The organism is Actinomadura madurae, assembly GCF_900115095.1.
GTDB classification, from domain to species: Bacteria; Actinomycetota; Actinomycetes; order Streptosporangiales; family Streptosporangiaceae; genus Spirillospora; species Spirillospora madurae.
The window spans coordinates 1-115343 of the sequence record NZ_FOVH01000021.1; the positions used below are offsets into that span (position 1 = coordinate 1).

Here is a 115343-nt window from a genome sequence, read left to right on the forward strand (position 1 = left end):
CGGGTCCTGACCGACAACGCCCGCAACTACCGAGTCTCGGCCGCCTTCCAGCAGGCCTGCACCGAACTGGGCGCCCGGCAGAAGTTCACCCGCCCCCGCTGCCCATGGACCAACGGCAAGGCCGAACGCCTCAACCGCACCCTGGCCACCGAATGGGCCTACCGACGCCCCTACACCAGCAACGACCAGCGCACACAAGCACTCGGACCCTGGCTGGAGCACTACAACACCGCACGCCCCCACTCAGCCCTGGGCGGCAAGCCGCCCATCACCCGACTGTCACCAAGATCATGACCGAGTACAGCTAGCGGAGCGGAAGGTACCGGGTCGAACCCCTCCGGGGGGGCGTGGGGGTTCTCCCCCACAATGACCCGACCCGGTACCTGGAGCGGAGCACCCTCCCTGTAAAGCGAAACGGGGCGCCCCGGTGGGGGCGCCCCGTTTTTGCAGGTGTGGTCAGGCGCGGACCACGAGGGTGTTGCAGATCTTGTCGGCGAAGGTCTGCTTGCGGTCGTCCCACAGCGGCCAGAGGAAGCCGATGTAGCAGGCGAAGCTGTCCGCGACGTGCGCGATCTTGCGGACGAACGCCATGCCGAAGCCGATCGGCTGGCCGGTCTGGGCGCTGACGAGGCGGATGCCCATCTGGCGCTTGCCGATGGACTGGCCGGTGGTGCCCTCCTGGTAGCAGATCCAGAGGCCGCCCGCGATGGAGATGGCGGCGCCGATCAGCATGAGCAGCAGGCCGAACAGGGCCGCGCCGCCGCTGCCGGAGCTGGACAGGATGATCATCAGGATGTACAGCACGAACACCGGACCGGCGAAGATCAGGTAGTCGATGATGTAGCCGCCCGCACGCGAGCCCCACTCGGCCAGCTGGCCGGTCGAGCCGTAGTGGTGGTGGTGGACCTCCTGGTACCCCGGCTGGGCGGGTGCGCCGTAGCCGGGCTGGGCGGGAGGCTGCTGGCCGTACCCCGGCTGGGCGGCCGGGGGCTGGCCGTAGCCCGGCTGCGCCGGGGGCTGACCGTACCCGGGCTGCGCCGGGGGCTGACCGTAGCCCGGCTGGGCCGGGGGCTGCTGACCGTAGCCGGGCTGGGCCGGAGGCTGCTGGCCGTACCCGGGCTGTTGCTGCCCGTAGCCCGGCTGCTGACCGTACGGGTCGTAGGGGTTACCCACACTTGCTCCTTATTGATTGACCCTGTGGTTATGTGACGCCCGCCGGACCCGGTGGGCTCCGCAAGTCTGACCGAGGATCGACCGCGGCTCAAACGCGCAGAACACCGAACCGGACGAGCTGCCACAGCTCCGCCCCCGCGAGGGCGGTGCCGAGCATCCAGGCACGGGTCTTCGGCTGGAGTGCCCACCACCGGCCTCCCAGGCCCAGCGGTGCGGCGGCGACGACGACGGCGCCGGCGAGCGCGACCGGGTTCGCGAGGACGGCCTGGGCGGGACGCCCCGAGCCGAACTCGATGAACACGGTCGTGCCCCCGCACATGGGACACGGGATTCCGGTGAATGCCCTCAGGGGACAGAGCACACCGGGGTCGTTCACGCGGTGGATCCAAGCCGCGCCGATGGCCGCGGTGGCCATCGCCGCGACGCGCAGCACGACACCCAGGGGTCCGTGCCGCGCTGCGGTGAGGGTCCGGCTGACGATCCCCCCGAGCACACCTTCCGGTGTACCGGCGGGCGCCGTCCCGGGCGCTCCCCCCAACGAATCCTCCGCCTCAGTACGTACAGGTGAGTGACCCGTATACCGGGTGCACCCTGAGGCGGGTCAAGCGCGGGCAACGATCCGCTACCGGACCGTTACGCGGCGCAGGGCGACACCACCTCGGGGTAAGAGTAGGACAAAACGGCAGCTACGTGCGCACTCTTTAGCGGGACGAGTATGAATGAATCGGCCGGATCCCGCCGTGCCGGCGGCGTTCACGCGAGAGCAGGGACCGCGTGACGCCGGATCCGCGGGGGTCAGCTCTGCGCGGCGGCACCGACGACCATGGGACCCTCGGCGCCGGTGAAGTGCTCCGCCTCGACGACGTCGGCGATGACCGCGGTGATGTTGTCCGGTCCGCCGTTCTCCCGGGCCAGCTCGATCAACCGGTCGACGGCCCGCTGCGGGTCGGCCTCGGCGGACACCACCTCGTAGATCTGCTGCGCGTCGACCGGGCCGCTCAGGCCGTCCGAGCACAGCAGGTAGCGGTCGCCGAGGCGGGCCTCGCGCAGGCGCAGGTCGGGCTCGCGGTCGTCGCGGCCGTCCAGCACCCGGTACAGGACGTGCGACAGCCGCGACGTCTCGGCCGGGTCGGCGGTCTGGCCCGCCTGCTCGGCCTCCGCCTTGAGCAGCTCGTCCATCGTGTGGTCCTGCGTCATCTGGAAGAGCTCGCCGTCGCGCAGCAGGTAGCCGCGCGAGTCGCCGACGTGCGCCAGCGCGACGGACTCGCCGGACCAGAGCATGGCGGTGAGCGTGGTGCCCATCCGGCTCAGGTCGGGGCGCTCCTCCCGGACGATGCGCAACTTCTCGTTGGCCTCGGCCACGGCGCGGCCCAGCATGTCGACAAGATCGTCTTCACGGGCATCGGTGTCCAGCGAGCGCAAGGAGCCGATCACGGTCGAGCTCGCGACCTCGCCGCCCGCATAGCCGCCCATGCCGTCCGCGACCGCGATCAACCGTGCACCGGCGTACCCGGAGTCCTCGTTGTTCTCCCGGTTGCACCCGATGTCACTGCCTGCTGCGTACCTGATTGCTACGTTCATACCAATTTCGATGACGATCCTGTCAGAGGAGTTGTATCAGCCGCGGGCGGTGGTCTCCCCGGTTTCCCCGGCCGCGCCGGACGTTCCGACACCGTGCCGGACCGCGTACAGCGCCGCCTGCGTCCGATCCTGGACTCCCAGTTTCATGAGCAGATTACTGACGTGCGTCTTGACCGTCTTCTCGGACACCACGAGCGCGCGGGCGATCTCCCGGTTGGACCTGCCCCGCGCGATGTGCACGAGCACCTCCCGTTCCCGTTCGGTCAGCGCGGCGAGGCCGCGGTCGTCCCCACCGCCGCCGTCCGCCGTCCCGTCCCGCAGCATCGCCTCGGCCGCGTCGGGCGCGAACAGCACGTGCCCGTCGTGGACCGCCCGGATCGCCTGGACGAGCGCCTGCGGGTCGACGTCCTTGTACAGGTACCCGGCCGCACCCGCCTGTACGGCCGGCAGCACGTGCCCGCGCTCCGTCACGCTGGTCAGGACCAGAACCCGTGCCTGCACCCCACGAGCCCGCAGCTCCGTCAGCGCGGTGAGGCCGTCGGCGCCGGGCATCTTGAGGTCCATGAGCACGATATCGGGCTCCAGGGATTCGGCCAGTGTCACGGCCGACGTCCCGTCCTCGGCCTCGCCGACGACCTCGATGTCGTCCTGGATGCCGAGGAAGGTGCGCAGCCCCTGCCGGACGACCGGGTGGTCGTCGGCGATCAGCACCTTGATCGCTTCGCGCCGCGGGCTCACAGGGGCACCTCCAGCCGGACGGTGGTGCCCCTCCCCGGGGCGGCGTCGATCGTGAGCGCCCCGCCGATCGAGTACGCCCTGTCGCGCATGGAGGCAAGCCCGAGCCCGCCCTGCGGATCGGTGTCGGACGCGTCGAACCCGGCGCCGTCGTCGGAGACCTCCAGCACCGCACGGTCGTGCTCGGTGCCGAGACGCACCTGGACGGTCCGCGCACCGGCGTGTCTCAGCGCGTTGTAGAGCGCCTCCTGCGTGATGCGGAACGCGACGGCCTCGTGTTCCTCCGGCAGGACGACGGCCTCGTCGGCGGTGATGCCCACGGCCGTCTCGTAGGCCCGGTCCAGCACCTCGACGTGCTTGCGCAGGGACGAGACCAGGCCGTCCGCGAGATCGGCCGGACGCAGCTCGAAGATCACGGCGCGCAGCTCGGCGAGGGCCTCGGCGGCGAGCCGCTCCACCTGCTCCAGCTCCTTGACGGTCCGGCCGGGGTCGCGCTCGGCCAGCGCGGCCGCGGTGCGCGCCGTCAGCCGCAGCGAGAAGAGCTTCTGCGCCACCGCGTCGTGCAGCTCGCGGGCCAGCCGGTTGCGTTCGGCGACGACCGTCAGCTCGCGGTTGCGCTCGTAGAGGCGGGCGTTCGTGATGGCGATCGCGGCGTGCGCGGCGAACAGGGTGAGCACGTCCTCGTCGTCCTGGCCGAAGCCGCCCGGACGCCGCTTGTTGGCCAGGAAGATGATGCCGATGACGTCCTCGCCGTCGCGGATCGGCACGCCGAGGAAGTCCTTCAGGACGGGATGCGCGACCGGCCACCCCTCGAACTCGGGCTCCCGGCGGATGTCGGCGAGCCGCTTGGGCGTGTCGCCGTGCAGCATCGCGGCGAGCATGCCGTGCTGGCGGGGCAGCGGGCCGATGCGCTCCCAGTCCTCGTCGGAGACGCCCTCGACGACGAACTCGGCGAACGAGCCCTCGTCGTCGGGCACGCCGAGCGCCGCGTACCTGGCGTCCAGCAGCTGCGCCGCCGCCCGGACGATGACCTGGAGCACCTCGTGCACGGACAGGTGCCGGGTGACCGCGAGCACGGCGGAGCTCACGGCGTGCAGGGTCGCGCCCTGGTCGCCGCGGCAGGCGTCGTCGGTCTCCATCCCGGCCTCTCGGTCTCCCCCTGCGAGCGCCCCGCGGTGCTCACATGTGAAGACCGTACTCTCTGGGCGCGTCTTCCCGAATCAGCCGGAGGAAGTACGTGCCGGCGCGGTGCCGTCCCCCGGGAGGGGACACCGGTCCTAGGACCATCTGACGACGGTCCCGGGGGCCCGTCGGCCGATGTCCCGGAACGCCCCGGTTCCTAGCGTCGAGAGCATGAAGACGGCACTGATCACCGGAGCCTCCCGGGGGCTCGGGCGGGCGCTCGCCCGCGGCCTCGCCGAGGACGGCTGGAACCTCGTCATCGACGCGCGCGACGCGGCGGCGCTGGCGGCGGTCGCGGACGAGACCGGCGCGACCGCGATCGCGGGGGACGTCACCGACCCCGCGCACCGGGCCGCCCTCGCCCGCGCGGCCGGCGGCGGGCTCGACCTGCTCGTCAACAACGCGAGCACGCTGGGCCCGACGCCGATGCCGCGGCTCGCCTCGCTCCCCGCCGACGCCCTGGCGGACACGCTCGCGACGAACGTCCTCGCGCCGCTCGCGCTGATCCAGGCCGTGCTGCCGGGCCTGCGGGAGCGGCGGGGCGCGATCCTCAACATCACGTCGGACGCGGCCGTGGAGAACTACGAGGCGTGGGGCGGCTACGGGACGTCCAAGGCGGCGCTGGAGCAGCTGTCGAACGTCCTCGCCGCCGAGGAGCCCGGCGTCGCCGTGTGGTGGGCGGACCCGGGCGAGATGAACACCGCCATGCTGCGCGCGGCGGGCGAGGACGCGGACGCGGCACCGCCGCCCGAGCAGGCCGCCGCCGTGCTCCGCGGGCTCGTCGCCGACCGCCTCCCGAGCGGCCGGTACCGGGTGGCGGACCTGGCGGGCGCGCGATGACGACCGTCCTGGAGCCCGGACGGGAGACGGTCGCCGGGCGGAGCGTGATGGGGTCCGGGCTTCGGGGCGCGACGCTCGGGATCGTCATGGTCGTGACGCTGCTGGCGTTCGAGAGCATGGCCGTCGGCACCGTCATGCCGCTGGTCGCGGGCGACCTGAACGGCCTGTCGCTGTACGCGTGGGGCTTCAGCTCCACCCTGATCACGAGCCTGCTGTCCACGGTGCTGGCGGGCGGCTGGGTCGACCGGTCCGGGCCGTCCCGGCCGCTGATGATCGGGCTCGGCACGTTCGTCGCCGGGCTGGTGGTCGCGGGCGCGGCGCCGTCGATGTGGCTGTTCGTCGCCGGGCGCGCCGTCCAGGGCCTCGGCACGGGCGTCGCGCTGGTCGCGATGTACGTGGTGATCGCCCGCGTCTACCCCGAGGAGATGCGGTCCCGGGTGTTCGCGGCGCTGTCGGCGGCGTGGGTGCTGCCGTCGCTGATCGGCCCCGCGGCGGGCGGCGCCGTGGCCGAGCACATCGGCTGGCGGTGGGTGTTCCTCGGGCTGATCCCGCTGGTGGTCCCGCCGACCCTGCTTCTGCTGCCGGTGCTCCGCGGCATCGGGACGGTCACCGGCTCCCCGGTGGCGGGACGGCCGCGCTACCTCGCCGCCGCCCTGGTCGCCGCGGGGGCCGGGACCCTCCTGTACGGCCTCGACGGGACGGGCTGGACGATCGTGCCCGCGGTCCTCATCGGCCTCGCCGGCCTGGCGTTCGGCCTGCCGCGCCTGCTGCCCGCCGGGACGCTCCGGCTGCGCCGCGGGCTGCCGAGCGTCGTCCTCGTGCGCGGCCTGCTGGCCGGCGCGTTCTTCGGAACCGACGTGTTCATCCCCTTGGCCTTGACCCGGCTGCACCACTTCACCGCCACGCAGGCGGGGATCGTCCTGACGGTCGGCGCGCTCGGCTGGTCGGCGGCGTCCCAGATCCAGGCCCGCTCCGAGCGGTCCCGCGAGTTCTTCGCCGTCCTCGGCGCCGTGTTCCTCGCGGGCGGGATCGTCCTCGCCACCGTCGCCCTCCAGATCTCCGGCTGGCTCACCGCCCCCGCCTGGATCATCGGCGGCGCCGGGATGGGCTTCTCCATCGGCAGCCTCTCCGTCCTGCTCCTCGACCTGTCGCCCGAGGACGAGCAGGGCGTCAACTCGTCCGCGCTGCAGATCAGCGACACCCTCGGCTCGTCCCTCGTGGTCGGGGTCGCGGGCGCGCTGGTCACCGGCTTCGGCGCGGCCCGGCTCGGCGCCGGGCTCGCCGTCGCCGGAGCGCTGTTCGCCGCGATCGCCGTGTTCGGCGTGATCGCCGCACTCCGCCTGGAGGTCCGGAAATGACCGTCGAGTTCACCCTGCCCCCGGCCCTGGAGGCGCACGAGCCGCCCGAAGCGCGCGGCCGGACCCGCGACGGCGTCCGGCTCCTCGTCGGGCGGCGCGCCACCGGCGAGGTCGCCCACCACGAGTTCCGCGACCTGCCCGCGCTGTTGGACCCGGGCGACCTGCTCGTCGTCAACACCTCGGCCACGCTGCCCGCCGCCGTCCGGCTCGACCGGATCAGCGTGCACTTCTCCACCCCGGTGCCCGGCGCGGACGACCGGCTGTGGATCGTCGAGCTGCGCCGCCTCGCCGGCAAGTCCAGCCGCCCGTACTCCGGCGGCTGCCCCGGCGAGTGGATCCCGATGCCCGGCGGCGCCACCCTCACCCTCGTCGGACGGCACGCCGCCGGATCCCGGGAGTCCGACCGGCTCTGGCAGGCCCGGCTGAGCACCGACGTCGTCCCCTACCTGCGGCGATACGGGACGCCGATCCGGTACGGGTACGTGCGCCGCGACTGGCCGGTCTCCGCCTACCAGACGGCCTTCGCGCACGACCGCTCGACGGGCAGCGCGGAGATGCCGAGCGCCGCCCGCCCGTTCACGCCCGAGCTCGTGACGCGCCTGGTCTCCCGCGGGGTGCTGTTCGCCCCGCTCACCCTCCACACGGGCGTCGCGTCGCCCGAGGCCCACGAGCCCCCGTACGCCGAACGCTACGAGGTCCCCGAATCGACGGCCGCGCTCGTCGAGCACGTCCGCTCGCGGGGGCGCCGGGTGATCGCCGTCGGCACGACCGCCGTGCGCGCCCTTGAGACGTCCGCAGACGCCTTTGGACGCGTCCAACCGTCCTCGGGCTGGACGGAGCACGTCGTGACGCCCGAGAGCGGCGTCCGGGCCGTGGACGGGCTCCTCACCGGCCTGCACGAGCCCCGGTCGTCCCACCTGATGATGCTCACCGCCATCGCGGGCCGCGAACTGCTCGCCGCCACCTACGAGTCCGCCCTGGCCGAGGGCTACCTCTGGCACGAGTTCGGCGACCTCAACCTGATCGTGGCCGGTTAGTCCCCCCGTCTCGCATGCCGGACCTGCCGGACGAGGCGTGCGGCGCGGCCGGTACCGTTGTGAACGTATGGACGGGTCAGCGCAGCGCACGCTGCTCATCACGCTCACCGGACGCGACCGCCCCGGCGTGACGTCGCGTCTCTTCCGGACACTCTCCCAGTTCCCGCTGACGGTCGCCGACGTCGAGCAGGTCGTCATCCGCGGCCGGCTCGTCCTCGGCGTCCTGCTCGCCTACACCGAGGGCGCCGACATCGGACGGGTGTGGAACGCCGCCGAGCACGTCGCGAACGACCTCGACATGGAGATCGAGCTGTCCACCGGGCGCAACAAGCGGACGCACCGGCCCGGCGGCCGGCTGCACGTCACCGTCCTCGGCAACCCGCTCAAGCCCGCCGCCATGGCCGGGATCGCCGGCCGGATCTCCGCCCACGGCGCCAACATCGACCGCATCGAGCGGCTCGCGCAGAACCCCGTCACCTGCATCGAGATGGACGTCTCCGGCGCCGACCCGGACGCGCTGCGCGCCGGGCTCGCCGTCGAGGCCGCCGAGCAGCAGGTCGACGTCGCCGTCCAGCAGGGCGGCCTGCACCGGCGCGCCAAGCGGCTGATCGTCATGGACGTCGACTCCACCCTCATCCAGGGCGAGGTCATCGAGCTGCTCGCCGAGCACGCCGGCTGCCTGGACGAGGTCGCCAAGGTCACCGAGGCCGCCATGCGCGGCGAGCTGGACTTCGAGGGCTCCCTCCGCGAGCGGGTCGCCCTCCTCGCCGGGCTGGACGCCTCCGCCATCGACGACGTCCGCGGCAAGCTGCGGCTGGCCGCCGGCGCCCGCACCATGGTCCGCACCCTCAAGCGCCTCGACTACAAGTTCGCGATCGTCAGCGGCGGCTTCACCCAGGTCACCGACGCCCTCGTCGACGACCTCGGCATCGACTACTCCGCCGCCAACACCCTGGAGATCGCCGGCGGCAAGCTCACCGGCCGCGTCACCGGCCAGGTCATCGACCGCGCCGGCAAGGCCGCCGCCCTGGAGCGCTTCGCCCGCGAGGCCGGCATCCCGGTCAGCCAGACGGTCGCGATCGGCGACGGCGCCAACGACCTCGACATGCTCCAGGCCGCCGGCCTCGGCATCGCCTACAACGCCAAACCGGTCGTCCGCCAGGCCGCCGACACCGCCGTCAACGTCCCCTACCTCGACACCATCGTCTTCCTCCTGGGCATCTCCCGAGAAGAGGTAGAGGCCGCAGACGCTCTAGATTCCCAGGGGTAGCGACCCCCCTGGAACCCCCCGTCACGACGCAGGCGATCCTCACGCCACGGTTGCGGTCTGTCGTGCCTGTACTGACGTGCGCGGCGTCGCTGCGGTCGCCTGCGTCGACGGGCATGCGCCCTCCGCTCGCTGCGCTCGCTCCACGCGCCTGCCCGTGCCCCCGGCTGATGTTCGGACTCCAAGAGAGCGCGAATCGAACCTCCGCCACGAGGCGGGTGAGGTTCGGAGGGAAGGGGGGTTCGGGTAGATCTGGATCATGTTGCGGCGGCCGGTGGGGGCTTATGCGCGGGTTCGGGAGACCCTGGCCCGAGCCCATGGGCAGGTGGCGCCCATGTACGGGGTGGCCGCCGCTGTGGCCATGGCCGCGCCCCTGCTCGTGGGGGCGGTGAACGAGCATCCGGCGCAGGGGTCGATGGTCGCGCTCGGGGCCTATCTCGTCGCCCTGCGGGCGCCCGAGGGGCCCTACGGGGCGCAGGCTCGGAACCTGGCCGCAGGGGTGCTGATCGTGTCGGTCGGCGCGGGGGTGGGCGGGCTGCTCAGCGAGCACCTGTGGCCGACCGTGCTCGTGGTGCCGCCGCTGGTCGCGCTCGGGGTGGCGGTGCCGCGGATCGGGGCGACGGCGAGCCTCGCGGTGCTGCTGAGCGCCGTCCGGCCGGAGTCCGCGGACGTCCTGAACGTCGGCCTGCTGGAGCTGGCCGGCGGGCTGCTCACCGCGCTGCTGCTGCTGGCGCCGTACCCGGCGCGGCGGCTGCTGCCGCTGCGGGAGGCGCTGAGCGAGGCCTCCGACGCGGTCGCGGAGGCGCTGGACGCCGTCGCGGAGGACGTGGGGGCGCCCGACGCGGCGCCGCTCGACGCGGTCGAGCTGACGAACCCCGACCTGCTGGCCGTCACCCGGATCCCGGACTGGGAGGCCAAGCGCCGGGCCGCGTCGGAGGCGCTGACGGCGGCGCGCTCCACCTACGCGCTGTACCGGTCCGGACGCGGGGACGGGGACCCCACGCGGCCCGAGCGGCTCATCGACGCCCTCGGCCGCGTCCTGCACGAGACGGTGACGCTGCAGGCCGTCCTGGAGGCGGCGAAGAACTACCCGCCGGACCGCGAGTGGCGGCTGGAGACGCAGACGGCGATCTCGGCGCTCGCGGCGCGGCTGCGGCTGCTCGCCGGCGCGATCGCGACGGCGGGCGAGGCGCCGCTCGGCCGGGAGGAGTCCGCCGCCGTCCGGCGGATGGGGCGCGCCGCCGAGCAGATCAGGCGCGCCGGGCTCGCCGGCGACGAGGACCTCGTCGCGGTCGCGCTGATCGGCCAGGTGCGCCGCTCCATCGACCGCATCGCCGGCGAGGTCGCGTCCGCGCGCCGCGTCGTCGCGGGCGGGCTGCGCATCGGGCTCGGCGCGCCGCGCATGCCCGACACGCTCGATCCGACGCCGGCATGGGACCGGCTGCGCCGCGCCGTCCGGACGCGGTCCCCGAGGTTCCGGCAGGTGTCGCGGGTGTTCGTGACGGCGCTGGTGTCGATGGCGCTGGCCGCCGCGTTCGAGATCCCGCACGGGCACTGGATGACGATCACCGCGATGCTGAGCCTGCGCGCCACCTACGGCGAGACGGTCGAGCGGCTCGTCCAGCGGGTGGGCGGGACGGCGGCCGGGTCCGTCGTGGCGGCGGTGATCCTCACCCTGGCGCCCGGGGAGATCACGATCGCGCTGACCGTCCTCTGCTTCGCCGTCGCCGGGTTCGCGATGAAGCCGGTGAACTACTCCTACTGGGCGCTGTTCGGGACTCCGCTGGCGATGCTGCTGCTCGACTTCTCCACGCCCGCCGACTGGCGCACCGCCGGGGAGCGGATCGGGCTGACGTTCGCGGGGACGCTGATGGCCTACCTCGCCGTCCGGCTGCTGTGGCCCGCGGGGCACCTGGAGCGGCTCCCCGTCCAGCTCGAACGGCTGCTGCGGACGCACGCCGGCCTCATCCGCGCCACGGCGGACGTCCTCGCCGGGGAGCGCGTCCGGCTGCCGCACGAGACGATCGTGGCGGCGGAACGGGCGGCGGAGGCGGTCGCCGAGACCCGGACGCGGCTCGGCCAGGAGCGGCTGCCCGACACCGAGCTGATCGCCCTGCTGCGCCGGACCGTGGACGCCGCGCACCGCAGCCGCGACCACCTGATCGCGGTGGCGCGGCTCGCCCGCGAGAAGGCCGTGGACACCGGCCCGATCCCCGAGATCCTCGACCGGGTCGCCGACCAGCTGGAGGAGGCCGCCGGGCTCCTGGAGGAGCCGGCGGACCTCGACCCGGAGGCCGGCACGCCGGCCGAGGAGCTCAGCGAGGAGCTCGCCGACCTCGACGCGCACCTGTCCACGCTGACGCGGCGGCGGCGCGCCGAGATCAAGGCCGGTGTCGGGCGGGACGAGCCCACCCCGCTGCGGCACGCCCTCCTCCAGGTGTCCGGCACCCGCCACACGATCCGGGCGCTGCGCCGGGACGCGGCCACGGTCATCGACACGGCGCTGGAGGCCGCCGAGCCGCGTTCCTGAGTCAGCCCTTCGGGGTGTGGACGGTGCGGAGCGTACCGGCGCCGGGCCGCGCGTCCGTCCACGCCCCCGGCAGGTCGATCACGGCGAGCGCGCAGGTGGGGAAGGAGTCGGGGGCCTGCCCGGTCAGGTCGTGGACGAGCTGGTGCACCGACGGGTTGTGCCCCACGAGCAGCACCCGCCCGGCGTCCTCCGGCGCCTCGGAGACGAGGGAGAGGAGGTGGTCGGGGTCGTTGCCGTAGATCCCGGCCTCGAAGCTCACGGCGGCGTCGAGCGACAGCAGGTCCAGGGTCTCGCGCGTCCGCGCCGCCGTGGAGCACAGGACGTGGTCGGGGACGAGGTCGCCGGCGCGCAGCCAGTCGCCGGTGGCGGCGGCGTCGCGCCGCCCGCGGTCGTTGAGGGTCCGGTCGATGTCGGACGTGCCGAGGCCGGCGACGGCCTTGGCGTGGCGGAGCACGATGAGCGTCGGCATGGCCGCCACCCTACGGCGCGACCAGCGCCGCGATGCCCCAGAGCACGAGCATGACGAGAAGCATCCCGCCGATCACGACGGCGAACCCCTTGGGCCCCGACATGCCCGGCTTCCCGCTGCCGCTGCTCGCCAAGGCCGCCTCCTGAAATCTGGGTCCGGGCGCGGGACGTCCGAGCCCTCGCGTACAGCGTACGACCGGTGCCGGGTGGTCCAGACACGGCCCCGGGGAACGCGGAAGGGGCCGGTGGCGCGTCGCCACCGGCCCCTCTGCCTCAAGCGGTCAGGACTTGCCGGACGGCTCCTCGCTGCCCGACTCGGCACCCTCGGCGCCCACTGCGCCCTTCGAGGGGGGACGACCCCCCACGCCCCCCGCGGCACCTTCGGCGCCCACTATGGCCTCCTCGGGGCCCTCCTCGATGGCGCCGCCCTTGGCCTCGCCGCTCTCCGTCGCCTCCGGGGAGCCGCCCTCGACGGCGGGCTCCGCGGGCGGCTCGCCGATCGGGTCGGCGCGCCGCTTGGAGATCACGATGGCCGCGACGATGACCGCGACGGACAGCACGGTCACCACGACGCGCAGCAGGGTGTTGCCCGCGTAGGTGACCACCGCGTCCGCGATCAGCAGCGCGACCAGGTTCATCACCTTGATCAGCGGGTTGATCGCGGGGCCGGCGGTGTCCTTGAACGGGTCGCCGACGGTGTCGCCGATGACGGTCGCCTCGTGCGCCTCGCTGCCCTTGCCGCCGAGGTGGCCCTCCTCGACGAGCTTCTTGGCGTTGTCCCAGGCCCCGCCGGAGTTGGACAGGAACACCGCCATCAGCACGCCCGCCGCGATGGCGCCGCCCAGGAAGGCGCCGAGCGGCGCGTACCCGAGGGCGAAGCCGACCGCGATCGGCGTCATGATGGCCAGCAGGCCGGGGGTGGCGAGCTCGCGCTGCGCGTCCCGGGTGCAGATGTCCACGACCCGGTCGTAGTCGGGCTTCTCGGTGTAGTCCATGATCCCGGGCTTGGTGCGGAACTGCTCGCGCACCTCGACCACGACCCGGCCGGCGGCCCGGCCGACGGCCATGATCGCCAGACCGGAGAACAGGAACACCACGGCCGCGCCGACGATCAGGCCGATCAGCACGTTCGGGCTCGCGATCGACAGGTTGAACGCGAGGAACTCGTCGCCGATCGCGTCCTTGGCGCTCTGCGACGCGTCGCTCAGCGCGGCGATCACCGTCGTGCGGAAGGAGCCGAACAGCGCGGTCGCGGCGAGCACCGCCGTCGCGATCGCGATCCCCTTGGTGATCGCCTTGGTGGTGTTGCCGACCGCGTCCAGCCGCTCCAGGACGGACGCGGCCTCGCCCTGGACGTCCCCGGACATCTCGGCGATGCCCTGGGCGTTGTCGGAGACGGGGCCGAACGTGTCCATCGAGACGATCACGCCGACCGTGGTGAGCAGCCCGGTGCCGGCCATCGCCACCGCGAACAGCGCGACGGTGGTGTTGCCGAAGCCGAGCAGGAACGCCCCGTACACGGCGCCGCCGATGACGAGCGCGGTGTAGACGGCCGACTCCAGTCCGAGCGAGATGCCGGACAGGATGACGGTCGCGGGGCCGGTCCGGGCGCTGCCGGTGACCTCCTTGACCGGCCTGCGGTTGGTCTCGGTGAAGTAGCCGGTGAGCAGCTGGATGGCGCTGGCCAGCACGATGCCGATGAGGACCGAGCCGAGCGCGACCCAGCGCGGGTCGGCGTCCAGGCCGCGGATCTCGGCGTCGGTGACGTTGCTCAGGTCGGCGAACGACGAGGGCAGGTAGGTGAACGCGGCGATCGCGACGAGGACCGCCGAGATCCCCGCGGAGATGAAGAAGCCCCGGTTGATCGCCGTCATCCCGGAGCGGTCGCCGGTGCGGGGGGCCACCGCGAAGATGCCGATCACCGCGGTGATCACGCCGATCATCGGCACGATCAGCGGGAACACCAGGCCCTCGTTGCCGAACGCCGCGGTGCCGAGGATCAGCGCCGCGACGAGCGTGACCGCGTACGACTCGAACAGGTCGGCGGCCATGCCGGCGCAGTCGCCCACGTTGTCGCCCACGTTGTCGGCGATCGTCGCCGCGTTGCGCGGGTCGTCCTCGGGGATGCCCTGCTCGACCTTGCCGACGAGGTCGGCGCCGACGTCGGCGGCCTTGGTGAAGATGCCGCCGCCGACACGCATGAACATGGCGAGCAGCGCGGCGCCGAAGCCGAAGCCCTCCAGCACCTTCGGCGCCTCGCCCTGGTAGGCCAGGACGACGACCGCGGCGCCGAACAGGCCGAGGCCGACGGTGAACATGCCGGCGACGCCGCCGGTGCGGAAGGCGATGCGCATCGCCGTCTTCTCGCCGCCCTGCTCGCGCGCGGCGGCGGCGACCCGGACGTTGCCCCGGACGGCCAGCCACATGCCGGTGAAGCCGGTGACGGCGGAGAACAGCGCGCCGATGACGAAGAAGACGGACCGGCCGATCCGCTCACCCGTGGAGTCGGCCGGCAGGAGCAGCAGAACGAGCGGGATCAGGACGACGAAGACCGCGACCGTTCGGAACTGGCGTTTCAGATAGGCGCTCGCACCTACCTGTACCGCTCGCGCGATCTCCTGCATCTTGTCGGTGCCCTGGCCAGCGGCCAGGACATCGCGCACGAGACCCGCGGCGACGGCCAGTGCGAGCAGCGCGATCACGGCGACGACGACGACCAGGGAGAGGTCGCCGCCGCCGAGATCCACTTCTGCGCTGGCCGGGCTTGACAGGGAAAACCCGGACATCCGTCCTCCTCGACAGGGGCATTGCGTCTCGATCGCCCAAAAGACGATCTTTACCGCGTACCCCGCGAGTCATGATTTCGAACGCCTCGCACGGCAACGCGGGTGCGGGGAGTCTACGCACGTACAAGGCGATTGTTAAGGCCGCGACACCCCTGATGAAGATGTCGCCGAAATGCAATCCGCGATACGCCGGAAATTGACCTATTAGCCTGATCAACGGCCATCGGCCCAGGTCAACCCGGGCCAGCTCACTATTACCCAGCCGTTACCTTGACAGGCGCAGGGAGCTATGGCGCTTCGGCGTCTCCACCGGCGTCCCCATTCAAGCTAGGCATTAACACGGATTATGTCCAGACCCAAATCGGGACGATCTTGGGTTGATCACGAGAGAATCTCACACCACAGGCACCACACGCCCCACCGGCCCCACCCCGGGAGCGTCGCGGGGCGGTCGCCGGGGCCGCCGTCGCCCGGACCGTCCTGGGGCCGACCCGGGGGTTGCCGGAGGCCGTCCTGGAGCCGACCCGGGGGTCGCCGGAGGCCGTCCTGGAGCCGTCGCCGGGGCCGTCCTGGGTCGGCCCGGGCTCGACCCGGGGGGTCGCCGGAGGCGGTCCCGGGGCCGGACACGGCGAAGGCCCCGCCGGGGTGGCGGGGCCTTCGGCCGCGAGCGAGGACGGGGCGCGTCAGATGGTCGCCTCGGCTTCGGCCGGCCAGCTCATCCGGATCTGCACGCCCTTGGGCGTGGCGGCGATCTCCACGTCGTCGGCGAGCCCGGCGATCACGGCCAGGCCCAGTTCGGCGGTGCCCTCTCCGAGCCCGTACTCGAGCTCGTCCGCGGACGGGGCGGCCGACAGGCCCCCCGCCGTCTCGTCACCGGGCACGGTGTCGCTGACGGTGACCTCGAAGCGGCGGTCGGCGCCGCTCAGCTCCAGGCGGACGGGCTCGTCCGGGCAGTGCCGCCGGTGCGCCTCCACGGCACGCGAGCACGCCTCCCCGACCGCGAGCCGCACCTCGTCCAGCAGGGGTTCGGCGACTCCGCTGCGGCGGGCGACGGCGGTCACGATCAGCCGGGCCGTCCGGACGTGGACGGGGAGCGCGCTGAAGGACAGTTCAACGGTCGACATCTCAGCCGCGGGCCGCCTACTTGGCGCCCTTGCGCTTCTCCTCGGCCTCGGCGATCGAGTCGTGGATGCCGAAGACCTTGGTCAGCCCCGTGATCCGGAAGATCTTGAGGATGCGCTCCTGGGTGCACACCAGCTCCAGCGAGCCGTCGTGGGCGCGCACCCGCTTCAGCCCGCCGACGAGGACGCCGAGCCCGGTGGAGTCGAGGAACTCCACCTTCTCCATGTCCACGAGCAGGTGGAACTTGCCCTTGTTGACCAGGTCGATGAGCTTCTCGCGAAGCTTCGGCGCCGTGTAGACGTCGATCTCGCCCTCCACGTTGATGACGGTGAGGCCATCGTCGGTGGTGTAGTCGTTCACCTTCAGGTCCACAGATCCTCCACGCGCCGTGCAGCACTATCCGATCCCGGCGTCCGGACCGCCCGAGCGGCGGCGTCCACCGAGACTTCGCCGTGATTCAACCACGCTCCGGCGCCGTGCACGCAGGTAATCGCCCACACGGGCGAAAGTTCGCGCCATCCCGTCTGACCTGCTGATCTCAGGGCCAGGGCAGGGGGTAACAGCCCTCCGTCGCCGGGGCGTTCCCGTTGTTTTGCCCAGGCTGGCAAACTGAAAACCTGATGGGCGCCCAAAGATCTTCAACTCCCCTGGACCGGCTGCTCGCCGACCCTGCGCGGCGCGATCGCATCACCCATGTGGAGAGCGTTCCCGCACGTCAGGGCCGCCACGCAAGCTGGCCGTCCTGGGCTCACCCGCTCCTGCTGGACCGGCTGGCCGCGGCCGGCATCGACGCCCCGTGGGAGCACCAGGCCGCGGCGGCCGAGCACGCCCGCGCCGGCCGGTCTGTGATCATCGCCACAGGCACCGCGTCCGGAAAATCGCTGGCCTACCTGCTGCCGGCCGTCGAGGCGATCTACGCGGGCGACGAGGACGCCCACCGCGAGGGGACGGTCCTCTACCTCTCGCCGACGAAGGCCCTCGCGGCCGACCAGCTGCGCGCGCTCCGCTCCCTCTGTCTCACGCGCGTCCGGGCCGCCACCTACGACGGCGACACTCCGCACGACGAGCGGACGTGGGTCCGGCAGCACGCCAACTACGTGCTGACCAACCCCGACATGCTGCACAGGTCGATCCTGCCCGGGCATACGCGCTGGTCGTCGTTCCTCCGCCGCCTCCGGTATGTGGTCATCGACGAGGCGCACGGGTATCGCGGCGTATTCGGGTCCCATGTCGCGCACGTCCTGCGCCGCCTGCGCCGGCTCTGCGCGCGCTACCGCTCGTCCCCCACGTTCATCCTCGCTTCCGCGACGGCGTCCTCCCCCGCGATCGCCGCGTCCCGCCTCACCGGGCTGGACGTGGTCGCGGTCGACGACGACGCCTCGCCACGCGGCCCCGCCACGTTCGCGCTGTGGGAACCGCCGTTGACCGACCTGCGCGGTGAGCGCGGCGCCCCTGTACGCCGTACCGCCACGGCCGAGGCAGGCGACCTCTTGGCCGACCTGGTCGTCGAGGGCGTTCAGACGCTCGCGTTCGTCCGGTCACGGCGCGGTGCGGAGTCGGTGGCCCTCAGCGCCAAGCGCGCACTGCACGAGGCAGCGCCTGACTTGGCGGAACAGGTCGCCGCCTACCGCGCCGGCTACCTGCCCGAGGAGCGGCGCGCCCTGGAAGCCGCCCTGCGCTCGCGCTCGATCATCGGCCTGGCGAGCACGAACGCCCTGGAGCTGGGCGTCGACGTCTCCGGGCTCGACGCCGTCCTCGTGTGCGGGTGGCCGGGGACGCGCGCGTCCCTCTGGCAGCAGGCGGGACGTGCCGGACGTTCCGGGCAGGCCGCCCTGTCGGTCCTCGTGGCGCGGGACGACCCGCTCGACACGTTCCTCGTCCACCATCCGGAGGCGATCTTCGGGACGCCGGTCGAGGCCACCGTCCTCGATCCCGACAACCCCTACGTCCTCGAACCCCACCTGTGCGCGGCGGCGTCCGAGATGCCGCTGACCGAGGACGACCTCCCGCTGTTCGGCCCCGCGACCGCCGACCTGCTGCCCGACCTCGTCCGCCGCGGGCTCCTCCGCCACCGTCCCGCGGGCTGGTACTGGACGCGCCGCGACAAGGCCGCCGACCTCGCCGACATCCGGGGGGCGGGCGGCGCCCCCATCCAGGTCGTCGAGCTGTCCACCGGACGCCTGCTCGGCACCGTGGACGAGGCCTCCGCGCACACCACCGTCCACGAGGGCGCCGTCTACATCCACCAGGGCGAGTCGTTCATCGTCCACACCCTCGACCTGGACGACGGCGTCGCGCTCGTGGAGGCCGCCGACCCCGACTACTCCACGACCGCCCGCGACGTGACCGACATCGGCATCGTCGAACGGCTCCGCTCGGTCTCCTGGGGCGAGGCCACGCTCTGCTTCGGAACCGTCGAGGTCACCCGCCAGGTCGTCGCCTACCAGATGCGGCGCCTGCAAACGGGCGAGATGCTCGGCGAGAAGCCCCTGGACCTGCCGCCCCGCACCCTCCGCACGCGCGCCGTCTGGTGGACGCTCTCCGAAGACCAGATCTCACGCTTGGACGACCTCGACCTGGCGGGCGCCGCCCACGCCGCCGAACACGCCTCGATCGGCCTGCTCCCCCTGTTCGCCACATGCGACCGCTGGGACATCGGTGGCGTCTCCACGGCCGTCCACCCCGACACGGGGCTGCTCACCGTCTTCGTCTACGACGGCCACGAAGGCGGCGCGGGCTTCGCGGAACGCGGCTACGCCGACGCGGCGTCCTGGCTGCGGGCGACGCGTGACGCCATCGCGTCCTGCGAATGCGACTCGGGCTGCCCGTCCTGTATCCAGTCGCCCAAGTGCGGTAACGGCAACGACCCCTTGGACAAGCGCGGCGCCCTGGACCTCCTGGCCGTCCTCCTGGACGGAGCCCCCCGAGAGCGTTAGGCGTTGGGCGCCATGCGCTGCGCGGAGACGGGCGGCTGGTCGTCCATGCCCCGGCGCGCCTGGGCCAGGGCCTGCTGGAGCTTGCGCCGCTCGATCTCCAGCGTCTGCAGCGACTCCTCGTGCTCGTCCCGCAGATCCCTCAGTTCCCGCCGCATGTTCATCGCGCGCCGGAAGCCCAGCATCGCGACCATCACGCCCGCCATGAACACGATGGCGACCACCGCACCGGCCATGAAGACATGCCACTGCGCCGTGACCCCCGGCACGTCGTTCCCGAACACGGCCATCTCGGCGGCGCCGCCGTTGTCCAGCACCACGGCCACCCCGACCGCGACGGCGGCGAGCGCGACGATCAGTCCCAAGAAGATCATGCGGAGGGTCTCCTCTCCAACGGGCCCCACCGGCCCGGAACGGGCCGGAATCCCGGGCGACGGGCCGCATTACCGGACGATCCGACTCGGCATGGCAGCCTAGACCCTGCCCAAACCGGTCGCCAGCCCTTCCTGATCATCGGAACCCGCCGCCGCCGTCCGGCCACGCAAGGTCACCCGGCGCCGGCGGGCGTCACGTGAGGGCGGGCTCCGCGGGGAGGGTCGGCCGGATGTTCTGGTTCAGACGGAACAGGTTCGCGGGGTCGTAGGCGTCCTTGAGCGCGACCAGCCGGGCGTACTTCTCCTCGCCGAACGCGTCGCGGACCCGGTCTCCCTCCGCCGTGAAGTTGAGGTAGGACGCACCCGTGCTGAACGGGCGCAGCGCGGCCGCGAACCTGCGTGTGGCGGCGGTCATCGCGGCGTCGTCGGCCGGATCCGACCACACCGCGATCGGATGGAACAGGTAGCGGGCGTCGCGGTGCGAGAAGGCGGTCGCCTCGTCCGGCACCCGGGCGACGCCCTGGCCGATCCGGAAGAGGACCATCTGGCTCAGCGGCGCCCCGCGCCCGGCCAGGTCGACGGCGTGGGAGAGGTAGACGTCGATCGCCGCGTCGTCCAGGTCCCGCATGTACTCGCCGCGCCAGTAGTTGCGGAAGCCCGGCGGACAGGTCGGGTCGAGGATCGCCTGGAACTCGATGTAGGGCATCGGTGAGATGAGGTCGACGGCCGGCCCCATCTCCCGGAGCGGCCGGATCGCGTCCTCGCCGAGTTCCGGGGCCCCGACGTAGAGCACGAGCACCCCGAACACCGGTTCCCCCACGAGCTCCGGCGGGACGAACGGCGCGGACGGCGCGGTGAGGACGGCACAGGACGTGGACAGCTCGTCGGGCGCGGCGTCCGCCCAGTCGCGCCACCGGCGCACGAGTTCCGGTGCCCGCTCGACCGGGAAGGCCGTCAGCCCGGCGAGGACGGTCGGGCCGAGCGGCTCCAGCCGGAACTCGAACTCGGTGACGATGCCGAAGTTCCCGCCGCCGCCGCGGATGCCCCAGAACAGCTCGGCGTTGTCGTCCTCGCTCGCCCGCACGATGCTCCCGTCGGCGAGCACGACCTCCGCCGAGACGAGGTTGTCGCAGGCCAGCCCGTACTTCGAGGACGTCCAGCCGTAGCCGCCGCCGGTCGTGAACCCGCCGATGCCGGTCGTGGTCACCCGCCCGCCGGGGGTGTGCAGCCCCTCCGCCTGGGTGGCCGCGTCGTACTCCCCCCACAGCACGCCGCCGCCCGCCGTGGCCGTCCGCGCGACCGGGTCCACGGTGACCGACTTCAGCCCGCTCAGATCGATCATCATGCCGTCGTCGCAGGTGGCGAGCCCCGCGACGCCGTGGCCGCCGGAGCGGACCGCCACGAGCAGCTCGTTGTCGCGCGCGGTGTCGACCGCCGCGGCGACGTCCGCCGCGTCCGCGCACCGGGCGATGACCGCCGGGCTGCGGTCGATCATCCCGTTGAAGACGCTCCGCGCCTCGTCGTATCCGGGCTGGGACGGCAGGAGCACCGTGCCGGAGAACCCGCCTTTGAGGGCGTTCACCACGTTGATCGGGGCCATCACTCCTCCTTCGGATCGTCAGATGGCACGATCGTGGCGGAACCCCCGTTCCGCGAGCGTTCCGCGCACCCGCTCCTCGAACGCGCGCTGCCCCCGCCGCCGCGCCGCGGCGAGCGCGCGGTACAGCTCCGCGTCCACCTCGCCGCGGGGCTCGCCGAGCGCCGCGAGGAACAGGGCGCGCAGCCGCCGGATCTCTGCCTCCCACAGCCGGGCGCCGCGGCCCATGCCGAGCGCCTCGTCCGCCAGGGCCAGCCCGGCGCCGGGCTCGGCCGCCAGGGCGTACCCCTCCAGCAGCAGCCGGGTCGCGACACCGGGCAGCCCCGGCGCGGGCGGCTCGCCCAGGACGACCTGGTCGCGGGAACGGCGCAGGCGCTCCAGGCCCTCGGACGTCCGCCCGGCGAGCACGTCGAGATATCCGCCGAACAGTTCCATCGGCACGCGCACCTGGCGGGGAGCGCCCTCCGCGAGGTCCGCCTCCAGCCCCCGCACGTGCCGGCGGAACTGCACGGCGTCCCCGCGGTCCATCGCGTCGATCGCCGCCCACAGCCACGTGACCGCCCTGCTGTACGCGTGCGTGGACCCCTGCGCGCCCCCCAGCGCGATGGCGCGCTGGCGGTCGGCCTCGGCGCCGCGGCCGAGCAGCCACAGCGCGTGCGCCAGCCGCAGCCGGACGATCAGCTCGGTGTCCTGCCCGTAGCGCAGGACGTGCGCCCGGCGCCGCGCGGGCCGGAACCGCCGCACCGCCGCCGTGAAATGCCGGCGCGCCCGCTCCAGGTCCCCCGCCCAGTAGGCGGCGATCCCGTCGACGTAGTCGGCCTCCACCCACAGCACCTGGTCGCCGTCCCGTTCGGCGCGCGCCCGCAGCCGCTCGCCGAACCCGTGCGCCGCCGCCCATTCCCCCCGCGTCAGCGCCGCCAGCGCCAGCGACCAGACGAGCGGCGGATCCGGCTCGCCGCCGAGCCGGTCGGCGAGCCGCAGCGCCCGCGCGTGCACCCGCGCCATCCGTTCCGACCCGTGCCCCTCGCACGCCACCAGCGGCGCCGGCAGCGCCGTCAGCAGCCGCAGCTGGAGCCGCGCCGTGCCGGGGCCGCGCGGGAGACCGTCCGACAGCTCCAGCGCCCGCTCCAGCGCGCGGGCCGCGTCGGCGTGCGCGTGCAGCCACTGCGCGTCCCGCGCCGCCCGCTCATGCCACCGGACGGCCGCCGCGGTCGCGCCCGCCTTCTCGTAGTGCGCCGCGAGCGCCGCCGCCGCGCCGCCGCCCTCCTCCAGCGCGCGGGCCACCGCGAGATGCGCCCGCCGCTGGCGGGGCGGCCCGAGCGCGGCGTAGGCGGCGTCCCGGATCCGTCCGTGGCTGAAGTCGTAGGCGCTCGGGCCGTGCGCCCGGACGATCCCGCGGCGCCACAGCTCGTCCAGCGCGGACACGAACGTCCGCTCGTCGAACCCGCTCGCCGCCGCCGCGACGTCCGCGGTGAACGCCCGCCCCACCGCCGCGGCGACGCCCGCCAGCTCCGCGGCCGGCTCCGACAGCCGCGCCAGCCGCCCCGCGATCACCGCCTGCACCTTCGGCGTGGCCGCCGGCGCGTCCGCCCGCAGCGCCTCCACCAGGAACAGCGGATTGCCCTCGCTGTCGCCGTACAGCCTCTGGAGATCAGCGGCGTCCCATGGCATGCCGGTGATGCGCTCGGCCAGCAGCACGGTCTCCTCCCGGCCCAACCGCCCGAGCTCGATCTCGGTGAACCGCCCGAGCGCCCGCAGCGACCGGATCAGCGTGCCGAGCGGATGCCCGGCGTCGAGGTCCTCCTTTCGTGCGGTGACGGCCACGAGCAGCCGCGCGGACGGCGCCGCCCGCACCAGGTAATGGACCAGCCTGAGCGACTGCGCGTCCGACCACTGGGCGTCGTCCACCACCAGCAGCAGCGGCGCCCCGGCGGACATCAGCGCCCGCCGGATCGCGCCGTAGAGCCGCCGCCGCAGCTCGGGCTCCGGCAGCGCCTCGGGCGGCGCCACCGCCAGCTCGGGAAGCAGCCGGGAAAGCTCGGTCAGCCGCGCCCGATCCAGCCTCGGCAGCCGCGCCGACACCGGAGGGGACCGCAGCCACGCCGTCACGACCCCGTAGGCGATCGTCCCCTCCGCCGGATAAGCCCGCGCCTCCACCGCCGGCGCGCCCACGCGGACCCTCAGCTCGTCCACCAGGCGGGTCTTGCCGATCCCGGCCTCCCCACTGACGAGCACCAGCTGCGCACGCCCGGACGCCGCCTCCCGCCACACCCCCGCCAGGCGCTCCCACTCGGCGGCCCTCCCGACGAACGGCGACATCGCGGCCGGCGGCTCCGCCTCCGCGACGAGCGCCTCGTACATCGCCCGCGTCTCCGGCGACGGCCCGACGCCGAGCTCCCGCTCCAGCGTCGTGGCGCACACGTGGTACGCCCGCAGCGCCCGCACCCGGTCACCGCCCTCACCGCAGAGCCGCATCAGCAGCCGATGCCCCTCCTCCCGCAACGGATCGCAGCCCACCAGCTGCTCGGCGTACCGGACGGCGTCCGGCCACCGCCCCTCCCGGCCGCGCCGCTCCGCGAGCTCCGCCAGCGACCCCATGTGCAGCCTCGCGAGCCGCTCCCGCTCCTCGATAAGCCACTCGTCGTAGCAGCCCTCCAGCAGCTCACCGCCGTAGAGGCCGACCGCGTCCTCCAGCCGCCCACCCGCGATCGCCTGCTCGAACTGCTCGACGTCCAGCCGCACCGGCGCCTCGTCCCGCCACCGCACCGTCCGCGCCCCGATGTCGACGAAGCGGTCGACGTCCGGCAATGACCGCCGCAGATTGTGCAGCACCTTGCGAAGGTTGGTGAGCGCCTGCCCATCGGTCGAGTCCGGCCACAACAGGAACGCCAGCCGCTGCCGCAACTGCGGCGCCTCCCGATGCAGCAGCAGATACGCCAGCAACGACTCCACCCGCGCCGACTCCAGCGTCGGAAGCGCCTCCCCGTCCAGCCGGAGCTCCACCCCGCCGAGCAGCCGCACCCGCAACGCCGGCGCCATCTCAGAACGCCCCCCGCGTCAGCCGAGCCCGAGCGCGCCCCACACCCCGAAACGCCCCGCGGCCGAACTTCCCCCCGGCCATCCCCCCACGCTACGCCCACCCCCACCACCCACCCCAAGCCCACACAAGCCACCCCCACCAACCCCTGAGACGGCCCCAGGAAAGCAAGCACCCACCGGGCATTTCCAACCCGGCACAGCCGACCACCGCCCCCACCCACCAGCACGCTTGACACACCAGCCAGCACCATGACCCCGGAGCGACCGCCAGCCATCGGCCGCCTGGCTACGGCCTCGGGGGAGAAAGCCATACACAGCGACCGTCTCTGACGATGCGGGCAATGATCGAGCCGGTAATCACGAAGCGAAAGCAGCGCTGCCGCCCAGCGAGCGGATACCACAAGCCCCGCACCCCGCAGTGCCACAGGACAAGTGAACGTGGCCGACCGGCTGGGCACGCTTCGGCGCATTGCCCCCCGCTGGCGAGAACCATAGAACTCACCCCGCAGATCCAGCACGCCACCGAACAGGCCCGCCGGCTCACCCCCGAACCGATCACCCGCGCCCACAACGCCGGCGCCCTCCGCACCGACGCGACCGCCCCGGAAATCTTCCTGCTCCGTCAGCCGCGTAGACGGCCACCCATGCCGCGCCCACCGAATCGCCCGGCCCGCACCCACGAATCGCCCGGCCCGCACCCACGAATCGCCCGGCCCGCCGGGCCCATGAATCGGCCGGCCCGCCGGGCCCACGGGTCGGCCGGGTCGGGCGCAGACCATTGAGTGAGATCCCCTGGACCGGCGGCCGTTCCACGGTCCGCTCGATGGACCGGGAACGGCAGTCGGCCAATCGCGAGCCGGGTGACGGTCGGCTCGCCGGAGAGCCTCCGGCCGCGCGGCGGCCGGGTGGGCTGTGAGTATGGGCATGCGCCAGGGGGAGGGGCGCGGTGCGGGCTACTTGCTGCGGCGGCCGCGTTTGGGCTTGGTGGCGGGTTGGGCGATGCGGACGCTTACGCCGCTGGAGCGCTTGCCGAGGGTTGCGGGACGGCGGCCGGGCTTCGGCCTGGGCGAGTCGACGGTCCTCGGGCCACCGGTCCTCTTCGCCGGTTTGCCGGCCTTGGCCCCGGCGAGCGTGACCGGGGCCGTCTTGGCCAGCGCCTCGGCTCGCGCGATCTGCTCGCGGGCCTTGGACACCCGCTTGCGGCCGGTGCCGCTGCGGGCGATGCGCGCGGCCATGCCCTTGCTGCTGGTCGGGCCCTGCGCGACGCGCAGGCGCCGCGTCCACGTCCCGAGATGCGCAGCGATGATCAGCAGGACCATCGCGATGCCGACGCTCTTGCCCCACTGGAGGCGGTCGGTCGCGGCGACGTTCTCCGCCTTCGGCGAATCGGTGGCGATCTGCGGCGCCGGGTAGGTGAAGCCGGGCGTCGCGCCGTCCGGCTGGACGGACGGGAGCGTGACCGGCGACTGGTTGTTGAACGGGGTCAGCGGCGTCCCGGTGCTGGGGACGCTGCCGCCGGACGGGAGAGACGGCGCCGAGCCGCCGGGCACCGAGCCGGAACCACCCAGCGAGGCGCTGGCCGTGGATGCGCTTGAGGACAGGGAGCCGCCCGTTCCCGTCGACCGCCGGGCCTTGACGCCCACCGAGACCGCGCCACTGGACCGGGTCGCCGACAGGGTGGTGGAGCAGCTCGTCCCCTGGCACAGGGAACCGACCGAACCGGACTTGGACTTCACACCCGAACCGGACAGCGTGTACCCGGTGAGGTCGTCCTCAAGGCCGCGGTTCCACTTCACGACGACCTTGCCGCCGGACGCGCTGGCGGACACTCCGGTGGGGGCCGCCGGCGCGATGCGCACGGTGAAGGTGTTGGAGTCGTAGATGTTCCCGGTCTGCTTGCCCTTCAAGTAGACCTTGTAGCGGCCGTTCCGGCCGATGGAGAAGGTTCCGGACATGTCCCCGGAGAAGCCCTTCTCCTGGAGGAACGTGTCGCCGATGCCGGGGCCGTCCACCCTCAGCTGCATGGTGATGGCGAAGTCGAAGTGGGCCTTGGCCGTCAGCTCGGACCCGCTGGTGATGACCGCGCCGTTCGCCGGGGTGATGACACTGGTCGTCGCGGCCTTCGCAGGCAGGGCGGCGAGTACCGGGAAGCTCATCGCAAGGGGCGCCGCGAGCGCGACTGCACCGATCCTGCGACTGATGGTCACGGCCTCAATCCCTTCGACAGCGTCCTGCTCGTTCGTCCCGCGGAGGGCTCGCGGGTCACACTGTGCCTGGAGATGGCTACGGGCTTACGGCAGCGTAACGTACCACCGGGTAGCAAAAGTCACAGGAGCATGACAAAGAGGAACGTGTTTTCATTCTCCGACGACCTCCCACCCTATTGACACTCAGTGCAACGATGTAAGCGTTACCTTACATCGTCCCGTCCCACGGGGCCAGCCCTGGCCCGGGAAGCGACTCGCAGACCGCCGATCCCCATCGGCACATGCAGCTCGACCGTCACCGACACCTCGACCACGTCACCGCGCACCCGGCACCGCGCCACGCGGGCACCGGACTCGACCGCGATCTCTTTCGCCCTGGCGCAGGCGTCCCCGTACGCGACCCGCGCTGCGCCTGCCAGAGCCGCCATGTCGGCCGCCGCGTCCCCCCGATGCCTCGCCACCCGGACGCCGCCGACCATGATCGCCGTGACACCGACCACCCACACGAGGACCGAGAACGCGAGCACCCACACCGTCCCCGACCCCCGATCCCCCCGCAACAAGCTCGACCCCCACCTGGGCTGGTTCGCGGTGTGTGCAGGGTCAGGAGGCATCGGCGGGGGTTCCTGGTTCTGTGGGGGCGGCCACATGGGCTTGGACGGTCAGGGGTGGCAGGCCGATCGCCGCGGCGGGGCGGACAGGGGCCGAGACGTCCACGTGGACGGTCGCCTCGTCGCGCCGGACCTCGACGGTCGCCCCATCGGGGACGGCCTCCTTCACCAGAGCCCGTACCGCGGTGAGGGACTCGCCCCTGGCCGCGGCACGGGCGCCGGCGCGGGCCGCGTCCGCGCAGGTGAGCTGGACGGACGCGACCGTCACGCCCCACAGGGCGACCGCGGTGATCAGGACTAGGGCGGGGAGGGCCACGGCGATCTCCGCCGTGACCGTCCCGCGGTCCCTCAGCCGGCCAGCTTCAGGGCCTTCTCGATGATCTGTAAGAGCAGCGACTTCACCTGGGAGCTGGTCACGATCTTGAACAGCAACCCGGCGAAGGCCGCCGCCGCGATGGTGCCGACCGCGTACTCGGCGGTGGACATCCCGCGGTCCTTGCATGCTCCGGACCATCGCCGCACCACCGTCTTCATGGCCCTCATCGGGGCTCCTTTCGCTCGTGGTTCTGTTCAAGGCTGCTGTCCGGGCGGACCGGGTGAAGGGTGAACGCCGTTCTGTGGATAACCCGGCTCACCAGGGCAGAAGGAGGGTCGAGGCGATCCCGGCGATGGCCGGGACGACGCCCAGCAGGATGAAGGCGGGCAGGAAGCAGAGGCCGAGCGGGGCGAGTGCCCGGATGCCCGCCGCCCTGGCCCTGGCGGCGGCCGCCGAGCGGGCGACGCGGCGTTGGTCGCGTGCGAGGCGGCTGAGAGACGGGGCGAGAGCGGCCCCCGTCGACGTCGCCCGGACGGCCGCCCGTGCCAAGGGTGCGAGCATCGGCTCCTTTGTCGACGCCAGCCACGCTTCCGCCGGATCGGCTCCCAACCGGATCTGGACGGAAACGGCGCGGAGTTCGTCCCCGAGTGGGCCACCAACGGCGTCCGCGACGGCGGTCACGGCCTCGTGCCAGGGCGCGCCGCCACGCAGGCATGCGGCGAGAAGATCGACCGCGGCCGGGAGGTCCGCGATGAGCCGGGCCTGCCTGCGGCGGCGCTCACCGCTGCCGAGACGGCTGAAGGACGACCACACCGCCACCGCCGCCAGAACACCGATCGCCCAGCCGGTCGGCCCGCCCAGCACCACCACGCACAGCACTCCCGCCGCACCAGCGGCGGCACGCCTGAGCAAGACGTCCCGCCGCTGAGCCTCTTCTGAGGGCCCGTCCCGTCCCTTCACGGCATCGGGCGCCCCACCCCGCCGGAAGGCGGCCTGACCCCGCGCACGCCGCGGACTCGCAGCAGCATGCTTCGGCTGTCTCCCACGAAACTGCCTGGCCAGCCTGTGCGTAGCGGTGCTCGTCCCCCTAGGAAGGAGAAAACCGGACACCGCAGCGCAGAGCACAACCATCCACATCGTCACGCCCCCACCTGCCTTCCCCTTCACTCACCTTGTCGCCCGGGGCCGGGCCCCGGGCTCTCCATTCCTCTGCGAACCGGTCAATCTGCCACCCCTACCTCGCGGCCCCCGCCCCACCCTCGACCAGAACAGCTCGGCCAGAACAGACGGCGCCACATTCAGCACGCGGCCAGGGAGCACGCGCAACGGAAGCCAGAGCAGCTCCGTCTCCAGACGGGCAAGTCCGTCCGCAACGTGGTGGACGACCTGCTCGGAAGGCTGACCGACACCTGACCCCCGAGCCGCCCGCACACCAATTCGTCCGCCGCAGGGGCGCCGCGAGCCCAACCGCGTCGCAGACACCGGCGCCAGACACACTGCGACGCTTGGCCTCTTCCCGTCCGTCCGCCTTAGAGGGAGTCACACTCGACCTGCCACCTACACGTAGTCAGTGGTCGGGCCGGATATCTGGGCGCCGCCGGGACGGCGAGCGCCACGCCGACGTCCCCTCGACTCGCAGCAGGTACGCGGTCGCGCCAGGTGCGACAGGCGGCGATTGGGGGCCACCGGCGGAGGGTGATCGGGCCGATCAATGTGGCGGCGCGGCGCGGTGGCGGGGGTTGGCTTGGGTGAATTTGGGCTGGTGGTGCTTGTAGGGAGTGGGTGGGCTTGCTGATGTTGTCGGGGTTGCTTGATGTGGCTGTGTGCGCGTTTGGGGCGGTGGTGGCTGGTGGTGCGAAATGGTGGTCTCCCTGGAGCCTGGGAGATCGTGGGGTTAGTGGGGGGATTCTGCGGATTTGGACAGGTGGCGGGTCCAGTGGAGGCCTGTTGCGTTGAGGGTTGTGCCTGTGATCAGGCAGGCCAGGCCTGGGAGGGTTCCGAAGAGGAACTGGATGGGGTGGGCGCCTAGGGCTGCGGCCATGGCCAGGCCCAGGAGGGGGAGCGCGGCCAGGAGGCGGGCCGTTGCGCGGGGGCCGGCCAGTTGGACGGAGACCTCCTGGCGCTGGGTCTCCTCGTCGCGTAGGGCGCTTGCGAGGCCGTCCAGGACGGTGGCGAGGGTGCCGCCGCGTTCGGAGCCGACGCGCCAGCAGGCCGCGAGCAGGCGGAGGCCCTCGGCGCCGGGTTGGGCGGCCAGCTTGTCCAGGTGGTCGGGCGGTGGGCGAGGCAGGCTGAGGAGTTCGGCGGACACGTGCGGGTCTAGGACGGTGGCAGCTGCCGTGAAGGCCTCGTCAGGGGTGCGGCCGGCGGCCAACTCGGCGGCCATGGCGTCGCACAGTTCGATGACCGCGGTGCGGCGGCGTTGTGGACGTGTTCGGTGTTCCCGGAAGGTCTCGATCCTGGTCTGGAGGGGGCGCAGTGGATTTGAGGGTTTTGGGGAGGTCAGGCGGTCGAGGCGGTGGGACGCTGGGGAGGGCGTCAGGAGCGTCCAGGCCGCGGCGGCCGCGCAGAGGACGGCGAGAACCTCGATCATGCTTTGCCCCTCAACCGGGCGGTCAGGGCGTCCACGCCCGGGGCCGGGACGGTTTCGCCGGAGGTGGTGAACGAGACGGCGGGGACGACGCCGACCAGGCCGTCGGGGGCCCGCTGGAGCAGGCAGATCTCGGCTACGCGGCGCCGGCCCCCGCCCGGCTCGCGGACCAGATGGACGACGATGTCCAGCGCCGCTGCCAGCTGGCTGTGGACGGCCTCCCGTGTGAGCCCCGCCGCACAGGCGAGGGCTTCCAGGCGGGCGGGTACGTCGGCGGCCGTGTTGGCGTGGAGGGTGCCGCAACCGCCTTCGTGGCCGGTGTTCAGGGCTTGGAGGAGAACCACTACCTCGGGGCCGCGCACCTCGCCTACGACCAGGCGGTCTGGGCGCATGCGGAGGGCCTGGCGGACCAGGTCGTTCAGCGTTACGCCGCCCGCGCCCTCCATGTTCGGGGGGCGAGCTTCGAGGCGGACGACGTGGGGGTGGGACGGTTTCAGCTCCGCGGAGTCTTCGACCAGGAGCAGGCGTTCCGATGGGTTCACGAGCGAGAGCAGGGAGCTTAGGAGTGTGGTCTTGCCCGTTCCCGTGCCGCCGGTGATCAGGAAGGCGGCGCGGGACTCGATCAGGGCGGCGAGGAGGGCGGCGCCCTCGGGCGGGATGGTGGTCGCCGTGACCAGCTCGTCCAGGGTGAAGGCGCGGCGGCGGGGGAGGCGGAGCGACAGGCAGGTGCCGGTCGCGGCCACCGGCGGCAGGACCGCGTGGAGCCGCACGCCGCCCGGCAGGCGGGCGTCGGCGTAGGGGGAGGCGTCGTCGAGGCGGCGGCCGGCGGCGGCGGTGAGGCGCTGGGCCAGGCGGCGCAGGGCCGGTTCGTCCGGGAAGCGGACGGAGGTGCGGACCAGACCGGAGCCGGTGTCGATCCAGACCTCGTCCGGGCCGTTCACCAGGACGTCGGTGACGTCCGGAGAGCGCAGCAGCGGCTCCAGGGGGCCGGCGCCGACAAACTCGGCGCGTAACTCGTCGGCCAGGGCGAGGACCTCGCGGTCGCCGAGCAGGCGTTCTTCCGCGCGCAGCGCGGCGGCGACCCGGCCGGTCGTCGCCTCGCCGCCGGTGTGGGCGAGCCTGTCCCGGACGGCGTCGGAGAGCCCGGTCACGCGGCGGCCTCCTGGTAGGCGGTGGGCTGGAGGGCGAGGTCGTCGAGGACGGCGGCGCAGAAGTCGGTCAGGGGGCCGCGGCGGCAGGCTCGTTCCAGGGTGCCCTCGTCCGTCGCGGCGGGCAGGCGGCGGTCGCGTTCGAAGGTGCCGGCGGACGGCAGGTCGAGGGCGGTCACGACCGCGTCGGGCGTGAGGCCGCCGGGCGCCGGGCCCTGGACGACCAGGCGCAGGTCGGCGGTGTCGCGGCGCAGCGCGGTGGCGAGGCCGTCGGCGGCGACGGTGGCGCGGACCTCGGCGGGGACGAGCAGCAGGGTGCGGTCGGCGGTGCGCAGCGCGGCCCGGCCGACGTCGCCGGGGTAGCGGGGGACGTCCACGACGACCAGGTCGAACCCGCGGGCGGCGGCGTCGAACAGCGACCCGACGGCCTCGTCGGAGACCGGGACGGGTTCGCCGCGCCGCCAGGAGAGGACGGACAGGTCGCCCGCGCGGGGCAGGGTCTCGCGGAGCGTGGCGGTGCTCAGCCGGCCGCGGCGCTCGGCGAGGTCGTGCCAGCGGACGCCCTCGTGCTCCTCCAGCCCGAGCATGAGGTCGACGCCGCCGCCGAACGGGTCGGCGTCGACGAGGAGGGTGCGCAGGCCCTGGTTCGCCGAGGCCACGCCGAGCGCGGCGGCGAGGACGCTGGCCCCGGCGCCGCCGCGGGCGCCGACGACGCAGAGGGTGGTGGCCCAGCCGCCCTCGGGCTCGCAGGCGGCGGCGAACGCGTTGACGAGCCAGTCCTCGTGGTCGGGCAGCGCGGCGACGTCCTGGGCGCCGGCCTCCACCGCGAGGCGGTACGCGTCGGACGTGGCGCCGTCGCCGGTGACGAGGACGACGCCCGGCCGGCGCTGGAGGCCGGCGGCCGCCACGTCCCCGGCGGCGTCGGCGCCCACGAGGATGAGGGCCGGCCACGTCCAGGCGGGCCTGGCCTCGTTGGCGCCGTAGGCGACCTCGGCGTGGGCGTCGGCGGCGGCCGCGAGGCGGAGCAGGCCGTCGGCGAGCGCCGGGTCGGAGGTGACGATCAGTGCCGCAAGGTTCATCGGATGGCTCCTTCGACGTTCGGAGACATCCACCTTGCGGGGCGCCGCGCGGGCGCCGCTGGAAATCCGTGACCTGTGGATAACTTCCCGTCGCGGGCGGCGGGGCGGTGGCGCGGAGGTGTCTCGCGGGCGCCACCGCCCGGCCGCTGCACGACTGGGCGACCCCCGCCGGGGGGGAGAGCGGGGGTCGCCGGACGGTCCGGCTCCGGGGGGGTAGAGCCGGCCCGTTTTCCCAGGAAAGACTCAGGGAGTTCAGCCCGTATGTAAGTTCGCGCTATGCCACGGGCAAACTCGCGGACTCCAGTCTAGGCAGATACAACATATGCTGCCCGATCGTCGAGAGTTCCGTCGAGTCGCAAACTCGTCCGGCACGTGACGATTTTTCGCACCTGGCGGTAACGATCCGCCGAAGGCGGGACGCGTGCGACGCGACCGCACCGGCGCCGGGGCTCCCGTCCCAGTGCACAAGGAGCGCAACGGGGCGGGAGTGGGAGCGTACAGGAGAACTAAAGATCTTTCCCGCCACATCCGGGATCGGCGCCCAAAAGGAAACGATCACGGTGTGTAATCAATTATCGGACCAAAGTTATGATTCCGGTTAGTCCGGAATATCCCCCGTCAGCCCCATAGGGCACCCATGTCTCCTCCGGCTCCGGACCCGCCGCCCCCGCGCGTTTCCCCAACAGGGGCTTGTCAACAGGGCAAATGAGGCGTAGACAGGTCGTACGGACCACGTGTCCGAGCACGGCACCCGGGCACCCACGCGCGACCAGCCGCGGGAGGCGCGTCGAGACGGGCTTGACCCGGTCCGACGGATATGAGGTGCACGCTTGGTAACCCGGTGTGACGTGTTTGGCGGCGGCGTCCCCGAGCGGGGCGCCGCTCGCTTGCACCCACCGCCCCTCCGCAGGCGTTAGCCGCGGACATCCAACCCCAGCGTCGTCGCTAGCACGACCGCCTGGTAGGCGTCGATCACCGCGCCCCTCATCTCGGCGGTGAGCGGGTCGAGGGACGACAGGTCACTGCCGCGTAGATCACAGCGCGAGAAGTCGGCCTTGTGCAGCGATGCGCCCGACAGGTCGACCTCGCGCAGTTCCGCCCCCGAGCACCTCGCGCCCGTGAGATCCGCCTCGCGCATGCGCACGTCGGTGAACGAGGCCCGCCGCAGATCGGCGCCTGGGAGACCGGTGAACGACCAGTCGCCGCCCTTGACCTTCATCAGGTCGTGTGTACAGCCGTCGAACAGGCTCCCCAGGAACTTGCACCCGGTGAAGGACGCGTCGAAGAAACCGCATCTGACGAACGTGCAGTTCACGAACGCCGCATCCGTATGGCTGGACACGTTGAAACGCACGCCCCTGAACGTGCAGCCGGTGAACATGGCACCGACGCCACTGGCCTCCGTCATGTCCACGTCCACGAACAGGACGTTTTCGTGGTTCTCACCCGTCAGGTCACGAGAATCCCAGTTCTCCGAAGAGATGGTGACGTTCGTCGGCGCGGCGGGTCGTCCGTGCATGCGATCGACCATGCGAACAGCATGGCCCCACCCACCGACAACGCGTCAGCCGCGCATGAACGCTTCGCAGATTGCCTGGGAGTCTCGCGCGGCGGTGGCCACGGCGGCGGAACAGTGCGCGACCCAGCGCGCCACCCCCTCGGACGTACCGGACGTGTAGCCGCGCAGGGCCTCGGCGTACTCCTCGAACAGTTCGAGGTGCCCGACCTCCGGTGCGACGAGCGACTTGGGGTCGAGGCCACGGGCAACCAGTGTGAGACGCTGAGCGGCGCGGGCGACGACCCCGTCCCCCCACCCGAACGGGCGCAGCGCCAGCAGTTCGCCGTGCACGATCGACGAGACGACCAGCGCCGGCGCCTTGGTGGGCTCGGTCAGCAGCCCGCTGAGCGCGTCCAGGCGAGCCGCCACCTCCGACGGAGCGGGAGGGTCGCCAAGGCCGAGAACGTCCTTCACCACCCCGTCGCCACTGCGCGGACGTCCCAGCTCGGCGCCGTCCACCGCGTCGGCCCCTGCGAGGACGTGCAGACGCGCCAGCGCCTGCCGCGGTGCCTTCCGCCAGACGTCCGCCAGCGTGCCCAGCTCGGCCGAGACGCGCAATGTGCCCTGGACGACAGGGTCCGACGGGTTCTCCGTGGTGCGAAGCTCGTCCAGCGTTACCGGGGAGCCTTCGAGGACGGCTGAGGCGCGCGCGCCGCGCAGCGCCGACTCCGTGGACACCTCGGCGCTGCGCCGCCGCAGGATCCGGTGGCCGAGCAGCCGGTCCACAGCCTTACGCGCGTCGTCGACGGCGTCGGCGACACCGGGCAGGTCGGCTACGGCGGCGAAGGCATCGGTCACGGCCCGACCTTATGCGGTCCCGTCCGGCGTTCGCGCATCGGGTCGTGAGGGCGTAGAACGGAGACGGTTCCCGCATGCCGGACCTGGGAAGGCCCGGCCTGTCGGCACCGCACGAACCGTCCGGAGACGTAGGCGCCGCCCGCGCTCTCCCCCGACACCCGGGTCCGCGGCCTTGTGAGGACCGGGACCTTCCTGGTGAAGTGGGGATACCGGGCGACCCCGCATCACCTAGCAAGGAGTTCGCGTTGAGCAACAGCCAAGAAACACTGTCGAACCTTCTGCAGGAGACGCGCCGCTTCTCCCCGCCCGCTGAACTCGCCGCCGAGGCCAACGTGAAGGCCGAGGCCTACGAGCAGGCCGCTGAGGACCGCCTGGGGTTCTGGGCCGAGCAGGCCGACCGGCTCACCTGGACGAAGCGCTGGGACGACGTCCTGGACTGGAGCAACCCCCCGTTCGCCAAGTGGTTCGTGGGCGGTGAGCTGAACGTCGCCTACAACTGCGTCGACCGGCACGTCGAGGCCGGGCGGGGAGCGAAGGTCGCCTTTCACTGGGAGGGGGAACCGGGCGACTCCCGTACCCTCACCTACGCCGACCTGCAGACCGAAGTGAACAAGGCCGCGAACGCGCTGCTCGAACTGGGCGTCCGCAAGGGCGACCGGGTCGCGATCTACCTGCCGATGATCCCCGAGCTGCCGATCTCGATGCTGGCGTGCGCGCGCATCGGCGCGACCCACTCGGTCGTGTTCGGCGGTTTCTCGGCGGAGGCGCTCCGCACCCGCATCGACGACGCGCAGGCCAAGGTCGTCATCACCGCCGACGGCGGGTTCCGGCGCGGCAAGCCGTCCGATCTGAAGGGGATCGTGGACGAGGCCGTCGCGCAGACGCCGACGATCGAGCACGTCCTGGTGGTGCGCCGCACCGGCGAGGCGGTGGCCGAGAACGACCGCGACCTGTGGTGGCACGACGTCGTCGAGCGGCAGAGCGACCAGCACACCGCGGAGCCGATGGACTCCGAGCACCCGCTGTACATCCTGTACACGTCCGGGACGACGGGTAAGCCGAAGGGCATCCTGCACACCACCGGCGGCTACCTCACGCAGTGCGCGTACACGCACTGGGCGGTGTTCGACCTGAAGCCGGAGAAGGACGTCTACTGGTGCTCGGCCGACATCGGCTGGGTGACCGGACACTCCTACATCGTGTACGGGCCGCTGGCCAACGGTGCGACCAGCGTCATCTACGAGGGGACTCCCGACACCCCCAACAAGGGTCGCTGGTGGGACGTCATCCAGAAGTACAAGGTGTCCATCTTCTACACCGCGCCCACGGCGATCCGCACGTTCATGAAGTGGGGCGACGACATCCCTGCGCAGTACGACCTGTCGTCGCTGCGCGTGCTGGGGTCGGTCGGCGAGCCGATCAACCCGGAGGCCTACGTCTGGTACCGCGACAAGATCGGCGGCGGCCGGACGCCGGTGGTCGACACCTGGTGGCAGACGGAGACCGGCGCGATCATGATCAGCCCGCTGCCGGGCGTGACGGCGGCCAAGCCGGGCGCGGCGATGCGCCCGCTGCCGGGGATCGCCGCGGACGTCGTCGACGACCAGGGCCGGTCGGTGCCGGACGGCGGCGGCGGCTTCATGGTGCTCAGGGAGCCGTGGCCGAGCATGCTCCGGACGATCTGGGGCGACGACGAGCGGTACGTCAAGACGTACTGGTCCCGCTTCGAGAACCTGTACTTCGCGGGTGACGGCGCGAAGAAGGACGCGGACGGCGACATGTGGCTGCTCGGCCGCGTCGACGACGTCATGCTGGTGTCCGGGCACAACATCTCCACGACGGAGGTGGAGTCGGCGCTGGTCTCGCACCCGAAGGTCGCCGAGTCGGCGGTCGTCGGCGCGACCGACCCGGTGACGGGGCAGGCCATCGTGGCGTTCGTGATCCCGCGCGGGGACGCCGGCGGCGAGGTGGAGGGCGAGGAGTTCCTGCGCGAGCTGCGCGACCACGTCTCCAAGACCCTCGGCCCGATCGCCAAGCCCCGGCAGATCATGATCGTTCCGGAGCTGCCGAAGACCCGCTCCGGCAAGATCATGCGACGGCTGCTGCGGGACGTGGCGGAGAACCGCAGCATCGGCGACGTCACCACCCTGGCCGACAGCACGGTGATGGACCTGATCTCCGAGAAGCTGCCCAGCGCCAAGTCCGAGGACTAGCCACCAGGGGACCAGAGGAACCGACGCGGCCCGCGCCCTGCCCACACCGGGGGGCGCGGGCCGCTTCTCTGCGCACACCCCGCACGGGCCCTGCGCACACCCCGCACGGTCTCTGCGCACCCTGCGCGGGTGCGCTCCGCAGGTCCGGAAACCACCCACTGAGTCATCGCAGGTAAACTGGGCTTAGGTGCGCCGGGAAGCCTGGTCGGCAGGGGATTGTCCCGTTGCGTGCGGGACGTGACCCATGTCCGTCGTCCGCCGCTTCCGAGGATCCTTTATGGCGCGCCCCACCGTGAAGCGCCGCGTTGCCGCAACGTGGCCGCTCCGTCCCACCGTCCGTTACAGCACGCAGGTCGCCAGTGCGCTCCGCACGGAGACGATCGGCGGCGTCGTGATGCTGCTCGCGGCCATCGCCGCGCTCGTATGGGCCAACACGCCGTGGGCCGGCGCCTACGAGGACCTCCGGACGTTCGAGATCAGCCCGCACTGGCTGCACATCGGGCACATGGACGTGCAGCACTGGGCGTCCAGCGGGCTCCTCGCGGTGTTCTTCTACATCGCCGGCCTCGAACTGCGCGAGGAGCTGACGTACGGCGAGCTGCGCCATCCGCGGGACGCCGCGCTGCCGGTGATCGCGGCGGGGGCCGGGGTGGTCGCGCCGGCACTGATCTTCCTGGCGGTGAGCGCGGGCGAGCCGGGCGCGCTCGGCGGGTGGGCGGTGCCGACGGCGACGGACATCGCGTTCGCGCTGGCCGTGCTCGCCGTGACGTTCACCTCGTGCCCGGCCCCGCTGCGCGCGTTCCTGCTGACGCTGGCCGTGGTGGACGATCTGATCGCCATCGCCGTCATCGCGCTCTTCTACACCGACACCCTGCACTGGACGCCGCTGGCGCTCAGCGTGGCGCTGATAGGCGCGTACGGCCTCTTGCAGTACAAGGGCGTCCGCTCGCCGTGGGTGTACGTGCCCATCGCCGTCCTGGCCTGGTACTGCCTTCAGCGCAGCGGGATCCACGCGACCGTCGCCGGCGTCGCGCTGGGGATGCTCACCAGCCCGAAAGAGACGCCCGACGGGCGGCCGACCAACGCGGAACGCGCCGACCACGCGCTGCGGCCGTTCTCCGCGGGCGTCGCCGTTCCCATTTTCGCTTTCGTGTCGGCCGGTGTCGGGCTCGGCATGTCCGAACTGGGGGCGGTGTTCACCGATCGGGTGGCCCTCGGGGTGATCGCCGGACTGGTGATCGGTAAGTTCGTGGGCGTCTTCGGCGGCGCCTGGGCGGCCGTCCGGCTCGGCCTGGCGACGCTCGGCGAGGATCTGCACTGGCACGAGATCGCGGGGGTCGCGTTGCTCGCGGGGGTGGGTTTCACCGTTTCGCTGCTGATCGGCGGTTTGGCCTATACCGACCCGTCACAATTCGAGAGAGTGACGACTGCGGTCCTGATCGCGAGCGTTCTCGCCTCGGCGGCCGCCGCCGTCGTCTTCCGGAGAAGGGTGCGTCTGCGCGCGCGCCCGGGCTAAGGAGAAATGCGATATGTCGGAGGCAACACCGGACGAGCGCGTCGAGGAGAAGTCCGTCGGCGAGCTGGTCGCGCTGGCGTCGAGCTCCATCTCCAACCTGGTCAGAGCGGAGATGGACCTGGCCAAGCTGGAGCTGAAGGCCGACGCCAAGAAGGCGGCGATCGGCAGCGCGATGTTCAGCGCCGCCGGGGTGCTCGGCGGGCTGGTCGTCATCCTGCTGTCCATCGCCTTCGCCTACGGCCTGGTCGGGTTCGGCCTCTGGCACTGGGCCGCGTTCCTCATCGTCGCGGTCGTGTACGCGGCGCTGGCCGGGCTGTTGATCCTCTTCGGCAAGTGGCGGATCTCCAAGATCGAGGGTGCGAAGCGGACCCGGAAGACGCTGAAGGAGGACCTGGCCGCGCTGCGCAGCCGCGGCGACTCGGGTGCCCCCGAGCTGACGGCCTGACGGGCGCCATGTCCGGGCACGACGCGTCGCTGATCGAGGTCGAGGGCCCGTGGACGCACCGGCAGATCAGCGCCGGCGGGACGCGTTTCCACGTCGCGGAGGCCGGTGAGGGACCGCTCGTCCTGCTGCTGCACGGCTTCCCCGAGTTCTGGTGGTCCTGGCACCACCAGCTGGTGTCGCTGCCGGCCGCGGGATACCGGGCGGTGGCCGTCGACCTGCGCGGCTACGGCGGCAGCGACAAGCCGCCGCGCGGGTACGACCTGGTCACCCTGGCCGGGGACGCCGCCGGGCTCGTCCGCGCGCTGGGGGAGGCGAACGCGATCGTCGCCGGGCACGACTGGGGCGGGCTGCTCGCCTGGACGATGGCCGTCTACCACCCGAAGATCGTCCAGCGGCTGGCGGTGGTGGGCGCCCCGCACCCGCTGCGGTTGCGGCAGGCCGTCGCCGGCGACCCGCGCGGGCAGGGATGGGCGGCGCGCCACACGTTCGGCTTCCAGTTGCCCATGTGGCCTGAACGGCGCCTGGTCCGCGACAACGCGGCGCTCGCCGGGAAGCTCCTGCACGACTGGTCCGGTCCAGGCTGGCCGGACGAACGCACAGAACAGCTCGTACGGAAGGCCGTGCAGATACCTGGGGCGGCCCACAGCGCGCTGGAGTACCACCGCTGGCTCGTCCGGTCGCAGGCCCGCCCGGACGGTATCCGCTACGCGCACCGCATGCGAGCCCCTATCCAGGCACCCACGCTCCAGGTGCACGGCGCCCTGGACACGTGCATCCTCCCGTCCAGTGCACAAGGCTCCGGCCGTTACGTGACCGCTCCTTACCGCTGGACGCTCATAGAGGGCGCGGGCCACTTCCCCCATCAGGAACGCCCCGAAGAGTTCGACACGCAGCTTCTCGGCTGGCTCGCCGACCCGGGACCGGAAGGCTGAAACCCCCGCGTACCGTGGAGGCATGCGGGATCGGGACGAGTCTGGACGCCCACGCAACGCACGGCCACGCGACGCGTACGGACGTCCTCTGCCGCACGGCGCCAGCGGCATACCCACGATGCCGGAAGACCTCGACATGCCCCCAGGCGAAGCTCTGGCCGAGGCCCAACGGCTTCTGGACGCCGATCGTCCGTTCCACGCCCACGAAGTACTGGAAGCGGTCTGGAAGGCCGCGCCGGAGCCCGAGCGTGAACTGTGGAGGGGTCTGGCACAGGTCGCCGTGGGGATAACCCACCTCCGCCGGGGAAACGCACGCGGCGGCGAAGCCCTGCTCCGCCGCGCCGCCGACCGGATCGTCCCGTACCAGGACGCGCCACCGCACGGCATCGACGTCCGCGGAATCGTTCAGCGCGCCCGTGCCCTGGCCGAGGAGCCGCAGAACGGCCCCATCCCCCTCCGCCTCACAAACCCCTAGGCCGGAGCGGTCCCCTCGTCGGAGCAGCCCCCTGGCCGGAGCAGCCCCCTGGCCGGAGCAGCCCTCTATTCGGAGCAGCCCTAGTCGGAGCAGCTCTGCGTGGACACCGGCTTCGTGGCGTTCGCCCCCGCCCGCGCGTCGGACGCGACCTCCTCGGCGGTGAGCGCGTACCCGGTGGACTCGGTGTCGAGCGCCGCCGCGAAGATGACGCCGTAGACCCGGCCGTCCGTGGACAGCAGCGGCCCGCCGGAGTTGCCCGGCTCGACCTTGCCGCGGATCGCGTAGATCTCGCGGCTGACCTGGCCGGAGTGGTAGATGTCCGGGCCGCGCGCCGTCTGCCGGGCGCGGATGCGGGCCGCCCCCGGCGTGAACGGCTGGTTCTTCGGGAACCCGGCGATGATCGCGTCGTCCCGGACGCGGGCCTCCTTGGCGAACTGCAGCGCCGGCGCCCGCAGCCCCGGCACGTACAGGACGGCGATGTCGCGCTTCGGGTCGTACAGCACGACCCGCCCCCGGTTGGTGTCGCCGTTGATCGTCGCCACCACGGAGGAGCCGCGCGCCCCGGCGACGACGTGCGCGTTCGTCATGATGTGCTGCGGCGCGAACACGAACCCGGTGCCCTCGATGCGGCGCTGGCACTGCGGCGCCGTGCTGACCACCTTCACGATGCTGTCCTTGGCCGCGCGCAGTCCCCGCGTGTTCAGCACGGACTCGTCCGGCGGCGGGACCTGCACCACCGACTCGCCGCCGAGGCCGTTGAACACCTGCGGGAACTCGCTGCTCTTCACGAACCCCTGGAACGAGGTGAACCACGTCTGCGCCTGCGCCGGCATCACGTCGTCGATGCCGTTGATGATGGAGGAGCCCTTGACCTGCGTCCGGACGGGCTTGAACTCGGAGTTGGCGACCAGGCTGCCGAAGAACCAGGCGACGATGAGCAGCGACAGCGCGCTGACGAACGTGCCGCCGACGGCGTCGGCGGTGCGGGCGTTCATGCCGGTCACCCGGTTGCGCAGGACGGCGCCGAGCGACGAGGCGACGAGCTGCCCGAGGGTGGCGGCGAGGAAGGCGATCACGATGGCGAGCAGCGCCTGCTGGGCGGCTCCGTCCACCGCGGCCTCCGCGATCGGCGGCGCGATCAGCACCCCGATGACGCCGCCGCCGACGAAGCCGACGAAGCTCAGCAGGCTCACGATGAAGCCCTGCCGGTAGCCCGAGACCCCGAACAGCACGACGAGCACGAGCAGGATGAGATCGAGTACGTGGTCGTGCAGCACGCGTTCACCGTATAGGTCCGCGCCGCCGCTTCACGTCCCCTCGATGTACCAGATTCGGGTGCGCGAGGTAGCCGCCGGGAGTGACGCGCGCGCGTGACCATCGCCGTACGCACCGCGAACGGCGCCCTGACCCGTGGCGAGCTCTCCGTGCGGACGCGGCGAAACGATTTTGTGGGAATGCACGAGGCCGTCAGCCGCGCGCGGCGAGGTCCACGACCTCCTGCGGGAGGTCCTCGACCCGCGAGGTGTCCCAGGGGCGGTTCCAGCCGCCCGCGTCCAGGACCTGGGTCAGCAGCGCCGCCGTGAAACCCCAGACGAGCATGTCCCGCACGTGGAACGCCGGCCCCACCCTGATCCCGGACGGGTGCCGCACCATCAGCCGGTTCCGCGGGTCGACCAGCTCGCCGAGCGGGACGCGCGCGACCGTCGCGACCTCTCCAGGATGGCCGGGCGCGATCTCCGACGGTTCGCGCCACCAGCCGGCGACGGGCGTGACCCGGTGCGCGCTGTGCGACAGGTACAGCTCGGGCAGCGAGCACAGGACGTCCACGCCGGACGGCTCGACGCCGGCCTCCTCCCACGCCTCGCGCAGCGCCGCCGCGACCGGCCCGTCGTCCTCGGGGTCGATGCGGCCGCCGGGGAACGCGGGCTGCCCGGCGTGGTTGTTCAGCGTGGCGGCGCGCTCGGTGAGCAGGACGTCCGGACCGTCCGCACCCTCGCCGAACAGGATCAGGACGGCGGCGTCGCGGGCGCCGGGCTCGGGCCGGAACATCGGCGGCACCGGCATCCTCGGCGCCTCGGCGAGGAACCGGTCGAGCCAGGCGGGGCGGCTGAGGGTGGTGTCGGTCACGTCCGTCCCAACTCCGGGCGGCCCGCGTTCCTTCCCGGGCGGGTCACGAGAACGGTCCGGGCTTGACGAGCTTGCGGGCGGTGTCCTCGTCCGTCGGGCCCTCGCCGAAGGCCGGGCACAGCCGCGCGAGCGGGCACGCGCCGCAGGCCGGACGGCGGGCATGGCAGATGCGGCGGCCGTGCCAGATGAGCCTGTGGGACAGCATCGTCCAGTCCTTGCGCGGGATGAGCTCGCCGACTTCCTGCTCGACCTTGACGGGATCGTCCTCGGTCGTCCAGGCGAACCGCCGGGCGAGGCGGCCGAAGTGGGTGTCGACGGTGATCCCGGGGACGTCGAAGGCGTTGCCGAGGACGACGTTGGCCGTCTTGCGCCCGACGCCCGGCAGCTTCACGAGGTCGTCGAGCCGCCCCGGGACCTCCCCGCCGAACCGGTCGCGGAGCGCGGCGGACAGGCCCATGACCGACTTGGTCTTGGCGCGGAAGAAGCCGGTGGGCTTCAGGATGGCCTCGACGTCCTCGGGGTCGGCGGCGGCGAGGTCCTCGGGTGTCGGGTACTTGGCGAAGAGCTCCGGCGTGGTCAGGTTGACCCGGACGTCGGTCGTCTGCGCGGACAGCACGGTCGCCACGAGGAGCTGGAACGGGGTCCCGAAGTTCAGCTCGCAGTGGGCGTCCGGGTAGGTCTCGGCCAGGATCCGGTTGATGCGGCGTGCGCGCCGCACCAGCCCCAGGCGTGTTTCGTCCTTCCACTTCCGAGCACGCGCCTTCGGGGACGCCTCCGTCGCCATACCGGTCAGCCTAGAGCCTCGCCCGCGTCGCCCGGCCGCGCGAAGCGTCCGGCAGGACATCCGATGATCCCAAAAAGACGCATATGTTCTTTAATGGTAGGGTCGCCCCATGATCCGTGACTCCTCCCGGTGGGCGGCGACCCTCGCCGGGCGGCGCGTGCTGATCACCGGCGCCGCGCGGGGGATCGGCGCGGCCCTCGCCGCCAGGCTGCACGAGCGCGGCGCGCGGGTGGCGCTCGCCGGGCTGGAGCCCGACCACCTGTCCGCCGTCGCCGGGGAGTGCGGGCGGGCCCCCTGGTGGACGTGCGACGTGACCGACCGCGACCGGGTCGAGGACGTCGTGACCAGCGCGGTCGAAGAGCTGGGCGGCCTGGACGTGGTCGTGGCCAACGCGGGGGTGGCCGCGCAGATGCCGGTGATAGGCGGCGACCCGTCCGTCCTGGAACAGAGCCTGCGCGTCAACGTGCTCGGGGTGTTCAACACCCTCCGAGCCGCCGGGCCCCATATCAGCCATGAACGCGGCTACGCCCTCGCCGTCGCGTCCCTGGCGGCGGCCGTCCACGCGCCCTTGCTGGGCGCCTACAGCGCGTCCAAGGCAGGAGTCGAGGCCCTCGGCAACACGTTGCGCGCGGAGCTGCGCCCCTGGGGCGCGAAGGCGGGCGTCGCCTACTTCGCCGAACTCGACACCGACATGACGCACCGCGGGTTCAGCACCGAAGCGGCGTCCGCCTTGATGGACGCGGCGCCGCGCAGCAGCTTCGTTTCGGGCGTCGCGCCACTGCGAGTGGGGATCGACGCGCTGGAGCGCGGAATCGCCCGACGTTCCAAGCGCATCGTGGCTCCTTGGTGGGTCGGAGGCGTTCTGCCGGTCCGGATGGTCGTGCAACCCATTTCCGACCGCGTCGTCCAGAAGGGACTACGTGAGATCCTGGAAATCGCCAGGAACGAGCAAGTCGAGCTGACCACACCGCAACCTGAGCCCCGCCGATGACCTCACCCCGCGCCACCCCCGGCAGCCGCCGCGACGTGGGGCTCGTCAACTGGCTCATCTGCCGCGTCGCAGGGCGGGCCACGGGGACCGGGCGGCCGCCGAACCTGTTCCTGACGCTGGCGCGCAGCCGCGGCCTGTTCCGCGGCTGGCTGTGGTTCGCCGGACGGCTCATGCCCGGCGGAACCCTGCCGCGCCGCGAGACCGAGCTCGTCATCCTCCGCGTCGCCCACCTGCGCGACTGCCGCTACGAGTTCGACCACCACGTCCGCCTCGCGCGCCGCGCCGGCCTCCACGACCGGGACATCGAGCGCGTCGAGGAGGGGCCGCGCGCCCTCGGATGGACGCCGCGCGAGCGGGCGCTCCTCATCGCGACCGACCGGCTCCACACCGAACGGGACCTCGACGACGAGACCTGGATACGGCTGCGCGCCGTCCTCACCGAGGCGGAGTGCGTCGAGCTGACCATGCTGGCCACCCACTACGAGATGCTCGCCACCGTGATCACCGCGCTGCGCGTCCAGCCCGACCGCCGGCCTGACGGCTAACCGTCCAGGACGCCCGAGCGGAGCAGCAGCCGTACGTGCTCGATGACCGGCGGCCCGACCGCCCGCAGGGCCTCCATGTCGCCGGCCGCGACGGCGGGCGTCACCATCGTGCTCACCGCCGACACCACGATCTGGCAGGCGAAGCGGCCCGCGTCCCCGGTCACGCCCATGAGGTCCGCGAGGCCCTCCGCGAGCATGTGCTGCACCTCGGTACGCCGGCGGACGGCCTCCGGCCCCGCCGCGTACACCTCCACCAGGAACAGCCGCGCGTACCCCGGATCCAGCGCCAGAGTCTCCAGGTAGGTGGTGAACGCGCGCTCGAACCTCTCCGCCGGGTCTCCCTCACTCGCGCCGGCGCTCGCCACGGTGTCGGCCAGATGGAGGCGCAGGAACTCGCTCGCCTGGTCGAACGCCGTCATGAAGCAGTCGAGCTTGGACGAGAACAGCGCGTAGAAGCTCTGCCTCGACACCCTGGCCCGCTTCAGCACGTCCTCCACCGACGTGCCGACGTACCCCTTCTCCGCCATCGCCGCCGCCATCGCGGAGCACAGCCGGTCGCGGTGCACCCGCTCCACCTCCGCGCGGGACAGCGCGTGACGCCCCCTCGGAAGGCGCCGCGGTGAACTCTGCATCCGCTCAGGCTAGGGCACGGTGCCGTCCAGCCGAGATCATCCGGTATCAGGTGTTGAGACCGGTGTGACGGCATTCACCCGATGGTCCGTACACTGGGCGAACGGGACCGTGACCGCTTCACGGGCACGGAGCACGCGGTCCGCGTTTCGGCGCGCCGTGACCCTGCCTTCACGTACGCGGTGGGACGTACGTCACACTAGGCATGTAGGTGTTCGAGGAGGAGAAGCGTGACCGATCGCGACGTGGACGTTCTGAGCAGAGCCCCGCTCTTCGAGGCCCTCGACGAGCAGGGCGCCAAGGCGCTGCGCGCCAACGTGACCGAGGTGCGTCTCGCCCGCGGCCAGACGCTGTTCAACGAGGGCGAGACCGGAGACCGGCTGTACGTCGTCCTCGAAGGCAAGATCAAGCTGACCCGGACGGCGCCGGACGGCCGGGAGAACCTGCTGAGCGTCCTCGGCCCGTCCGAGATGTTCGGCGAGCTGTCCCTGTTCGACCCGCGTCCCCGCACCGCGAGCGCCATCGCGGTCACCGAGTGCCGGCTGGCGGGGCTCGGCCACGACGACCTGCGGCCCTGGCTCACCGGCCACCCCGAGGTCGCCGTGCAGCTGCTCCGCGCGCTGGCGCAGCGGCTCCGCAAGACCAACGACGTGATGGCCGACCTGGTGTTCACCGACGTCCCCGGCCGCGTCGCCAAGGCGCTGCTCGACCTCGCCGAGCGGTTCGGCCAGCCGTCGGAGTCGGGCCTGCACGTGCACCACGACCTCACCCAGGAGGAGCTGGCGCAGCTCGTCGGCGCGTCCCGCGAGACCGTCAACAAGGCGCTCGCCGACTTCGCCCAGCGCAACTGGCTGCGCATCGAGGCCCGCGCGGTGGTGATCCTCGACATCGAACGGCTCCGCAAGCGCTCGAAGTGACCCCTGCCGGGAGCACGCTCGCGCGGCGGCACGGGAGGCGGCCCCGCCCGGCGGGCCGTCAGCGCTCCCGCAGGTAGTCGAGCTGGGCTTGGACCGACCACTCGGCCGCGGGCCAGAGGGACCTGTCGACGTCGGCGTAGACGCGCTCGACGACCTCGCGCGCCGTCCGCGCACCCGCGGCGACGGCCGCCTCGACCTGGGCGAGCCGCTCGCGGCGGTGGTCGATGTAGTGGTCCAGGACGGCGATCGGGTCGTCCAGCTTCGGCCCGTGACCGGGCAGGATCGTCTCCGCCTCCACGTCGGCGGAGAACCTGCGGAGCCGGTCGAGCGAGGTCAGGTAGTCGCCCAGGCTTCCCTCCACGACGGTCGTCCCGTACCCGAGCACGGTGTCACCGGTGAGGACGGCGCCGTCGGCCGGCAGCCAGAACGTCAGCGAGTCGTCGCTGTGCCCCGGCGTCTCCATGATCCGCAGCTCCAGGCCGCCCGTCGTGACGACGTCGCCCTCCGCGAGGCCCTCCTCGCCGAGCCGGTGCGCCGGGTCGAGCGCCCGCACCTTCACCTTGCCGCCCGCCAGCTTCGCGAACTTCCCGGCGCCCGCCGAATGGTCGGGGTGGCCGTGGGTGAGCAGCACGAGCCCGACCCGCAGCCCCCGTGCCTCGACGGTGTCCAGGACGCGCCGGAGGTGCTTGCCGTCCTTCGGGCCGGGATCGACGACGACGGCCTCGTCCGCTCCCGGCTCGGCGATGATCCAGGTGTTGGTGCCGTCCAGGGTCATGGCGGACGGATTCGGCGCGAGCACACAAGTCGCCCGTTCAGTACCCATCCCGTCGATCTCCGTCATATCCCCCATCCTGCCCGAGGCCCGATCAGGGTGACGGACCGGGTTCCAGCCGAGACGCTCCAGGTGCCGGAGCGCGGAGGTCCCCGCCAGCCGCCACGCGACGGACCGGTTCAGCGGCACCCTGCGCGGCACGGTCAGCCCTGCGAGTAGTGCCGCGCGACGCTCTCCGGCAGGACGAGATACGCCTCGCCGTCGACGATCTCCGCGACGGGCTCGTGCACGACGATCTCGCGCCGCGCCGCCAGCACGTCCGCGACCGTGTCGAACGCGGCCAGCTCCGCCAGCGTCGCGATGGTCGGCGGCAGCATCATCCACTCGCCCTTCGCCGCCCGCTCGGCCGCCTCCGCCGGACGGACCCAGGCGACCTGGTCGGCCTCGGTGCTGACGTCCCTGGCCCGCTGCCCCCGCGGCATCGCGGCCACGAAGAACCGGGTGTCGTACCGCTTCGGCTCGATCTTGGGGGTGATCCAGTGCGCCCACGGGCGGAGCAGATCCGCGCGCAGCACGAGGCCGCGCCTCGCCAGGAACTCGCCGAACGACTGCGACCGGTCGAGGAGCGCCTGCCGGTCGGCCTCCCAGTCGTCTCCCCGGGTGTCGTCCACGACCGTCTCGCCCGTCGGCCCGGCGAGCAGGACGAGCGTCTCCTCGAACGTCTCCCGGACGGCCGCGCAGACCAGCTCCCGCGCCAGCGTCTCGTCGGCCTTGAACGCCTTGCCCCACTCGGCGGGAGGCGGGCCGGACCATGCCGGCTCCGCCTCCCCGTCGCGCGGGTCGACCGAGCCGCCGGGGAACACGTACGCGCCCGGCGCGAACGCCATCGACCGGACTCGGCGCAGCATGAACGCCTGCAGCCCGTGCCGGTCGTGGTCGCGCAGCACGACGACCGTCGCCGCGTGCCTGGCCGGAGGGGGCTCGGCGCGGCCGTCCCGAATCGCCTCGACCTGGTCCCGGAACGAGTCCGGCAGCTTGAGCCCGTTGGTGATCCCCATGGCGGCCAATTCGGACATACCGAATGGCATTCCGTCAAGAGACCTCGGCGATCAGCTCCACCTCGACCGGCACGTTGCGCGGCAGGACGGCGACGCCGACGGCGCTGCGCGCGTGCCTGCCCGCGTCCCCGAACACCTCGACCAGCAGGTCGCTCGCCCCGTTGATCACCTCGGGCTGGCCATGGAAGTCCGGAGCGCTCGCCACGAACCCGACAACCTTCACGATCCGGACGACCCGCGACAGCTCGCCGAGCTCGGCCTTCAGCGCCGCGACGCAGTTCAGCGCGCAGATCCGCGCCTGCCGCGCCGCCTCCTCCGCGTCGACCTCGGCGCCCACCTTCCCGGTGGCGCCCAGCTCGCCCTTGACCAGCGGGACCTGCCCGGCGGTGTACACCAGCGACCCCGTCCGGGCCGTCGGCACGTAGGACGCGACCGGCGGGACGACCTCCGGCAGCTCGATCCCCAGCTCGCGGATCCGCTCTTCGGGCGTGCTCATGCCACTCCTCCTCGTTACGACTGGACTTCGCGCTTGAAATAAGCCACGAGGTTCTCCGGGTTCGGCCCCGGCAGGACGGTGACGAGCTCCCACCCGTCCTGTCCCCAGTTGTCGAGGATCTGCTTGGTCGCGTGCACCAGCAGCGGAACGGTCGCGTACTCCCACTTCTTCATGGCCCTCACCCTAGCGATGGGCCGACCGGAACCCCGTTCGAACCCACCCGGGACCCGTCGTACCGCTCCCGCGCCTCGTGGACGTCCTCGATGTGGCGGTTCGCCCACTCCAGCATCGAGGTGATCAGCGGCATGATGCGCTCGCCCAGCACCGTGAGCGCGTACTCGACCTGGACCGGCACGGACGGCGTCACTGTCCGCGCCACGAAACCGTCCCGCTCCAGGGACCGCAAGGTCTGCGTCAGCATCTTCGCGCTGACCCCGGGCATGGCGCGGCTGATCTGCGCGTACCTGCGCGGCCCCTCCGCCAGCTCGACGAGGACCATCGTGCTCCACTGCTTGCCGACGATGCCCAGCAACTGGTTCATCGGGCACGCCTCCATGAACGCGTCGAACGCCGCCTTCTCCTGCTCGCGGCGCTGCGCGGCCGTCGTCGTCGCCATGCTGCGGGCTCACCTCCTGGTGCCGAACGCACTCCTGGGTAACCTCTTCCGGCACACCGCTGTTCCGGCGAAGGTGGGGGCGTCCCTCACTCAGGAGTTGCGGCATGCACGCGATCATCATCAGAACGGCCGGCGGACCCGAGTCCCTGGAGGACGCCGACATACCGGTCCCCGAACCCGGGCCGGGCCAGGTCCGGATCCGGGTGGCGGCCGCGGCCGTCAACCCGGTCGACCGGGCGGTCCGCTCCGGCGCCCTTGCGGACGCCGGCCTCATGCCCGCCTTCGGCACCCGGCCCTGGTTCGGCGTCGGCATGGACGTCGCCGGAACCGTCGACGCGGTCGGCCCGGGAGTGCATCGGCTCGCCGCCGGAGACGCCGTCGTCGGCCTCCAGGACCGGCTGGACATCCCGCTCGGCACCTACGCCGAGGCCCTCGTCCTCGACGCCACCGCCGTCACCCACGCGCCCCGCTCGGCCTCCCCCGTCGAGGCGGCGACGCTACCGCTCAACGCCCTGACCGCTCTCCAGGCGCTCGACCTCCTCGCCCTGCCGGAAGGAGCGACTTTGCTGGTCACGGGCGCCGCCGGCGCCGTCGGCGGCTACGCCGTCGAACTCGCCGCCCACCGTGGCCTGCGCGTCGTCGCCTCCGCCTCCGCGGCGGACGAGCCCCTCGTCCGCCGCCTCGGCGCGGACATGTTCGTCCCCCGCGACGCGCACCTGGCCGACGCGGTCCGCGCACTCGTCCCCGGCGGCGTCGACGGCGCCGTGGACGCGGCCCTCCTGGCCGGCGCCGCCCTCGACGCCGTCCGGAACGGCGGAACGTTCGCCACCGTGAACGGCGGCCCGGCCATCCCGGTCCCGCTACGCGGCATCACCGTCCGCAACGAGTGGATCAGCGCCAACGCACCCCAGCTCAGCCACCTGGTCACACTCGTGGACAAGGGCCACCTGACCCTCCGCGTAGCCGACACCCTCCCCCTAACCGAGGCCCGCAAAGCACACGAACGCCTAGAAGCCACCCCTCTACGCGGCCGCCTAGTCCTCACCCCCTAGAACCACCCACGTGACGACCAGACCGAGGCCCCGCAACGCGCACCAGCACCTAGAGGCCAGCCCCTCCCACGGCGGCCTGGCCCTCACGCCCTAAAAGCGTCCACACCACGGCACGCTCAGCACGCCGGCGGACCCGCGCCCCGTGGTGGCACCGCCGCATGGCCAGGCCGAGCTGAGACGAACGTCCACGGGCCCCGCCCGGCAGCGCGGAGCAGGCCGCGATGTGGGACCTCAGACGCGGCCCCTCCACACCCGTCCAACACGAGCGGTCGGCAGGCGCCGCCCCGAGACCGGCGCTCCTCGGCGGCGGCGTGGCCATCTGGCGGCGTCGACCGCCCGGCGGACGTCCGCTCGGCCACCGATCGCGCGGGGGGCGTCAGCGCGGGAGTTTGGGACCGGGGCGTTGCGCGGGGGGCGCTTCTAGCTTGGGTCCTGCTCGGCGCGGAGCATGACGCGGCGGAGGAGGTCCGACAGCGTGCGGCGTTCGTCGGGGGTCAGGGCGGCGAGGAGGCGGGTCTCCTCGTCGCCCACCCCGTCCAGGGCCTCACGCCAGGCGGCGCGGCCCTCGGGGGTGAGCTCGACGACGACCCGGCGGCGGTCGGTGGCGGACGGCGACCTGTGGACGAAGCCGCGGCGCTCCAGCGCGTCCAGCCGACCGGTGATCGAGTTCGGCGGCATGCCCAGGTCGGCGGCGAGCTCGGAGGGCGCGGCGGTCCCGTGCCGGCCGGCGAGGGCGTGGAGCGTGTCGTACTCGTGCCGCTGCAGGCCGGAGGCGACGAGGAGGTCCTCCCGGACGCGCTTGATGTGCTTGACGAAGCGCCCCATCCGGGTCACGGCGCCCTCCGTGTCCGGATCGAGGTCGGGAAGGATCGGCGTCCACCGCGCCACGTGCTCATCGGTCCGATCTCTGTCGCCCATGGCGGCGATCGTATCCAGGCGGTAATTCGTTGACGAATAAATCCGTAACGAACTACCCTGCGCGCCAAGGCTCACCCACCGCGCGGCCGGGACTTCCGGCTACTGTTCAGCGCGCGTGTCCTGTCCCTGACCGGCGATGCCGCGATCCCCGCGGCGCTCGCACTCGCCGCCCTGCGGGCGACGGGCTCCACGTCGGCGCTCGCCCTCGTGCTCGGCAGCGCAATGGTGCCGCACCTGCACCTGCTGCCGATCGGCGGGGTCGTCGCGGACCGGTTCAGCGCGCGCGCCGTCGCCCTGGTCACCGACCTCGTCGGCGCGGGTGCGCATCTGTTCGCCGCGCTCGAACTGATCGGCGGGGAGCCGCGGCTGTGGCACCTCGCCGTCGCCCGAGCGGTGGGCGGGACCGCTTCGGCGTTCCAGACACCGACCATCTCCCTACTCATCGCGGGCACCGTCGAGACGTCCGGGCTCCAGCGCGCCAACTCCCTGATGGGCGCGGCCAACGGCGCCACCAGACTCGCCGGGCCGGCCCTGGCTGGCACGTTCGTGCTGACCATCGGTCCCGGATGGACGTCCCTGCTGGACGCCGCCTCCTTCGCCGCGAGCGCCGCCCTCCTCGCCATGCCCCGCGTCCGGCACGTCCCGCTCCGCGGCGCTCGCTGCGCGCGGACCTCGCGGAAGGCTGGTCGGAGGTCCGGTCGCGCGACTGGTACTGGACGAGCCTGACCGCGCACGGCGTCTGGAACGGAGCGTCCGCCGTTCTCCTCACCCTCGGGCCGGCCCTCGCCATCGAGCGGCTCGGCGGCGAGAAGACGTGGATCGCGACCGTCCAGGTGGGCGCCGTCGGGCTCGTCGTGGGGGCGTTGCTCGCCGCCCGCGTCCGGCCGCGCCGTCCCGCCCTCGTCGCGAACGCGGGCCTCGCCACCCTGGCGCTGCCCCTCGCCCTGCTGGCCGCGACCGCGCCCGCGCCCCCGGTCATCGGCGCCTGCGGGCTTGCGCTGACCGGGCTCGGCGTCCTCAACTCCACCTGGGAGAACGTCGTGCAGATGAGCATCCCCCCGCAGGCGCTGGCCCGCGTGACGTCATACGACTGGCTGCTGTCAAGGCCGCGGCGCCCCTCGGCTACGCGCTCGCCCCGTGGGCCGCGTCCAATTGGAACGCGTCCGCGCCACTCTGGACCGCGGCCGTCCTGGTCGCCGCGTCCTGCCTTGCCACCGCCGCGGTGCCCGGCGTCCGCCACCTGACCATGCCAGAGCCGACCCCACTAGCGGCGTCCCCCTAAAGCCGCCCACCCCACAACCGCCTTTGGACGGTCCCACGACCGACCGACCGGTCGCGGAGGACCGCCCCGGCCACGCCCTCGGGCCTGCGGAGGAGGCGTCCGCCGCCTGGCGCGGATGGTGACCCACGGCAAGTCGGCCGACCGGGTTATCGGCGGCCGTGCATCGCCCGTCTACCGGCCGGACGCGGCCGCCGCGCTGTCGGGTGGGCGTCCGTGGTAAGGAACGGCAGGCGCCGACGAGCGCGACACCGTCCCCACGCGCCCCCACGCTGGGTCGTCCATGGGACGCGGCGGGGGCTGCTCGTGGTCGTCCTAGTTCAGTTGGGGGGCTGCTGGTTCTCTCCGGTCCCGCCGTCGGGGGCGCCGGTGATGCCGCGCTGCTCGTCGTCCTGCGGGGCGGCCACCTGGGACTTCGGCTCGTCCAGGCCGATGACGGGCGGGACGTCCTCGGCCGACTTCAGCGTGGACGGCTGTTCCGCCGCCTTCGCCAGTTCCGCCTCGGCCTTGGCGAGCCGCTCCGCGAGGCCGGGCTTGCCGTCCCCACTCCCCGACTCGCCGCTCTGGCCGTGACCGCCGGTGACGCGGTCGAAGAACCGCAGGACCTCGACCGGCAGCGGCATGACCAGCGTGCTGTTCTTCTCGGCCGACACCTCCACGACCGTCTGCAGCAGGCGCAGCTGGAGGGCCGCCGGGTCCTGCGACATGATCTCCGCGGCGGCGGCGAGCCGCTTGGACGCCTGGAACTCGCCGTCCGCGGTGATGATCCGGGCGCGGCGCTCCCGCTCGGCCTCGGCCTGCCGGGCCATCGACCGCTTCATGCCCTCCGGCAGCGACACGTCCTTGATCTCGACCCGCTCGATCAGGACGCCCCACGGCCCCTCGGTGATCTCGTCGATGATCGCCCGCAGCCGCATGTTGATCTTCTCGCGCTCGCCGAGCAGCTCCTGCATGTCCGCCTGCCCGATGACCGACCGCAGCGACGTCTGCGCCACCTGCGAGACCGCATAGCCGTAGTTGTGGACGTTCACGATCGCCTTCACCGGATCGACCACACGGAAGTAGACGACCGCGTCCACGCGAACGCTCACGTTGTCCTGGGTGATGCCGTCCTGCCCGGGCACCCCCATGGTGATCGTCTGCTGGCTGACCTTCTGCATCCGCTCGATGATCGGCAAAATCACCGTCAGGCCGGGACCGCGGACCGCCCCTGGACGCAGCTGGCCGCCGCGCTGCACCTGGCCGAACCGGAACACGATCCCGTGCTCGAACTGCTGCACGATGCGGATGGACGACGACAGGACGATCAGTCCGCCGACGAGGACGATGAGCAAGATGACCAGGGCCACCGCTGCCATCACGGCACCTCTTCTCGCGTGCTGGCCGGGCACCGGGAGCGCGCCCCCGGAACCCCGGCAGGCTTCTGAACCCGTACGATTCAGGCGGAACCGCCGAGAGCAACGGTCCACGTTTCCCAGCTAACCGCGCGGGCAGGCCGGATGACAACGTCCGGGCGGATCGACCCGGGCGGCATCGTGTCAGGGATCACTTGCACGAGGGCGTCCGCCCTCTCAAGTGTTTGACGAGTGAACGATATGGTCGATCGGGTGAGTGCGAGAGACACCGACTGGGACGGCGTACGCCTCCACGTGGTCACCGGGAAGGGCGGCACGGGCAAGACGACCGTCGCGGCCGCCCTCGCCCTTGCCCTGGCCGCCGGAGGCCGCAAGGTCCTGCTCGTCGAGGTCGAGGGGCGCCAGGGCATCGCCCAGATCTTCGACTGCCCGCCCCTCCCGTACGAGGAGCGCCGCGTCGCCGTCGCGCCGGACGGTGGGGACGTCTACGCGCTGGCCATCGACACCGAAGAGGCGCTCATCGAGTACCTCGAGATGTTCTACAACCTCAAGCGCGCCGGGAAGGCGATGACCAAGCTCGGCATCGTCGACTTCGTCACCACCATCGCCCCCGGCCTCCGCGACGTCATCCTCACCGGTAAGACCTCCGAGTCGGTACGCCGTAGGAAGAAGGACGGCTCCTTCATCTACGACGCCGTCGTGATGGACGCCCCGCCCACCGGCCGCATCACCAAGTTCCTGAACGTCAACGACGAGGTGTCCGGCCTCGCCAAGGTCGGTCCCGTCCGGAACCACGCCGACACCGTGATGAAGGTCGTCCGCAGCCCCGAGACCGCGGTGCACTTCGTCACGCTCCTGGAAGAGATGCCCGTCCAGGAGACGATGGACGGCATCCACGCCCTCACCGAGGTCGGCCTCCCGGTCGGCGGCGTGATCGTCAACATGGAGCACCAGCCCGTCCTGACCGAGGACGACCTCGCCGCTGCCGCCGCCGGCACGCTGGACACCGACGAGATCATCCGCGGCGTGAAGGCCGCCGGCCTGGAGCACGACGCCGAGTCGATCGCCGCCGTCCTCGCCGCCGAGGCCACCGACCACGCCCGCCGCACGGCCCTCCAGCGCCGCGAGAAGGAACGCCTGGAGTCCATCGACCGCCCCCGCTACACCCTCCCCCTCCTCTCGGACGGCATGGACCTCGCCGGCCTCTACGACCTGGCCGCCGCCCTCCGCGCCCAAGGCGCCGCATGACCCAGCACCCCCACCCCACCCGGGCACCGCGCAACACCCCCGCACTGGCTCCCCACCAGACACACCAGCGTGAACACACTGCCCTCCGACCTGCACACCCGGCTGGCGCACATCCTCACCGAGGCGACGGGGATGAACGCGCGCACCTGCGAGCATCCGCATACGCGCCCACCCACCACGACACCTCCATACCTGACTGGACGCCGCACGACACATCCACACTCGGCGGCGGGCTGTGGCACGGCGGGGCTAGGCCTGACCAGCCACGCTATGGCGCGCCTGTGGACGGTGCGGTGGGGTTTGACGTACCTGCGATTGGTCCGGTGACCGGCGGCGGGGTCGCGTCTGGGGTGTCGCGGGGTGGCGTTTCGTGGGTGGCGTTGGACGATGCCGGGGCGGTGCCGCCAGGTGTTTCGTGGGTCGCGCTGGATGACGGGCATGGGCTCGGGCCGGACGTGAGCGTTCGCCAGGCACGAGGGTTCTGCGCACACAGGCACCGCGCCGGGGATGACGAGCGAGCGGCGCGTGGGCGTGGTCCTGGGGAAGGGCCCTTCCGAGCCAGGGCACGGACGGCAGAGGTGAACCGATGAGCCCGATCAGCAAGACCCCTCCGGCACTGGACGTCGACGGGCTGCTCGACGACCCCCGCACGAAGATCATCGTGTGCTGCGGGTCCGGGGGCGTCGGGAAGACCACCACGGCCGCCGCGCTCGGGGTGCGCGCCGCCGAGCGGGGACGGGACGTTGTCGTCCTCACCGTGGACCCGGCGCGCCGGCTCGCGCAGTCGATGGGCCTGTCGGAGCTCGACAACAACCCGCGCAAGATCGAGATCGACGGCGACGGCGAGCTGCACGCCATGATGCTCGACATGAAGCGGACGTTCGACGAGATCGTCGAGGCGCACGCCGACCCGGACCGCGCGAAGCAGATCCTCGCCAACCCCTTCTACCAGTCGCTGTCGTCCAGCCTGTCCGGGACGCAGGAGTACATGGCGATGGAGAAGCTCGGGCAGCTGCACCGGTCCGGCGCCTGGGACCTGATCGTGGTCGACACCCCGCCGTCCCGCAACGCGCTGGACTTCCTGGACGCGCCCGAGCGGATGGGCCGCTTCCTCGACGGCCGTTTCATGAAGATCCTCGCAGCGCCGGCCAAGACCGGCGGCCGCTTCGGCGTCAAGGTGATCAGCGCCGGGTTCGGCGTGTTCACCGGCGTCATCAACAAGGTCCTCGGCGTCCAGTTGCTGCGGGACGTGCAGACCTTCGTCGCGGCGTTCGACACGATGTTCGGCGGGTTCCGCGAGCGCGCCGAGAAGACGTTCAAGCTGCTGCAGACCCCCGGCACCGCCTTCCTCGTCGTCGCCGCTCCCGAGCCGGACGCCCTCCGTGAGGCGTCCTACTTCGTCGAGCGTCTCGCCGAGGAACGCATGCCGCTCGCCGGACTCGTCGTCAACCGCGTCCACGAGTCCGCCGCCGACACGCTGTCGGCCGCCCGAAGCCAGGCCGCCGCCGAGACGCTGGAGGAACGCGGCGAGCACAAGCTGACCGCCGCGCTGCTCCGCCTCCACACCGACCGCATGCAACTGGCCGCCCGCGAGGACCGCCTCCGCGACCACTTCGCGTCCACGCACCCGACCGTCCCCGTCACGGCCGTCCCCGCCCAGGCGGAGGACGTCCACGACCTGGACGGCCTGCGCCAAGTGGGCGAAGACCTGGCGGCCCCCACCTCATCCGCACCGGCAGCCTGACCCCGACCACAAGCACCCCCTTCCTGGCTGGACGCGCCGCACCGCCCCACGCGGCATCTCACAGCCCCGACATACGGCCCGCCGGACCCATGCAACGTCGGGCGACCCTGGCCTGCGACGGCGCGCCAACGCCCGACTACCCGCCGCGCGACACCCAACCTGACCGCCAGCACCCCTCCTTCCTGGCTGGACGCGACGCACCGCCCACGCGGCATCTCGCAACCCTCGCATGCGGCCCGCCGGACCCATGCGACGCCGGGCAAGCCTCGCCAGCAAGGGTGCGCCCACGCCCGACTACCCGCCGCGCGACACCCAACCTGACCGCTAACACCCCTCCTTCCTGGCTGGACGCGACGCACCGCCCACGCGGCATCTCGCAACCCTCGCATGCGGCCCGCCGGATCCCAGGCAACGTTGAGCGACCCTGGCCGGCGACGGTGCGCCGATGCCCAACTCCCCGCCTGCGAACACAGCCTGACCGCTCGGAGGCCGTCGGGAGAAGCGAACGCCAATCTGTGGATAACCGCCGGTCTCCGCAGGTCAGGCCGCCGGCAGCGAAGGAGTGCGGAACGCTGACGCCTGACCGCCGAACAGGGCGTCACGCTGGGCGGCGTTGGCCTGGTGGGGCTCGCCCAGGGCGATGTCGCTGACGGCGGTGAGCCTGTCGTGGTGCTCGGGAGCGAGGCTCACATCGAGGGCCGCGAGGTAACCGTCCAGCTGATCCAGGTTCCGCGGGCCGATGATGGGCACCGTCGGCGTCGTGGAGCGCGCCGCCCGTTCACGCAGCCAGGCCATGGCGACCTGCGCCGGCGGCAGGCCGGTCTCGGACGCGACGGAAAGCAGTTCGTCCACGATGGCGGTCTTGTGGTCGCTGTCCTCCTTCTGGATCACGCGTCCCCAGGTGGTCAGGCGCCCTTCCGTACCGGAGCGGTACTTGCCGGTCAGCAGGCCGCCGCCCAGGGGTGACCAGAGCGCCGTCCCGAGGCCGAGCGCCTCGGCCATCGGCAGTACCTCCCGGTCCGCGGTGCGCTCGGCCAGGCTGTACTCGTGCTGGACCGCGATGATCGGTGACCAGCCGCGCAGATCGGCCATCGTGACGGCGCGGGAGACACGCCACGCCGGGAAGTTGGACAGGCCGCCGTGGACGACCTTCCCGGACGCGACCAGGTCGTCCAGGCCCCGCACGATCTCCTCGACGGGCGTCACCGCGTCCGGGAAATGGACCCACAGGAGGTCGATGCGATCGGTCCGGAGGCGCCGCAAGCTCGCCTCGACCGCGCGGACCATGTGGGCACGCCCGTTCCCGGTGCTGTTCAGGCCAGACGCCGGGGTCACCGGATTGGCGAACTTTGTGGCCAGCGTGAACCGGTCGCGCTTCCCGTCGAGCAGGTCGCCGATGATCTCCTCGGCCTCTCCGGCCTGATAGGTGTCGGCGGTGTCGATGAACGTCCCGCCGGCCTCGGCGAACCGTTCGAAGATCTTGCGGGCCGTGGCGGGTTCGGCGCCCATGCCCCAGCGCGTCCCGAAATTGCCCGTGCCGAGCGCGTACTCCGACACGCGCAGGCCGGTGTTCCGGCCGAACGTCATGTACTCCACGCCACCTCCAAAGTAAAACGATCGGTGTACCTGGAGCAGATTAGCAAAGGTACAACGATCGGTATACTCCGGTCATGGACGAGACGGACCGGCAACCGCACGGCGGCCGGGGCGCCCGCGAACGCATCCTGTGGGCGGCGGCCAAGCTCTTCTACTTGGAAGGCATCAACGCCACCGGCCTGGAGCGCCTGACAGACGTCGCCCACGTGTCGAAGCGGACGTTCTACAAGCATTTCCCCAGCAAGGACGCGCTCGTCGAGGCTTATCTGAGGCGCTTTCACTACGAGACGCCGCTGTCACGCACGCAGGTCCTGGACGACGAGAGCCTCACTCCCCGCGAACGGCTCCTGGCGCTCTTCGAACCGCCCACGCCCGGCACGGCCCTGCGCGGATGCCCCTTCCACAACGCGGCCGTCGAGATCTGTGACATCGAGACACCGGTCCGCACGCTCGTGGCCGAGTACAAGGAAGCGTTCGCCGACCGGCTCGCCGCGACGGCGGCCGAGGCCGGAGCGTCCAACCCCCGAACGCTGGGCCGCCAGCTGAACCTCCTCTTCGAGGGAGTCACCGCACTGTCGACGTCCAAGAACTCGGCAGACGTCTTCACCGACGCCCACACCACCGCCGAAATACTGCTCGACGCCTCCTTGAGCACGTCCTGACCTGCGAAATTCCGTTGGCTTGCGAGGCGGCCGACTCACCTACGGCGTCGACGAACGCAGCGGTGACGACCTTGTCCAGGCTCGCACCGCCCGCGTCCTGACCCTCGGGCTGCCGCCTGGCCACGTCATCACCGTCCTGCTCACGCTGCGCCGGCTGCGCGCCAACCACAAGCACCACCACCCGCACCGCGCTGCGGTTCGTCCTGGAGCACCCCGGCGCCGACGCGCTCATCGCCGCCCGCCGCCCCGCCCTCCTGGACTGCTTCGACGGCGGTTTGGACGGGCTACCCTGCGCGGCAGGTGAGGCAGTGGATTGCGAGCTCCGCGGACCCACCCCCGGCGTCGCCCGACGTCGCCGAGCGCACCAAAACAGCTGACCTCAGCGACGGTCCCCGAGCACACCCGGCGGCAGTTCAAAGGCGATGCTGCCTCTGACCAGGTCACCTCGACGACCGAGACGACGGCGGCGGTATCACGCGACGTGGTGGGTCCGGCGGTCAAGGCATACCGGAACATCAACTCGTACGCCTCCAGCCTGACGACCTGGTGCAGGCGGAGGCGATCCGCACGGCCCGATCTGTCCGAATCGCACGTGCTTCAGCCTGGCACACGTTACTCCGTGTAGCAAAAGATGATCGGACGACCTCAAAACGAACACTCACGGTATCGACTTAGCGCCGCCCATCGCATTCACAACAAGCCGATCGGAGCAATAGCCGCACATCGCACTCACATCGACCACCACCTGCGGATTTGCCTCCGCAGCAACCTGATCGAGCTGGTCGTTGAGCGACACGAGACTTAGCGGTGGCAGCGCGTCGAGCCACAGAATCACCGTGCACCCGTGCTGATCACAGCAAATCCAACCCGATAGTGCTGCGCAGCCCAGTAGGGAGCACGGTCAACCTATGCCTGGTCGCGGCTGGTTACAGCGGCGGCAGTCGCCACCATGGCAGGCCGCGGCGGCGGGTCTTGGCCGCAGCGAGCCGCAACGGCGGCGGCCTTCCACCACCGCAGGTCGAAGCAGGGGGTCTTGGCCCTGGCCAGTCGCAAGAGCGGGCAGTCGTCACCACGGCAGGTCGCGGCGGCAGTTACCCGCAGCGGCGGGTCGCGGTCGCTCAGGGTCGCGGTGGCGGTGTCAGGTGGCGCGCCGCTGTTGGACTGCGTGCGTGGTGCGTTGGTCGCGGTCGCTGGTTCGGCTGTGGGCCGTGGTGTGGTCGGCGGGGGCGTGCGCCGGTCCTGCCGTCGTACCGACCGCGGGCGCCGGCAGCGCCACAGCGCCGACGGGAGGCACCGCGCGGTGAAGCCATCGCGAGCGGGCTTGGCCCGCAGGGCCCCCAGGGCCACAGGGCATGCGACGTAGCGCGCTGCACCCGTCAGGCCACCAACGTGAGGCGTGGCAACGGGCCTGTACCGGTTGGAGGTCGGTACAGGCCCGCGGTCACGCTTCTTAATTGGACCTTCCCGGTCCTTGAACCCCTGCCGGACGGGCCGTGAGGCCCGCCGAGGTCAGCTGGCGACGAGTTCTTCCTCGTCGACCTCGACCGACCGCTCGTACTCGTCCTTCGCGGTCTCCAGCAGGTCGCGCCACGATTTCACATCCGGCCGCCGCCGTAGCAGAGCACGGCGTTCACGCTCGGTCATGCCGCCCCAGACACCGAACTCGATCCGGTTGTCGAGGGCGTCAGCGAGACACTCCGTGCGTACTGGGCAGCCGCGGCAGATGAGCTTGGCCCGGTTCTGCGCCGCTCCCTGCACGAACAGGGCATCCGGATCCGCGTTACGGCAGGCGGCGCGGGCGGTCCAATCCGTGATCCACATCTTGGCCCCACTCCCCTAGGGTCTGTGTCGATTTGCGCTCCTTGGCCGGACGGGCGCGGACGTCAGGCCGCCAAACGAAAGCCGTGGGGAAGAACTTACGGAAGCGAGGGACGTTTCAACAGCCCCCGATGGGCCCATTCTCGATATAGCCCACCGGGGCCATACCGCCGGAACGGACTAGTTACCTGTAGTTGACGCGCCAGACACAGCGCAGGTTGTCATCATGAGGGCATACCGGACGAACGTCCTGATCGTGGGGCCCGGAAAGCGGGGGCGCCGGGGGACCTGTCCCTAATGCACTGCTCGTCCCGCGTACCCTATACCCCGTGCGCGTTGCGAAATCGGATCGGGTCAAGGCTGCGTCCACGCTGTTCAGGCTGCTCGGGGCCGGGGTGGTGGCGGGGCTCATCGTCGCGCTCATCGCGCTGCCCGCGGTCGGCAGCGCCGGGCTGACGGCCCGCGACGCCGCCAACAACTTCGAGGACATGGAGGGCGAGCTCAAGACGACACCACCGTCCGAGAAGACGGTGATGTACGACGCGAGCGGCAAGCAGGTCGCCACGTTCTTCGACAAGTACCGCGAGTCCGTCCGGCTCGACCAGGTCGACCCGATCATGCGCAAGGCGATCATCGACATCGAGGACTCGCGGTTCTACGAGCACGGCGCGCTCGACCTCAAGGGCACCATCCGCGCCCTCGCGTCCAACGTCGAGTCCGAGCAGACTCAGGGCGGGTCCACGCTCACGCAGCAGTACGTCAAGAACCTCCTCGTCGACAGCGCCCGGACGCAGGAGGAGTACCGCGAGGCCACGGCCCCCACGGTCGGGCGCAAGCTCCGCGAACTGCGCTACGCCCTCGACATCGAGCAGCGCATGACCAAGGACCAGATCCTTGAGGGCTACCTGAACATCGCCTACTTCGGCGCCGGCGCGTACGGGGTCCAGGCGGCGGCCAAGCGCTACTTCAGCGTCCCCGCCAGCAAGCTCAACCTCGGACAGGCCGCCCTGCTCGCCGGCATCACCCAGAACCCCGCCGCGTTCGACCCGATCCGCAACCCGAAGGACGCGCGGCACAGGCGCGACATCGTCCTCTACCGGATGGCGCAGCTCGGGCACATCAGCAAGGCCCAGGCGGACGAGGAAGCCGCCAAGCCGATCGAGCTGAACCGCACCGACCCGGTCGGCGGCTGCCAGTCCAGCAAGGCGCCGTACTTCTGCGAGTACGTGAAGTACGACATGCTCAACATCCTGTCGGACGGCAAGTACTGGGAGCTCGAACCGAAGCAGCAGCAGGCCGTCGTCAACGAGCTCAACCGGGGCGGCTACACGATCCGCACCACGCTCGACATGGACGACCAGCGCGCCGTCGACAAGACGCTGCGCCAGACCGTCGCCCCCGGCGGCAACCGCGTCGGCGCCGAGGCGATGGTCGAGCCCGGCACCGGCAAGGTCAAGGCGATCGGGCTCAGCAAGCGGTTCGGCCCCGGGAAGGGCCGAACGACCATCAACCTGCCCGCCGACTCCCGCCACGGCGGCGGCAACGGCGTGTCCGCGGGCTCGACGTTCAAGATCTTCACGCTGGCCGCCGCGATCGACCAGGGCATCCCGGTCAGCACCACGATCAACTCGCCGCAGACGACCACGATCGGCGGCTTCCAGCCGTGCCGCTACACCGGGATGTACCAGGGCAAGAAGGTCAAGAACGCCATGATCGGCGGCGGCACCTGGACCCTCTCCAACGCCGGCGACAGCGAGAAGGGCAACTTCAACCTCAAGACCGGCACCTGGCACTCGGTCAACACGTTCTACGCCCACCTGGAGAAGCGCGTCGGCGTCTGCAACGCCGTCAAGATGGCCGAGAAGTTCGGGATGAAGCAGGGCAACGGCAACCCGCTCCTGCCGATCGCGTCCCAGGTCCTCGGCGTCAACGACATCGACATGGTGCACCTCGCCGCCGCCTACGCCGGCTTCGCCGCCCGCGGCAAGTACTGCGCCCCCATCTCCGTCACCGAGGTCGTCGACCCCGAGGGCAAGAAGCTGAAGCTGCCCAAGCAGGACTGCCACCAGGCCCTGGACGAGGACGTCGCCGACAAGGTCAACTCGATCCTCCAGGGCGTCCTCACCAAGGGCACCGCGGCCGGACGCGGCATCGGCCGTCCCGCCGCCGGCAAGACCGGAACCTGTGAAGAGTTCACCTGCGCCGTGTTCGCCGGATTCACCCCGAACCTCGCCGCCGCCACCGCCTACTGGGACTTCCGCGGCCCCTGGCAGTACAAGGTGTACGGCGTCTACGGCGCGGACATCCCCGGCGGCATCTGGCAGCAGTCCATGCGGAGCGCCCTCGCCGGCGAGCCGGCGCCCGGCTTCCGCACCCCGTCCCGCGACTTCGGCGACACCACCCGCGTCCCCGAGGTGAAGGGCGACACGATCGGCGCCGCCACCGCCAAGCTCAGGGGCGCCGACCTGAAGGTCAAGGTCGCGCCCGGGTCCGTCGACTCCGACCAGCCGCGCGGGACGGTCGTGTCCACCTCCCCGGACGGCGGCACCGAGGTCCCGCCCGGCAGCACCGTCATCCTCTACGTGAGCAGCGGCAAGAAGGGCAACGGGCGCGGCCAGCCGAACGGCCGGTCATCTCCCTGGGAGGACTGAGACGCAAGGGCCCGGCGAGCGTGCCGGGCCCTTCCTCATTCCGCGAGCTGGCGCCTGACCTCGGCGGCGACGCGCCCGCCCTCGGCACGTCCGGCCACCTTCGGATTCACCGACTTCATGACCTGACCCATCGCGCGCGGCCCGGACGCGCCCGTCTCGGCGATCGCGTCCGCCACCAGCGCGGTCAGCTCCTCGTCCGACAGCTGCGCGGGAAGGTACTCCTCCAGCACCGAGCCCTCGTCCCGCTCCGCCTGCGCCTGCTCCTCCCGGCCCGCGTCACCGAACGCCGCCGCAGCCTCGCGGCGCTTCTTCGCCTCCCGGGTGAGCACCTTGACGACGTCGTCGTCCGACAGCTCGCGCGACTGCTTGCCTGCGACCTCCTCGTTCTTCACCGCGGTGAGGGCCATCCGCAAAGTCCGCGTGCGCACCTCGTCACGGGCCTTCATCGCGGACGAGAGGTCGGACTCCAGCTTCTCCTTCAGGGTCATGCCCAACATCATGCCCGTCCGGCACCTTCTGCCTCATCAGGATTACCGCGCGGTGCCCATGTCTGAAAACATGGAACCCTGAGAAGGGAGAGCCGTGCGAAAGATCTACGCCGCGCCCCTGGGACTCCTGGGGGCGGGAGCCGCGACCTTCGGGTACGCCTCGCTCATCGAGCGGAACTGGTTCCGGCTCCGCCGTTTCGACGTGCCCGTGCTGGCGCCCGGCCGTCCCCCGGTGAAGATCCTGCACCTCTCCGACGCGCACCTCACCCCCGGCCGCTCGCGCCTGATCCACTGGGTCCGCTCCCTGGACGCGCTCGAACCCGACCTGGTCGTCAACACCGGCGACTCCCTCTCGCACCGCGACGCGATCGGCCCCTTCCTGGACGCCCTCGGCCCCCTCCTCGACCGTCCCGGAGTCTTCGTCTACGGGTCGAACGACCTGTACTCGCCGGTGCTGAAGAACCCGCTCCGCTACGTCTGGCGGACGAGCCAGTCCGACTACGACCGCCGCCGCCGCGAACCCGACCTTCCCTACCGCGAACTCGGCTCGTCCCTCCAGGCCGCCGGCTGGCTCGACCTCAACAACCGCATCGGCCGCCTCAAGGTCGGCGAGCTCGACGTCGAGTTCGGCGGCATCGACGACTCCCACATCAACCGCGACCGCTACGACAAGATCGCCGGCCCGGTCGACCCGCAGGCCGACGTCCACCTCGGCGTCATGCACTCCCCCGAACCCCGCAACCTCGACCGCTTCACCGCCGACGGCTACGACCTCCTCCTCGCCGGCCACACCCACGGCGGCCAGGTCTGCGTCCCCTTCTACGGCGCCCTCGCCACCAACTGCGGCATCGACCGCCCCCGCGTGAAGGGCCTCCACCAGCACCGCGGCTCCTGGCTGCACGTCTCCGCCGGCCTCGGCACGTCCCCGAAGGCCCCCATGCGCTTCTGCTGCCCGCCCGAGGCCTCCCTCCTCACCCTCGTCCCCCGCCGGTGAGCTGGAAGACCGCCTCCTTCACCGCCTTCTGGTACGACTTCGCCGTCCAGAACCGCGTCCTCTCCCGCGTGGGAGCCCGCGTCCTCTGGAACTACGACATCGACCACCTCCACACGTCCATCGCCGCCCAGGACCCGTCCGCCCTCACCCTCGACATCCCCTGCGGCGGCGGCATAGCGGTCACCGACAACCCCCGCCACGTAGCCGCCGACCTCTCCCGCACAATGCTCAACCGAGCCCGCCGCAAGACAACAACCCTCCTCCAGGCCGACATCTACGCCCTCCCCTTCAAGAACTCGACCTTCGACACCTGCCTCACCTACAACGGCCTCCACTGCCTCCCAGACCCAGCCGCCGCTGTACGCGAGTTGGCCCGCGTCCTACGCCCAAGCGGTTGGCTCCGCGGCACCACCATCGTCCGAGGCGCAGGCCGCGACCCCCTCATCAACCTCCTCCGCCGCCAAGGCACCTTCGGCAACCCAGGCACAGTCACCGACCTCCGCACCTGGCTGACCACCGCCGGCCTGACCTCGATAGAGCTCACCCACTCCGGCGCCGTGACCGGCTTCACAGCCCGTAAATAGGGACGCAGCACCCCCCGGCATCCGCTAGGGTGGACTAGGCGCCGGGAGAACGTACGACTCCCGGGCAGCCACCACCGGGGTGTAGCGCAGCTTGGCAGCGCGCTTCGTTCGGGACGAAGAGGTCGTGGGTTCAAATCCCGCCACCCCGACACAAAGATGCAGGTCAGAGGCCGGTCCTCCCTCAGGAGACCGGCCTCAAGATCTTTCGACCCCCATCTGACCCCGACTTCGGTCGTTGATCCCGCGATATCCAGGGTCACGCCCTATCACCCACTGGCTGCATCCCCGCTCCCTCCAGCACCCATCTGAACTACCGGTTCAGCCCCTCCAACATCCGAGCCCCGCCCCGCCCTCTCGGCGAGTCCACCTCAAGACCAGTCCGGTCTTCCGGCAGGCTCCGGGCGGAACGTCGGTAGGGCAGCGGGCGGTCCAGCCCTGGATGGCGCGAGCGGTCTCGTCAGTGACGTCGGAGTCGGCAAGTTCGGCGGGGCGGAGCCATCAGTGCGCGGTGTGTTCGGCGCTCAGGACGATGGGCCGACCGTGGCGGGACACGCCGAAGGCGTATTGGCGAGCATTGCGGCCGGATCCAGAGTCCCGGCGACATTCGGAACGGCAGCTGTTCGCTTCCGGCAGACGCCGATGCCGGCTTCGCTGTCAGTCTCGAGTCGGAAGCCTCGATGTGGCCCTAACGCCGTCCGCGCCCTCCCACTCGTCCGCCGCGCGGCGGACGAGCCGTCCGCCGCTGCTTCGCAGCCGCCGTCCAGCGGACGGAGCCGTCCACACCGGCGGACGGGCGCGGCGGGCCGTTGGTAGGGCGCTCGGGGCCAGCACGCATGGCCGAGGCAAGTCGTGCCTATCGCTTCCTCGCTGGAGGAGGCTCGGGAGCAAGCTGAGGATCGAGGCGCGGCCTCGCCAGCCAAGCGTGGCGGCGGGCTCGCTGGACAAATCCGCGAAGAGGCTCCCAGCGTGCTGGTCAACGTGCGTGCACCGCAGGCGTGGCTCGCCACTCGGCCCAGCAGACCAACCCGCAGAGCGGGAGTAGCAGGGGCCGGTGGCGCAGCCTCAGCGCGAGCGAGCTGTCAGGTGAGTTCGAACCAGGTGTGCAGGCGACCGGCAGTGTCGGTGTCATAGCCGAAGCGGGCGGCAAGGGTCTCGATGAGGACGATGCCGTGGCCGTGGTCGCGGAGTTCGGAGCCCTTGTGGCGGGTGGGAATGGTCGCAGCGCCCGCATCGATGACCTCGCAACGCAAGGAGTTCCCACAGTCGTACAGCGTGAGGGTGAACGAACCGCCATGACGGGAGTCGGAGTGCCTGACGCTGTTGGTGCAGGCCTCGGAGATCAGCAGATGTGCCGTGGCGGTGCGGTCGCTGCCGTCCAGTACCGCGGCGGCGAACCGGCGGGCCTCACCGACGCTCTTGGGGGCGGCCGGGAGGGTTACGCGACCGAGAATGATCCACGTCGTCATGAGCTCATCGCCTTCGCGATGGCGGGAACGGCGCGAGGGTCGGTGACCAGCACCCAGTCGCGAGACCACACCCAGGCCTGCGTCCCTGCCTGAGGGGCTGGGACGCAGGCAACGAAGCGGACCTTGTTGGTCCGACGGCTCGTGACACGAAGGACGGCTCTCTCGCCCGCGCCAAGGACCTCGGGGTGTACGTGGTGATGCGGCAACTGGCCAGCCAGCCATGTCAGAAGATGACAGCGCTGCCTTGGATGCAGTTCTTGTTCTGCTTTGTCCGACATAATCGAATTCCCGTCCTGCTGCTCTGACCTGCAGTTTCCGGGACAAGCGTGCTCCGCGAGAGTTACCGTGTCGCCATTCCTAGGATCACCTGGAAATTCGTCCGATGGACGGAGACACGATGCATATCAACGAGTCCCCCGACCCGCGATCGTCGATGTGGGCGTGGATGGCCCACCACCTGCGCTTCCAGCGCATGCAGCACGGCATGTCAGGACACGCCCTTGCCGAGCTCCTCAACTGTGCGCGTTCCTCGATTTCCAGACTGGGGAACTGCGAAGCGAAGCTGACCGACGCTCAGGCGGCCGTCCTCGACGAGCGGTGGAACACCGGCGGGACGTTCGCGATCATGCTCTGGTACGCGCGGCTCGGACACGACCCCAACTGGTTCAAAACTTCACGGAGTCTGAGGGACGCGCGTCCGTGCTGCGGATCTACAGCAGCCAGCTGATTCCTGCCCTGCTGCAGACGCCTGCCTACGCACGCGCCCTCCTGTTTGAGGGGCGCGAGCCAGGGATAGACGCGATGGTGGAAGCGCGGATGGCACGGCAGCAGATCCTGACCAAGGAAAGCCCGGCCGATCTGTGGATTCTCCTGGCGGAGACAGCCATGGCCTGCCTGGTGGGCGGCAGGATGGTCATGCGGGAGCAGCTCGCCAAGCTGCTTAAGGTGTCTGAGCTGCCGAACGTGATGCTGCGGATCGTCCCGAACACGGCAGGCGCGAATGCCGGGCTCGATGGGCCGTTCAAGGTCATCAAGGTCCGGGAGGGCCAGGTCGGCTACGTGGAGGCCCCCACCGGCGGAAGGCTCGTCCCAGAGGCCGCCGAGGTCGACGGACTGCTCGACAGGTTCGACCGCATAGGGGCGGTCGCCCTCCCCGTAGACTCCAGTCGGAGCCTGATCAAGCATCTGATGGAGGCCTTGACGTGACTTCCCCCCAGTGGCGCAAGAGCAGCCGATCCAGCGATGGGACGAGTGGCCAGTGCGTGGAGGTCGCCCAGCTCGACGACGCCATCGGTCTACGAGACAGCAAGGCCTCGGGCAGCGGACACCTCTCGCTTTCCATCGGCAACTTTGCCGGCCTTGTCGCCAGGGCGAAGAGGAACGAGCTCGATTTCATCGCTCAGAGGTAAGCCAGAGCGACCTGGCAGCCAGGAGACTCAGGTCAGTCCGATCTACAATCCGATCGCTGACTCCATCAACGCGTTCTCGAGCGTGTCGCCAACCGCGCCGATAGAGGCGCCGATCCCGGTCTCGACCACGTGCGTAGCGAACCGGAGAGAGGTGTCTTGCGCCCTTCGCGTCGCTGTGATGCACCAGCCGGGGGCCGCCAGGTGCCCGGCCCGGTCACCGCCACAGCGCCATCTCCAGAACGTCCAGGCCAGCCGGGTCCGCTTCGTGCTCGAGACAGCCCAGCTGACGGTGGCCAGGGAGAAGGTGTCGTGTCAAACCCTCAAAACGTGGAGACGGTGTTATGCCACTTCGGCCCTGAACTGGGCTGTTGACGCCCTCCGTGCTTCTGCCATCTGACACTCGAACGTGATCGGAGCGAGTCCGTCGTTGGCGCTGTGCCTGCGGTAGGTGCTGTAGAAGTCGACGATCCAGGTCGCGACCATGATGCCCGCCTCGGCGCGGGTGGTGAAGCGGTGCTGGTGGACGAACTCGACCTTCAAGGTGGAGTTGAACGCCTCGGCGGTGGCGTTGCAGAGGGCGGCGCATCCGACCCGGCCCATCGACTGCACCACGCCCAGTGCGCGGCAATCCGCCGCAGTGTGGGCCGCGGTGTACTCCGATCCGCGGTCGGCATGAAAGATCACCCCGTCCACGCCGCCGCCTCCGTTCGCCGCCCTCTGCAACGACGCCACCGCCAGGGCCGCGTCGCGGTGCTCGCTCATGGCGTGGCCGAGCATGACATGCTCGGTCCTGCAGGACGTGATGAACTCCGCGACGATCATCGGTTCATCGAGTCCTTCACCCACCCGGCCACTGATCGCTTGAACACTTCACGCTACATCCCAAGCTCAGCGCGTTCCTTGGCCCACTCGGTCTTCTGCCGGCGCAGCCGAGCCAGCTCCTCACGCTCGGACTCGCTCAACGCCTGGCCCGCGGCCTGCCGTTCACGGTCGGCCTTCATCCAGTTGTGCAGCGTGTAGGGGTTGCTCCCCAGGTCCCGCGCGACCTGCGCGACCGGCTTGCCAGTCTCCTTGACGATCCGCACCGCTCCTTCACGGCACTCCGGATCGAACCGGCGTCTCTTGTCTCCCACGAGACAACCAGTCCGGTCGGACCTCAGCGCCCATACGGCTCACCCGTCTGCCCAGCTCAGGCGGAGGGGGGACCGAAGTGCCCATGTGCTCGCCCCCTCAGGGAATCGAGCCTCCATTCGACTCAGGGCGATTCAGGAGCGGCGTCCCTCAGGGATAACGATCTCCATCCATGAGGGCTGGCCTGGCCTGAACGCACGAAATGCCTGTCACGGCAGGTGAGCGTGCATATGATGGGGGTTAAACTACTTGTCGGCACCCCAGGCCCTCCTTTGAGTCAAGGAACCGCGTGTCTATGACGTCTCATGCTTCCCTGCCTGTCAACTGGCGATACGAGGTCCCGACCAGTGGTAGCACCTACCTTCCTCCGGACGCAGGCTATGCCAAGGCGCTGACCAATCAGGGCTACGGTTTCGAGGCGGCAGTTGCGGACCTGGTCGACAACTCGATCGACGCTGACGCCGATGCCGTGGTGGTGCACTTCCTCCGCGACAAGGACCGCATCCTCTCGCTACTCGTTCTGGACAACGGGCGGGGCATGGATGAGGCAACCCTCGACAGCGCCATGACGGTAGGCCACCAGCGGGACTACGACGGCAGGGCATTAGGAATGTACGGCACCGGCCTCAAGGCCGCCTCGCTCTCACAAGCTCGCTCTCTTACGGTCATCAGCCGCACCAAACGCAGCCGGGCGGCAGGCAGGAAGCTGACAGCGGAGAGTATCCAGGACCAATTCCGATGCGATGTTGTGGAACCCGGCTTCGCACAGCAGCAGGTCGACGTCTACGACGGTCTCATCCAGTGGCAGGGCACAATCGTCCGATGGGATCGAGTACGCAGTTTCGAGACCGTCACAGCTGGGCAGAGCGAGCAGTTTCTCTCGAAAGCCATTTCTCGACTCGAAATGCACCTAGGGCTCCACCTTCACCGATTTCTAGATAGTGGCTTCCAACTTGATATCGCCGTCTGGGATGTCATTACCGGTGAAGAGACAGATCACATTGCCGTAGAGCCATTGGATCCATTCGGCTACAAGATTCCAGGCAAGGCTGGCTATCCACAGAAATTTAACGCTCCGGTAGAAGAAGTAGGGGAAATCTCCCTGGAGGCCCATGTCTGGCCTGCCAAATCTAAGCAGGCAGGATTTCGCCAGATCGGTCCCGTGCTCGACCGCCAAGGTTTCTACTTCTATCGCAATAACCGGCTTGTCCAGGCGGGCGGTTGGAACAACTTGCGTACCCCGGAAGCTCACCTGGTTCTTGCCAGGGTAGCTGTGGACCTTCCAGCCAAGGAAAACACCGTCTTCAGCCTGACGGTCAAGAAGGACGGCGTTGAGGTCACACCGGCCTTCACTACAGGAGTGGAGAAGGCCATCAGCCGGGGAGGAAGCACCATCCGCGAGTATCTTGCGGATGCGGAGGCTGCTTACCGGGATGGGTTGTCGCGATCAACCATCGAGCGCAGCCCCGTCATCGCACCCGGTAAAGGGTTTGACCCCAAGATTAAGCGAGTGGTCAGAGAAGAACTTCCATTGAAAAATGGGGAAGGTCCACTGAGGATCGAGTGGACATCTCTTCCTGATGACCGGTTCTTTGAGCTCGATCGCGAGGGTTATGTCGTTCTTCTCAATAAAAACTTTCGGGAGGACTTCAACGACGGACGCCGCGGTGGCGTCAACGATGCGCCCGTGACGAAGACCCTCCTTTACTTGCTGCTTCAAGACAGCTTCGGCCTAGGGCGCTGGGAGAAGAGAAGAGCCGACCGTATTGAGTACTGGAACAGCATCCTGTTCGCTGCTGCTCAGGCGCAGCGTGCCCGCCGGGGCCGAACGGGCCGCTGATACGCCGCCATTACCGGAGACGTAGTATGACCGATGCGCTGCTGAACATACACACCGACGTGCTGGACGGTATGAGGCAGAGCCCCCGCAATTTCCAGGAAGCCGCCAGGCTTGTCACTGAAGAAGATTACCCTGACACGGATCTTGGCGAGGTGGCTTTTCGTGAGCGTCTCGTCAAAGAAGACGTGTCTGGCGGGCCTCTTCTCGCCCGGTGGAGGAAAGCGCTGGCAGAGTGGGACCGCGCAAAGGAACCGCGCTGGGCGCCAGAAACCCTGCCCCGCACGGATAGTCGGCGGGCCGCGGTCTACGACCGCCTTCGCGTGGGCAGCGCCCTCCGCAAGGCACTCACCCAAGCCGCCCCAGTTGACCGGGGGCCCGGGCCCACCATCATCGCTCATCAGCACACCCCCTGGTATACCCCCGAGCGTGCCGCAGCGCGCTCGTTCTATTGGCACGCATATGAGGACATGCTCAAGGCGAAGGGCTGGTCCGAGAATGCCATTGCCAGCCTGGACGAAGCCAGCCGCGCGGTTGTCGAGCGCCTCACCGATCCAGAACAGGTCGCCATACGGCAGGCAAAGGGACTGGTGGTCGGATACGTCCAGTCCGGAAAAACCGCGAACTTCACTGGTGTCATCGCCAAAGCGATTGATGCCGGTTACCGTCTCGTCATTGTCTTGGGCGGCACGCTCAACATGCTGCGGGCTCAGACACAGCGGCGGCTAGACATGGAGGTAATCGGCCAGGAGAATATCCTGCGGGGGGCTGATCCCGGAGACGTAAACGCGCTGATCGGCATCGACTATGTCGGGGACGACGAGGACTGGCCGAAGTTCGTACAGCATGGTGGACGACCGTCGGCACTGAAAGCCTTCGACATCGAGCGGCTGACTACACGGGACAAGGACTACAAGAGCCTCGCTCAGGGCATCCGCGCTCTGGAGTTCGAGAAGCGCGAGCCGACTAACCCCCTTTATGACCCGGTTAACCTTCATTATGCAGCGGCACGATTGTTGGTCGTTAAGAAGAACAAATCTGTCCTGACAAAGCTCGTTAAGGACCTCAAGCAAGTGCATGGCCTCCTAGGCGAGCTACCCGCACTCATCATCGACGACGAGTCTGATCAGGCTTCCGTCAACACTATTGACCCGAAAAAATGGAAGGGAGGGGCAGCTGAGCGAACGGCCATTAACGGCTTGATCTCGGACCTCCTGAAGCTGCTACCGCGTGCACAATACGTCGGTTACACCGCCACTCCGTTCGCAAATGTCTTCGTTGACCCAAGTGATGCAGAGGACATCTTCCCCAGCGATTTCCTGATCTCTCTGCCTAGGCCCGATGGATACATGGGCGTGCAGGAATTTCACGACCTTGACTCACCGCTTAGTCCTGCTGAGCGCACTGTGGCAAATTCGCAGGAGAAGGCCCACGTCCGAGACGTACCCGGAGAAGATGACGGTGATCGCCTCCAGGAGGCTATGGACAGTTTTGTCCTGGCTGGGGCCCTGAAGCTATTCCGCGCTGAGAACGGTGTCCCTGACGGGCCGTTCCGCCACCACACCATGCTCGTTCACGAGTCGGTCCGCGTGGACGATCACGCGGAGCTGGCCTTGCACCTCAACACCTTGTGGCATCAAGCCGGTTATCTCTCTGAGGAGGGGCACTTCCGTCTGGCCAAACTATGGTCTGTCGACTTTGCACCGGTCTCCGCAGCGCGTGCCCCTGATCTTCCCAATCCAGTCTCCTACGAGGATGTACGCCCGTACGTGAGCAGGGCGCGCCAGCTTATCGGCTCCGGAGGCACACCGGTGGTTGTTGTGAACGGATCCACGGACCGCTACTTCGAGCGACTTGACCTCGACTTTGACCGTACGCCGCATGTATGGAAGATCCTGGTTGGCGGCACCAAGCTCTCACGGGGCTTCACGGTCGAGGGCCTCACTGTGACTTACTACCGCCGGACTACACGCCAAGCAGACACCCTCATGCAGATGGGACGCTGGTTTGGATTCCGTCCGGGCTACCAAGATCTAGTGCGCTTGTATATCGGACGCGCGGAGCAGTTGACAAAAACCCAAACCATCGACCTTTACCAGGCGTTCGAGGCAGTCTGTCGCGACGAGGAAATGTTCCGTGAAGAGCTCGCCCGTTACGCCGTTCTCGTAGATGGTAAGCCCCAAGTCACACCGAATCAGATCCCGCCCCTTGTCGCACAGCATCTACCATGGCTCAAGCCCTCTGCCCGTAACAAGATGTTCAACGCTGAACTCATCGAAGTACGCTCTCCGGGGCAGCCAATCGAGCCGGCTGCCTACCCCCTCTCCCCTTCCGTCCTGAGGCGCAACACTGAGCGTTGGTCCCCGCTCCTCACTACCTTCACGAAGGAGCCAGTTACTCTTGCGGTCCCGCAAAAGGTGGAGGGCGACGCAAACGGAAGCTTCCCAGCCCTTACCACGAAGGTGTCCCACACCCAGTTCTTGAGTGTGCTGAGCCAACTGGAGTGGGAGCGGGAGGGCATTTTTCAGCCACATTTGAATTATCTTGCTCAACTCGACGGCACTCTGGCTAAGGTTGACGACTGGCTCCTGGTTGCTCCGCAACTCAGGAACGAGAGGCGCATTCAGGCGTCACTATTGGGCTCTACTAACCTATCCCTTGTGCGGCGCACCCGTCAGGCAGGGAAATCTTCATTCGGCCGTATTGCGAGCGAGGACCACCGGATGGTCGCCCAGCGGCTAATCGACGCGGCTTCCGTACCCGACGCTTTCGCTGCCGCCTACCCATCGATTGGACCGAACACTGGCGTGGCACTTCTCTACCCGGTAGTGGAGGGGTCAAGCGAGGCTGATGTACGGGCTGCTGTATCCCACGGCAAGGCAGACCCATCAAGAATAGTCATGGCTTTCACCCTGATCCCGCCGAGGTCGGCTATCGACACTTCTCATCGTCTGGTCCGGTTCCAAGTTAAGGACGCCCAGCACGCAGAGAGTGCCATCGTCCCAAGTAACGGCACCTAATGATAAGCCATCAACCAGAGGCGACAGAGTTAGACTCTTGCAGCTAGGAGGAAATTGGGTCGGAATAGAATTCCGACCCACTTGATGACAAGCACGTCTGGCCATGCTCGCGTTTAGTGCAGGGTCTACTTGTCCAAGACACCGACTGACGATGCTAGAGACCTATATCACTGTGAGTCACTGACTAATCGCAAACAGTAGCCAGTTTTGGGAATGACCTCGTTGGCCACATCTGGCAGCGTGTCTCGTGCGCACAAGACACGACAGCAGATTGCAAGGTCCGAGGCAAGCCGGCAAAAGTTAATGGCGTGAGCCCACCCACTGGCCAATCACCGATCAACGAGAGGCTCGCAGCTGCCCTCCGCGAGTACCGGCTGCGGGCAGGCCTCTCACGCGGCGAGGTTGCAGCGCGCGCCAACCTGGATTTGAGCGTGCTCTCGCGGCTCGAGAGAGCCGAGTACCCACACCGCGTCAAGAGCGAAACGCTCTCGCGGCTCGCAAGCGCGCTGGATTGCGGTGACTCACTGCACCTCGCAGCGGATCTGCCGACCCCCAGGGTCCAGGAGCTCGGCCCCATCCTGCAGCGCGTTCACCTAGCAGCCGGCGATCCTACAACACGGGAGGGCCTGAGGCGGCTCGAGCTCAGAGGGTACGCAGCCAGGTTCGACCGCGCGGCGCTCCGCAGGGACGGTGGCCAAGTCGATGAGGTGCGGCTAGCCCGGGCGGTAGCACGCGCGACGGGGCGCGGTGTAGTGACGCGCGAGGCACCCTCTCAGCAAGATGCAGCCGGCCGGCGCTTCTGGACGGCTCACGCTGCAGCGCACGCGCTGCTCGACAGCGGTGGGTGCAGGTGGCCACGCGTGGAGGCGGGAGAAGGGGAGGCCAATTACGTTGCCGGTGTCCTCCTCGCACCTGACCGGCTGGTCCAGGCGGCCGTCCGGAGTTGCGTCATACCCCGCAGCCAGGAGCTGTGGGCTTACAGCTGCGCCGATCTGACCGCAGAGGTTGCCGAGCGTTTGCTGGTGCCCGGGTGGGTCGCGATACAGCGCATTGCCGATGCAGGCCAGCTGGAAATCTTCCTCCCGATCCAGGAGGAAGAGGGGCCGGAGGAGGAATCATGAAGCCCAACTGGGAGGAACCGTTCGACAGATCGCTGCCCAGTCCGCTGAAAGCAGTAGCAGCGCTACGTTCCGCTGGCGAAGACAGTGTCGTTTCTACCAAGACGATGACTTCCCGGCAGAAACTGATGTACATCACGACCGGACTGGAAGATCGCCTGGCTCGCCGGATGCTCGGGCCGAGAGCCCCAGCCCTGCTCCTGCTCAGCGGCAGTTCGGGTGGCGGCAAGTCCGCTCTCATCCGGATGCTTGAGCAGACCGTCCCGCCCAACACCTTCACCACAGTGGTCGAAGACGCGACGCACGCCGAGGCTCCGGATGCGGACCAGACCCGCTACCTTGCCCAGGTTCTCGCAGGCTTCAACGATGGCGTCCCCGGGCCCGGCGTACACATTCTGCTCGCGGCCAACACTGGCCTTCTCCTGCGCCTTGAGCGCATGTTCAAGCTGGCCGCGCACCCAGCCCTCGCCGAACTAGTGGCGTTCGCCCTCCGCCGGCTGGGCGTGCCCGCAGCCTCGCCTGTTCCCGCTTCCAGGGCGGAGGAGCTGCGGGACACGGTCTTGGTCGTGGATCTCGATCAGCGCCCTACCTCCGGCGGAGAGGACCGGCTGTTCAGACGGATGCTCCCCGTCCTGGAACCTGATGCGCCTAATGGCGTACTCGCTGGGGCGGGGCGATGTGACACCTGCCAAGTAAGAGCGTTCTGCGCGCCTCGCACCAACCTGGAACTGCTCGCTGATCCGGAGATCGGTGCCGTCCTCGATGAGGCTGTCGACCAGGTGGCGCTAAGGCGGGGCCGGGACGTGCCTCCAAGGCAGTTCTGGGATGCGCTGGGCGCCCTCGCGCTGGGGGGCTTGCAAGTCCCCCCTGGGGCTGACCCATGCGAGGGCGTCGCTGCCCTGGCAGCTAGGAACGATCTCGACGGTGTCTGGAGATCCCTCCTGCCCAACGGTGTCTTTACCAAGCACGATGCGAACCCCTTGTGCGCAGATCTCGCAGCCCTCGATCCTGCCTTCGCTCCTAGCCTTGAAGGGCACGACATCATCGCATCCGCCGGTGTCGATCCCGAAGGTGACGCTAGCTCGCTAGTAGACATGCTTGGCGATGCCAACCGCAGGCGTGAGGCCGTGGCCACGGCAGCCAGTGCACTGGCCACCGGGCAGGTCCTGGGCGGCCCCGCTGCAGTCGCCCGCGGGTTGGCCCGCGCCTCCTGGCTCGCCGGCAAGCTCTTGCTCCAGACTGCAGCCTCGACCATTTTCGAGCAGGCGCTGGGGGGCGACGAGACGGCCATCGACAAAGTGGTGAGGGTCACGGCGCAAGGGATCGTCAGTTCCTTTGGACGCTACGTCGAGGGAAGCTATTACCTCCCGACGGAGAGTCTCGCCCAGCGGAGGGATTCGCGGGTACTCGTCAGAGTCGAGCTCGACGAGATGCTGGACTGGCAGCCATCCGTGCCGGAAAAGGAGAATCCCTGGGGGAGTGAGATAGTCGGTCTGCGCCCCCTAACTGCTCGAATCTTGATCGGGAATTCCGACATGGTGCTGGATCTCCCGCTGTATGAGCTACTCGAGCGGGCTGCCAGCGGGACGAACGCGGCTTCGGTCGATATCGAGCGTTTCCATTCGCTCCGCCATGCAGTCGAGACGCTCGGCCGGACGAGGGCGGACGACCGAGACGCTCCCCTGCTAATCGTGCGCGATGGCGGCCGAGAAGCGTACCGAGCGAAGACGAGCCTATGGCGTGGGCAACAGACATTCCGTATCACCAAGGTAGGCTGAAGATGAATGGTGCAGACCGGGAGATCGAGCGCCTCGTGGCCTCGCTGCCAGCCATCGTGGAAGCCGGTGTCACACTAAGTGATGGCTGGTTGGTGGTCGATGGAGAACCGACTCTCCGCATCCCACGCAAGCAGAGCCAGACCCGGGATGAGTGGCTACGGCACGACGCACCCTCTGTCTACCCGAACGTTCCACGTGGCCAGCCTCGGGCGACCCTGCTGTTCGGGATACTTCAGGACTCAGGCACCGCTGACGGAGAGTGCCCCTTCGATAGTCACCTCGAGGCAGAGCTGCGGGAGAAGCTCCCCGGGGACACGATGGAGAAGCGCACGGCCGTCTCTGATGCCATCGTCGAGAAGTTCTGGTACCGAAGCGAGAAGGTTCATTATCTTCTCCCGCTCCACTCGTCACTCTCCCTCGGATTCCGGCAGAGCAGCTCCGGCGGCGGCCGGATGCAGTACAAGATGTTCCGCGGGAGTATCCTGCCGTTCCTCTGCAGCCACACAGGCGGTATCGATGAAGTATTGATCGATCGGATGCTCGACGTATTTCGAAGCGACGACGACTTCACGCACCTCGACCGCGAGGTCCTGCGAATAGCTGGAGAAATCTCTCCAGAAACGAATGGTCCTAGCGTCAAGATCCTGCTTAGAAGCGAAGGAACCAGAGAGGTTCTAGAAAGGCTCGAGAGCGCAGGTGGCGCCTTCTGTCAAGCCTCGCTAGATCGTTTCCGCGAGGATCTCGCGGAAGTGCTCACCATGCAGCTCCCGCGCCGGGATCTTATCGACCAGATAACCATGTTGCTGGCGCTCCATCTCACAACCTGGCTTTACAGGGCGAGCATGGTCCTGTCAAACCAGCTCGAACGCGTCGTCCGGCTCTTCACCCTCGCACCGTCGGCAGACGCTCCCGGTTGCTCCGTTGGCTGCGCCGGAGACTTGACTACCTGTGACCTAGCCGGACGTATGAGTTTCCGAGTCGGCTCTGGCGGCTTCCGGTCTGCCAAGATGTCGGACCCATGTGTGGGAAGCTACCTGGAACTCACCAGCGGTTACCTGATGCCGCTCCCCGTTACCATCGCTGCAGCGAACCTGGCGGCGGAGGCCCTCCTGGCGGCTGGGGGCCCGGAGATCCGCTCCCTCGACCTTCCCGCCATGCATCGTGCACTTTCCGAGGGTGGCGCGCAGCTCCGGAGCCGTTTCGATGCGATCACCAGGGTCCTGGCCATTTGCAGGGGAGCCCAGCAATACCCGGCCGCTCCTCTGGAAGAGAAGGAGAGGTTCGCCCGGACCGGCGCCCCAGGGCTGTACGCCCTAAGGGAAGCGCTGCTAGAAGCACGCCGATCTTCCATGAGGAACGTCGGCCGCGACGTCGTGAACCAGCTCGTGAAAGAGGTCCCTACCGGCAAGCTGATCCAGTCGAACGGAACGCGCATCACCTTCTTCGAGACAGACGAAGCGATGCTATTCCTTCTTGTCCGGCTCGTATGCGGGCGCGAGCTAGTCCCGTTCGCCGAGTTCCTGGAAGGGCTCAAACGGTACGGCCTGGCGCCCCAGAGCAGGGAAGAGGAGCGGCTCCTTCAGAACGCGCTGGAGCGCCTAGGGATGTTCGCGAGGTACAGCGATGCTGCTGAGAGCGCTTACGTCCACCACTCCAGCCAATTCAGCGCCAGTGAGGTGACCAGATGACATCGTCCACCGCATCAGCGATCTGCGACGCGCTGCTGGAGGTCGCTGCCGACAGCACCCAGCACCGGCGGCTGTACCTGCGCGATAACTTCGGCGTGAGCACCGGAGAGGTCTTCAGCGAGCTCGAGCCGCTTCTTAACGAGGTGGCGACCGTCGGCACCGCCGCGAGCGGTGGAGCGAGGCAGATCGCCGCCATCCGGCGGGGACCGGTCCTTCTGATTCCCTACCTCGTCGACGAGGCAAACCAACGGCCGCAGGCAACCTGGAACCGTGGCCTCCGGGGGTTTGCCGGGAAGCTCAGAACCGACTTCTCCCAGGCGGCTGAGCTCGGCGACGTGTACGTCCTGCTCATCCTGGACCCAGACCCATTCGAGACCGTCCTGACAGCCGCCGAGGATGCGGCAACTTTGACTGAACTCTCCTGGGCGAGCCTCGTCACCAGGATCGGGAACGCCTGTGCCGGGCCGGCAGCCAACGTAGTGCGGGATGTAACAGAAGACTTGATCGCGCGCGAGCCGAAGGACCCCAGGGCGCTTCTGGATGCTTTCGCAGCCTTCGCCGCTTCGGACTGGACAAGCGTCCAGGAAGCAGGCATGGCCCTCCCCTCCCTCGGCTGCTATATCGCGGACCCTAGGCCGAGCAAGGACAGGCTCGAGCGAGGCGCGAGGTGGCGTCACGATCTGGAGCGCTGGGCCCTTCCGGATCGCGACCTCGCGACAGAGCTTGCCCGTCATGCTGGCGAGGACTATCAAGGCAACAGCAAGGTGACCGCAGCCCGTGGCCCCAGCGGCCTCGACTACTCCCGGTTTACGCTCGATGATCTGCCGCCTGCCAAACAGTCCGGACGAATCGCAATCGTGGAACCGCCGCGGGTTCACGGTGCTAGAGCCGTGGCTTCTGCCGCCGGGGTAGCAGCGATCTGGATCTCCGCTGAAGCAGCCGGCTTCTCACTATCCGTAATCGGCAATGTCGGCAAAGCCCGGCCGGCCGCGCGCTGGCACGACGGGACCAAGCTTCCCTGTGAGATCGACACGGGCCGGATGCTCCTCCACGTCCCCGTCCCCGGTATCGGTGAGGAAGGCTGGTGGTTCTCAACCATCACGGTTCGGCCAGGAAGCTCCGTGACCATCGCCGTGTACCGCAGGGAGGCGGAGTGGTTTCCGATCGAGGAAGCCCTGCAGATCGATCCTGTGCTCGGCTGCTTCCGGGCGCTGGACTCGCCCAACATCCTCGCGATCGGCCCAGGCGGAAGCATTCTCGGTCCGGCCCCCCTCCGTCTTCCCAGCGAGGATTCTGAGGAACTACAAACCGTGATCGCTGTTCACGGTGGAACCGAGGGATCCCTTCCGCTGATTCTCCAATCAACTCGTACCCCCGCTGGCGGAGAGGACGGTCGAGATCCCGCTAAGGGCCCGGGCACCGGTGAAGATATAGAGGATCCCGGAGAGGGATGGGACGACGATAACCTCGGTGGGCTCGGAGGCACGGATGTTCCGCCGACCAACGGAAGCTATCCGCAGGTTCCGAGCGCCATACACGCCCAGCTCGATCTCGCCGCACGGCGGAAACGTGACGGCTTGCCGATCCCCAGCGGCTACCCCTCCCTCGTGAGGGGGACCGGCGAGGCGGGAAAGCTCTCGTTCCAGGTCGAAGGCTCCGTCCGCTACGACCTGGAGCCACAAGAGCTATCAGGCAGCCTTCGAGGCCTGGCCGTTGAGGGAGACATCTTGCGGGTCGGGCGCTCAAGCCGGGCCCTGGCGTTCGTGCAGGTATCCGGCGAACATGGTAATCCCGAGATACTGCCCGATCCCACTCTTGACAGGCTAAGCCTCGAAGGTCTAGACGGCGTCCTAGTGGACCAGTTCTTCGACGCGCGCAGAACCCTTTTTCAGGCTCTGAATGAAAGTGGCACAGTCCATGCCTTGCTGTGCGGAACCGCCCTCGACGAGGCCGCAGCGTACGTGTCCGCCTACCGGGATCTGATCTACAGCATCGAAATTCCCGGCAGGTACACGCCCGAACTCGACCGGCTTCTCCTGGTCGATCTTGTTTCGATCGACGCAACCCAGTGCTGGCTGGCGCCGACGAACCCAGTAACAGTCGCATGGGCCCTCCAGATGGCCCGGGAAGCAACGAGGCTTACGGTCGGCGGAGATTTGCCGGCCCGCGATCTTAAAGCGCTATCGCCCCGAGCCCTCCTTCCGCTGCTCCATGCACAGGGCGGCTGGTGGGAGGTGGACGACCGCTCTCCCCTCCTCTGGAGGCGCTACCGGCCTCTCGGAAGCGCGCTCGCCCTCGGAGGCAGCAACCCTCAGACGATTACCCGCCGGATCGGCAAATTCCTCGAGGTCTTCCCTGCCTATAACGACCCGCGGCAAGAGCTGGCGGTGGCTTTCCGTGAACCGGGTGACGGGGGGGCAGTCGCCGCAGCCCTGCGCGCCTTCTACGGTGCCGAGCTTGCACCCGGAGCCGAACGCTTCCGGCCTGGCCTCTCAGTTACTGTCTACACAGATGACGGGGAGGTTCCGCGCGAACTACTAAACCTGATGGCCCCGGACAATGACCACGATCTGGACCGGCTGATCCGCAGCAGGGTAAAACTGACCACCGAGTACAGTGATGACAGCAGCGATCCCGCCTTCGCCCATCTGTGCTTCGCATTTCGCTCGTCAGCATCGCGCGAACCGCGTCCCATCAGGCTCGACGAGCGAGCGCCGACCGACTGGGTGCGCGGTCTGGCTTCGGCGGGTGGCCGGACCTCGTCCCAGAATCCCAACGAGCTCTCTTTCGCGAATGGGCTCTTTATCGCCCCCTCGGCGGCCGGCACGATACCCGAACTGCTCCGGCGCACGCTAGAGATGGTCGGGGGACAACCCCGGGGGTGGATGCAAACCGGCATCACCCAGGCAACTACAACCGCCATCAGCGCTGGAACACTCGATCGCATCCAGCGGAACAGTGTCTGGACCGTCCATGCGGACCGGCTGCTCGGTCTTGAGGCGTTCAGCCCAGACCTGATCGAGCGCAAGGTCTACATAGTAGATTTCGAGGACCGCACTAGTGTCTGGCAAGCGGGCCTGGATAGCATCACGGTCACGGAACTCATCGATCCGTACCGCACCGCCCTGAGCCGCGCGATCGCCCCTGTGACCCGCCTTGATCAGTCAGCGCTGCCGCGGCTGATCGACAGCGCCAACGCCGTCAGCGGGAGCTGGAATCTGGACCTCCTCAACTTGCCCATCAACGGGCTGAGGGAAAGACTCGGGTTTCTCGCCGCGATCGCGGCGCTGAGGGATCTCGACGGAGCCTTCCAGACGCCGCCAGCAGGTAGCAGCGATCTGGGTGGCGTCCTGCTCCCCCTCGACGAGCTGTTCCGGCTGCTGCCAGCCAGCGGAATCAGGCGGCCCTCCGGACGCTCCTGCGATGATCTCCTGTACTTGCGTCTCCACCTGGCAGACGGTAAGGCCAGGATTGGTGGGCGGTTGATCGAGGTCAAGTTCACGTCCACAGGCCAGCCTGACCTAGGGGTAGCGCGCCGGGAGCTCCAGCGGACCCGCGAATGGCTCGAGTCCGTATCCAATGCCCGCACCGTTGCCCGCCCCTTCCGATCGCGTGATCTCTCCGAGTTCATTAGGTCCGGAGCGATCCGCAACCGCAGCTTCGGACTCGGCAACCTAGCCCAGGAGCAGATCGAGGAGGTAGCAAAGATCGTAGGCAGGGGGGATTATGCCATCAACTTCTCTTACGCTGTGGACGGCGAGGAGCTCCACGGTGATGTCATAAGCCTGGAGCTTGAAAACCCGTTCTCCGCTAACCGGACGGTACTGCCGGGCGAGGGCTCGCGGTTGGGGTATGTACGGCTAGGGGCGCCTGTGCTGGAGTCGCTAGCCAAGGGGCGCAAACTCTCACCTCATCCTGGGTGGGACAAAGTCAACTTCCAGCCACGCACCCATCAGGGCGGGGAGCTTACTGCCAGCGGCAGGGTAGGCGCCACAATCCCGAAGCCCAACGACAGCCGTACGCCTGCGACCGATTTGACAGCTCGGCCGGCCAACCCCGCACAGCAGTCTGCGAGGCCACGCGCCGAAATCGCGCCAGGTGGAAAGACTGAGGAAGTTGTTTCCAAAGCCAGGGAACTCGACGCTGCGGTCACGAAGTACGGCCTCCAGCTGGCTCCTTTCGATACATCTCTCGCCCAGGTAGGCCCTTCAGTCATTCGATACCGGACGAAACCGCTAGGCAAGGAAAACCTCGCGAACGTGCGCAAGCGCGCGCTGGACATCGGCCGCGAGGTGGGCTTCGCCGAAGGCGTCCTAATCGATCAGGAGCCCTATTGGCTCACGGTGGACGTCCCACGCGCAGAACGCGTGATCGTGAACCTGTCAGATCATCTCAATGCGCTTACAACGGTCGAGGGACCCGGAGCCCTGCCGTTCTTGCTCGGCATGGCGCCAAGCGGTGAAGTTCGGGTCGCCGACCTCGCGAGGCTTCCGCATCTCCTGGTTGCCGGCGCGACTGGATCCGGCAAGAGCGTGCTGCTCCGTGGTCTCCTCTGCTGCTTGGCAAGGGTGCGCACGCCCATGCAACTTCAGATCCTCGTCATCGATCCGAAGCAGGTCGATTTTCTGCCTTTCCAGGACCTCATACACCTGGCCGAGGAGGGCATCGTCACAGACCCGATCCGCGCGGTTGGTGTGCTCAAGGAGACACTGGAGCGGGAGGTGCGTTGGAGGCAGGAAAAACTGGGCGCCGCGGGAGTGACGAGTGCTCTGGAGTTCTACGAGGCAGGAGGGTCGTTGAACGAGCTGCCCCAGATAGTAATACTCGTCGACGAGTTCGCGGACCTGGCCGCTAGCCTTGATCGGGCAGCGAGGGAATCCTTCCTGCGGCTAATTCAGCGATTCGGGCAGCTCACGCGGGCCTTTGGCATCTACCTCGTTCTGGCTACACAGCGCCCCAGTGTCCAAGTAATCACTGGCGATATCAAAGCCAACCTTACAGCCCGCGTCGCACTCAAGGTCCAGTCGGCAACCGACAGTACGACGATTCTGGGACGGGGTGGCGCAGAGAGCCTCCGCGACCGCGGGGATCTAATCTTCGACCATGGGGGGCGCTCTGAGCGGCTTCAAGGTTTTTACGCGGGTCCCGCAGATGTGCAATCCGCAAAGTCAGTCTGGGTGGCAGGAGAGGAATGAGCTGTTCCAACTTCATCTGGCCTGGTGGTGAAGAGTGAAGATGGCATGGACGATGGTGGTCATGCGGCTGGGTGAGCAGCGGGCTTTCCGCAGGATGTGCCAGCTCTTGCGCGTCTGCCGCGCCCTGCTCGCCTAGCGCTCCGGGCCTGGGCGTGGTGCCGGTTGAACAGCTTCTTGCGTTTGCCGAGCCTGCGGTCCTTCTTGCGCTTGTAGAGGGGGTTCCGATCGCGCCGCCGGCTCCGACGTAGCCCTTGTCGGCGTTGCAGGAGATCTTGCAGCCGGTGAGCGCGTCGACAATGCCGAAGGTGCGGGCAGCGATCAGATCATGTATGAGCCGGGGAGGACAGGCGAGGCCCAGATCAGCTCGCCGTGCGGGCCGGTGAGGAACTGGATGTTTACCCCGTGCCGGTAGTGCTTGCCGCTGTAATAGAGCCGGTCGTTGGACCCCGACAGCCGGTCGATCGGTGCCAGGGTGCCGTCCAGGATGGCGTAGACCTTGCGCTGGGCGATCCGCGTCGCCTCGCGAAGGGCGGGAGCCTGGTCGGCGAGCAGGGCGATGACCTCGGTGACGTAGCGGTGCGCGGTCGCGGCGCCGATCCTGAATGCGGCCGCCAGATGGGCGAAGATGTCGTTGCGCCGACGCGACAGATCGAGCGCGGAACGGTAGAACAGCACATGATGCTCCTGCGGCGGACAAGGTTGATCTTGGTCGACAGCCTCATCTAGCAGGAGCTTCACTCATTCCACGGTCATACCCATCGCCTGCAACCAGCCCGTGACCTGCAAACTCAGGCTGGACTCCCCTCAATGATGAAAGACCACTTACCTACGCCAGGTCACAAGTGTATAACGACTACACTTCGGCACGGGTCTGTATCGCAACATCACTCCGTTTTCCAAGCGCCAGGTAGCAATACCAGACGGAAGCAGTGCTATCTGGAGATCAGCTTGCTACGACCTCCGGAGCTCCTCCATCGGACTCCTCCCTCGCGGGAAATGCGAGTTGCATAACAACGGGGCCACACAAATCTTCTAGATGTTGCTTGTGTGCCGAGTCGGAAGTCTTCCTTTCCATAACCCGGATAAGCTCCTCTGCGACCGCCCTGGCCAGCAGGGGCGGGACAGCGTTTGCAACCTGGAGGGGCTGCTTGCCCCGGGTGCCGCAAAAGACGTATTCGTCCGGAAACCCTTGAATGCGAGCAGCCTCCCGGACACTGATCGTCCGGTTCAGATCCGGGTGCACGGGAAGGGCGCGATGACCCGCCACGATCGTGCGCGCCAGATCCTTGTGGAGGCGGCGGTACGAGATTGGCCCCTTCCCCGCCTCGATACCTGCAATCTTTTCGATAACCTTCTGACTGTGTTTCATGGTGGATCCGTTAAGGAGAACGTGTCCATCCGCTAGCGGGATAAACTCAGCTTCCATGCCGTGTTGGAGCTTGGGCAAGCCGGGACGCGAAAGCACCTCCCTCACCGTGGGTGCGCGATGCTTACGCCCGCACCTACATGGCAAGGCGGGGTTCCCGCAGTACTTTCCTATTGGCACTTCAGGAGCATTTCCCTTTGTGTTTAGTTGGGCGGTGAAGATGAGCCTCCAGCGTAGCTGGGGGACGCCGTAATCGCTTGCTTTGACCGCTCTATGGCGAGGGTTGTAGCCGCAGTTGCGCAGCTCTTGCTCGACGGCATCAGTGAAACTTACGCCTTTGATGTTTCGCATGCCAAGCACATTCTCAATAACCACGAAGCGCGCGTCAAGTTCCTTGGCCAGCCGGACCTGGTGCTTGAATAGCTCGTTTTGCTCGTCGTCTGGGTCACGCTTGCCGGCGATCGAATAGCCCTGGCAAGGCGGTCCTCCAATAACAGCGGTCACATCGCCCATCCACGGGGCTACTGCGCGGATGACTGGAGCGAGGGGCTTCGATACATCCTGCTCCAGCACGACGGTTCCAGGATGGTTAGCGCGGTGAGTCTGGGCTGCATTGCGCTCCTTCTCAACTGCCACAGCCACTCGGAAGCCCGCTTGCGCAAAGCCCAGCGCTAGCCCCCCCGCTCCCGCGAACACCTCCACGGCGACGGGTCTCTTGTCTGGTTTCAGGCTTGCCTGGCCGGTCGGGCAGAAACTGATAAGCGAGCACTCGGTGCACCTAGGCTTGGGTTTGCAAGTAGCGCGGCCGTGATGGATCAAATTTACCCGGAGGCGCTCGCGTATCTTCACAGGGATAAGGTTCTCGTAGGAAGCGCGGTCCACCTTCCCGCTCATGTTCGGGAGAAGCCTCATTCTGTTGAGGACGCGGCGGACCTGGCGGTCATCTGCAAGCACCGCCCGCCCCAGGGTGAAGTTCATGATGTCCCGGGCAGTTTTCTGCTTGAGCCCCGGCAGGTCCAGAAGCTCGTCCATGACTGCTTCGTCTGAGAGCTCCCGCAGGTAGTCCAAGCTGTAGGTACCCGGCCGCCCGTGGCGGACATTGGCGTCCAGGACGCCCTCGAGGAAGCTTTGGAGGGTGGCCGCAAGCCGTCGGTCAAGGTTGGCCGACCGCAGCATCTCTTCCAGCTCAAGCTTCGGCGCACTGGCGAGGTCGGCCCAGTTGGTGTACCTGCCGCGGATCTGCGCGAATATCTGCTGCTCCTGGGGCTTACGCGTCGCCACACCCAGGATGAGGTACACGGCAACAGCGACAGGGTCGTCCACTTTGCCAAGCGCAGCCGAGCGGAAGCGGAGCTCAAGGAGCTCATCTATGCGCTCCACTACCGCACCAGGAGCCAGGCCGATCGGCTTAGAGCAGGTGGCTGGGGTTCCGGTATCGTCGTGTGAGTGTCGCGCATCAGTGGTCACTAGGGGATTCTGTCGTCACCGCCTCGCGCTCGCCAGATTCTGTCCGAAATTGCAGCGTGATCTTGACCATCCAGCCTGGACGTGATCTCTGATCAGGTGGATCAAGGATGGCGTCTGCCGTGGCAACGGTCGGGCTTGCCTGTCGCTTCCGAGGCAATCCTTCCTCGTGCCTGGCCCTGACGCGACCGCTGGAGCCGCCATCGATGCCACGCACACGAGATGTTTACGCGAGGAAAGCCCTGCACAGCCTGAGGCCTGGTCGGGGAAGGCTACGCTCACTCTGAAGGTGGCCTGCTGCTTCACGGTGCTTGGTTCCAGAGCACAGAGGCAGCAGCGAACGAGGCGGTCAGACGGGTAGTCTGACACTCGTTCGTGCTCGAGCAACATCACCCAGGGTCTGCACCACACCTTCAACATCAACCTTCAGGTGATGGAGCTCACTCGTCACCAGTCGCGTGCCTGGCGGCAGGTACCCAGGTGCGCGAGCCCGAGGCTCATGACCGCCCCTCCGATCCCACGCAGACCTCGGTAGCCTCAAGATCCGGCGTCAGGACCTTCCAGGGGTGACTGACGAATCCTCCAGTAGCAACTATGGACGCTATTGTTATTGAATAATGGTCATCTGATTGAGTGGTAGCAAGAAGATGTTCGATCAGCAGGATGCCGGCTCACAAGAAGAGGCATGCCCTAAAGACACCTATCCCCGTCCAGCAACTGAGGGTCGGTCCCGGAACATGCGCGCAAATCGCAGAACCGATACCAAGCCCGAGGTTAATCTGCGCCGGGCGCTGCATGCCCGGGGCTACCGCTATCGCAAGGATTTTCGCCTCGACCTTTCCGAGGGGGTGCGAGTTCGGCCAGACATCGTGTTCACGGCACGCAAGGTTGCTGTCTTCGTGGACGGCTGCTTCTGGCATGTTTGCCCTGAGCATGGGCGCGAGCCAACGAGTAATGAATGGTACTGGACTCCAAAGCTTCGCAGGAATGTAGAGCGTGACCGGGCCGCTGATACCGCGCTCAGTGCAGCGGGCTGGCAAGTGGTGCGGGTGTGGGAGCATGAAACACTTCCCTCCGCTGTCGAGGCCGTGATCGAAGCCACCGGACCACCCTGAATTGGTTCAACACCGCACTTACACCAAGTCTTGTCGCATTTCGCCGGGAGTCGCCGAAGCTTAGCGGTGACGACGCGATAGCTGTATGCATGGTTGAAGCCGACCTCAAGCGCATAGGCAACCGTCTCAAGGGTATCTGACAGGCAGAGCGGTGACTTAACTCCGCCAATCCTCTTCTATTCGCTTCCACAGATGGAATCTGCCAGCTTCATGCGGTCCAGTTCCGGATTGGCCGAGCGGTCTCGGCGATGACTTCTGGGTCGGCCAAGTCGGCGGGGGTGGAAACATCGGTAGGCGGTGTGCTCGTTGCTCAGCACGATTGGTGGTTGACCCGGTTAAGGCACGCCGAATGTGTACTGACGGGCTCTGCAGCCGGATCCGGAGATACACCTGCAAGGTTCGTGCCGGGGCGCTCGGCGGCTTCGCGGGTTACGGCCTCCATCTGCCGCGCTTTGCCCCACCTGGATCACCGGAGGTGGATGGTCTGCACCGCGGAGGGTAGTTCGGCTCGGTAGGGGATGAGTCCGAGACGGCGCTGCTTGACGCTCGCGCTCATCATGATCTCAGCTCGTGCCGGAGCTCCGGCGGGGACTCTGACAATCAGCGCGAGTGTCTCGTCTCCGACGAGGGGCGAGGCATCGGTGGCGTTGAAGCGCCACTCGGGGTCGCTGTCATGTTCGCCCATGCCGACCACGAAGAGCTTCTCGCGGCCGTCCTGTGGCGGTGCGTATTCGACGTCGGCTTCGACGAACATGAGCTTGGCGGTCAGCTTCAGCTGAGTGGAGCCCTTGACGGGAACGGTCCGGCGCTTGGGCGGAGATCGACCACGCGATCGGCTGTTCGCCGGGAGCTTGTGGCCACGTCGGGAGCTACCGGCCAGAGGCAGCCGACGATGGCGGCGGCTCCAGCCGAGAGGAGAGCGGCCGGCAGGCCGTGCAGGTTGTCATTGATGTCGAAACGTCCGAGAGCTGACTCGCAGGCGCTCATCGTGACCAGCTCGACGCCGCGCAGATCGGTTTTGAGGATGTCGTGGGCGAAGACCCTGCCCGTCATCGCCGTTGTTTGAGTCTGGGGCCAGATACAAGCACTGGAACCACGGAGCCCACTCGTTGTGGGATCCGTGGGCTGCCACGTGTATGTAACGGGCTCCAGGAAGCGTTTGGAGGAACCGGCGCACGGTGGCGTCCTTTCCAAGGACCGGTTCGACGCTGCCCATTTAGGCGGCGATCCGCGCGGTGTGCGGCTCGAGCGTGTCGGTCCCGCCGCTGTCGTAGGCGAAGGCGGCCAGTACCCGGGCTGGTTCGGCCCGGGTCGTGTGGCTGAGGAAGGCCAGGCTGGGGACCTGCGTGACGGTCCAGTCATCGGCCACAGGGCGGCTGTCTGAGAGGAGGAGATGAAAGGGTATGTAGTGAAGTGGGCCGCTCGGCCAGAGGCACAGATGGAATTTGCCCTCGCTGGCCCAGGACGGCAGGGAGTCGGTGGTTGTAGGTGCGGCCCTTCTCGTGGGTTCGGTTCGGCCGAGGGTCTCCGGGTCTGGGATCTCGGTGATGCGGGCTCGGGGCTTGTCCTGGGGTGGCATGTGGAAGAAGAGGTCGTCTCGGGTGAGGCGCGCCGCCCTGATGTGCTCTTCGAGCTTCTCGGTCATCTGGGCGCTGAGCTTGAAGCGGCGGTACTCCTTGTCCTTCGGGTAGTCCTTGACGAGGAAGTGGCCGCCTTCCGGGTGGAACTTCGGGTTCAGCTCCACGACCGTGCGGCTGACCGTGAGGATGCGCGTCTTGAGGTTGAGGTCCCTGGGACGCAGCTCGCTGAGCTCGCCCCAGCGGAGGCCGCTCTCGATCTCGGTTTCGGCGAGGAGGCGGAAGGTGCCTTCGGGGAGGGCGTTGTAGACATCGTCGAACTGCTCAGGCGTGACGATCTGGAGCGGCTTGCGCGCGATGGGCGGAGACTTCACCCCACGGCAGGGGTGTAGGTAGGTGACCTGGTCGTCCAGTGCCGTGGTGAAGATGACACTGAGGATGATCTTGTTGCACTGGATGGTCACGGGCTTCATGCCCTGGTTCTTGAGCTTGGTGATCCAAGCTCGGACGTGCTCGGGAAGGATGTCGACCATCCTCATGCCACCGAACTCCGGCATGAGGTGCCTGTGGATGGCGTAGGTATAACCCTCCCGAGTGCTGGCCTCCATCTCGTGGTTCGGGAGCCAGGTGTTCTCGACGTAATCTATGAATCGTTGCCTTCCGCGGGCAGGTTCTCCGGTTCGACCTTCCGAGACCTTCACTTCGGCGCGCTGCCATGCTTTGTCCGCTTCTTTCTTGCTCGCAAAGGTTCCGACAGACCTTCGCTGGCCGCGAATGTCGTCGTAGTAGGCCGTGTAGCGAGGCTTGCCGTCCTTACCCACTCTCTTGCGCGTCTGCCCCATGGGCTTCCTGCCTCTCAGGTTTGATCATCTGACCCTCGTTTGACCCCGGACTGCGAGTGATGGCGTGACCCTGGAGATCATTCACCGGCAGCCGAACAGGCCATCTACCTGGGATTTTACAGAGATCAAGCTTTATCTGCGAGCCGCAGAAAACGTACAATTTGTCCTTCGGGACGAAGAGGTCGTGGGTTCAAATCTCGCCGCCCCGACGTTGAATTGGCAGGCGAGAGAGAGGCTTGGAGTTACCTTGGACTCCCCCTTGGGCAGCCAAACGGGAAGCCACTGTCAAGGGACGGTTTTTCGACTGCCTGTTAAATGAAGTTGGTGACCGGTTAGGGATTGCCGAACGAGTTGGTGAGTTCGCCGCTGTCGGACTGGGTCTACTTTTGTGGTTTTTGGGATGAAGCCGATTTGAAGCTGAGGGCGCGTAGGGTTGGCTGGTATCAGTCTCCTGTTGGGTGCGGGCGCGGCTTCTCATGCCTGGTGACGGTTTGTCGGAGGGGGGTGAACATCGTGCTGCGGACGAGTGTGAGTAGCAACCGGATGCGACGGATGACGTCGCTGAGGTTCGGCTACATTTTCTGATTCGCAGGGACCGGTGATCACAATGAGAGACACAATTCGTGTGTGCGCCGGTCACGACTTGGACGGGCCGTTCACCCTCGGGCGGCGGTTGCTTGCTCTCGTGGATGCGGCCCGTTCAGGTGGACCGATCAGCATCAAGGAACACATCGTTCGTGCGTTCATCGGCGTGCCCTCGATGGACATGGACCCTTCGATATTGCCTCTGAGCTTGACCGTCGACCCGCGTTGGCGCACCAGGTTTTACGGGCAAAGCCATGTGAGGCTCGTTTGCTATGAGCTGGCCAAGCTCCTTGTGGCGGACGGAGTTCTGTCGGACCTGTCGATTGAGGTCTGCCATGCGGAGCTGGCGGATGAGACCGATCGCGAGTTGCTGGATGCCCTCGACCGGCGGGTCCGCCGGTCTTCGACAGGGCTCCGGATCGCTCGCCGCCGGAGTGATGGCGGTGAGGCGAGGCTCTATCCCGATGTGCAGGCGGCGGAGATGGTTGAGATGCCCCGCTTGGCCGGCGCGGGGGAGCGTCGGTCATGGCACGATGCCAAGGCCGCAGAGCTCATTGATGGATCGCACCCTCGTGCTGCGCTGGTGTTTCATCTTCTGCGGGGTACCTCGCCTGATGCTGCCAGGTCTCACCTGCGGCGGCTTCTGATCGATGCGGCTGGGTTGGGTCACTACGAGGCTGCTCTGAGGTACGGTCGGCAGTTCCTCGCCTCCGGGGCTTCAGCAGATGAGAGCGACAGTGACTACCATGCGGCGCTGAACGCTTACGGCATGGCGTTCCTCCAGACCGAGCAGCCGTACGCGGCACTCTCCGTCTTTGATTCCGCTCTCAAGGAGCGGAGCGATCCTGCCCTGCATGTGACCGGTCATTACGTCAGGGCCATGGTCTACACGAGATACGCGCCGCCTGAAGAGCGGAGTCTCACCAAAGTCTCTGCTGCGCTGGATCAGGCTGAGGCGGCCGCCGTCGACATCGAAGACCCGCGTTTGCGATGCCATTGTGAGGCTTTCCTGTTGAATGCGCGGGCACTGGTCTCGATGCATCGCGGTGATCTCGCTGGTGGTATCGCTCTGCTTGACCGGGATCTTGAGCTCCTCCGCACTCAGTTCGGCACGCTTGATGAGTTGCAGCATGACGTTGTCGTCCACGACAACCGGTCGACACTGCATATGAAGGTCGGGCAGGTCGACCGGGCGATCGAGGATCTCAGTTACGTCGTTGAGAAGGACTCACATACCGCGGAGTACCGTGTTGACAGAGCGATCGCACTGCATGCGGCAGGGCGGGTGTCTGAATCGCTCGACGACTTGAATGTCGCGATCGAGCATTGCATCACCGGTCCCGAGGCCTACCAGAACAGAGCGCTCCTGCGCCGGGAGGAGGGGGATCTCGACGGCGCGATCGACGATCTCCGGATCGCCTGTGACATGGACCCGGCGGACGAAGAGGCTCTCGCGCTGTTGGGTGAGGTCCTGATCGACTCCGGCATGCTCGACGAGGCCGAGCGCGTCCTCGATCAGAGCGAGGCGGATCTGACGTCGGACGAGCGATTCATCGTGTTCCGGGCACGCATCGCCGCGAGTCGTGATGACATCTCCGAAGCTCTGCGAATCCTCGATCGCGGTCTCGATCAGGACTCCGATTCCGTGCCCTTGCGCATGGAGCGCTCGGCCGTCTTGCATATGGCTCATCGGCTGGACGACGCCTTGGACGACATCGAGCACGTCGCAGCCGGCGGGGAGAGCAGTCCGATCCTGGACCTCAATCGGGTGATGTTGCTGGTCGAGCTCGGCCGAATCGACGAAGCGCGCCAGAGGTTGACCCCCTTGCTTGGCGAGGATCTCCCGCCGGAGTTGCGTGACCACGCTCAAGGGCTTCAGAGCGCCATCGATGGCGCGCACAGCTCCGTACCCACATAGCACCCGCTCGTCCCCGGGAGGGTCAGGTGGCTGATCCGGGGTGCCATAGGCGGGAGGGCGTGCGGGTTGTTAGGCGGCGTAGGAAGGTTAGGACGCCTGCTGTGCCTGTTGCCCAGGTGAAGGCTTGGGTGTCTAGGTCGTTGCCTGGGATGGTGGGGGCCTCGTGGGGGCCGCCGGATCGGATGAGCATTAGTTCGGCTATTTGTTCTGCGTGGGCCCAGTAGGTGTTGTCGTCGGTTGCTTGGGCCACGTCGATCAGGGCTTCGCCTATGCCTGCTAGGCCGCAGCACTGGGACGTCACCCAGGCTCGGGGGGCTATCTGGGTGCAGGCGTTGGCTATTCGGGTGGCCAGTGACAGGTAGGTGTCGTCGTTGTAGGCGGAGGCGGCGTGGAGGAGGGCCGTTGCCACGCCTGACATGCCCTGGCACCAGGATGCGCCCATGGGACGGCCGGAGGGGGAGGCCAACTCGTCGGTCAGGGGTTCGGCTGCCTTGGCCAAGGCGGTGAAGCGTTCGCGGGCGCCTTCGCCGGAGGCGGTGTCGCCGGTGGCGAGGTGGTGGGCCAGGAGGAAGTCGGCTACGCCTGCGGCGCCGTGGGCGTAGGCGGTGTCGACGTCCAGGCCCGCGCCGGACGGTTCGAATGCAAGGAGTTGTTCGGGGAGGGCGTCCGGCTCGGTGAAGTCGCCGGCCAGCAGGCGGCGGGCGCATTCAGTGGCCGTTGCGAGGTGGTCGCCGTCTGGGGTGAGGGACGCCAGGAGGAGGTGCCCGGTGCCTATGCCTGCCAGACCGTGGGCCTGGTCCGCGCGTTCCTCGCCGGTCAACTGCACTTGCCCGGGTGAGGGGACTCCGGCGGTGGTTAGGAAGATGGCCGTTCCTGTTAGGCCGAAGTACAGGGACGGGGGGAGGTTCGCCGGGGGTAGGTTTGCGGCCGTCCAGTGCGCCAAGTCGAGGCCCATCGTTCGGGCTTCGGGGTGTTGGAGTAGCTCCATGCCTACTCCGGAGGAGCCTGCGTAGACGTTGGTCACCGGGGGTGCGGAGCGGCGGGCGTCGGCGGGGCCCTCCATCAGGCGTTCCGCGTAGCCCATGACCTCGCGGGTGGTGTGTGCGAGGACCGCGGATAGGAGGTCGTCGGTCAGGTGGATTGGGGGTGCGTACGGACGCGGGGTCGGCGCCTCGCCGCCGGTTCGGATTGACTCCGCGGCGGACGTTCGTTCGGCGGGGTCCAGGCTGAGCAGGTGGGGTAGGAGTGCGACGGTGCCCGTGGGGTTCGGGAAGATCCGGGACAGGCACTGGAGGGTGCGTTCCACCCCTCGGACGGGGTCGGGGTCGATGATGACGGGGTTCAGTCCGGTCGCCGCGTAGAAGAGGGTCGCGCCCAGGGAGAAGTAGTCGTCGGCAGGGGTGGACGGACGTCCGGTGCGCTGGTCGGGGACGCTGAAACCGCGGCTCCAGCCGGGCATCTGCAGGTCCTCGTAGCCGCTGGTGCCGAAGTCGATGAGCGTGCAGCGGCCGTCCTCGACCACGATGTTCTTCGGGGAGAGGTCGCGGACGACCACGCCGCGCTCGTGCACCGCGTCCAAAACCTCCAGGACCCGGGACGCCAGGGCGGTCAGGTCGTCGTCCCTGTACACGCCGGACTCGGCGACGTGGCGGTTGAGGTCGGTGGTGCCGGCGTCGGTCATGACGAGGTACTCGTCCTCGCCGTGCCGGAAGTGGTCGAGGGCCGCGGGGACGCCCGGGACGCCGGTCAGGGCGCGGAGGATGCGCAGTTCGTTGCGGAGGTACATGCGCAGGTCGAAGCCCTCGGGGCGTTCGCCGACGTAGGCGCGGGTCTCCTTGACGACGACCGGGCGGCCGTCCGGGGCCTCGGCTCGGTAGACGCTGCCGCGCGGGCCTCGCATCACTCCGGACGTCACCCGGTAGCGTCCGCCGATCAGGCGGCCCGGTTTCGTGGCCCCCGCCGCCGACGCGGCCGCGGCCGGCGCGGCGGCCGCCTCGGAAGGGGCGCTCCGGAAGGGGTCGGTTGCCCAGGGTGGGCAGGTGAACTCGGCTCCCGCGGCGCCAGGGAGGGTGTCGCCGGACGGGCCGACGACGATCAGCGAGAACTCGCCGTTCTCGTCGACCTTGTACTGCGGGAGGAACGGGGCGTACCGGTAGTAGACGGGCGCGTCGGGGCGGACGCGGCGGTCGCTGACGATGCGCGGGCCCGCCATGCCGGCCAGGGCCTCGGCGAGGACGTGGCCGAGGGCGGTGACCTCGTCCTGCGCCGGGTAGACGGTGACGGCCTTGCCGACCGCGCCGGCGTCTCCGTCGCCCGAGTTCAGGTCGCTGAGGACGGCCGCGGAGCGGGCGGCCTTGAAGTCGCAGGCGGTGTCGAGCAGCACGGGGAGGACCCGGTCGAGGGTCGCGGCCAGGGTGCCGGGACGGGCCGAGACGTGCAGCTTCCAGCCCTGGGCGGGAATGTCGAACCGGGGGTCGTGCACGCTGACCCACGTATCGTCCGCGACTATTTCCCTACCATTCCCATGGGCAATGCCCGCCAGGTACTCCAGCACATCGAAAACCGGCGTGTCCGCACTGTCGGGACGTGACGTCGCCATTCGTCTCCCCCGTGGTGTCGTTGAATTGTGTATGACCGGAGAAAGGTCACTGGACGGGCCGGTGGCCTTTCTCCGGCGCATGGGCGCGGGCCACCGCGGCCGCCGCGGGTCGCGGGGGCCGGCGCCGCTTCAGGGGTGGGTCAGACGATCGACGGACAGCAGGGGAAGGTGGAGCACACCGTGCGCTTGCAGGTGTTCACGCAGGCCTGCGGCCCGTGGAGCAGCTCCATCAGCTCCATCTCGAAATCGACGTCGAGGTCCTCGATGTCGAGGACGCCGGCGTCGCGGGGCTCGATCGCGAGCACGGACATGGGGGGGCTCCTTCCTTGGCCGCTCGTGGCGGCCGGCGAGGGGACGTGAGCCGGGGAACGGCGCTTTGTGGGCGCCATTTCCCGCACCGGACCATCCGGTGGAGTCGCCTTCACGACCACCGGATGATCTTGACGGACGCATTATGAGCAGACGTTGTCCAAACTGTCCAGCCACGAAACTCTTCCCTGTTCCAGGCATTTACATCCGTTCCGTGATGATCTACCTTGGCCCGGTGATCATGAAACGCGGGCCGTCCCGGCGCAGGCCATCGGGGCAGGGATCGACCGGATGCGGCTGAGGCTGCCGCGCCGGCCGCGCCGTCCCGCCAAGGACGACGAGAGCGACGAGGCTGGGCTGGAGACCCGTTACTGGGAGGCCCACGACGCCGAGCTGATGTCCGCCGGCCTCGGGACGATGGTCCGGCAGCTGCCCGCGCTCGTGGCCGCCGCGCTGCGGCTGGCGTGGCGGGCGAACCGCCGGGACAGCGCGGTGGCGCTGGGCGGCAACGTGCTGGCCGGGGTGTTCACGGCGTTCGGGCTGCTCGCCACGTCCGAGGTGCTCGCCTCGCTGTTCGCCGGCGGACCGACGCCGGACAAGGTGCGGGCGGCGCTGCCGTCGCTGGCGCTGGTCGCGGCGGCGGCGGGGCTGCGCGGCGCGCTGACGACCGCGGCGGGCTGGGCGCAGGCCCGGCTGAAACCGCAGGTCGAGCGGGCGGCGGAGACGCGGCTGTTCGAGCTGACGACCCGGGTCGAGCTGACCGCGTTCGACGACCACGAGTTCCACAACGCGATGCGGCGGGCGCGTGACAGCGGCGTCCCCGACTCGGCGACCGTGGTGGAGATGACGGTCACCGCGACGACCGGCGCGGTCGGGGTGGCGGCGCCCGCGGTGGCGCTCGGGCTGCTGCATCCCGCGCTGGCGCCGCTGCTGCTGGTCACGGCGGTCCCGGCGGGCTGGGCGGCGCTGCGCGTGGCGCGGCTGCGGTACGCGGCGTTCCACCGGCTGTCGACGGCGCGTCGGCGCAAGTTCATGCTGTCGGACCTGATGGCCGAGCGGCTGCCCGCCGCCGAGGTGCGGGCGTTCACGTTGCGCGGGTTCCTGCTGGGCCAGTACGACCGGGTCGCCGATCTCGAACAGCGCGTCCAGCTGGACGTCGCCCGCGACCAGACCCGCACCAAGGCGGCCGGGGACCTGATGACCGGTGTCGCGAACGTCGGCGCGTACTGCGCGCTGGGCGTCATGCTGTCGGGCGGCGTGATCCCGCTGTCGGTCGCGGGCGCGGCCGTCCTCGCGATCAGGGCGGGGCAGACGTCGCTGACGGCGCTCGTCCAGAGCGTCAACCGGCTGTACGAGGCCGGCCTGTACTTCGGCGACTACCTGGAGTTCTGCGAGCTGGCCGAGCACCGGGTCCCGCCGCCGTCCGCCGGGGTACCGCCCGACGGGTTCCACCGGCTGACCGCCGACCGCGTCTCGTTCACCTACCCGGAGGCGGACGCGCCGGCGCTGTCGGAGGTCAGCGTCACGGTCGCGCGGGGCGAGGTGATCGCGCTCGTCGGCGAGAACGGGTCGGGCAAGACGACCCTGGCCAAGCTGCTCGCGGGCCTGTACCGCCCGAACGCCGGGACGATCCGCTGGGACGAGACCGACCTCGCGGGCATCGACGGCGAGGCGCTGCGGCAGCGGGTCTCGGTGATCGCCCAGGACCACACCCGGTGGCCGCTGACCGTCCGAGAGAACATCATGATGGGCCGTCCCGCCGACGCGGACCGGCTCGCGGACGCGGTCGCGGCGGCGGGCGCGGACGCGGTGGTCGGCGAGTTGCCCGCCGGGTACGACGCGCTGCTCGACCGCCGTTTCCGGGGCGGTCACGACCTGTCGGGCGGGCAGTGGCAGCGCATCGCCGCCGCCCGCGGCTTCTACCGGGACGCCGACCTGGTCATCTTCGACGAGCCGACGTCCGCGCTGGACGCCCGCGCCGAGCACGCGCTGTTCGAGCGGATCCGGCACCACGCGGCGGGACGCACTGTCGTGCTCATCACCCATCGGCTCGCCAGCGTCCGCTTCGCCGACCGGATCTACGTGCTCGACCACGGGCGCGTCGTCGAGCACGGAAGCCATGCCGAATTGCTGCGGCTCGGCGGGCTGTACGCCGACCTGTACCGGTTGCAGGCCTCCGCGTACCAGCTCGGCGACGACCTGGTCCCCGCAGAGCCGGGGGCGCCATGACCGTGCTCGCGGCGGCCTGGCCGGTACTGATCGTCGTCCTGGCGGCGGCGGTGGCGGGCAAGGTCCGTGATGTCGGCGGCTTCGGGCGGGTGATCGCCGGCTACCGGATCCTGCCGGATCGCCTCGGCGTCCCGGCCGCGATCCTGGTCCTCGCCGCCGAGACAGGCGCGGCGCTGCTTCTCGCGCTCCCCATCACGCGGCGCTGGGGTGCGGTCCTCGCGGCAGCGCTGTTCGCCGCGTTCCTGGGCGCGATGGTCTCCGTCCTTCGGCGGGGGATGAGCGTCGAATGCGGGTGTTTCGGCGCGAACCGTCCGACGCCGGTGGGCCCGGCGAGCCTGGCGCGGACGGGTCTGCTGCTGCTCCTGTCCATCGCGGCCGTGGTCGCGGGACCGGCCGGCTTCTCCGCCGTCCAACCTCCCCTTTCGGTACTCGCCCTCGCCCTGGTCGCGGCCGTGCCGCGCCTGTTCCCGCCCGTCGCGACGCCCCCCGCCCCGCGCGAGGGCACACGCTTCAAGCTGGCGGCCGGACCGGAGACGGTGACCGACGGCCCGACGCTGTTCGCGCTCATCTCACCGTCATGCGGCCTCTGCACCGCCATGCTCCCCGAGTTCACCGAGGTCGCGGGACGGATGCGGGTCGTCCTGGTGAGCGCGGGGCCGCCGGACGAGATCCGCGCCCATCTCGCCGCGCATGACGTCCGGCTCCCGCTCGTGATCGATCCCGACGTCTTCGACGCCAACGGCATCCCGTGGCCGCCGTACGCCGTCGTCACCGATCCGGACGGGACGATCCTCGCCGCGGACGGCACCGACACCCTCGCCCGCCTCGCGGCCCTCCTCGACCAGGCCGCGATCAACCGCTGAAGGCGTCCCGCAGCGGCCTGCCGTTGGCGATGACGACCACGCCGCAGAGGAGCACGCCGCAGAAGACGCCTTCGGACTTCATCCAGAGGGGGAAATCACCCGGGATGGCGGTGATGACGACGATCGCGGCGAGCATGACCGACGAGGCGATGCGGAGGCGGCGGTAGGCCGACGCGCTGCCCTTGGCGGCCTGGACGGAGGAGGCCATCATCAGCGTCGCGGTGACGGCCACGATCACGGCGTGGGCCCAGGCCTCCTGCGGCGCGACCGACGGGTGGCCGTGGAGGACGCCGAGGACGGCGATCGCCCCGAGGCTGACCGCGACGTAGCAGCCGACCAGCAGCTTGATGGCGCGGAACGCCGTCCTGGCCGCCGGCCGCTCCGAGGCCCCGGTCATCGCCGCGTCGCCTTCTCGAACAGCCGGGTGATCTCGCCGATGTAGTGGTCGAAGTCGAGGTCGGCATGGGCCGTGAAGTAGAAGGAGGCGTTGTCGATGACGGCACGGATCGACAGGGCCACGACATGCGGGTCGAACGTGCCGAACTCTCCGGCTTCCTGACCGTCGGCGAGGAATCGGGCCAGCCAGGCGACCGGGTCATCCCCCGGAGGCCGGAGGTCGGTGTTCTCCAGGATCCGGTGCACCGCGTTGATGTGGGCCGCGTGGTCGGCGATGTAGCGGAGGTTGGACGTCAGATAGGCGCGCAGCTTCTCCGGGTGCGTCCCGGCCCCGGCGATGTGCGGCGCCATGGCGGACGCGCCGTCCCCGAACAGCGAGCCGACCAGGGCCTCGTTGATCGCCTCCTTCGTCTTGAAGTGGTACAGGACGGTGCTCTTGGACGTCGCCGCCTCCCGCGCGATCTTGTCGATCGAGGCGGCCGCGTAGCCGTCGCGGTTGATGATCGCGATGGCCGCGCCGACGATGTCGTCGCGGCGGGCCCTCTGGGTGCGGGTGAGGGGCGGGCCCGCGTCGGTATTAGACCGCATGGTCAGATTTTAGATCGTTCGGTCAGTCCTGTCGAACATGTGCTCGGCGGCAGGTCACGGGCGGTGCATTGATCGTCTCCGACCATCGGCAGGCGGTCGACCAGGCCATCGGTGCGGCTCGTCCTCGTCCCCGCCCTGATGGTTCTGGTGGGCGAGGCCAACTGGTGGCCTCCCCGCCGCCTGGACCGCCACCTCCCCCACCTCCAGGCCTGACGTCCTCGACACCGCGGACCGAGGGGCCGGACGACCGGTACGCTGGCGCGCCATGCGCGAGATCGCACGGATGGCCGGGTTCTACGCCGCTCACGGCGTCTGGAGCGTCGCCGACGGGGAGACGCTGATCCCCATGCTCGGGTACGTGGACGCGGACGGCGGCCAGGGAATGGACCGGCTCGTCTTCGACGACGTCGGCGACGCCGCACGAGCCGGCCAGGCCGCTCTGGAAGAGGGACGGGACGGCAGGGTCCGCGCGGCACTCGTCGTCGACGCCTACCTCCACCTCGACAGGGGAAGGGTCGACGCGCTGATCGTCGACGCCGTCGAGTACGGCCCCGAGCGGCATGCGATCAAGATGGCCGTTCCGTACCGGCCGCGGACATCGCCGCAGGGGTTCGCGGTCTACCGGCCCAAGTTCATCGACGTCACGGGCGTCGAAGAGCCGGACTACGCCGCGCTGGCCGACGCCTTCTTCGCCGGAGTCGACTCCCATGAGCGGGCGGCGGCCGTATGGAACGAGCACCTTCTCGACGAATCCGCGTGAGCCTTCCTCCCGCGGAGGCTGGTGATTTTGCCGATGTCGGGGGGTTTGGTGCCGGTTGACACTCCGGGGGTTGGTTCGTCCCACCCCTGGAGGGTTCATGAGAAGGCTCCTCGGATCGCTCATCGCGCTGTGCGCGGCGCTGGCGGCGTTCGGGTCCGGCCTGGCGCCGGCTCACGCGGCGGGGCCGCGGCCCGTGGTGTTCGTGCACGGGTACACGGGCAGCGCGTCCAACTGGGCCACCGCCATGGCGGTGTTCCGTTCGGCCGGGTACAGCGGTGACCAACTGTTCGCGTACGAGTACAACTCCTACGGCGACAACACGCAGAACGCGGCAGGGCTCGCGTCGTACGTGAACCAGGTCAAGTCGCGGACGGGCGCGTCCCAGGTCGACATCGTCAACCACTCCATGGGCGGCCTGGTCAGCCAGTACTACCTGAAGGTGCTGAACGGCAGCTCCAACGTCGCGCACCTGGCGTCCATCGCGGGCGCCAACCACGGGACGACCTTCGCCGCCGCCTGCACCATCTACGCGACGTGCCGCCAGATGCTGCCCGGCTCGTCGTTCATCCAGCAGATCACCGCCGGTGACGAGACGCCCGGGAGCACGCGGTACGCGACCTGGTACTCGCCCTGCGACGGCATCATCATCCCCTACACCAGCACCCGCCTGGACGGCGCGAACAACCACTACGTGGCCTGCCAGACCCACATCGGCTTCCTCGCCGACTCCCTGGTGCTCGGAGCCATCGCCCAGTTCACCAAGAGCTGACCGGTGACGGAGGCGGGCGGGGCATGCCCGCCCGCCTCCGGGCTCACGTCCCGACGACTTGTCAGACCACGTCGCGTTTGGCCTGGTCCTGGCGGGTGCAGACTGTGAGGGTCGGCGACAAGGCTCTTTCTGGGGGGACGGGCCTGTGCGGAGATTCGCGTGCGCTTCCGTGATCGCGGGGCTGGCCCTGAGCCTGCTGGCCGCCTGCACCGGCTCGTCCGACGACGGCCCGCCGGCCGGCAGCGCACCGCCGCCGACCGCCACCGGAGGCGGCACTCCCACCACCGGGTCGGCGCTGAGCGGCAAGGTGATCGTGCTCGATCCCGGGCACAACGGGGGCAACGCCGAACACCCCGAGGAGATCAACAGGAAGGTCTTCGTCGGGAACGGCTACAAGCCCTGCAACACGACCGGGACGAGGACCACCGGCGGGTACCCCGAGCACGCCTTCACCTGGGATCTGGCGAACCGGCTGGCGAAGGTGCTGCGGGACGGGGGCGCCAAGGTGACGCTGACGCGCAAGAACGACACGGGCGTCGGGCCCTGCATCACCGAGCGGGCGGCGATCGCCAACAGGCTGGACGCCGACGCGACCCTGTCGATCCACGCGGACGGCTCGGCGCCGTCCGGGCACGGCTTCCACGTCATCACGCCGCTGCCCGTGGGGAGGAACGCGCCGATCGTCGCCCCGTCCGGCAGGCTGGGCGTGGCGATCCGGGACGCCTTCCGGTCAGGGACGGGCATCCCCTTCTCCACCTACCTCGGCAAGGACGGCCTGGACCGGCGCGATGACCTCGGCGGGCTGAACATGTCCACGGTGCCGGCCGCGTTCATCGAGTGCGGCAACATGATGAACCCGGGCGACGCGGCGAAGATGTCCAGCGGCCCGTTCAGGCAGCGCATGGCCGATGCGCTGGCGAAGGGCTTCCAGACGTTCCTGCGTTGACGCTGTTTGCCGTCCATGGAGATTAAGGGGGAGAACGTCCGGCTACGTCCCGGGATGACGCCGGACGATCGGGGGGACGGCATGGCCCGCAGGGCAGGACGGCACGCGGCGCTCAACTGGGAGATGCTGCTCGGGCTGGCGGTGACCGGTTTCCTCCTCTACCTGTGGGTGTGGGCGGCGACGCAGGGCGGTCCGCCCTGGTGGTAGACCGCCCCGGCGCGGCGGTCCGGCGCCGCCCCTAGCGGGACAGCAGGTCCCGGAGCGCCTTCGCGATGTCGGCCGGCGCCTCCTCCGCCATGAAGTGGCCGCAGGTCACGGTGGCGTGCCGGAGGTCGGCCGCCCAGGCGCTCCACAGCGCGGCGGCGTCGTAGCCGAGGACGGCGCCCCAGTCCTGCTGCAGGACGGTGACGGGCATCCGCAGCCGGTTGCCCGCGTCGCGGTCGGCGGTGTCGTGCTCGACGTCGACGCCCGCGGACGCCCGGTAGTCGGCGACGATCGACGGGATCGCGGCGCGGCAGGCGTCCAGGTAGGCGGCGCGGACGTCGGGCGGGATCGCGGACGGGTCGTTCGCCCACAGGTCGAGGAAGTGCCCGAAGAACGCGTCCGGCGCCCCGGCGATCAGCCGTTCGGGCAGGCCGGGCGGCTGCGCCATCAGGTAGAGGTGGAAGCCTGCGGCGGCGGTGGTGCCGTGCAGGACGTCCCACATGTCCAGCGTCGGCAGGACGTCCAGGCAGGCCAGATGCGTGATCGTGGCGGGGTGGTCGAGGCCCGCGCGGAAGGCGACGAGGGCGCCGCGGTCGTGTCCGGCGAGGGCGAACCGGTCATGGCCGAGCGCGCGGGCGAGTGCGACGACGTCGGCGGCCATGGTGCGCTTGGAATATCCGTCGGACGGCTTGTCGCTGTCGCCGTATCCGCGCAGGTCGGGCGCGATGACGGTGTGGTCGGCGGCCAGGTCCGCGGCGACGTGCCGCCACATCAGGTGGGTCTGCGGGAAGCCGTGCAGCAGGACGATCGGGGAGCCCGAGCCGCCGACGGCCGCGTTCAGGGAGACGCCCTCGGCGACGGGGACGCGCGTGTGGTCGAATCCAGGGATCGTTGGCATGGCCCCAGCGTGCCGGGGACGGATGAGCATCCGATGAGCGCTATACCGTGGTCGGCGTGGAGGTCCTGTTCGGGGTGCTGGGGCCGGTGACCGCCTGGGACGGGTCCGGGAGCGCGATCGCCCTGAAGGGGCCGCGGCACCGCGCCGTCCTGGCCCGGCTGATCGTCGCGCGGGGACGCGTCGTGCCGGTTTCCCGGATCGTGGACGATCTGTGGGCGGATCCCCCGTCGGACGCGGTCGGGGCCGTGCGCACCTTCGTGGCGGCGCTGCGGCGCGTGCTGGAGCCCGACCGTCCACCGAGAACGCCGTCCGGGCTCCTCGTGACCGAAGGACCGGGGTACGCGCTGCGCCCCGCCCCGGACGGGGTGGACGCCTGGCGTTTCGAGCAGGCCGCCACCGCGACGCGCCCGCCCGCCGAGCAGGTCGAGGAGCTGGACGAGGCGCTGGGCTGGTGGCGCGGCCCCGCCTACGCCGAGTTCGCCGGTGAGCCGTGGGCGCATGCCGAACGCTCCCGGCTCGCCGAGCTGCGGCTGCACGCCGTCGAGCGGAGGGCCGACGCGCTCATGGCCCTGGGGCAGGAGGCCGCGGCGATCCCGGACCTCGATGCCCATGTCGCCGAGCATCCCTGGCGCGAGGAAGCGTGGCGTCTCCTGGCGCTCGCCCTGTACCGCACCGGCCGCCAGGGTGATGCGCTGGCGGTCCTCCGCCGAGCACGGAACCTCCTGGTGGAGCAACTAGGCCTCGACCCCAGCCCGATGTTGCGTCGCCTAGAGGAAGACATCCTCCGCCAGGCCGACCATCTGGAACCGGGGCACGACGCCGTCTCGCGCGTGTGGGCGCAGGCGGCGGAGGCGTACGACCGGAGCGTCTCGTCCGGCGCGCGGGCCCGGCTGGAATCGACGGTCGGCATCCTCCGGAACCTGGCGGTGACCGGCGCCGGGGGCTTGGTGGCGGCCCGCGAGCACCGCATGGCGGCGATCACGGCGGCCGAGGAGCTGGGCGACGCCGAGCTGACCGCCCGGGTGATCGGCGCCTACGACGTCCCGGCGATCTGGACCCGGTCGGACGACCCGCGCCAGGCGGCCGAGGTCGTCGCGGCGGCCGAGCGGTGCCTCGCAGGGTTGCCGCACGGGCACGAGGCCGCGCGGGCGCGGCTGCTGGCCATGATCGCGCTGGAGTCGCGCGGCGCCCGGTCCGATCGCGGCCGGGAGGCGGCCCGGGAGGCCGAACGCCTCGCCCGCGGCCTGGACGATCCGGCCCTGCTGGCGTTCGCGCTCAACGGCGCGTTCATGCAGGCGTTCGACCGGGCGGGACGGGCCGCGCGGCGGGACGGGATCGGCGCCGAGCTGGTGGACCTGTCGGCACGCGGCGACCTGGTGAACTACGAGGTCCTCGGACGGCTCGTCCGGCTCCAGGCCCGCTGCGCGCTCGGCGACTTCGCCGGGGCGGACGCGCACGCGGACGCGGCCGACCGGCTGGCCGAGCGGCACGAGCGCCCGCTGGTCGGCGTGTTCACCACGTGGTACCGGGCGCTGCGGCTCGCCGCGTCCGGCGCCCCGATGGCCGAGGCGGAGGCCGCCTACCGGAACGCGGCCGAGCGCATGCGGGGCTGCGGGATGCCCGGCCTGGAGGACGGCCTGCCGTCGCTCGCGCTGCTCTGCCTGCGCGTCCAGCACCGGCGGCCCGCCCAGACCGGCCCGGCCGACTGGGGGCCGTACGAGCCGTGGGCCCGTCCCCTGGTCCTGCTGGCGCGGGACCGGCCGGACGAGGCGGCCGGGGCCGTGCGGGACGTCCCCGAACCGCCGCGCGACCTGCTCTTCGAGGCCCTGTGGTGCCTGACCGCGCAGGCCGCGATCGCCGTCGGCGACCGCGCGGTGATGCGGCGCGCGCGTGCCGAGCTGGCGCCGGCCGCCGGTGAGCTGGCGGGGGCGGGCAGCGGCGTCCTCACCGCCGGCCCGGTCGCCCGGCACCTGGACGATCTCACCGCCGCCCTCTCCAGCACCGGTTAGAACCAGCAGGGCCCCGTGCCCCAGGCCCATCCCCATTCCTCGGGGACGAAGAGGTGGATGCGGCAGGCCATGTTGCCCCAGACGATGTAGGGGCCCTTGTCGTCCCAGCCGATGCTGCCGGGCGACTCGGCGGCCGCCCGGAGCGGTGCGGGCAGCCGCTCGATGACGTCCTGCGGGATCTGGCGGGCGTCCGGCTCCGGCGCCGCCTGCGCGGGAGCCGCGCCGAAGACCAGCGCACCGGACAGGACGGCGCCGCCGAGGGCCGTGCTCAGTTTCCTCATGCGCCGATTCTCATCTCGCCAACGAACACTGGCAAGGTTCGGCCGGAACCGGTCGGCGCGGGGCGGCTAGACTCGGACCATGACGCCGTTCACAAGTCAGGCCATGATGCCCCGCTCGCGGGGCCGCTGACGCTGGACGTTGTTCGAGGCCCTGTTCGCGGGGCCTCTTCTCGTTTCGGGGCTCCGGTCTCACATGGAGGAGCCCCATGGGTGTCTACATCACCACGACCATTCCGTACGTCAACGCCCGTCCCCATCTCGGATTCGCGCTGGAACTCGTGCAGGCGGACGTCCTCGCGCGGCATCTCCGCCGCTGCGGCGACGTGCGGTTCCAGGCCGGGACGGACGACAACTCGCTGAAGAACGTCCTCGCCGCCGAGGCCGCCGGCACCGGCGTCCAGGAGTTCGTGGACGCGCTGGCCGAGGAGTTCGTCGGGCTGGCCGGCCCGCTCTCACTGTCGGTCGACGACGTGATCCGCACCAGCCGGGACCCCCGGCACCGGGCCGGGGTCGAGCGGCTGTGGCGGGCGTGCGCCGAGTCCGGAGACCTCTACCGGCGGCACTACGAAGGCCTGTACTGCGTCGGCTGTGAGCAGTTCTACGGCGAAGCCGAGCTGGTGGACGGGCGCTGCCCCGAACACGGGACGGTCCCGCAGCGGGTCTCGGAGGAGAACTGGTTCTTCCGGCTGTCGCGCTACACCGGCCGGCTGCACGACCTGATCAGCAGCGGCAGGCTCCGCATCGAGCCCGCCGAGCGGCGCAACGAGGTGCTCGCGCTCATCGCGGGCGGGCTGGAGGACTTCTCCGTCTCGCGCTCCACCGAGCGCGCCCGCGGCTGGGGCATTCCGGTGCCCGACGATCCGTCGCAGGTCATCTACGTGTGGTGGGACGCGCTCGGCAACTACATCACGGCACTCGACTACGGGCGCGGCGGCGCGGACTTCCGGCGCTGGTGGACGGGAGACGCGCGCCGCGTCCACCTGGTCGGCAAGGGCGTCCTGCGGTTCCACGCCGTGTACTGGCCGGCGATGCTGCTGTCCGCCGGACTCCCCGTGCCGGACGAGGTCCTGGTGCACGGGTACCTCACGGCCGGGGGACGGAAGATCAGCAAGTCGGGGGACGTCACGGTCGACCCGGTCGGCCTCGTCCGCGAGTTCGGCGTGGACGCCGTGCGCTGGTGGCTGCTGCGCGAGGTGCCGAGGGCGGGCGACGCCGACTTCACCGCCGAGCGGCTGATCGCGCGGGCGGACGACGAGCTCGCCAACGGCCTCGGCAACCTCGTGCACCGGGTCGTCTCGATGGTCCACCGGTACCGGGGCGGGGAGGTCCCCGCCGCCGAGGCGGACGAGCTGGGGGCCGTCTGCCGGGAGGCGCCCGGCGAGATCGGCGCGGCGCTGGACGACGCCGACTTCCGCCGGGCCACCGCCGCGGTGTGGCGGATCGTCGACGAGGCCAACCGCCACATCAACCGGGTGCGGCCCTGGGAGCTGGCGAAGGCCGGCGACCCGCGGCTGGACGCCGTCCTGGCCGGGCTGGTGAGCGCCTGCCGGACGGTCGGCGACCTGCTGGAGCCGTTCCTGCCCGACGCGGCGGAACGCGTCCGGCGGCAGTGCGCGGGGCGGCGGCTGCCCCGTCCCGAGCCGGTGTTCCGCCGCCTCGACCGGCCGCGCCCGGTGCCCGAGGGCGTCAGTTCTCGCTGAGGAGGCTGTAGAGGCGGCGCGCGACGAGCGGCCGCCGCGCCCGGTGGTGGCCCTCGACGGCGGCGCCGACCAGCTCGTCCTCGGCGGTGAAGGCGGTCTCCATGACCGCGATGAACTCCGCCGTAGGCGGGTAGAGGCGGGCGGCGGCGCCCGCCGTCCGGCGGACGAGGACGCGCGCGCCCGTGCGCAGGGCGGACTCGAAGTGGCGGACGTCCTGCCCCGCGCTGGCCTCGCTCGCGCCGAGGTCGCGGAACACCTCGACCACCGTGCAGGGCTCCCGGGCGCCGCTGTAGACGGCGAGGGCGTCCCGGACGAGCGTCCGGATCCCGCCCGGCCGCAGGTGCCCGTACGCGGGGACGCGCGCGGTGATCTCGCCGGCGACCTCGGCGGTGATCTCGTGGAGGCGGTCGGCGAGAAACGTGTCCAGGTCGGGCTGCATGGCGCGTCCCCTTCGCGATCCGCGTGGATGCGGTAGGGGCATGTTACCGGCGCGTAGGGGGATTCGTCGCTTACTCCCGAAACGTCCCTAGTGCGGACGGCCCGGATTTGCACACCGCACCTAGGCTCGTCATGTGGCGACCGCCGCGCTCGACCAGGGGTCGACTCAGGGGCGCCCACCCTTGGCACCCTGAGCGAAAAAATCAAGGAACCCACAGTTCAGAGCAACGCAGAAGGTCCTCTCAGCTATGGAACAAAGTATTCCGTTCTGCTACCATGGACGGAGCGAAGGCGGCCCGGCCCCCGAGGCGCCGGGGGGATTACTCCACCCCGGTTAGGGGTTTTCCCCTATGGCGATGAGTTCGCCCGGCGGGCAGAGTCGTATTCAGCAGAAGGGACGACGAGGAATCCCTCCCGCAGGAAGAAGGCACTCCGATGTCGAACACGCCGAACTTCACCTCGATGACCGCAGCCGACCTCGCCGAGATCCTCTTCACCTCCCGGCTGCAGGAGTCCGACCACCCCTCCGCCGAGCAGGTCCGGATCGCCATCCACGACCGGTTCGGCGCCTGCGGCGAGGACCGCACCGCCTGCGTGGCCGTCGTCGCCCAGGAGGCCGGCGACCACCCCGAGACCTACGTGGCCCGGATGCGCTGGGCCCTCACCACCGTCTCCGCGGCCTACCCCGAGCTGGCCACGGCGGCCTGACCTCACCGGAGGAACCATGCGTTCACCGTTCACCGACCGCCGCGAGGACATCGTCCCGCGCACGCTCCGCGACCTGATCGCCGCCGACGCGTCCCAGGCCGACAAGGAAGCGCCCCGGCGCCGACAACGCCGGACCATGACCATCCGCCGCGTCACCTAGCGACCGCGCCACCGGCACCGCCCGGTGGCGCGCGTCGTCCTCACCACACCCCCGGCCCACGGCATCGCGCCCGCGTCCTGCGGCCCCGCCGGACGGGACGTGGCCGCCTCCGGCCGCGAACTATGCTTGGCGACCGTGAGCCAAGAGCCGACGGACGAACAGGGCGGCCATCCCCGCGCCGACGGCCGCGAGTACCGGATCGGCGAACTCGCGAAGGCCGCCGGCGTCCCGGTACGGACGCTCCGCTACTACCAGGAGCGCAAGCTGCTGCCGCCGCCCCGCCGCGAGGGGCGCATCGGGCTCTACTCCGAGGACCATCTCGCCCGGCTCCGCATGATCGGGAACCTGCTGGAGCGCGGGCACACCCTGGAGGGCATCCGGGAACTGCTCTCGGCGTGGGAGCAGGGCCGCGACATCGGCACCGTCCTCGGCGTCGAGAAGGCCGTCACGACCCCGTGGTCCACCGAGGTCCCGGTCACGATGACGCTGGACGAGCTGGCGGCGCTGTTCCCCGGCGAGGTCGGCGCGGACGCCGTCGAGCGGGCCGTCGCGCTCGGCCACATCGAGGTGGACGGCGACCGCGTCACCCACTGGAGCCGCCGCCAGCTCGACGCGACGGTGACGCTCGTCCGGGCCGGGGTGCCGCTGGACGCCGTCCTGTCGGCCGGGCTGGAGCTGCAGCGCAGCATGGACGACCTCGCCGCGATGTTCGTCCGGCTGATCGCCACGCACGTCGTCGGGCGCCTCGACGACCGCGAGATCGACGACCGGCATCTCGGCGAGCTCACCGAGACCCTCGCGCGGCTGCGGCCCGGCGCCCAGGTCACGGTCGAGGCCGGCTTCGCGCGCGCCATGGACCGCCAGGTCCGCGCCGCGATCGACCAGCTCCTCGCCCGCCTCGCCACCCCCTGAGTCCCGGCTTCTTCGAGCGGGGTGCGCGGTCCGGCCCCGCGGAGACCTCGAACGGCATGCCCGCCTCCAGGCCCTTCACCGGCGGTGCCTTCGCCTGACCTGCGCCTGACGCGGGAGAACGTTACCGACGGTGGGTGGGGCCCTGTTCCAGGGCGGCCTCGTAGGCACGCAGCGCGCCGATGACCGTGGCGCGTTCGGCCGGGGCCAGGCCGCGCATGACGCGCTCCCAGGCGGACGCGCTGCCGGAGAGCCATTCGGCGATCGGCCCGGCGAAGGCGGGGGCGATGGCGACGATCCGGCGCCGGCGGTCGGCGGGGTCGGCGGCGCGCTCCAGGACGCCGAGCTTCGACAGGTCGCTCACCATGAGGCTGATGGTGGTCGGGGCGACCTCCAGCCGGGCGGCGAGGTCGCTGACGCTCGCCGGGCCGTCGTACTCCAGGTGCGCCAGCAGCGCGAGATGGCGCGGCGCCAGGTCGAGGCCCTGGAGCGCCGGCGGGATGGGCAGGCGCTTGGCGCGGCCGACGATCCGCGGCATGAGCAGCAGCAGCGTCCGGACGGCCTCGTCGACGGCCGGACCGCCCGATCCGGTGGACATCGGCACCCTCCACAAGTACCTTTGAGGTCAAAGCCTTTGAGGTCAAAGAGAACGGGGACCACTGTGCCGCATCTGACCGTCCACCTTCCAGAAGACAGGCTGGCGGGCCGCGAGCCCGAGCTCATCGCCGCGCTGACCGAGGCGATCGTCGGCGCCTACGGCGAGTGGGCCCGCGAGCTGGCGAGCGTCCACCTGTCCGGCGTCCCCGCCGGCCGCCTCGCCCAGGGCGGCAAGGCCGTGGACACGACCGTCTCGCTGGTCATGGGCGTCCGCGCCGCCGCCTTCGACCGCCCCGAGGCCGCCGAGTTCAGCGCGAAGCTGGCCGCCGGGCTCACCGACGCGATCACCGCCGTCCTCGGCGAGGAGCTCCGCCCCGGCACCACGGTGGAACTCGTGGCGTCCCCCCAGGAACGCACCTTCGTGGCCGGCGTCCCCGCGCCCTGACCGGCGGTGGCCGCGAGCCCTCCCGCTGATCGGCCGAGCCGGGCCCGGCGGCTCGGCGATACTGGGGGGATGGTCGACGACGAGCGCTGGAAGGCGCGTTTCCGGGCCGCGCGGATGAGCCTGCCCCGATGGGCGCGGGACGCCCCGAGCCGCAGCATCTACCGGTCGAACGCGACCGGGACCTGGGAGATCTACACCTGGGACCGCGACACGGGCGAGCAACGCCAGGTGACCGATCGGCCCAACGGCACCTGGAGCGGGACCGTCGACCCGTCCGGCGAGTCGGTGTGGTGGTTCGCCGACACGGACGGGGACGAGTTCGGCGTGTGGCGGCGCGTCCCGTTCGGCGAGACGGAGAGCGTTCCGGCGGTTCCCGGGCTCGAACCGTCGTACCCGTCCGGGCTGGCCCTCGGCCGCGGCGGGCTCGCCGTCATCGGGCGGACGACCGACCAGGGCAACACCGTCCACTTCTGCCGCCCCGGCTCGGCGCCGGAGGTGCTCTACCACCACGCGGAGGACGCGCACGTCGCCGACCTGTCCCGGGACGAGTCCCTGATCGCGATCGGGCACAGCGAGCACGGCGACAGCCGCCACATGGCGCTGCGCGTGCTGCGTCCCGACGGCTCGACGGTCGCCGACCTCTGGGACGGCCCCGGCAAGGGCGTCTACGGCGCCGGGTTCGCCCCGGTCGAGGGCGACACGCGGCTCCTGGTCAACCACGAGCGGCGCGGCCGGGACGAGATGCTCGTCTGGGACCCCGTCGCCGGCACCGAGCGGGAGATCGTCCTCGACCTGCCCGGCGAGATCGGCGCCGGCTGGTACCCGGACGGGACGGCGCTGCTGGTCTCCCACTCGCACGAGGCGCGCGACGAGCTGTACCGCTACGACCTGGCGGACGGGACGCTGACCAGGATCGACACGCCGCGCGGCGTGATCGGTGGGGCGACCGTGCGGCCGGACGGGACCGTCGAGTTCGTCTGGTCGTCGGCCGCCGAGCCGCCGGTGATCCGCTCCACGTCCGGCGCGGTCGTCCGCACGCCCCCCGGGCCGCCGGCGCCGCCGTCCGTCCCGGTCGAGGACGTGTGGGTGGACGGGCCCGGCGGCCGCGTCCACGCGCTGGTCAGCAAGCCGGAGGGCGACCGCCCTTACCCGACGGTCTTCGACATCCACGGCGGGCCGACCGCGCAGGACGACGACTCGTTCGTCCCGACGGCCGCCGCCTGGGTCGACCACGGGTTCGCGGTCGTGCGCGTCAACTACCGGGGCTCGACCGGCTACGGGTCCGAGTGGCGCGACGCCATCGAGGGACGCGTCGGCCTCACCGAGCTGGAGGACGTCAAGGCCGTCCGCGACTGGGCGGTCGGGTCGGGGCTCGCCGACCCGGGGCGGCTCGTCCTGACCGGTGGGTCATGGGGCGGGTTCCTCACCCTGCTCGGCATCGGCACGCAGCCGGACGACTGGACCGTCGCCGTCGCCGCCGTCCCCGTCGCCGACTACGTCGCCGCGTACGAGGACGAGATGGAGGGCCTCCAGGCGTTCGACCGGTCGCTGTTCGGCGGGTCGCCGGAGGAGGTCCCGGAACGGTACCGCGAGTCGTCCCCCATCACCTACGTCGAGCGGGTCAAGGCGCCGGTGCTGGTCCTCGCCGGGGAGAACGACCCGCGCTGCCCCATCCGGCAGATCGACAACTACCTGGCGCGGCTCGCCGAGCTGGGCCGCCCGCACGAGGTGTACCGGTACGACGCGGGCCACGGCTCCCTCGTCGTCGAGGAGCGCATCACGCAGATGGCCGCCGAGATCGGCTTCGCCCGGAAGCACCTCGGCATGTCGTGAGCCATCAGGGGCGGGCGGTCGCGCCGCCGCCCGCCCCGGTTCAGGCGCGGACCTCGCGGATGATGCCCACCAGCTCGCGGGTCACGGACTTGAACCCGGGCATGCGCGACATCGAGACCATGCGGTTGACCAGCGGGACCGTCCGCTCGACGAGCAGGTAGGTCTTGCGGCAGCCGGGCGAGCTGTCGTGCACCCAGTACAGGACGATGCCCATCGAGTAGATCCACAGCAGCTCGGGCAGCTCGGCCCGGAACTCCTTGTCGATCTTCAGGTCGGAGCCATCGACGACCTCGCGGTAGATCGCCACCGCGGAGTCGCGGGCCGGGCCGGACTCGGCGCTGAACGGGTTGAGCGGGCTGGTCGGCTCGGCGGCGAACTTGAAGAACTTCCCGGCGAACTCGTGGTACGGCACCATCGTGTCGACCCGCGCCTTCAGCACGCCGAGCAGCCGGGGCGCGAACGCGGTCTCGGCGTCCAGGACGGCCCGGCAGGCCGCGACATGATCGTCCTGCAGCTCGTCGTAGTAGGCCTGGATCAGCTCCTCTTTGGAGCCGAAGTAGTAGTAGGCGTTGCCGACCGAGACGCCCGCCTCCTTGGCGATCGCCCGCATCGTCGTCGCCTCGTAGCCGCGCTCCCGGAACAGGCGCAGCGCCGTCTCGACGATCACGGCGCGCGTCTGCTCGGACTTCACGGCCTTCGTCTCGGTCACGCATGCCACCCTAAAGCCCGAGTGCGACGTCCCGCTCATGCCACGAACCGCCGCACGGCGCAACCCCGCGTCCGGGAACGGTATACCCAGACGGGACCGGCATCGCGCCACCCCCGCTCAGCCGGCGAGTTCGGCGGCGATCAGCTCGGCGGTCTGCGCGGTGTTGAGCGCGGCGCCCTTGCGCAGGTTGTCGCCGCTGAGGAACAGGTCGAGCGCGTACGGGTCGTCCAGGGAACGGCGGACGCGCCCGGCCCAGGTCGGGTCGGTGCCCGCGACGTCGGACGGGGTCGGGAACTCGCGCGTGTCCGGGTTGTCGCACAGCACGACCCCGGCCGACCGGGCGAGGACGTCCTGCGCCTCCCCGCGGCCGGTCCGCTCCTCGAACACCGCGTGGACGGCCATCGAGTGACCGGTGATCACCGGCACCCGCACGCAGGTCGCCGCGACCCGCAGCCCCGGCAGGCCGAGGATCTTGCGGGTCTCGTCGCGCAGGCCGACCTCGTCGGACGTCCAGCCGCCGTCGGCCTGCGTCCCCGTCCACGGCACGACGTTCATCGCGAGCGGCGCGGGGAACGGGCCGAGCTCGCCGACGACGCCGCGGATGTCGCCCGCCCGGTTGCCGAGCGCCCGGTCGCCGCCGACCTTCTCCAGCTGCCCGTACAGGGTGTCGCTGCCGGCCCGGCCCGCCCCGGACGCCGCCTGGTAGGACGCGATGACCAGCTCCTTCAGCCCGTACCGGCGGTGCAGCGCGCCGATCGCCACGATCATCGACAGCGTCGCGCAGCCGGGGCCGGCGACGATGCCGCGCGGGCGGTCCCGCACCCGCTCCGGGTTCACCTCGGGGACGACGAGCGGCACGTCCGGTCTCGTCCGGAACGCGCGGGAGCCGTCGACCGCGACGGCGCCGCGGGACGCCGCGACCGGCGCCCACTCGGCGGCGACCGCGTCCGGCACGGCGAACATCGCCACGTCGACGCCGTCGAAGACCTCGGGGGTCAGCGGGGCCACCGGCACGTCCTCGCCGCGCACCTGGAGCGGCCGCCCGGCGGAACGTTCCGACGCCACGAGCCGGATCTCCCCGTACACGTCCCGGCGGGTGGACAGCAGATGGCGCATCACCGAGCCGACCGCCCCGGTCGCGCCCACGACCGCGAGGGCCGGACGTCCGGAATCCGAGTCCATCGTCGCACTCACATCCTCAGAACTACCGCGATCCGCGACCGGTTCCCGGACGGGATGCTCCCACCGGCGGCGACGCGGGTCTGAGTCGGGCGACGCAAAAGGCCGCGCGGGACGGGATCGCCCGCGCGGCCCCGCGGAACGTCAGCGGCCGGTGCCGCCGTAGACGACGGCCTCGACCTGGTCGGAGTCCAGGTCGAAGGCGTGGTGCGCGGCGGCGACCGCGGTGTCGATGTCGTCCTGCGCGACGACGACGGAGATCCGGATCTCCGAGGTGGAGATCATCTCGATGTTCACGCCGGCCTCGGCGATCGCGCCGAACAGCGTCGCGGTGACGCCCGGGTGCGAGCGCATCCCGGCGCCGATCAGCGACACCTTGCCGATCCGGTCGTCGTAGCGGAGCGACTCGAACCCGATCCGCTCCTTGACCTTGTTCAGCGCGGTCAGCGCGCTCTGCCCGTCGGTGGACGGCAGCGTGAACGAGATGTCGGTCCGCCCGGTGGACGCCGCCGACACGTTCTGCACGATCATGTCGATGTTGATCTCCGCGTCGGACAGCACCGTGAAGATCGTGGCGGCCTCGCCGACCTTGTCCGGCACCCCGACCACGGTGATCTTGGCTTCGCTCCGGTCGTGCGCGACGCCGGAGATGATCGCCTGCTCCATGTCCTGTCCCTCGATCTCACTGCTGTCGACGACCCACGTGCCCTCCTTCTGACTGAAGGAGGAGCGCACATGGATCGGGATGTTGTACCGGCGCGCGTACTCCACGCAGCGCAGATGCAGGATCTTCGCGCCGCTCGCCGCCATCTCCAGCATCTCCTCGTAGGAGATCTTCGGGATCTTGCGGGCGGCGGGCACGATGCGCGGGTCGGCGGTGAAGACCCCGTCGACGTCGGAGTAGATCTCGCAGACGTCGGCGTCCAGCGCCGCGGCGAGCGCCACCGCGGTGGTGTCGGACCCGCCGCGGCCGAGCGTGGTGATGTCCTTGGTGCCCTGGGAGACGCCCTGGAACCCGGCCACGATGCAGATCGAGCCCTCGTCCAGCGCGGTCCGGATCCGTCCCGGCGTCA

Annotated in this window: 103 protein-coding genes, 1 tRNA gene and 1 pseudogene (1 of these 105 running past the window's edge); 48 read left to right on the plus strand and 57 right to left on the minus strand. The window is 69.9% G+C overall.

What is annotated here, in order from left to right; translation table 11 throughout:
• Positions 1-294: integrase core domain-containing protein (locus tag BM339_RS39820; protein ID WP_143118782.1), on the plus strand; the 294-nt coding region annotated here is incomplete at its 5' end.
• Positions 295-456: 162 nt separating this feature from the next.
• On the opposite strand, the gene BM339_RS39825 is transcribed toward BM339_RS39820, so the two are convergent.
• The 5 genes from BM339_RS39825 to BM339_RS39845 all read right to left on the minus strand — a co-directional run bounded on the left by BM339_RS39825 (position 457) and on the right by BM339_RS39845 (position 4628).
• On the minus strand, positions 457-1173 hold the full coding sequence (locus tag BM339_RS39825) for an RDD family protein (protein WP_021593312.1): 717 nt from the start codon (positions 1171-1173) through the stop codon (positions 457-459).
• An 88-nt stretch (positions 1174-1261) separates the two neighbouring features.
• A complete protein-coding gene (locus BM339_RS39830) occupies positions 1262-1588 on the minus strand; it encodes a DUF2752 domain-containing protein (protein ID WP_052357302.1) in 327 nt (108 codons plus the stop codon).
• A gap of 380 nt (positions 1589-1968) precedes the next feature.
• The gene (locus BM339_RS39835) at positions 1969-2754 is read right to left on the minus strand and encodes a PP2C family protein-serine/threonine phosphatase (RefSeq protein WP_024934465.1); all 786 of its coding nucleotides are present in this window, start codon (positions 2752-2754) and stop codon (positions 1969-1971) included.
• Positions 2755-2790: 36 nt separating this feature from the next.
• Positions 2791-3492 carry a response regulator gene (locus tag BM339_RS39840; protein ID WP_021593309.1) on the minus strand — a complete coding sequence of 234 codons (702 nt, stop codon included), beginning with the start codon at positions 3490-3492 and terminating at the stop codon, positions 2791-2793.
• Entirely contained in the window at positions 3489-4628 is a 1140-nt protein-coding gene (locus BM339_RS39845; RefSeq protein WP_021593308.1) for a GAF domain-containing sensor histidine kinase, read from the minus strand. The genes BM339_RS39840 and BM339_RS39845 overlap by 4 nt, the downstream gene beginning before the upstream one ends.
• A gap of 214 nt (positions 4629-4842) precedes the next feature.
• Between BM339_RS39845 and BM339_RS39850 the strand changes: the two genes are divergently transcribed.
• From BM339_RS39850 to BM339_RS39870, 5 genes are all read left to right on the plus strand, one after another.
• A complete protein-coding gene (locus BM339_RS39850) occupies positions 4843-5511 on the plus strand; it encodes an SDR family NAD(P)-dependent oxidoreductase (RefSeq protein ID WP_075024224.1) in 669 nt (222 codons plus the stop codon).
• Positions 5508-6869 (plus strand): MFS transporter, encoded by a 1362-nt coding sequence (locus BM339_RS39855; protein WP_075024225.1) that lies wholly within the window; start codon positions 5508-5510, stop codon positions 6867-6869. Before BM339_RS39850 ends, BM339_RS39855 begins: the two co-directional genes overlap by 4 nt.
• The gene (locus tag BM339_RS39860; RefSeq protein ID WP_075024226.1) at positions 6866-7906 is read left to right on the plus strand and encodes an S-adenosylmethionine:tRNA ribosyltransferase-isomerase; all 1041 of its coding nucleotides are present in this window, start codon (positions 6866-6868) and stop codon (positions 7904-7906) included. The genes BM339_RS39855 and BM339_RS39860 overlap by 4 nt, the downstream gene beginning before the upstream one ends.
• 67 nt (positions 7907-7973) lie before the next feature.
• The gene (gene serB, locus BM339_RS39865) at positions 7974-9176 is read left to right on the plus strand and encodes a phosphoserine phosphatase SerB (protein WP_075024227.1); all 1203 of its coding nucleotides are present in this window, start codon (positions 7974-7976) and stop codon (positions 9174-9176) included.
• A 331-nt stretch (positions 9177-9507) separates the two neighbouring features.
• Positions 9508-11703 carry an FUSC family protein gene (locus tag BM339_RS39870; RefSeq protein WP_075024228.1) on the plus strand — a complete coding sequence of 732 codons (2196 nt, stop codon included), beginning with the start codon at positions 9508-9510 and terminating at the stop codon, positions 11701-11703.
• A gap of 1 nt (position 11704) precedes the next feature.
• Here the strand turns inward: BM339_RS39870 and BM339_RS39875 are convergent, their stop codons facing one another.
• The 5 genes from BM339_RS39875 to BM339_RS39890 form a co-directional block, all read right to left on the minus strand.
• Complete coding sequence (locus BM339_RS39875; RefSeq protein WP_083598429.1) at positions 11705-12172, minus strand: SixA phosphatase family protein; 468 nt, start codon at positions 12170-12172, stop codon at positions 11705-11707.
• Between the two features lie 10 nt (positions 12173-12182).
• Positions 12183-12305 carry a hypothetical protein gene (locus tag BM339_RS51995; protein WP_255270371.1) on the minus strand — a complete coding sequence of 41 codons (123 nt, stop codon included), beginning with the start codon at positions 12303-12305 and terminating at the stop codon, positions 12183-12185.
• Between the two features lie 147 nt (positions 12306-12452).
• Positions 12453-14957 (minus strand): sodium-translocating pyrophosphatase, encoded by a 2505-nt coding sequence (locus BM339_RS39880; protein ID WP_083598430.1) that lies wholly within the window; start codon positions 14955-14957, stop codon positions 12453-12455.
• A 683-nt stretch (positions 14958-15640) separates the two neighbouring features.
• On the minus strand, positions 15641-16081 hold the full coding sequence (locus BM339_RS39885; protein ID WP_021597911.1) for an ATP-binding protein: 441 nt from the start codon (positions 16079-16081) through the stop codon (positions 15641-15643).
• Between the two features lie 16 nt (positions 16082-16097).
• On the minus strand, positions 16098-16451 hold the full coding sequence (locus tag BM339_RS39890; protein ID WP_021597910.1) for an STAS domain-containing protein: 354 nt from the start codon (positions 16449-16451) through the stop codon (positions 16098-16100).
• Positions 16452-16699: 248 nt separating this feature from the next.
• On the opposite strand from BM339_RS39890, the gene BM339_RS39895 reads away from it, so the two are divergent.
• Positions 16700-19015 (plus strand): DEAD/DEAH box helicase, encoded by a 2316-nt coding sequence (locus BM339_RS39895; RefSeq protein WP_083598431.1) that lies wholly within the window; start codon positions 16700-16702, stop codon positions 19013-19015.
• Here BM339_RS39895 and BM339_RS39900 read toward each other — a convergent pair.
• From BM339_RS39900 to BM339_RS39960, 13 genes are all read right to left on the minus strand, one after another.
• Positions 19012-19386 (minus strand): hypothetical protein, encoded by a 375-nt coding sequence (locus BM339_RS39900; protein WP_021597908.1) that lies wholly within the window; start codon positions 19384-19386, stop codon positions 19012-19014. The two genes, BM339_RS39895 and BM339_RS39900, sit on opposite strands and share 4 nt — an antisense overlap.
• 193 nt (positions 19387-19579) lie before the next feature.
• Positions 19580-20986, minus strand: a complete 1407-nt coding sequence (locus tag BM339_RS39905) for an FAD-binding oxidoreductase (RefSeq protein WP_075024230.1) — start codon at positions 20984-20986, stop codon at positions 19580-19582.
• An 18-nt stretch (positions 20987-21004) separates the two neighbouring features.
• Positions 21005-24022 (minus strand): ATP-binding protein, encoded by a 3018-nt coding sequence (locus tag BM339_RS39910; protein ID WP_075024231.1) that lies wholly within the window; start codon positions 24020-24022, stop codon positions 21005-21007.
• Between the two features lie 953 nt (positions 24023-24975).
• Positions 24976-26229 (minus strand): hypothetical protein, encoded by a 1254-nt coding sequence (locus BM339_RS39915; RefSeq protein WP_143118783.1) that lies wholly within the window; start codon positions 26227-26229, stop codon positions 24976-24978.
• A 203-nt stretch (positions 26230-26432) separates the two neighbouring features.
• Positions 26433-26792 carry an Rv3654c family TadE-like protein gene (locus tag BM339_RS39920; RefSeq protein ID WP_337959949.1) on the minus strand — a complete coding sequence of 120 codons (360 nt, stop codon included), beginning with the start codon at positions 26790-26792 and terminating at the stop codon, positions 26433-26435.
• 40 nt (positions 26793-26832) lie between these two features.
• The gene (locus BM339_RS39925) at positions 26833-27156 is read right to left on the minus strand and encodes a TadE family type IV pilus minor pilin (RefSeq protein ID WP_111832653.1); all 324 of its coding nucleotides are present in this window, start codon (positions 27154-27156) and stop codon (positions 26833-26835) included.
• Between the two features lie 32 nt (positions 27157-27188).
• Positions 27189-27383: a DUF4244 domain-containing protein gene (locus tag BM339_RS39930; protein ID WP_021591533.1), complete on the minus strand. Its 195-nt coding sequence runs from the start codon at positions 27381-27383 to the stop codon at positions 27189-27191.
• An 88-nt stretch (positions 27384-27471) separates the two neighbouring features.
• Positions 27472-28026, minus strand: coding sequence for a type II secretion system F family protein (locus BM339_RS39935; protein WP_244938798.1), 555 nt, complete (start codon positions 28024-28026; stop codon positions 27472-27474).
• 1024 nt (positions 28027-29050) lie between these two features.
• Complete coding sequence (locus BM339_RS39940; protein WP_075024234.1) at positions 29051-29746, minus strand: type II secretion system F family protein; 696 nt, start codon at positions 29744-29746, stop codon at positions 29051-29053.
• Positions 29743-30894, minus strand: coding sequence for a TadA family conjugal transfer-associated ATPase (locus tag BM339_RS39945; RefSeq protein WP_075024235.1), 1152 nt, complete (start codon positions 30892-30894; stop codon positions 29743-29745). The genes BM339_RS39940 and BM339_RS39945 overlap by 4 nt, the downstream gene beginning before the upstream one ends.
• On the minus strand, positions 30891-31970 hold the full coding sequence (gene ssd, locus BM339_RS39950) for a septum site-determining protein Ssd (protein ID WP_075024236.1): 1080 nt from the start codon (positions 31968-31970) through the stop codon (positions 30891-30893). The genes BM339_RS39945 and ssd overlap by 4 nt, the downstream gene beginning before the upstream one ends.
• A gap of 913 nt (positions 31971-32883) precedes the next feature.
• Positions 32884-33501, minus strand: a complete 618-nt coding sequence (locus tag BM339_RS39955; RefSeq protein WP_024934457.1) for a pentapeptide repeat-containing protein — start codon at positions 33499-33501, stop codon at positions 32884-32886.
• A 33-nt stretch (positions 33502-33534) separates the two neighbouring features.
• A complete protein-coding gene (locus tag BM339_RS39960; protein WP_075024237.1) occupies positions 33535-34326 on the minus strand; it encodes a Fic family protein in 792 nt (263 codons plus the stop codon).
• A 245-nt stretch (positions 34327-34571) separates the two neighbouring features.
• On the opposite strand from BM339_RS39960, the gene acs reads away from it, so the two are divergent.
• The 5 genes from acs (at position 34572) to BM339_RS39985 (ending at position 39907) form a co-directional block, all read left to right on the plus strand.
• On the plus strand, positions 34572-36539 hold the full coding sequence (acs, locus tag BM339_RS39965) for an acetate--CoA ligase (RefSeq protein ID WP_075024238.1): 1968 nt from the start codon (positions 34572-34574) through the stop codon (positions 36537-36539).
• 277 nt (positions 36540-36816) lie between these two features.
• Entirely contained in the window at positions 36817-38055 is a 1239-nt protein-coding gene (nhaA, locus tag BM339_RS39970; RefSeq protein WP_021591526.1) for a Na+/H+ antiporter NhaA, read from the plus strand.
• A 13-nt stretch (positions 38056-38068) separates the two neighbouring features.
• Positions 38069-38500, plus strand: coding sequence for a phage holin family protein (locus BM339_RS39975; RefSeq protein ID WP_021591525.1), 432 nt, complete (start codon positions 38069-38071; stop codon positions 38498-38500).
• An 8-nt stretch (positions 38501-38508) separates the two neighbouring features.
• Positions 38509-39432, plus strand: a complete 924-nt coding sequence (locus BM339_RS39980) for an alpha/beta fold hydrolase (protein ID WP_075024239.1) — start codon at positions 38509-38511, stop codon at positions 39430-39432.
• A 118-nt stretch (positions 39433-39550) separates the two neighbouring features.
• Entirely contained in the window at positions 39551-39907 is a 357-nt protein-coding gene (locus BM339_RS39985) for a DUF309 domain-containing protein (protein WP_244938800.1), read from the plus strand.
• Positions 39908-39987: 80 nt separating this feature from the next.
• Here BM339_RS39985 and BM339_RS39990 read toward each other — a convergent pair whose 3' ends face one another.
• The 3 genes from BM339_RS39990 to nth all read right to left on the minus strand — a co-directional run bounded on the left by BM339_RS39990 (position 39988) and on the right by nth (position 42818).
• A complete protein-coding gene (locus tag BM339_RS39990) occupies positions 39988-41184 on the minus strand; it encodes a MarP family serine protease (RefSeq protein WP_021591522.1) in 1197 nt (398 codons plus the stop codon).
• Between the two features lie 190 nt (positions 41185-41374).
• Entirely contained in the window at positions 41375-41971 is a 597-nt protein-coding gene (locus BM339_RS39995) for an NUDIX hydrolase (RefSeq protein ID WP_052357300.1), read from the minus strand.
• 106 nt (positions 41972-42077) lie between these two features.
• Complete coding sequence (gene nth, locus BM339_RS40000; protein ID WP_033330367.1) at positions 42078-42818, minus strand: endonuclease III; 741 nt, start codon at positions 42816-42818, stop codon at positions 42078-42080.
• 109 nt (positions 42819-42927) lie between these two features.
• Here nth and BM339_RS40005 point away from each other — a divergent pair, with 109 nt between their 5' ends.
• Positions 42928-43809, plus strand: a complete 882-nt coding sequence (locus BM339_RS40005) for an SDR family NAD(P)-dependent oxidoreductase (RefSeq protein WP_021591519.1) — start codon at positions 42928-42930, stop codon at positions 43807-43809.
• Positions 43806-44354 carry a carboxymuconolactone decarboxylase family protein gene (locus BM339_RS40010; protein WP_021591518.1) on the plus strand — a complete coding sequence of 183 codons (549 nt, stop codon included), beginning with the start codon at positions 43806-43808 and terminating at the stop codon, positions 44352-44354. Before BM339_RS40005 ends, BM339_RS40010 begins: the two co-directional genes overlap by 4 nt.
• Here BM339_RS40010 and BM339_RS40015 read toward each other — a convergent pair.
• Entirely contained in the window at positions 44351-44986 is a 636-nt protein-coding gene (locus BM339_RS40015; RefSeq protein ID WP_033330366.1) for a TetR/AcrR family transcriptional regulator, read from the minus strand. The two genes, BM339_RS40010 and BM339_RS40015, sit on opposite strands and share 4 nt — an antisense overlap.
• A 228-nt stretch (positions 44987-45214) precedes the next feature.
• On the opposite strand from BM339_RS40015, the gene BM339_RS40020 reads away from it, so the two are divergent.
• Positions 45215-45901: a Crp/Fnr family transcriptional regulator gene (locus BM339_RS40020; RefSeq protein ID WP_021591516.1), complete on the plus strand. Its 687-nt coding sequence runs from the start codon at positions 45215-45217 to the stop codon at positions 45899-45901.
• A 58-nt stretch (positions 45902-45959) separates the two neighbouring features.
• Here the strand turns inward: BM339_RS40020 and BM339_RS40025 are convergent, their stop codons facing one another.
• The 5 genes from BM339_RS40025 to BM339_RS40040 are packed head-to-tail and all read right to left on the minus strand — an operon-like array spanning position 45960 to position 48843.
• Positions 45960-46874, minus strand: coding sequence for an MBL fold metallo-hydrolase (locus BM339_RS40025; RefSeq protein ID WP_218163885.1), 915 nt, complete (start codon positions 46872-46874; stop codon positions 45960-45962).
• 2 nt (positions 46875-46876) lie between these two features.
• Positions 46877-47749 (minus strand): NUDIX hydrolase, encoded by an 873-nt coding sequence (locus BM339_RS40030; protein ID WP_250359473.1) that lies wholly within the window; start codon positions 47747-47749, stop codon positions 46877-46879.
• 16 nt (positions 47750-47765) lie between these two features.
• Positions 47766-48227, minus strand: a complete 462-nt coding sequence (locus tag BM339_RS40035) for a RidA family protein (RefSeq protein WP_021591513.1) — start codon at positions 48225-48227, stop codon at positions 47766-47768.
• 14 nt (positions 48228-48241) lie between these two features.
• Positions 48242-48400 carry a Sp36 family protein gene (locus BM339_RS49215; RefSeq protein WP_021591512.1) on the minus strand — a complete coding sequence of 53 codons (159 nt, stop codon included), beginning with the start codon at positions 48398-48400 and terminating at the stop codon, positions 48242-48244.
• 5 nt (positions 48401-48405) lie between these two features.
• A complete protein-coding gene (locus BM339_RS40040) occupies positions 48406-48843 on the minus strand; it encodes a winged helix-turn-helix transcriptional regulator (protein ID WP_021591511.1) in 438 nt (145 codons plus the stop codon).
• Between the two features lie 104 nt (positions 48844-48947).
• Here BM339_RS40040 and BM339_RS40045 point away from each other — a divergent pair, with 104 nt between their 5' ends.
• On the plus strand, positions 48948-49895 hold the full coding sequence (locus BM339_RS40045) for an NADP-dependent oxidoreductase (protein ID WP_075024242.1): 948 nt from the start codon (positions 48948-48950) through the stop codon (positions 49893-49895).
• 420 nt (positions 49896-50315) lie between these two features.
• Here BM339_RS40045 and BM339_RS40050 read toward each other — a convergent pair whose 3' ends face one another.
• Positions 50316-50813 carry a MarR family winged helix-turn-helix transcriptional regulator gene (locus tag BM339_RS40050; RefSeq protein WP_075024243.1) on the minus strand — a complete coding sequence of 166 codons (498 nt, stop codon included), beginning with the start codon at positions 50811-50813 and terminating at the stop codon, positions 50316-50318.
• A 126-nt stretch (positions 50814-50939) separates the two neighbouring features.
• Between BM339_RS40050 and BM339_RS52790 the strand changes: the two are divergent.
• Positions 50940-52057, plus strand: a pseudogene (locus tag BM339_RS52790) (MFS transporter).
• A 355-nt stretch (positions 52058-52412) separates the two neighbouring features.
• Here BM339_RS52790 and BM339_RS40060 read toward each other — a convergent pair.
• Positions 52413-53450 (minus strand): slipin family protein, encoded by a 1038-nt coding sequence (locus tag BM339_RS40060; RefSeq protein WP_021591506.1) that lies wholly within the window; start codon positions 53448-53450, stop codon positions 52413-52415.
• Positions 53451-53699: 249 nt separating this feature from the next.
• Between BM339_RS40060 and bagA the strand changes: the two genes are divergently transcribed.
• Complete coding sequence (gene bagA / locus BM339_RS40065; protein WP_024934451.1) at positions 53700-54695, plus strand: ATPase BagA; 996 nt, start codon at positions 53700-53702, stop codon at positions 54693-54695.
• 586 nt (positions 54696-55281) lie between these two features.
• The gene (gene bagB, locus BM339_RS40070) at positions 55282-56439 is read left to right on the plus strand and encodes an ATPase BagB (protein WP_021591504.1); all 1158 of its coding nucleotides are present in this window, start codon (positions 55282-55284) and stop codon (positions 56437-56439) included.
• 540 nt (positions 56440-56979) lie between these two features.
• Here the strand turns inward: bagB and BM339_RS40075 are convergent.
• Positions 56980-58026 carry an aldo/keto reductase gene (locus BM339_RS40075; RefSeq protein ID WP_256255759.1) on the minus strand — a complete coding sequence of 349 codons (1047 nt, stop codon included), beginning with the start codon at positions 58024-58026 and terminating at the stop codon, positions 56980-56982.
• 83 nt (positions 58027-58109) lie between these two features.
• Here BM339_RS40075 and BM339_RS40080 point away from each other — a divergent pair, with 83 nt between their 5' ends.
• Complete coding sequence (locus BM339_RS40080) at positions 58110-58697, plus strand: TetR/AcrR family transcriptional regulator (protein WP_075024245.1); 588 nt, start codon at positions 58110-58112, stop codon at positions 58695-58697.
• 658 nt (positions 58698-59355) lie between these two features.
• Here BM339_RS40080 and BM339_RS50360 read toward each other — a convergent pair.
• Positions 59356-59532, minus strand: a complete 177-nt coding sequence (locus BM339_RS50360) for a hypothetical protein (protein ID WP_177287896.1) — start codon at positions 59530-59532, stop codon at positions 59356-59358.
• Positions 59533-60206: 674 nt separating this feature from the next.
• Entirely contained in the window at positions 60207-60518 is a 312-nt protein-coding gene (locus BM339_RS40085) for a WhiB family transcriptional regulator (RefSeq protein WP_021591501.1), read from the minus strand.
• Between the two features lie 326 nt (positions 60519-60844).
• Here BM339_RS40085 and BM339_RS40090 point away from each other — a divergent pair, with 326 nt between their 5' ends.
• Positions 60845-63166, plus strand: coding sequence for a penicillin-binding protein (locus tag BM339_RS40090; RefSeq protein ID WP_024934449.1), 2322 nt, complete (start codon positions 60845-60847; stop codon positions 63164-63166).
• 35 nt (positions 63167-63201) lie between these two features.
• On the opposite strand, the gene BM339_RS40095 is transcribed toward BM339_RS40090, so the two are convergent.
• On the minus strand, positions 63202-63654 hold the full coding sequence (locus BM339_RS40095; protein ID WP_033330365.1) for a GatB/YqeY domain-containing protein: 453 nt from the start codon (positions 63652-63654) through the stop codon (positions 63202-63204).
• A gap of 94 nt (positions 63655-63748) precedes the next feature.
• On the opposite strand from BM339_RS40095, the gene BM339_RS40100 reads away from it, so the two are divergent.
• The 3 genes from BM339_RS40100 to BM339_RS40110 all read left to right on the plus strand — a co-directional run bounded on the left by BM339_RS40100 (position 63749) and on the right by BM339_RS40110 (position 65381).
• On the plus strand, positions 63749-64648 hold the full coding sequence (locus BM339_RS40100) for a metallophosphoesterase (RefSeq protein WP_021591498.1): 900 nt from the start codon (positions 63749-63751) through the stop codon (positions 64646-64648).
• The gene (locus BM339_RS40105; protein WP_075024246.1) at positions 64645-65232 is read left to right on the plus strand and encodes a class I SAM-dependent methyltransferase; all 588 of its coding nucleotides are present in this window, start codon (positions 64645-64647) and stop codon (positions 65230-65232) included. Before BM339_RS40100 ends, BM339_RS40105 begins: the two co-directional genes overlap by 4 nt.
• Positions 65233-65307: 75 nt before the next feature.
• Positions 65308-65381: transfer RNA gene (locus BM339_RS40110), tRNA-Pro, on the plus strand.
• A 930-nt stretch (positions 65382-66311) separates the two neighbouring features.
• On the opposite strand, the gene BM339_RS50365 is transcribed toward BM339_RS40110, so the two are convergent.
• Positions 66312-66698 carry an ATP-binding protein gene (locus tag BM339_RS50365; protein WP_075024247.1) on the minus strand — a complete coding sequence of 129 codons (387 nt, stop codon included), beginning with the start codon at positions 66696-66698 and terminating at the stop codon, positions 66312-66314.
• Between the two features lie 382 nt (positions 66699-67080).
• Between BM339_RS50365 and BM339_RS40120 the strand changes: the two genes are divergently transcribed.
• Genes BM339_RS40120 through BM339_RS40130 form a run of 3 tightly spaced genes read left to right on the plus strand, consistent with a single transcriptional unit; the run spans position 67081 to position 68107 of the window.
• Positions 67081-67425 carry a helix-turn-helix domain-containing protein gene (locus BM339_RS40120; protein ID WP_075024248.1) on the plus strand — a complete coding sequence of 115 codons (345 nt, stop codon included), beginning with the start codon at positions 67081-67083 and terminating at the stop codon, positions 67423-67425.
• Entirely contained in the window at positions 67398-67904 is a 507-nt protein-coding gene (locus BM339_RS40125) for a DUF5753 domain-containing protein (protein ID WP_075024249.1), read from the plus strand. The genes BM339_RS40120 and BM339_RS40125 overlap by 28 nt, the downstream gene beginning before the upstream one ends.
• Positions 67901-68107 carry a DUF397 domain-containing protein gene (locus tag BM339_RS40130; RefSeq protein ID WP_075024250.1) on the plus strand — a complete coding sequence of 69 codons (207 nt, stop codon included), beginning with the start codon at positions 67901-67903 and terminating at the stop codon, positions 68105-68107. Before BM339_RS40125 ends, BM339_RS40130 begins: the two co-directional genes overlap by 4 nt.
• A gap of 339 nt (positions 68108-68446) precedes the next feature.
• Here the strand turns inward: BM339_RS40130 and BM339_RS40135 are convergent, their stop codons facing one another.
• Both BM339_RS40135 and BM339_RS40140 read right to left on the minus strand, forming a co-directional pair.
• Entirely contained in the window at positions 68447-68929 is a 483-nt protein-coding gene (locus BM339_RS40135) for a DDE-type integrase/transposase/recombinase (RefSeq protein ID WP_075024251.1), read from the minus strand.
• A 53-nt stretch (positions 68930-68982) separates the two neighbouring features.
• A complete protein-coding gene (locus tag BM339_RS40140; protein ID WP_075024252.1) occupies positions 68983-69240 on the minus strand; it encodes a transposase in 258 nt (85 codons plus the stop codon).
• Positions 69241-69533: 293 nt separating this feature from the next.
• Here BM339_RS40140 and BM339_RS40145 point away from each other — a divergent pair, with 293 nt between their 5' ends.
• From BM339_RS40145 to BM339_RS40170, 6 genes are all read left to right on the plus strand, one after another.
• Positions 69534-71078, plus strand: a complete 1545-nt coding sequence (locus tag BM339_RS40145; protein WP_075024305.1) for an ATP-binding protein — start codon at positions 69534-69536, stop codon at positions 71076-71078.
• A 26-nt stretch (positions 71079-71104) separates the two neighbouring features.
• Positions 71105-74095, plus strand: coding sequence for a Z1 domain-containing protein (locus BM339_RS40150; RefSeq protein ID WP_075024253.1), 2991 nt, complete (start codon positions 71105-71107; stop codon positions 74093-74095).
• A gap of 308 nt (positions 74096-74403) precedes the next feature.
• Positions 74404-75216 carry a helix-turn-helix domain-containing protein gene (locus BM339_RS40155; RefSeq protein ID WP_075024254.1) on the plus strand — a complete coding sequence of 271 codons (813 nt, stop codon included), beginning with the start codon at positions 74404-74406 and terminating at the stop codon, positions 75214-75216.
• On the plus strand, positions 75213-76991 hold the full coding sequence (locus tag BM339_RS40160) for a hypothetical protein (protein ID WP_143118784.1): 1779 nt from the start codon (positions 75213-75215) through the stop codon (positions 76989-76991). The genes BM339_RS40155 and BM339_RS40160 overlap by 4 nt, the downstream gene beginning before the upstream one ends.
• Positions 76992-76993: 2 nt before the next feature.
• A complete protein-coding gene (locus tag BM339_RS40165; RefSeq protein ID WP_075024256.1) occupies positions 76994-78679 on the plus strand; it encodes a hypothetical protein in 1686 nt (561 codons plus the stop codon).
• Positions 78676-83874 (plus strand): FtsK/SpoIIIE domain-containing protein, encoded by a 5199-nt coding sequence (locus BM339_RS40170; RefSeq protein ID WP_075024257.1) that lies wholly within the window; start codon positions 78676-78678, stop codon positions 83872-83874. The genes BM339_RS40165 and BM339_RS40170 overlap by 4 nt, the downstream gene beginning before the upstream one ends.
• Positions 83875-84192: 318 nt before the next feature.
• On the opposite strand, the gene BM339_RS40175 is transcribed toward BM339_RS40170, so the two are convergent.
• Both BM339_RS40175 and dcm read right to left on the minus strand, forming a co-directional pair.
• Positions 84193-84549 carry a transposase family protein gene (locus BM339_RS40175; protein WP_075024258.1) on the minus strand — a complete coding sequence of 119 codons (357 nt, stop codon included), beginning with the start codon at positions 84547-84549 and terminating at the stop codon, positions 84193-84195.
• Between the two features lie 268 nt (positions 84550-84817).
• The gene (dcm, locus tag BM339_RS40180; RefSeq protein WP_143118786.1) at positions 84818-86707 is read right to left on the minus strand and encodes a DNA (cytosine-5-)-methyltransferase; all 1890 of its coding nucleotides are present in this window, start codon (positions 86705-86707) and stop codon (positions 84818-84820) included.
• 626 nt (positions 86708-87333) lie between these two features.
• Here dcm and BM339_RS40185 point away from each other — a divergent pair.
• Complete coding sequence (locus BM339_RS40185; RefSeq protein ID WP_256255753.1) at positions 87334-87819, plus strand: very short patch repair endonuclease; 486 nt, start codon at positions 87334-87336, stop codon at positions 87817-87819.
• Between the two features lie 466 nt (positions 87820-88285).
• On the opposite strand, the gene BM339_RS40190 is transcribed toward BM339_RS40185, so the two are convergent.
• The 3 genes from BM339_RS40190 to BM339_RS40200 form a co-directional block, all read right to left on the minus strand.
• Positions 88286-88573 carry a hypothetical protein gene (locus tag BM339_RS40190; RefSeq protein ID WP_075024261.1) on the minus strand — a complete coding sequence of 96 codons (288 nt, stop codon included), beginning with the start codon at positions 88571-88573 and terminating at the stop codon, positions 88286-88288.
• A gap of 17 nt (positions 88574-88590) precedes the next feature.
• Entirely contained in the window at positions 88591-88872 is a 282-nt protein-coding gene (locus BM339_RS50370; RefSeq protein WP_075024262.1) for a CHAT domain-containing protein, read from the minus strand.
• A gap of 163 nt (positions 88873-89035) precedes the next feature.
• Positions 89036-90238, minus strand: coding sequence for a tyrosine-type recombinase/integrase (locus tag BM339_RS40200; RefSeq protein WP_083598436.1), 1203 nt, complete (start codon positions 90236-90238; stop codon positions 89036-89038).
• Between the two features lie 643 nt (positions 90239-90881).
• Here BM339_RS40200 and BM339_RS40205 point away from each other — a divergent pair.
• Positions 90882-92741, plus strand: a complete 1860-nt coding sequence (locus BM339_RS40205) for a tetratricopeptide repeat protein (RefSeq protein ID WP_177287897.1) — start codon at positions 90882-90884, stop codon at positions 92739-92741.
• A gap of 22 nt (positions 92742-92763) precedes the next feature.
• Here BM339_RS40205 and lanL read toward each other — a convergent pair whose 3' ends face one another.
• Positions 92764-95421, minus strand: coding sequence for a class IV lanthionine synthetase LanL (gene lanL / locus BM339_RS40210; RefSeq protein ID WP_337959950.1), 2658 nt, complete (start codon positions 95419-95421; stop codon positions 92764-92766).
• A 59-nt stretch (positions 95422-95480) separates the two neighbouring features.
• Positions 95481-95651, minus strand: coding sequence for an SflA family class IV lanthipeptide (locus tag BM339_RS50375; RefSeq protein ID WP_021591459.1), 171 nt, complete (start codon positions 95649-95651; stop codon positions 95481-95483).
• A gap of 289 nt (positions 95652-95940) precedes the next feature.
• Between BM339_RS50375 and BM339_RS40215 the strand changes: the two genes are divergently transcribed.
• Complete coding sequence (locus BM339_RS40215) at positions 95941-97878, plus strand: ABC transporter ATP-binding protein (protein ID WP_075024265.1); 1938 nt, start codon at positions 95941-95943, stop codon at positions 97876-97878.
• Positions 97875-98741, plus strand: coding sequence for a MauE/DoxX family redox-associated membrane protein (locus BM339_RS40220; protein ID WP_075024266.1), 867 nt, complete (start codon positions 97875-97877; stop codon positions 98739-98741). Before BM339_RS40215 ends, BM339_RS40220 begins: the two co-directional genes overlap by 4 nt.
• On the opposite strand, the gene BM339_RS40225 is transcribed toward BM339_RS40220, so the two are convergent.
• Together BM339_RS40225 and BM339_RS40230 are read right to left on the minus strand one after the other, a co-directional pair.
• Positions 98731-99138, minus strand: a complete 408-nt coding sequence (locus tag BM339_RS40225) for a hypothetical protein (RefSeq protein WP_075024267.1) — start codon at positions 99136-99138, stop codon at positions 98731-98733. The two genes, BM339_RS40220 and BM339_RS40225, sit on opposite strands and share 11 nt — an antisense overlap.
• Positions 99135-99725: a TetR/AcrR family transcriptional regulator gene (locus tag BM339_RS40230; protein WP_083598439.1), complete on the minus strand. Its 591-nt coding sequence runs from the start codon at positions 99723-99725 to the stop codon at positions 99135-99137. Before BM339_RS40230 ends, BM339_RS40225 begins: the two co-directional genes overlap by 4 nt.
• Positions 99726-99990: 265 nt before the next feature.
• Here BM339_RS40230 and BM339_RS40235 point away from each other — a divergent pair, with 265 nt between their 5' ends.
• From BM339_RS40235 to BM339_RS49225, 4 genes are all read left to right on the plus strand, one after another.
• Positions 99991-100485 carry a hypothetical protein gene (locus BM339_RS40235; protein ID WP_021591453.1) on the plus strand — a complete coding sequence of 165 codons (495 nt, stop codon included), beginning with the start codon at positions 99991-99993 and terminating at the stop codon, positions 100483-100485.
• Between the two features lie 97 nt (positions 100486-100582).
• Positions 100583-101254 carry an esterase/lipase family protein gene (locus BM339_RS40240; protein WP_083598440.1) on the plus strand — a complete coding sequence of 224 codons (672 nt, stop codon included), beginning with the start codon at positions 100583-100585 and terminating at the stop codon, positions 101252-101254.
• Positions 101255-101423: 169 nt separating this feature from the next.
• Positions 101424-102200: an N-acetylmuramoyl-L-alanine amidase gene (locus tag BM339_RS40245; RefSeq protein ID WP_111832699.1), complete on the plus strand. Its 777-nt coding sequence runs from the start codon at positions 101424-101426 to the stop codon at positions 102198-102200.
• Between the two features lie 15 nt (positions 102201-102215).
• Positions 102216-102407, plus strand: coding sequence for a hypothetical protein (locus tag BM339_RS49225; RefSeq protein WP_143118788.1), 192 nt, complete (start codon positions 102216-102218; stop codon positions 102405-102407).
• Positions 102408-102438: 31 nt separating this feature from the next.
• Here the strand turns inward: BM339_RS49225 and BM339_RS40250 are convergent, their stop codons facing one another.
• The gene (locus tag BM339_RS40250; RefSeq protein ID WP_075024271.1) at positions 102439-103302 is read right to left on the minus strand and encodes an alpha/beta fold hydrolase; all 864 of its coding nucleotides are present in this window, start codon (positions 103300-103302) and stop codon (positions 102439-102441) included.
• Between the two features lie 56 nt (positions 103303-103358).
• Between BM339_RS40250 and BM339_RS40255 the strand changes: the two genes are divergently transcribed.
• Positions 103359-105311 carry an AfsR/SARP family transcriptional regulator gene (locus tag BM339_RS40255; RefSeq protein ID WP_075024307.1) on the plus strand — a complete coding sequence of 651 codons (1953 nt, stop codon included), beginning with the start codon at positions 103359-103361 and terminating at the stop codon, positions 105309-105311.
• Here the strand turns inward: BM339_RS40255 and BM339_RS40260 are convergent.
• Positions 105308-105592, minus strand: coding sequence for a hypothetical protein (locus tag BM339_RS40260; RefSeq protein WP_021597079.1), 285 nt, complete (start codon positions 105590-105592; stop codon positions 105308-105310). The two genes, BM339_RS40255 and BM339_RS40260, sit on opposite strands and share 4 nt — an antisense overlap.
• Before the next feature lie 206 nt (positions 105593-105798).
• On the opposite strand from BM339_RS40260, the gene BM339_RS40265 reads away from it, so the two are divergent.
• On the plus strand, positions 105799-107292 hold the full coding sequence (locus BM339_RS40265) for a methionine--tRNA ligase (RefSeq protein WP_075024272.1): 1494 nt from the start codon (positions 105799-105801) through the stop codon (positions 107290-107292).
• Here BM339_RS40265 and BM339_RS40270 read toward each other — a convergent pair.
• The gene (locus BM339_RS40270) at positions 107279-107731 is read right to left on the minus strand and encodes a PucR-like N-terminal domain-containing protein (protein WP_075024273.1); all 453 of its coding nucleotides are present in this window, start codon (positions 107729-107731) and stop codon (positions 107279-107281) included. The two genes, BM339_RS40265 and BM339_RS40270, sit on opposite strands and share 14 nt — an antisense overlap.
• 434 nt (positions 107732-108165) lie before the next feature.
• Here BM339_RS40270 and BM339_RS40275 point away from each other — a divergent pair, with 434 nt between their 5' ends.
• From BM339_RS40275 to BM339_RS40280, 3 genes are all read left to right on the plus strand, one after another.
• Complete coding sequence (locus tag BM339_RS40275; protein WP_021597082.1) at positions 108166-108438, plus strand: hypothetical protein; 273 nt, start codon at positions 108166-108168, stop codon at positions 108436-108438.
• A 16-nt stretch (positions 108439-108454) separates the two neighbouring features.
• The gene (locus tag BM339_RS50380; protein ID WP_021597083.1) at positions 108455-108598 is read left to right on the plus strand and encodes a hypothetical protein; all 144 of its coding nucleotides are present in this window, start codon (positions 108455-108457) and stop codon (positions 108596-108598) included.
• 135 nt (positions 108599-108733) lie between these two features.
• Positions 108734-109510 carry a MerR family transcriptional regulator gene (locus tag BM339_RS40280; RefSeq protein WP_052357298.1) on the plus strand — a complete coding sequence of 259 codons (777 nt, stop codon included), beginning with the start codon at positions 108734-108736 and terminating at the stop codon, positions 109508-109510.
• 121 nt (positions 109511-109631) lie between these two features.
• On the opposite strand, the gene BM339_RS40285 is transcribed toward BM339_RS40280, so the two are convergent.
• The gene (locus tag BM339_RS40285; protein WP_075024274.1) at positions 109632-110105 is read right to left on the minus strand and encodes a MarR family winged helix-turn-helix transcriptional regulator; all 474 of its coding nucleotides are present in this window, start codon (positions 110103-110105) and stop codon (positions 109632-109634) included.
• Positions 110106-110168: 63 nt separating this feature from the next.
• Here BM339_RS40285 and BM339_RS40290 point away from each other — a divergent pair, with 63 nt between their 5' ends.
• Positions 110169-110549 carry a tautomerase family protein gene (locus BM339_RS40290; RefSeq protein WP_075024275.1) on the plus strand — a complete coding sequence of 127 codons (381 nt, stop codon included), beginning with the start codon at positions 110169-110171 and terminating at the stop codon, positions 110547-110549.
• A 69-nt stretch (positions 110550-110618) separates the two neighbouring features.
• Positions 110619-112382, plus strand: a complete 1764-nt coding sequence (locus tag BM339_RS40295; RefSeq protein WP_021597087.1) for a S9 family peptidase — start codon at positions 110619-110621, stop codon at positions 112380-112382.
• Between the two features lie 40 nt (positions 112383-112422).
• Here BM339_RS40295 and BM339_RS40300 read toward each other — a convergent pair whose 3' ends face one another.
• From BM339_RS40300 to BM339_RS40310, 3 genes are all read right to left on the minus strand, one after another.
• Complete coding sequence (locus BM339_RS40300) at positions 112423-113091, minus strand: TetR/AcrR family transcriptional regulator (RefSeq protein WP_143118789.1); 669 nt, start codon at positions 113089-113091, stop codon at positions 112423-112425.
• 117 nt (positions 113092-113208) lie between these two features.
• Positions 113209-114273: an aspartate-semialdehyde dehydrogenase gene (locus BM339_RS40305; protein WP_075024277.1), complete on the minus strand. Its 1065-nt coding sequence runs from the start codon at positions 114271-114273 to the stop codon at positions 113209-113211.
• Between the two features lie 141 nt (positions 114274-114414).
• A protein-coding gene (locus tag BM339_RS40310; RefSeq protein WP_024934438.1) for an aspartate kinase crosses the window boundary here: on the minus strand, positions 114415-115343 show its 3' portion. It continues 346 nt past the right edge of the window; 929 of the gene's 1275 nt are visible here — the last part of the coding sequence; the start codon falls outside the window, past its right edge — the gene reads right to left on this strand; the stop codon is at positions 114415-114417.

Bases quoted from the DNA above. Each gene is read 5' to 3' on its own strand.
- BM339_RS39830 (WP_052357302.1), bottom strand. From the start codon at position 1,588: ATGGCCACCGCGGCCATCGGCGCGGCTTGGATCCACCGCGTGAACGAC.
- BM339_RS39835 (WP_024934465.1), bottom strand. From the start codon at position 2,754: ATGAACGTAGCAATCAGGTACGCAGCAGGCAGTGACATCGGGTGCAAC.
- BM339_RS39845 (WP_021593308.1), bottom strand. From the start codon at position 4,628: ATGGAGACCGACGACGCCTGCCGCGGCGACCAGGGCGCGACCCTGCAC.
- BM339_RS39850 (WP_075024224.1), top strand. From the start codon at position 4,843: ATGAAGACGGCACTGATCACCGGAGCCTCCCGGGGGCTCGGGCGGGCG.
- BM339_RS39855 (WP_075024225.1), top strand. From the start codon at position 5,508: ATGACGACCGTCCTGGAGCCCGGACGGGAGACGGTCGCCGGGCGGAGC.
- BM339_RS39860 (WP_075024226.1), top strand. From the start codon at position 6,866: ATGACCGTCGAGTTCACCCTGCCCCCGGCCCTGGAGGCGCACGAGCCG.
- serB (WP_075024227.1), top strand. From the start codon at position 7,974: ATGGACGGGTCAGCGCAGCGCACGCTGCTCATCACGCTCACCGGACGC.
- BM339_RS39870 (WP_075024228.1), top strand. From the start codon at position 9,508: ATGTACGGGGTGGCCGCCGCTGTGGCCATGGCCGCGCCCCTGCTCGTG.
- BM339_RS39875 (WP_083598429.1), bottom strand. From the start codon at position 12,172: ATGCCGACGCTCATCGTGCTCCGCCACGCCAAGGCCGTCGCCGGCCTC.
- BM339_RS39880 (WP_083598430.1), bottom strand. From the start codon at position 14,957: ATGTCCGGGTTTTCCCTGTCAAGCCCGGCCAGCGCAGAAGTGGATCTC.
- BM339_RS39885 (WP_021597911.1), bottom strand. From the start codon at position 16,081: ATGTCGACCGTTGAACTGTCCTTCAGCGCGCTCCCCGTCCACGTCCGG.
- BM339_RS39895 (WP_083598431.1), top strand. From the start codon at position 16,700: ATGGGCGCCCAAAGATCTTCAACTCCCCTGGACCGGCTGCTCGCCGAC.
- BM339_RS39900 (WP_021597908.1), bottom strand. From the start codon at position 19,386: ATGATCTTCTTGGGACTGATCGTCGCGCTCGCCGCCGTCGCGGTCGGG.
- BM339_RS39905 (WP_075024230.1), bottom strand. From the start codon at position 20,986: ATGGCCCCGATCAACGTGGTGAACGCCCTCAAAGGCGGGTTCTCCGGC.
- BM339_RS39910 (WP_075024231.1), bottom strand. From the start codon at position 24,022: ATGGCGCCGGCGTTGCGGGTGCGGCTGCTCGGCGGGGTGGAGCTCCGG.
- BM339_RS39930 (WP_021591533.1), bottom strand. From the start codon at position 27,383: ATGAGGGCCATGAAGACGGTGGTGCGGCGATGGTCCGGAGCATGCAAG.
- BM339_RS39940 (WP_075024234.1), bottom strand. From the start codon at position 29,746: ATGATCGAGGTTCTCGCCGTCCTCTGCGCGGCCGCCGCGGCCTGGACG.
- ssd (WP_075024236.1), bottom strand. From the start codon at position 31,970: ATGAACCTTGCGGCACTGATCGTCACCTCCGACCCGGCGCTCGCCGAC.
- BM339_RS39955 (WP_024934457.1), bottom strand. From the start codon at position 33,501: ATGGTCGATCGCATGCACGGACGACCCGCCGCGCCGACGAACGTCACC.
- nhaA (WP_021591526.1), top strand. From the start codon at position 36,817: ATGGCGCGCCCCACCGTGAAGCGCCGCGTTGCCGCAACGTGGCCGCTC.
- BM339_RS39975 (WP_021591525.1), top strand. From the start codon at position 38,069: ATGTCGGAGGCAACACCGGACGAGCGCGTCGAGGAGAAGTCCGTCGGC.
- BM339_RS39980 (WP_075024239.1), top strand. From the start codon at position 38,509: ATGTCCGGGCACGACGCGTCGCTGATCGAGGTCGAGGGCCCGTGGACG.
- BM339_RS39985 (WP_244938800.1), top strand. From the start codon at position 39,551: ATGCCGGAAGACCTCGACATGCCCCCAGGCGAAGCTCTGGCCGAGGCC.
- BM339_RS39995 (WP_052357300.1), bottom strand. From the start codon at position 41,971: ATGCCGGTGCCGCCGATGTTCCGGCCCGAGCCCGGCGCCCGCGACGCC.
- nth (WP_033330367.1), bottom strand. From the start codon at position 42,818: ATGGCGACGGAGGCGTCCCCGAAGGCGCGTGCTCGGAAGTGGAAGGAC.
- BM339_RS40005 (WP_021591519.1), top strand. From the start codon at position 42,928: ATGATCCGTGACTCCTCCCGGTGGGCGGCGACCCTCGCCGGGCGGCGC.
- BM339_RS40010 (WP_021591518.1), top strand. From the start codon at position 43,806: ATGACCTCACCCCGCGCCACCCCCGGCAGCCGCCGCGACGTGGGGCTC.
- BM339_RS40015 (WP_033330366.1), bottom strand. From the start codon at position 44,986: ATGCAGAGTTCACCGCGGCGCCTTCCGAGGGGGCGTCACGCGCTGTCC.
- BM339_RS40030 (WP_250359473.1), bottom strand. From the start codon at position 47,749: ATGTCCGAATTGGCCGCCATGGGGATCACCAACGGGCTCAAGCTGCCG.
- BM339_RS40035 (WP_021591513.1), bottom strand. From the start codon at position 48,227: ATGAGCACGCCCGAAGAGCGGATCCGCGAGCTGGGGATCGAGCTGCCG.
- BM339_RS49215 (WP_021591512.1), bottom strand. From the start codon at position 48,400: ATGAAGAAGTGGGAGTACGCGACCGTTCCGCTGCTGGTGCACGCGACC.
- BM339_RS40040 (WP_021591511.1), bottom strand. From the start codon at position 48,843: ATGGCGACGACGACGGCCGCGCAGCGCCGCGAGCAGGAGAAGGCGGCG.
- BM339_RS40045 (WP_075024242.1), top strand. From the start codon at position 48,948: ATGCACGCGATCATCATCAGAACGGCCGGCGGACCCGAGTCCCTGGAG.
- BM339_RS40050 (WP_075024243.1), bottom strand. From the start codon at position 50,813: ATGGGCGACAGAGATCGGACCGATGAGCACGTGGCGCGGTGGACGCCG.
- BM339_RS40060 (WP_021591506.1), bottom strand. From the start codon at position 53,450: ATGGCAGCGGTGGCCCTGGTCATCTTGCTCATCGTCCTCGTCGGCGGA.
- bagB (WP_021591504.1), top strand. From the start codon at position 55,282: ATGAGCCCGATCAGCAAGACCCCTCCGGCACTGGACGTCGACGGGCTG.
- BM339_RS40075 (WP_256255759.1), bottom strand. From the start codon at position 58,026: ATGACGTTCGGCCGGAACACCGGCCTGCGCGTGTCGGAGTACGCGCTC.
- BM339_RS40080 (WP_075024245.1), top strand. From the start codon at position 58,110: ATGGACGAGACGGACCGGCAACCGCACGGCGGCCGGGGCGCCCGCGAA.
- BM339_RS40085 (WP_021591501.1), bottom strand. From the start codon at position 60,518: ATGTGGATCACGGATTGGACCGCCCGCGCCGCCTGCCGTAACGCGGAT.
- BM339_RS40095 (WP_033330365.1), bottom strand. From the start codon at position 63,654: ATGACCCTGAAGGAGAAGCTGGAGTCCGACCTCTCGTCCGCGATGAAG.
- BM339_RS50365 (WP_075024247.1), bottom strand. From the start codon at position 66,698: ATGACGACGTGGATCATTCTCGGTCGCGTAACCCTCCCGGCCGCCCCC.
- BM339_RS40120 (WP_075024248.1), top strand. From the start codon at position 67,081: ATGGACGGAGACACGATGCATATCAACGAGTCCCCCGACCCGCGATCG.
- BM339_RS40135 (WP_075024251.1), bottom strand. From the start codon at position 68,929: ATGATCGTCGCGGAGTTCATCACGTCCTGCAGGACCGAGCATGTCATG.
- BM339_RS40145 (WP_075024305.1), top strand. From the start codon at position 69,534: ATGACGTCTCATGCTTCCCTGCCTGTCAACTGGCGATACGAGGTCCCG.
- BM339_RS40150 (WP_075024253.1), top strand. From the start codon at position 71,105: ATGACCGATGCGCTGCTGAACATACACACCGACGTGCTGGACGGTATG.
- BM339_RS40160 (WP_143118784.1), top strand. From the start codon at position 75,213: ATGAAGCCCAACTGGGAGGAACCGTTCGACAGATCGCTGCCCAGTCCG.
- BM339_RS40165 (WP_075024256.1), top strand. From the start codon at position 76,994: ATGAATGGTGCAGACCGGGAGATCGAGCGCCTCGTGGCCTCGCTGCCA.
- BM339_RS40170 (WP_075024257.1), top strand. From the start codon at position 78,676: ATGACATCGTCCACCGCATCAGCGATCTGCGACGCGCTGCTGGAGGTC.
- BM339_RS40190 (WP_075024261.1), bottom strand. From the start codon at position 88,573: ATGTTCGTCGAAGCCGACGTCGAATACGCACCGCCACAGGACGGCCGC.
- BM339_RS50370 (WP_075024262.1), bottom strand. From the start codon at position 88,872: ATGACGGGCAGGGTCTTCGCCCACGACATCCTCAAAACCGATCTGCGC.
- BM339_RS40200 (WP_083598436.1), bottom strand. From the start codon at position 90,238: ATGGGGCAGACGCGCAAGAGAGTGGGTAAGGACGGCAAGCCTCGCTAC.
- lanL (WP_337959950.1), bottom strand. From the start codon at position 95,421: ATGCGCCGGAGAAAGGCCACCGGCCCGTCCAGTGACCTTTCTCCGGTC.
- BM339_RS50375 (WP_021591459.1), bottom strand. From the start codon at position 95,651: ATGTCCGTGCTCGCGATCGAGCCCCGCGACGCCGGCGTCCTCGACATC.
- BM339_RS40215 (WP_075024265.1), top strand. From the start codon at position 95,941: ATGCGGCTGAGGCTGCCGCGCCGGCCGCGCCGTCCCGCCAAGGACGAC.
- BM339_RS40220 (WP_075024266.1), top strand. From the start codon at position 97,875: ATGACCGTGCTCGCGGCGGCCTGGCCGGTACTGATCGTCGTCCTGGCG.
- BM339_RS40225 (WP_075024267.1), bottom strand. From the start codon at position 99,138: ATGACCGGGGCCTCGGAGCGGCCGGCGGCCAGGACGGCGTTCCGCGCC.
- BM339_RS40230 (WP_083598439.1), bottom strand. From the start codon at position 99,725: ATGCGGTCTAATACCGACGCGGGCCCGCCCCTCACCCGCACCCAGAGG.
- BM339_RS40235 (WP_021591453.1), top strand. From the start codon at position 99,991: ATGCGCGAGATCGCACGGATGGCCGGGTTCTACGCCGCTCACGGCGTC.
- BM339_RS40240 (WP_083598440.1), top strand. From the start codon at position 100,583: ATGAGAAGGCTCCTCGGATCGCTCATCGCGCTGTGCGCGGCGCTGGCG.
- BM339_RS49225 (WP_143118788.1), top strand. From the start codon at position 102,216: ATGGAGATTAAGGGGGAGAACGTCCGGCTACGTCCCGGGATGACGCCG.
- BM339_RS40250 (WP_075024271.1), bottom strand. From the start codon at position 103,302: ATGCCAACGATCCCTGGATTCGACCACACGCGCGTCCCCGTCGCCGAG.
- BM339_RS40260 (WP_021597079.1), bottom strand. From the start codon at position 105,592: ATGAGGAAACTGAGCACGGCCCTCGGCGGCGCCGTCCTGTCCGGTGCG.
- BM339_RS40265 (WP_075024272.1), top strand. From the start codon at position 105,799: ATGGGTGTCTACATCACCACGACCATTCCGTACGTCAACGCCCGTCCC.
- BM339_RS40270 (WP_075024273.1), bottom strand. From the start codon at position 107,731: ATGCAGCCCGACCTGGACACGTTTCTCGCCGACCGCCTCCACGAGATC.
- BM339_RS40275 (WP_021597082.1), top strand. From the start codon at position 108,166: ATGTCGAACACGCCGAACTTCACCTCGATGACCGCAGCCGACCTCGCC.
- BM339_RS50380 (WP_021597083.1), top strand. From the start codon at position 108,455: ATGCGTTCACCGTTCACCGACCGCCGCGAGGACATCGTCCCGCGCACG.
- BM339_RS40285 (WP_075024274.1), bottom strand. From the start codon at position 110,105: ATGTCCACCGGATCGGGCGGTCCGGCCGTCGACGAGGCCGTCCGGACG.
- BM339_RS40295 (WP_021597087.1), top strand. From the start codon at position 110,619: ATGGTCGACGACGAGCGCTGGAAGGCGCGTTTCCGGGCCGCGCGGATG.
- BM339_RS40305 (WP_075024277.1), bottom strand. From the start codon at position 114,273: ATGGACTCGGATTCCGGACGTCCGGCCCTCGCGGTCGTGGGCGCGACC.